The 111,734-nt window shown below is 75.0% G+C and carries 104 protein-coding genes (2 of these 104 only partly in view); 49 read left to right on the top strand and 55 right to left on the bottom strand.

Translation table 11 applies throughout. The annotated features are described in order from the left end of the window. On the bottom strand, positions 1-487 hold the start of the coding sequence (locus ACZ58X_RS02725; protein WP_470331846.1) for an aldehyde dehydrogenase family protein. Its footprint begins 2,237 nt before the window's first position; only the first 487 of its 2,724 coding nucleotides appear in the window; it begins with the start codon at positions 485-487; its stop codon lies beyond the left edge, outside the window. 342 nt (positions 488-829) lie between these two features. Between ACZ58X_RS02725 and ACZ58X_RS02720 the strand changes: the two genes are divergently transcribed. The 3 genes from ACZ58X_RS02720 (at position 830) to ACZ58X_RS02710 (ending at position 3,417) form a co-directional block, all read left to right on the top strand. Beyond that, on the top strand, positions 830-1,720 hold the full coding sequence (locus tag ACZ58X_RS02720; RefSeq protein WP_470331845.1) for an SDR family NAD(P)-dependent oxidoreductase: 891 nt from the start codon (positions 830-832) through the stop codon (positions 1,718-1,720). 83 nt (positions 1,721-1,803) lie between these two features. Further along, positions 1,804-2,427: a TetR/AcrR family transcriptional regulator gene (locus ACZ58X_RS02715; protein WP_470331844.1), complete on the top strand. Its 624-nt coding sequence runs from the start codon at positions 1,804-1,806 to the stop codon at positions 2,425-2,427. A 207-nt stretch (positions 2,428-2,634) separates the two neighbouring features. After that, complete coding sequence (locus ACZ58X_RS02710; protein WP_470331843.1) at positions 2,635-3,417, top strand: oxidoreductase; 783 nt, start codon at positions 2,635-2,637, stop codon at positions 3,415-3,417. A 28-nt stretch (positions 3,418-3,445) separates the two neighbouring features. On the opposite strand, the gene ACZ58X_RS02705 is transcribed toward ACZ58X_RS02710, so the two are convergent. Further along, a complete protein-coding gene (locus ACZ58X_RS02705; protein WP_470331842.1) occupies positions 3,446-4,324 on the bottom strand; it encodes an SDR family oxidoreductase in 879 nt (292 codons plus the stop codon). A gap of 84 nt (positions 4,325-4,408) precedes the next feature. Here ACZ58X_RS02705 and ACZ58X_RS02700 point away from each other — a divergent pair, with 84 nt between their 5' ends. Together ACZ58X_RS02700 and ACZ58X_RS02695 are read left to right on the top strand one after the other, a co-directional pair. Beyond that, positions 4,409-4,993 (top strand): TetR/AcrR family transcriptional regulator, encoded by a 585-nt coding sequence (locus tag ACZ58X_RS02700; RefSeq protein ID WP_470331841.1) that lies wholly within the window; start codon positions 4,409-4,411, stop codon positions 4,991-4,993. Positions 4,994-5,083: 90 nt separating this feature from the next. After that, the gene (locus ACZ58X_RS02695; RefSeq protein ID WP_470331840.1) at positions 5,084-5,692 is read left to right on the top strand and encodes a DJ-1/PfpI family protein; all 609 of its coding nucleotides are present in this window, start codon (positions 5,084-5,086) and stop codon (positions 5,690-5,692) included. Positions 5,693-5,717: 25 nt separating this feature from the next. Here ACZ58X_RS02695 and ACZ58X_RS02690 read toward each other — a convergent pair whose 3' ends face one another. The 4 genes from ACZ58X_RS02690 to ACZ58X_RS02675 all read right to left on the bottom strand — a co-directional run bounded on the left by ACZ58X_RS02690 (position 5,718) and on the right by ACZ58X_RS02675 (position 9,454). Beyond that, entirely contained in the window at positions 5,718-6,008 is a 291-nt protein-coding gene (locus tag ACZ58X_RS02690) for a muconolactone Delta-isomerase family protein (protein WP_470331887.1), read from the bottom strand. Positions 6,009-6,078: 70 nt separating this feature from the next. After that, entirely contained in the window at positions 6,079-7,014 is a 936-nt protein-coding gene (locus ACZ58X_RS02685; protein WP_470331839.1) for an alpha/beta fold hydrolase, read from the bottom strand. Between the two features lie 86 nt (positions 7,015-7,100). After that, positions 7,101-8,240, bottom strand: coding sequence for a glycosyltransferase family 4 protein (locus ACZ58X_RS02680; protein WP_470331886.1), 1,140 nt, complete (start codon positions 8,238-8,240; stop codon positions 7,101-7,103). Between the two features lie 92 nt (positions 8,241-8,332). Continuing rightward, positions 8,333-9,454: an acyl-CoA desaturase gene (locus ACZ58X_RS02675; protein WP_470331838.1), complete on the bottom strand. Its 1,122-nt coding sequence runs from the start codon at positions 9,452-9,454 to the stop codon at positions 8,333-8,335. Between the two features lie 357 nt (positions 9,455-9,811). Here ACZ58X_RS02675 and ACZ58X_RS02670 point away from each other — a divergent pair, with 357 nt between their 5' ends. Then, entirely contained in the window at positions 9,812-10,960 is a 1,149-nt protein-coding gene (locus ACZ58X_RS02670) for a hypothetical protein (protein WP_470331837.1), read from the top strand. Positions 10,961-11,168: 208 nt separating this feature from the next. On the opposite strand, the gene ACZ58X_RS02665 is transcribed toward ACZ58X_RS02670, so the two are convergent. The 4 genes from ACZ58X_RS02665 to ACZ58X_RS02650 form a co-directional block, all read right to left on the bottom strand. Beyond that, positions 11,169-13,820, bottom strand: coding sequence for a glycoside hydrolase family 31 protein (locus ACZ58X_RS02665; protein ID WP_470331836.1), 2,652 nt, complete (start codon positions 13,818-13,820; stop codon positions 11,169-11,171). Between the two features lie 90 nt (positions 13,821-13,910). Beyond that, positions 13,911-14,741 (bottom strand): carbohydrate ABC transporter permease, encoded by an 831-nt coding sequence (locus tag ACZ58X_RS02660; protein WP_470331835.1) that lies wholly within the window; start codon positions 14,739-14,741, stop codon positions 13,911-13,913. Beyond that, entirely contained in the window at positions 14,741-15,613 is an 873-nt protein-coding gene (locus ACZ58X_RS02655) for a carbohydrate ABC transporter permease (RefSeq protein ID WP_470331834.1), read from the bottom strand. The genes ACZ58X_RS02660 and ACZ58X_RS02655 overlap by 1 nt, the downstream gene beginning before the upstream one ends. Before the next feature lie 139 nt (positions 15,614-15,752). Further along, on the bottom strand, positions 15,753-17,033 hold the full coding sequence (locus tag ACZ58X_RS02650) for an extracellular solute-binding protein (protein WP_470331833.1): 1,281 nt from the start codon (positions 17,031-17,033) through the stop codon (positions 15,753-15,755). Between the two features lie 374 nt (positions 17,034-17,407). On the opposite strand from ACZ58X_RS02650, the gene ACZ58X_RS02645 reads away from it, so the two are divergent. The 5 genes from ACZ58X_RS02645 (at position 17,408) to ACZ58X_RS02625 (ending at position 27,674) form a co-directional block, all read left to right on the top strand. Further along, entirely contained in the window at positions 17,408-17,854 is a 447-nt protein-coding gene (locus tag ACZ58X_RS02645; RefSeq protein WP_470331832.1) for a CU044_2847 family protein, read from the top strand. After that, complete coding sequence (locus tag ACZ58X_RS02640; RefSeq protein ID WP_470331831.1) at positions 17,851-18,807, top strand: trypsin-like peptidase domain-containing protein; 957 nt, start codon at positions 17,851-17,853, stop codon at positions 18,805-18,807. Before ACZ58X_RS02645 ends, ACZ58X_RS02640 begins: the two co-directional genes overlap by 4 nt. 4 nt (positions 18,808-18,811) lie before the next feature. Further along, a complete protein-coding gene (locus ACZ58X_RS02635; RefSeq protein WP_470331830.1) occupies positions 18,812-20,341 on the top strand; it encodes a VMAP-C domain-containing protein in 1,530 nt (509 codons plus the stop codon). 194 nt (positions 20,342-20,535) lie between these two features. Further along, the gene (locus ACZ58X_RS02630) at positions 20,536-21,573 is read left to right on the top strand and encodes an AAA family ATPase (protein WP_470331829.1); all 1,038 of its coding nucleotides are present in this window, start codon (positions 20,536-20,538) and stop codon (positions 21,571-21,573) included. Between the two features lie 11 nt (positions 21,574-21,584). Continuing rightward, positions 21,585-27,674 carry an SAV_2336 N-terminal domain-related protein gene (locus tag ACZ58X_RS02625; RefSeq protein WP_470331828.1) on the top strand — a complete coding sequence of 2,030 codons (6,090 nt, stop codon included), beginning with the start codon at positions 21,585-21,587 and terminating at the stop codon, positions 27,672-27,674. Between the two features lie 221 nt (positions 27,675-27,895). Here the strand turns inward: ACZ58X_RS02625 and ACZ58X_RS02620 are convergent, their stop codons facing one another. The 7 genes from ACZ58X_RS02620 to ACZ58X_RS02590 all read right to left on the bottom strand — a co-directional run bounded on the left by ACZ58X_RS02620 (position 27,896) and on the right by ACZ58X_RS02590 (position 33,462). Further along, positions 27,896-28,876 (bottom strand): class I SAM-dependent methyltransferase, encoded by a 981-nt coding sequence (locus ACZ58X_RS02620; protein ID WP_470331827.1) that lies wholly within the window; start codon positions 28,874-28,876, stop codon positions 27,896-27,898. Continuing rightward, on the bottom strand, positions 28,873-29,514 hold the full coding sequence (locus tag ACZ58X_RS02615) for a cysteine hydrolase family protein (RefSeq protein ID WP_470331826.1): 642 nt from the start codon (positions 29,512-29,514) through the stop codon (positions 28,873-28,875). The genes ACZ58X_RS02620 and ACZ58X_RS02615 overlap by 4 nt, the downstream gene beginning before the upstream one ends. Further along, positions 29,511-29,813 carry a hypothetical protein gene (locus tag ACZ58X_RS02610; RefSeq protein WP_470331825.1) on the bottom strand — a complete coding sequence of 101 codons (303 nt, stop codon included), beginning with the start codon at positions 29,811-29,813 and terminating at the stop codon, positions 29,511-29,513. The genes ACZ58X_RS02615 and ACZ58X_RS02610 overlap by 4 nt, the downstream gene beginning before the upstream one ends. A 17-nt stretch (positions 29,814-29,830) precedes the next feature. Beyond that, a complete protein-coding gene (locus ACZ58X_RS02605; protein ID WP_470331824.1) occupies positions 29,831-30,364 on the bottom strand; it encodes an EF-hand domain-containing protein in 534 nt (177 codons plus the stop codon). Between the two features lie 290 nt (positions 30,365-30,654). Further along, the gene (locus ACZ58X_RS02600; protein ID WP_470331885.1) at positions 30,655-31,410 is read right to left on the bottom strand and encodes an FAD:protein FMN transferase; all 756 of its coding nucleotides are present in this window, start codon (positions 31,408-31,410) and stop codon (positions 30,655-30,657) included. Between the two features lie 30 nt (positions 31,411-31,440). Beyond that, positions 31,441-31,968: an FMN-binding protein gene (locus tag ACZ58X_RS02595; RefSeq protein ID WP_470331823.1), complete on the bottom strand. Its 528-nt coding sequence runs from the start codon at positions 31,966-31,968 to the stop codon at positions 31,441-31,443. A 126-nt stretch (positions 31,969-32,094) separates the two neighbouring features. Further along, complete coding sequence (locus ACZ58X_RS02590) at positions 32,095-33,462, bottom strand: ferredoxin reductase family protein (protein ID WP_470331822.1); 1,368 nt, start codon at positions 33,460-33,462, stop codon at positions 32,095-32,097. A 488-nt stretch (positions 33,463-33,950) separates the two neighbouring features. Here ACZ58X_RS02590 and ACZ58X_RS02585 point away from each other — a divergent pair, with 488 nt between their 5' ends. Continuing rightward, positions 33,951-35,141: a macrolide family glycosyltransferase gene (locus tag ACZ58X_RS02585; RefSeq protein ID WP_470331821.1), complete on the top strand. Its 1,191-nt coding sequence runs from the start codon at positions 33,951-33,953 to the stop codon at positions 35,139-35,141. 110 nt (positions 35,142-35,251) lie between these two features. Here the strand turns inward: ACZ58X_RS02585 and ACZ58X_RS02580 are convergent, their stop codons facing one another. Both ACZ58X_RS02580 and ACZ58X_RS02575 read right to left on the bottom strand, forming a co-directional pair. Further along, on the bottom strand, positions 35,252-36,241 hold the full coding sequence (locus ACZ58X_RS02580; protein ID WP_470331820.1) for a hypothetical protein: 990 nt from the start codon (positions 36,239-36,241) through the stop codon (positions 35,252-35,254). A gap of 244 nt (positions 36,242-36,485) precedes the next feature. Continuing rightward, on the bottom strand, positions 36,486-37,076 hold the full coding sequence (locus ACZ58X_RS02575; protein ID WP_470331819.1) for an isochorismatase family protein: 591 nt from the start codon (positions 37,074-37,076) through the stop codon (positions 36,486-36,488). A gap of 216 nt (positions 37,077-37,292) precedes the next feature. On the opposite strand from ACZ58X_RS02575, the gene ACZ58X_RS02570 reads away from it, so the two are divergent. After that, positions 37,293-38,360 carry a GlxA family transcriptional regulator gene (locus ACZ58X_RS02570; protein ID WP_470331818.1) on the top strand — a complete coding sequence of 356 codons (1,068 nt, stop codon included), beginning with the start codon at positions 37,293-37,295 and terminating at the stop codon, positions 38,358-38,360. On the opposite strand, the gene ACZ58X_RS02565 is transcribed toward ACZ58X_RS02570, so the two are convergent. From ACZ58X_RS02565 to ACZ58X_RS02555, 3 genes are all read right to left on the bottom strand, one after another. Beyond that, positions 38,317-39,798, bottom strand: a complete 1,482-nt coding sequence (locus ACZ58X_RS02565; RefSeq protein ID WP_470331884.1) for a sensor histidine kinase — start codon at positions 39,796-39,798, stop codon at positions 38,317-38,319. The genes ACZ58X_RS02570 and ACZ58X_RS02565 overlap by 44 nt on opposite strands. Positions 39,799-39,818: 20 nt before the next feature. Continuing rightward, entirely contained in the window at positions 39,819-40,535 is a 717-nt protein-coding gene (locus ACZ58X_RS02560) for a response regulator transcription factor (protein ID WP_380397058.1), read from the bottom strand. A gap of 265 nt (positions 40,536-40,800) precedes the next feature. Beyond that, positions 40,801-42,087 (bottom strand): citrate synthase, encoded by a 1,287-nt coding sequence (locus ACZ58X_RS02555; RefSeq protein ID WP_470331817.1) that lies wholly within the window; start codon positions 42,085-42,087, stop codon positions 40,801-40,803. A gap of 158 nt (positions 42,088-42,245) precedes the next feature. Between ACZ58X_RS02555 and ACZ58X_RS02550 the strand changes: the two genes are divergently transcribed. Continuing rightward, positions 42,246-43,397 (top strand): citrate/2-methylcitrate synthase, encoded by a 1,152-nt coding sequence (locus tag ACZ58X_RS02550; RefSeq protein ID WP_470331816.1) that lies wholly within the window; start codon positions 42,246-42,248, stop codon positions 43,395-43,397. Positions 43,398-43,537: 140 nt separating this feature from the next. On the opposite strand, the gene ACZ58X_RS02545 is transcribed toward ACZ58X_RS02550, so the two are convergent. Next, entirely contained in the window at positions 43,538-44,362 is an 825-nt protein-coding gene (locus tag ACZ58X_RS02545) for an alpha/beta hydrolase (RefSeq protein WP_470331815.1), read from the bottom strand. Positions 44,363-44,585: 223 nt separating this feature from the next. On the opposite strand from ACZ58X_RS02545, the gene ACZ58X_RS02540 reads away from it, so the two are divergent. After that, positions 44,586-45,392 (top strand): membrane protein, encoded by an 807-nt coding sequence (locus ACZ58X_RS02540; RefSeq protein WP_470331814.1) that lies wholly within the window; start codon positions 44,586-44,588, stop codon positions 45,390-45,392. A gap of 262 nt (positions 45,393-45,654) precedes the next feature. Here the strand turns inward: ACZ58X_RS02540 and ACZ58X_RS02535 are convergent, their stop codons facing one another. Continuing rightward, positions 45,655-46,008, bottom strand: coding sequence for a DUF6401 family natural product biosynthesis protein (locus tag ACZ58X_RS02535; protein WP_470331813.1), 354 nt, complete (start codon positions 46,006-46,008; stop codon positions 45,655-45,657). 142 nt (positions 46,009-46,150) lie between these two features. Between ACZ58X_RS02535 and ACZ58X_RS02530 the strand changes: the two genes are divergently transcribed. The 3 genes from ACZ58X_RS02530 to ACZ58X_RS02520 all read left to right on the top strand — a co-directional run bounded on the left by ACZ58X_RS02530 (position 46,151) and on the right by ACZ58X_RS02520 (position 49,018). Then, positions 46,151-47,077, top strand: a complete 927-nt coding sequence (locus ACZ58X_RS02530; RefSeq protein WP_470331812.1) for an LLM class F420-dependent oxidoreductase — start codon at positions 46,151-46,153, stop codon at positions 47,075-47,077. A 239-nt stretch (positions 47,078-47,316) separates the two neighbouring features. Then, positions 47,317-47,904, top strand: coding sequence for an AAA family ATPase (locus ACZ58X_RS02525; protein ID WP_470331811.1), 588 nt, complete (start codon positions 47,317-47,319; stop codon positions 47,902-47,904). A 115-nt stretch (positions 47,905-48,019) separates the two neighbouring features. After that, entirely contained in the window at positions 48,020-49,018 is a 999-nt protein-coding gene (locus ACZ58X_RS02520) for a zinc metalloprotease (protein WP_470331810.1), read from the top strand. Between the two features lie 87 nt (positions 49,019-49,105). Here ACZ58X_RS02520 and ACZ58X_RS02515 read toward each other — a convergent pair whose 3' ends face one another. After that, entirely contained in the window at positions 49,106-49,507 is a 402-nt protein-coding gene (locus ACZ58X_RS02515) for a hypothetical protein (protein WP_470331809.1), read from the bottom strand. A 148-nt stretch (positions 49,508-49,655) separates the two neighbouring features. On the opposite strand from ACZ58X_RS02515, the gene ACZ58X_RS02510 reads away from it, so the two are divergent. Both ACZ58X_RS02510 and ACZ58X_RS02505 read left to right on the top strand, forming a co-directional pair. Next, positions 49,656-50,108, top strand: a complete 453-nt coding sequence (locus tag ACZ58X_RS02510; protein ID WP_470331808.1) for a universal stress protein — start codon at positions 49,656-49,658, stop codon at positions 50,106-50,108. A 51-nt stretch (positions 50,109-50,159) separates the two neighbouring features. Then, positions 50,160-51,098 carry a DNA-formamidopyrimidine glycosylase family protein gene (locus ACZ58X_RS02505; protein WP_470331807.1) on the top strand — a complete coding sequence of 313 codons (939 nt, stop codon included), beginning with the start codon at positions 50,160-50,162 and terminating at the stop codon, positions 51,096-51,098. Here the strand turns inward: ACZ58X_RS02505 and ACZ58X_RS02500 are convergent. Further along, on the bottom strand, positions 51,046-51,681 hold the full coding sequence (locus ACZ58X_RS02500) for a nucleoside/nucleotide kinase family protein (RefSeq protein WP_470331806.1): 636 nt from the start codon (positions 51,679-51,681) through the stop codon (positions 51,046-51,048). The genes ACZ58X_RS02505 and ACZ58X_RS02500 overlap by 53 nt on opposite strands. A 105-nt stretch (positions 51,682-51,786) precedes the next feature. Then, complete coding sequence (locus ACZ58X_RS02495; RefSeq protein WP_470331805.1) at positions 51,787-53,112, bottom strand: outer membrane protein assembly factor BamB family protein; 1,326 nt, start codon at positions 53,110-53,112, stop codon at positions 51,787-51,789. 178 nt (positions 53,113-53,290) lie between these two features. On the opposite strand from ACZ58X_RS02495, the gene ACZ58X_RS02490 reads away from it, so the two are divergent. The 8 genes from ACZ58X_RS02490 (at position 53,291) to ACZ58X_RS02455 (ending at position 62,496) form a co-directional block, all read left to right on the top strand. After that, positions 53,291-53,434, top strand: coding sequence for a hypothetical protein (locus ACZ58X_RS02490; protein ID WP_470331804.1), 144 nt, complete (start codon positions 53,291-53,293; stop codon positions 53,432-53,434). A gap of 111 nt (positions 53,435-53,545) precedes the next feature. Further along, positions 53,546-56,140: a SpoIIE family protein phosphatase gene (locus tag ACZ58X_RS02485; protein WP_470331803.1), complete on the top strand. Its 2,595-nt coding sequence runs from the start codon at positions 53,546-53,548 to the stop codon at positions 56,138-56,140. Between the two features lie 36 nt (positions 56,141-56,176). Beyond that, positions 56,177-57,844: a sensor histidine kinase gene (locus ACZ58X_RS02480; protein WP_470331802.1), complete on the top strand. Its 1,668-nt coding sequence runs from the start codon at positions 56,177-56,179 to the stop codon at positions 57,842-57,844. A 159-nt stretch (positions 57,845-58,003) separates the two neighbouring features. Beyond that, on the top strand, positions 58,004-58,672 hold the full coding sequence (locus ACZ58X_RS02475; protein WP_470331883.1) for a response regulator transcription factor: 669 nt from the start codon (positions 58,004-58,006) through the stop codon (positions 58,670-58,672). Between the two features lie 554 nt (positions 58,673-59,226). Further along, the gene (locus tag ACZ58X_RS02470) at positions 59,227-60,009 is read left to right on the top strand and encodes a transglycosylase family protein (RefSeq protein WP_470331801.1); all 783 of its coding nucleotides are present in this window, start codon (positions 59,227-59,229) and stop codon (positions 60,007-60,009) included. Positions 60,010-60,143: 134 nt separating this feature from the next. Then, positions 60,144-60,848 carry a class I SAM-dependent methyltransferase gene (locus ACZ58X_RS02465; protein ID WP_470331800.1) on the top strand — a complete coding sequence of 235 codons (705 nt, stop codon included), beginning with the start codon at positions 60,144-60,146 and terminating at the stop codon, positions 60,846-60,848. Positions 60,849-60,991: 143 nt separating this feature from the next. After that, positions 60,992-61,747 carry a 3-oxoacyl-ACP reductase family protein gene (locus ACZ58X_RS02460; RefSeq protein ID WP_470331799.1) on the top strand — a complete coding sequence of 252 codons (756 nt, stop codon included), beginning with the start codon at positions 60,992-60,994 and terminating at the stop codon, positions 61,745-61,747. Positions 61,748-61,872: 125 nt separating this feature from the next. Next, a complete protein-coding gene (locus ACZ58X_RS02455; RefSeq protein ID WP_470331798.1) occupies positions 61,873-62,496 on the top strand; it encodes a TIGR03086 family metal-binding protein in 624 nt (207 codons plus the stop codon). 38 nt (positions 62,497-62,534) lie between these two features. Here ACZ58X_RS02455 and ACZ58X_RS02450 read toward each other — a convergent pair whose 3' ends face one another. Together ACZ58X_RS02450 and ACZ58X_RS02445 are read right to left on the bottom strand one after the other, a co-directional pair. Next, positions 62,535-62,999 carry a (2Fe-2S)-binding protein gene (locus tag ACZ58X_RS02450; protein ID WP_470331797.1) on the bottom strand — a complete coding sequence of 155 codons (465 nt, stop codon included), beginning with the start codon at positions 62,997-62,999 and terminating at the stop codon, positions 62,535-62,537. Between the two features lie 15 nt (positions 63,000-63,014). Beyond that, on the bottom strand, positions 63,015-65,024 hold the full coding sequence (locus ACZ58X_RS02445; protein WP_470331796.1) for a xanthine dehydrogenase family protein molybdopterin-binding subunit: 2,010 nt from the start codon (positions 65,022-65,024) through the stop codon (positions 63,015-63,017). An 873-nt stretch (positions 65,025-65,897) separates the two neighbouring features. Here ACZ58X_RS02445 and ACZ58X_RS02440 point away from each other — a divergent pair. Beyond that, positions 65,898-67,184: an MFS transporter gene (locus ACZ58X_RS02440; protein WP_470331795.1), complete on the top strand. Its 1,287-nt coding sequence runs from the start codon at positions 65,898-65,900 to the stop codon at positions 67,182-67,184. Here ACZ58X_RS02440 and ACZ58X_RS02435 read toward each other — a convergent pair. Further along, positions 67,118-67,354 (bottom strand): hypothetical protein, encoded by a 237-nt coding sequence (locus ACZ58X_RS02435; RefSeq protein ID WP_470331794.1) that lies wholly within the window; start codon positions 67,352-67,354, stop codon positions 67,118-67,120. The genes ACZ58X_RS02440 and ACZ58X_RS02435 overlap by 67 nt on opposite strands. Before the next feature lie 132 nt (positions 67,355-67,486). Here ACZ58X_RS02435 and ACZ58X_RS02430 point away from each other — a divergent pair, with 132 nt between their 5' ends. Further along, positions 67,487-68,218, top strand: coding sequence for a Mut7-C RNAse domain-containing protein (locus tag ACZ58X_RS02430; RefSeq protein WP_470331793.1), 732 nt, complete (start codon positions 67,487-67,489; stop codon positions 68,216-68,218). Between the two features lie 139 nt (positions 68,219-68,357). Continuing rightward, positions 68,358-68,819, top strand: coding sequence for a cupin domain-containing protein (locus ACZ58X_RS02425; RefSeq protein ID WP_470331792.1), 462 nt, complete (start codon positions 68,358-68,360; stop codon positions 68,817-68,819). A 116-nt stretch (positions 68,820-68,935) separates the two neighbouring features. On the opposite strand, the gene ACZ58X_RS02420 is transcribed toward ACZ58X_RS02425, so the two are convergent. Next, on the bottom strand, positions 68,936-69,760 hold the full coding sequence (locus ACZ58X_RS02420; RefSeq protein ID WP_470331791.1) for a hypothetical protein: 825 nt from the start codon (positions 69,758-69,760) through the stop codon (positions 68,936-68,938). Between the two features lie 139 nt (positions 69,761-69,899). On the opposite strand from ACZ58X_RS02420, the gene ACZ58X_RS02415 reads away from it, so the two are divergent. After that, entirely contained in the window at positions 69,900-70,385 is a 486-nt protein-coding gene (locus ACZ58X_RS02415) for an inorganic diphosphatase (protein ID WP_470331882.1), read from the top strand. A gap of 76 nt (positions 70,386-70,461) precedes the next feature. Here ACZ58X_RS02415 and ACZ58X_RS02410 read toward each other — a convergent pair whose 3' ends face one another. Further along, the gene (locus ACZ58X_RS02410; RefSeq protein ID WP_470331790.1) at positions 70,462-71,781 is read right to left on the bottom strand and encodes a pyroglutamyl-peptidase I; all 1,320 of its coding nucleotides are present in this window, start codon (positions 71,779-71,781) and stop codon (positions 70,462-70,464) included. Positions 71,782-71,850: 69 nt separating this feature from the next. Here ACZ58X_RS02410 and ACZ58X_RS02405 point away from each other — a divergent pair, with 69 nt between their 5' ends. Together ACZ58X_RS02405 and ACZ58X_RS02400 are read left to right on the top strand one after the other, a co-directional pair. Then, positions 71,851-73,146, top strand: a complete 1,296-nt coding sequence (locus ACZ58X_RS02405; protein WP_470331789.1) for a cytochrome P450 family protein — start codon at positions 71,851-71,853, stop codon at positions 73,144-73,146. A gap of 58 nt (positions 73,147-73,204) precedes the next feature. Beyond that, positions 73,205-74,257, top strand: a complete 1,053-nt coding sequence (locus tag ACZ58X_RS02400) for a TerD family protein (RefSeq protein ID WP_470331788.1) — start codon at positions 73,205-73,207, stop codon at positions 74,255-74,257. A gap of 70 nt (positions 74,258-74,327) precedes the next feature. Here ACZ58X_RS02400 and ACZ58X_RS02395 read toward each other — a convergent pair whose 3' ends face one another. From ACZ58X_RS02395 to ACZ58X_RS02380, 4 genes are all read right to left on the bottom strand, one after another. Next, positions 74,328-74,804: a GerMN domain-containing protein gene (locus ACZ58X_RS02395; RefSeq protein ID WP_470331787.1), complete on the bottom strand. Its 477-nt coding sequence runs from the start codon at positions 74,802-74,804 to the stop codon at positions 74,328-74,330. Next, on the bottom strand, positions 74,801-76,330 hold the full coding sequence (locus tag ACZ58X_RS02390) for an ATP-binding protein (RefSeq protein ID WP_470331786.1): 1,530 nt from the start codon (positions 76,328-76,330) through the stop codon (positions 74,801-74,803). Before ACZ58X_RS02390 ends, ACZ58X_RS02395 begins: the two co-directional genes overlap by 4 nt. 220 nt (positions 76,331-76,550) lie before the next feature. Then, on the bottom strand, positions 76,551-77,228 hold the full coding sequence (locus ACZ58X_RS02385) for a C39 family peptidase (RefSeq protein ID WP_470331785.1): 678 nt from the start codon (positions 77,226-77,228) through the stop codon (positions 76,551-76,553). Between the two features lie 93 nt (positions 77,229-77,321). Continuing rightward, positions 77,322-77,951, bottom strand: coding sequence for a TetR/AcrR family transcriptional regulator (locus ACZ58X_RS02380; protein ID WP_470331784.1), 630 nt, complete (start codon positions 77,949-77,951; stop codon positions 77,322-77,324). A 126-nt stretch (positions 77,952-78,077) separates the two neighbouring features. On the opposite strand from ACZ58X_RS02380, the gene ACZ58X_RS02375 reads away from it, so the two are divergent. Further along, positions 78,078-79,115, top strand: coding sequence for an aldo/keto reductase (locus ACZ58X_RS02375; protein WP_470331881.1), 1,038 nt, complete (start codon positions 78,078-78,080; stop codon positions 79,113-79,115). Positions 79,116-79,175: 60 nt separating this feature from the next. Here the strand turns inward: ACZ58X_RS02375 and ACZ58X_RS02370 are convergent, their stop codons facing one another. Beyond that, positions 79,176-80,093: a LysR family transcriptional regulator gene (locus tag ACZ58X_RS02370; RefSeq protein ID WP_470331783.1), complete on the bottom strand. Its 918-nt coding sequence runs from the start codon at positions 80,091-80,093 to the stop codon at positions 79,176-79,178. Between the two features lie 109 nt (positions 80,094-80,202). On the opposite strand from ACZ58X_RS02370, the gene ACZ58X_RS02365 reads away from it, so the two are divergent. The 4 genes from ACZ58X_RS02365 (at position 80,203) to ACZ58X_RS02350 (ending at position 85,304) form a co-directional block, all read left to right on the top strand. After that, on the top strand, positions 80,203-81,246 hold the full coding sequence (locus tag ACZ58X_RS02365; protein WP_470331782.1) for a zinc-dependent alcohol dehydrogenase family protein: 1,044 nt from the start codon (positions 80,203-80,205) through the stop codon (positions 81,244-81,246). Positions 81,247-81,380: 134 nt separating this feature from the next. Beyond that, positions 81,381-82,394: an ROK family protein gene (locus tag ACZ58X_RS02360; RefSeq protein ID WP_470331781.1), complete on the top strand. Its 1,014-nt coding sequence runs from the start codon at positions 81,381-81,383 to the stop codon at positions 82,392-82,394. Next, positions 82,391-83,362 (top strand): 1-phosphofructokinase family hexose kinase, encoded by a 972-nt coding sequence (locus ACZ58X_RS02355; RefSeq protein WP_470331780.1) that lies wholly within the window; start codon positions 82,391-82,393, stop codon positions 83,360-83,362. The genes ACZ58X_RS02360 and ACZ58X_RS02355 overlap by 4 nt, the downstream gene beginning before the upstream one ends. Before the next feature lie 310 nt (positions 83,363-83,672). Further along, positions 83,673-85,304, top strand: coding sequence for an N-acyl-D-amino-acid deacylase family protein (locus tag ACZ58X_RS02350; RefSeq protein WP_470331779.1), 1,632 nt, complete (start codon positions 83,673-83,675; stop codon positions 85,302-85,304). A 139-nt stretch (positions 85,305-85,443) separates the two neighbouring features. Here the strand turns inward: ACZ58X_RS02350 and ACZ58X_RS02345 are convergent, their stop codons facing one another. From ACZ58X_RS02345 to ACZ58X_RS02325, 5 genes are all read right to left on the bottom strand, one after another. Then, on the bottom strand, positions 85,444-85,602 hold the full coding sequence (locus ACZ58X_RS02345; protein WP_470331778.1) for a hypothetical protein: 159 nt from the start codon (positions 85,600-85,602) through the stop codon (positions 85,444-85,446). A gap of 81 nt (positions 85,603-85,683) precedes the next feature. After that, positions 85,684-86,610, bottom strand: coding sequence for a LysR family transcriptional regulator (locus ACZ58X_RS02340; RefSeq protein WP_470331777.1), 927 nt, complete (start codon positions 86,608-86,610; stop codon positions 85,684-85,686). Between the two features lie 50 nt (positions 86,611-86,660). Then, positions 86,661-88,025: a diaminopimelate decarboxylase gene (lysA, locus tag ACZ58X_RS02335; protein WP_470331776.1), complete on the bottom strand. Its 1,365-nt coding sequence runs from the start codon at positions 88,023-88,025 to the stop codon at positions 86,661-86,663. Positions 88,026-88,155: 130 nt separating this feature from the next. After that, on the bottom strand, positions 88,156-88,980 hold the full coding sequence (locus ACZ58X_RS02330; protein ID WP_470331775.1) for a hypothetical protein: 825 nt from the start codon (positions 88,978-88,980) through the stop codon (positions 88,156-88,158). A 33-nt stretch (positions 88,981-89,013) separates the two neighbouring features. After that, entirely contained in the window at positions 89,014-91,083 is a 2,070-nt protein-coding gene (locus tag ACZ58X_RS02325) for an MDR family MFS transporter (protein WP_470331774.1), read from the bottom strand. A 171-nt stretch (positions 91,084-91,254) separates the two neighbouring features. Here ACZ58X_RS02325 and ACZ58X_RS02320 point away from each other — a divergent pair, with 171 nt between their 5' ends. After that, positions 91,255-92,835, top strand: a complete 1,581-nt coding sequence (locus tag ACZ58X_RS02320) for an MFS transporter (RefSeq protein WP_470331773.1) — start codon at positions 91,255-91,257, stop codon at positions 92,833-92,835. On the opposite strand, the gene ACZ58X_RS02315 is transcribed toward ACZ58X_RS02320, so the two are convergent. Both ACZ58X_RS02315 and ACZ58X_RS02310 read right to left on the bottom strand, forming a co-directional pair. After that, positions 92,798-93,619, bottom strand: a complete 822-nt coding sequence (locus ACZ58X_RS02315) for an ABC transporter permease (RefSeq protein ID WP_470331772.1) — start codon at positions 93,617-93,619, stop codon at positions 92,798-92,800. The two genes, ACZ58X_RS02320 and ACZ58X_RS02315, sit on opposite strands and share 38 nt — an antisense overlap. Before the next feature lie 8 nt (positions 93,620-93,627). After that, on the bottom strand, positions 93,628-94,539 hold the full coding sequence (locus ACZ58X_RS02310; protein ID WP_470331771.1) for an ABC transporter ATP-binding protein: 912 nt from the start codon (positions 94,537-94,539) through the stop codon (positions 93,628-93,630). A 125-nt stretch (positions 94,540-94,664) separates the two neighbouring features. Between ACZ58X_RS02310 and ACZ58X_RS02305 the strand changes: the two genes are divergently transcribed. Continuing rightward, positions 94,665-95,855, top strand: coding sequence for a sensor histidine kinase (locus ACZ58X_RS02305; protein WP_470331770.1), 1,191 nt, complete (start codon positions 94,665-94,667; stop codon positions 95,853-95,855). Beyond that, positions 95,852-96,514, top strand: a complete 663-nt coding sequence (locus ACZ58X_RS02300; protein WP_470331769.1) for a response regulator — start codon at positions 95,852-95,854, stop codon at positions 96,512-96,514. Before ACZ58X_RS02305 ends, ACZ58X_RS02300 begins: the two co-directional genes overlap by 4 nt. Before the next feature lie 45 nt (positions 96,515-96,559). On the opposite strand, the gene ACZ58X_RS02295 is transcribed toward ACZ58X_RS02300, so the two are convergent. The 7 genes from ACZ58X_RS02295 to ACZ58X_RS02265 form a co-directional block, all read right to left on the bottom strand. Beyond that, positions 96,560-97,399: an SAM-dependent methyltransferase gene (locus ACZ58X_RS02295; RefSeq protein WP_470331768.1), complete on the bottom strand. Its 840-nt coding sequence runs from the start codon at positions 97,397-97,399 to the stop codon at positions 96,560-96,562. Positions 97,400-97,474: 75 nt separating this feature from the next. Next, complete coding sequence (locus tag ACZ58X_RS02290) at positions 97,475-98,230, bottom strand: hypothetical protein (protein WP_470331767.1); 756 nt, start codon at positions 98,228-98,230, stop codon at positions 97,475-97,477. A 133-nt stretch (positions 98,231-98,363) separates the two neighbouring features. Beyond that, on the bottom strand, positions 98,364-99,683 hold the full coding sequence (locus tag ACZ58X_RS02285; RefSeq protein WP_470331766.1) for an ABC transporter ATP-binding protein: 1,320 nt from the start codon (positions 99,681-99,683) through the stop codon (positions 98,364-98,366). Positions 99,684-99,696: 13 nt separating this feature from the next. Beyond that, positions 99,697-101,508, bottom strand: coding sequence for an ABC transporter permease (locus tag ACZ58X_RS02280; protein ID WP_470331765.1), 1,812 nt, complete (start codon positions 101,506-101,508; stop codon positions 99,697-99,699). Positions 101,509-101,612: 104 nt separating this feature from the next. Further along, entirely contained in the window at positions 101,613-102,617 is a 1,005-nt protein-coding gene (locus tag ACZ58X_RS02275) for a DUF1648 domain-containing protein (RefSeq protein WP_470331764.1), read from the bottom strand. After that, the gene (locus tag ACZ58X_RS02270) at positions 102,614-102,961 is read right to left on the bottom strand and encodes a GntR family transcriptional regulator (protein WP_470331763.1); all 348 of its coding nucleotides are present in this window, start codon (positions 102,959-102,961) and stop codon (positions 102,614-102,616) included. Before ACZ58X_RS02270 ends, ACZ58X_RS02275 begins: the two co-directional genes overlap by 4 nt. Positions 102,962-103,023: 62 nt before the next feature. Beyond that, positions 103,024-103,317 carry a hypothetical protein gene (locus tag ACZ58X_RS02265; protein WP_470331762.1) on the bottom strand — a complete coding sequence of 98 codons (294 nt, stop codon included), beginning with the start codon at positions 103,315-103,317 and terminating at the stop codon, positions 103,024-103,026. Positions 103,318-103,528: 211 nt separating this feature from the next. Between ACZ58X_RS02265 and ACZ58X_RS02260 the strand changes: the two genes are divergently transcribed. From ACZ58X_RS02260 to ACZ58X_RS02250, 3 genes are all read left to right on the top strand, one after another. Next, on the top strand, positions 103,529-104,086 hold the full coding sequence (locus ACZ58X_RS02260; protein ID WP_470331761.1) for a universal stress protein: 558 nt from the start codon (positions 103,529-103,531) through the stop codon (positions 104,084-104,086). Between the two features lie 3 nt (positions 104,087-104,089). Next, positions 104,090-104,497: a hypothetical protein gene (locus tag ACZ58X_RS02255; protein ID WP_470331760.1), complete on the top strand. Its 408-nt coding sequence runs from the start codon at positions 104,090-104,092 to the stop codon at positions 104,495-104,497. Positions 104,498-104,774: 277 nt separating this feature from the next. Continuing rightward, the gene (locus tag ACZ58X_RS02250) at positions 104,775-105,413 is read left to right on the top strand and encodes a GNAT family N-acetyltransferase (protein WP_470331759.1); all 639 of its coding nucleotides are present in this window, start codon (positions 104,775-104,777) and stop codon (positions 105,411-105,413) included. A gap of 35 nt (positions 105,414-105,448) precedes the next feature. Here the strand turns inward: ACZ58X_RS02250 and ACZ58X_RS02245 are convergent, their stop codons facing one another. Together ACZ58X_RS02245 and ACZ58X_RS02240 are read right to left on the bottom strand one after the other, a co-directional pair. After that, complete coding sequence (locus ACZ58X_RS02245) at positions 105,449-106,438, bottom strand: S1C family serine protease (protein WP_470331758.1); 990 nt, start codon at positions 106,436-106,438, stop codon at positions 105,449-105,451. Between the two features lie 138 nt (positions 106,439-106,576). Continuing rightward, the gene (locus ACZ58X_RS02240) at positions 106,577-107,182 is read right to left on the bottom strand and encodes a hypothetical protein (protein ID WP_470331757.1); all 606 of its coding nucleotides are present in this window, start codon (positions 107,180-107,182) and stop codon (positions 106,577-106,579) included. A gap of 162 nt (positions 107,183-107,344) precedes the next feature. Between ACZ58X_RS02240 and ACZ58X_RS02235 the strand changes: the two genes are divergently transcribed. After that, on the top strand, positions 107,345-107,914 hold the full coding sequence (locus ACZ58X_RS02235; protein WP_470331756.1) for a hypothetical protein: 570 nt from the start codon (positions 107,345-107,347) through the stop codon (positions 107,912-107,914). A gap of 54 nt (positions 107,915-107,968) precedes the next feature. Next, positions 107,969-108,649 carry a GOLPH3/VPS74 family protein gene (locus tag ACZ58X_RS02230; RefSeq protein ID WP_470331755.1) on the top strand — a complete coding sequence of 227 codons (681 nt, stop codon included), beginning with the start codon at positions 107,969-107,971 and terminating at the stop codon, positions 108,647-108,649. 49 nt (positions 108,650-108,698) lie between these two features. Here the strand turns inward: ACZ58X_RS02230 and ACZ58X_RS02225 are convergent, their stop codons facing one another. Beyond that, positions 108,699-109,115, bottom strand: coding sequence for a DUF3592 domain-containing protein (locus ACZ58X_RS02225; protein ID WP_375891690.1), 417 nt, complete (start codon positions 109,113-109,115; stop codon positions 108,699-108,701). A 271-nt stretch (positions 109,116-109,386) separates the two neighbouring features. Here ACZ58X_RS02225 and ACZ58X_RS02220 point away from each other — a divergent pair, with 271 nt between their 5' ends. Continuing rightward, positions 109,387-109,623 (top strand): hypothetical protein, encoded by a 237-nt coding sequence (locus ACZ58X_RS02220; protein WP_470331754.1) that lies wholly within the window; start codon positions 109,387-109,389, stop codon positions 109,621-109,623. Between the two features lie 55 nt (positions 109,624-109,678). Continuing rightward, complete coding sequence (locus ACZ58X_RS02215; protein WP_470331753.1) at positions 109,679-110,863, top strand: SPFH domain-containing protein; 1,185 nt, start codon at positions 109,679-109,681, stop codon at positions 110,861-110,863. On the opposite strand, the gene ACZ58X_RS02210 is transcribed toward ACZ58X_RS02215, so the two are convergent. Continuing rightward, on the bottom strand, positions 110,860-111,734 hold the 3' portion of the coding sequence (locus tag ACZ58X_RS02210) for an NAD(P)/FAD-dependent oxidoreductase (protein ID WP_470331752.1). Its footprint extends 358 nt past the window's final position; only the last 875 of its 1,233 coding nucleotides appear in the window; the start codon falls outside the window, past its right edge — the gene reads right to left on this strand; its stop codon occupies positions 110,860-110,862. The genes ACZ58X_RS02215 and ACZ58X_RS02210 overlap by 4 nt on opposite strands.

Below are 111,734 nucleotides of genomic sequence, written 5' to 3'. Positions count from 1 at the left end.
GCACGATGCCCTTGGGGCTGCCCGTCGTGCCCGAGGACCACGAGATCGCGGCGTCCCGCCGCCGGGCCCAGGCCGCGGGATCGGGCTCGGCCGCCGTCACCGCCGCGCTCCGCCGCGCCGCCGTCGCCTCGACCGCGCCGTCGCCGAGGTCGAGCACCACCCGGGCCAGGTCGCGGATCCGCGACCGCTGCGCGGGGGTGGCCCGGTGATCGGCCAGGACCACCGAGGCGTCGAGGTGGACGAGCGCCAGCAGCACGACGACCCATTCCGGCGAATTGGCCCCGCTCAGCATCACCCGCGAACCCGGTCCGACATTTCGGCGGGCCAGAAGTTCGGTGGCACCGAATACCCGGGCCAGGATTTCCTCGGTCTCCCAGATGCGCCCCTCGGGCGATATCAAACGCCTGGAAATGGGCAACGCGTGCTCCTCGGTACCAGGTGGTCGAAAGCGACTATCGCATACCCCGTGAACGGTGTCGAGGGCCACCGTGAAAGCCGTGGCATGTACGGGGCGGGTGAATGCGCGAGTGACGGAAGAGATATTCGGAGATTGGATTATCCAGCGTGGGAATGATTCCAGTCATTTTCCCTTTCCGGCTTCTCCGCCAGGTGTTCGCCAAGGGCCCGGTCCGGGGTCGCGGTCGGGGTGCCGGTCCGGGGTGCCGGCCGGGGGTGGCGGCCCGGGGTGGCGGCCGGGGGTGGCGGCCCGGGGTGGCGGCCGGGGTTCCGGCCCGGGGGTCGGCGCCTTGAAGCGGATTGGTCATCCGGTTATGTGCTACCTTCCGGTCAAGCGGATGATGCATCCGCTTTCCTGGAGCGAGGAGGACCCATGCGCAAGGCAGCGGTGGTGACGGGCGGGACGGCCGGTATCGGACTGGAGACGGCGCTGGGGCTGGCCGCCGCCGGATACGCGGTCACCGTGGTGGGGCGCGACGCCGACCGGGGTGCGCGAGCGGTCGAGCGCATCGCCGCCACACGCCCGGAACGCCCGGCCCGCTTCCTGGCCGCGGACCTCGGCTCGCTCGACGACGTGCGCGCGCTCGCCGCCCGGATCGGCGCCGACCACGCGGCCCCGGGCCGACCGCTGACCGTGCTGGTCAACAACATCGGGGCGATGTTCCCGGAACGGCGGACCCTCGGCGGCGTCGAGGCCTCCTTCATGGTCAACCACCTGTCGCCGTACCTGCTCACCGAGCTGCTGCTGCCCGCCCTGACAGCCGGTGCGCCGAGCCGGATCGTGAACGTGACCTCGGGCGCGGTCGCCCTCGCCAAGCGGGTGTTCGACGACGTCGAGCCGCCCGGCGGCTACTACGGCTTCCACTGGTACGGCCGCGCCAAGCTCGCCCACCTCGCCCACACCCTCGACCTGGCGGCGCGGCTGGCCGGTACGGGCGTCTCGGTCCTCGCCGCCGACCCCGGAGGTGCGGCGACCGACATGACCGACGGGACGCTGACCGACCCGAGGATCGTCTCGCCGCCGCTGCGACTGCTGTGGCCACTGGTACGCCGCAGGTTCGAGCGTTCGACGTCCGGCCCGGCGTCGGTGGCCGCCAGGCCCTCGATCACCGCCGCGACCGACGAGGCCCTGGCGGGCCGGACCGGCGTCGTGATCGGCGCCCGGGCCCGTCCGGTCGCCCCGTTCCGGGCGGCGACCGACCCGCGCGTGGTCGAGGCGGTGCGCAGGCTCAGTGAGCGGTACGCGCCGAAGGTCGCCGGCTGACCTCCGACCGGTGCCGGCGTCGGTGCCGGTGCCGGCACCGACGGGGAAGCGTGCCGGATGGGTCATCCGGTTAACATGGCCCCATGACCACACCCCTGCGCAAGGACGCCGCCCGCAACTGGGAACGGATCGTCTCCGTCGCTCGGGCCCTGGTCGACGAGGGCACGCCGTTGCAGCTCAACGACGTCGCCCGCCGGACCGGACTCGGCGTCGGCACCGTCTACCGGCACTTCGCCACGCCCGAGGCGCTCCTGGAGACCGTCGCCGCCCCCTGCCTGGAACGGCTCGCCGCTCACGGCGAGCTGGCCCTGGCCGGCACCGACCCCGGGCGGGCGCTGGCGGACTTCCTGGCCCGCACCGTCGAAGCGCAGGTGACCGACGCCTCGCTGGCGCCGGTCGCCGCCGCCGACTCCGCCGCCCTGCCGCGCACCGAGGAGCTCAAGGAGTCGATCCGCTCGGCCGGCACCGTACTCCTCGACCGGGCCCGCGCGGCCGGTGCCGTCCGCCCCGATCTGAACGCGGCCGACCTCGTCCCGCTCATGTGCGGCCTCGCCTACGCCGTGAACGTCCACGGCGGCCCGCCCGCCCAGCGGATCGACACCGCGCACCGTTACCTGGCCACCCTGCTCGGCGGCCTGAGGGCGACTCCGGCGGACGTCGCCGAGCAGGACGCCGCCGGTTCGGGCGGTCGTCCCGCGGAGGGCTGACGGCGGCCGGAGGTCGGTCCGGCCCCGCACCGGGAGGCGGCGGCCGAGGCCCTCTGGAATCCTGGTCCGGGGGCGTCCACCGGGGCACTGAGCGAGGAGACCCGAGATGTCCGGAGAGCACGGTCCTCCGCAGCACCGGGAAGGGCACCCCCGACCCCGGCTGCCGGATCAAGGCCGCCGTCGAGCGGTCCGGCCGAGGAGCCCGCGATGGACCTGAACCTCTCGGGCAAGGTCGCCCTCGTCACCGGGGCCAGCAAGGGGATCGGTCTGGCAGTGACGCAGGCGCTCGCCGCCGAGGGCGTGAAGGTGGCGGCGGTGGCGCGCGGCGTCACCGGCCCGCTGACCGACCTCGCCCTGCGGGTGCATCCGGTGTCGGCGGACCTCACCACCGTGGACGGCCCCGCGGCGGCGGTGGAGGAAGCGGTCTCCCGGTTCGGCGGACTGGACATCCTCGTCAACAACGTCGGTGCGGTGCGGCCCCGGCCGGGCGGCTTCCGGTCCGTCACCGACGACGACTGGCTCCAGGCGCTGACGGTCAACTTCCTCGCCGCCGTCCGTACCACCAGGGCCGCCCTGCCGCACCTGATCGACCGCGGCAACGCCTCGATCGTGACGGTGAGTTCGGTCAACGCCTTCCTGCCCGACCCGGCGGTGATCGACTACGGCGCGGCCAAGGCGGCGCTCACCAACTTCTGCAAGGCCCTCTCCAAGGAGGTCGGTCCGCTCGGGGTGCGCGTCAACACCGTCAGCCCGGGCCCGGTCGCCACGGGGTTGTGGCTCGGTGAGGACGGTGTCGCCGCGACGGTGGCGAAGGCCTCCGGGGCGGAGCCGGAGGACGTCGCCCGTACCGCCGCCGCGCAGTCCGTGACCGGCCGTTTCAGCCGTCCGCAGGAGGTCGCCGACCTCGTGCTCCTGCTGGCCGCCGACCGCAGCGGCAACGTCACCGGGAGCGACTTCGTCATCGACGGCGGCCTGGTCCAGACGCTCTGAGTGCCCCGGGGCCGGAAGTGCCGTGGGATCAGCGGAAGTAGTGGCCCGCTTCGAGGTCTTCGAGGAGGCCGGGTTGGGTGGGGTGCCAGGCGAGGAGGTCGCGGGTCAGGGTGCTGGAGGCGGGCTGGTCGACGGCGAGGATGGCGCCGAGGAAGCCGAAGTCCTCGGCCGGGGCGGAGGCCGTCGGGAGGTCGAGGTGGCGGCCGATCACCTCGGCGACGGCGCGGATCGGCACGCCCTCGTCGCCGACGGCGTGCAGGACCGAACCCGACGGGGCCCGTTCGGCGGCCAGGCGGAACAGGCGCGCGGCGTCGCGCACGTGGACGGCCGGCCAGCGCTGGGAGCCGTCGCCGACGTAGCCGGAGACGCCCTTGGCGCGGGCGGTGGCGATCAGGCCCGCGATGAAGCCGTGGTCGCCGTCGCCGTGGACGGTGCGGGGCAGCCGGACGACGGACGGGCGCAGGCCGCGCTCCGCCATGACGAGGACGGCCGTGGCGTTCTCGTCGCGGCCCGCCGCGAGGGTGCCGGGCACGCTGCGGTCGTGTTCGGTCGCCACCCGTCCGGGCGCCGCAGGCGTCCCGTGGGCGACGACCAGGGGCTTGCCGGATCCTGCGAGGGCCTCGCCGAGGGCCTCGGCCGCGCGGGCGTCGGTGCGGATCGAGGCGTCGAAGTGGGCGAAGTCGTGGACGAAGGCGAGGTGGATGACGGCGTCGGCCCCGGCGGCCCCGGCGCGCAGGGCGTCCAGGTCGTCGAGGTCGCCGCGCAGGACCTCGGCCCCGGTGGCGGCGACCGTGGCGGCCGAGGCGTCGGACCGGGCGAGCCCGGTGACCCGGTGGCCGGCGCCGATGAGTTCGGGGACGACGGCGGAGCCGATCCAGCCGGACGCGCCCGTGACGAAAACCCGCATGACAGAACCTCCAGAACGGTGATGTCAGTGACTGTCGTCAGGCTAGCAGTGATGTCAGAAGCTGTCATCGCGTACGATCACCGCATGGGCAGATGGGAGCCGAACGGGCGCGGACGGCTGGCGGAGGCGGCGCTGGCGCTCTTCGCCGAGCAGGGGTTCGAACGGACCACGGCCGCGGAGATCGCCGCGCGGGCCGGGCTGACCGAGCGGACCTTCTACCGGCACTTCGCCGACAAACGCGAAGTCCTCTTCCACGGCACCGAGTTGATGCGTGAGCTGCTGGTACGGGCCATCGCGGACGCGCCCGCCGACGCGGCCCCGATGGAGACGGTCGGCGCGGCCCTGGAAGCCGTGGGCGCCGTGCTGCAGGAGAACCCCGAACGGGTCCGGCAGCGAGACGCCGTCGTGTCGGCCAATCCGGAACTGCGGGAACGCGAGCTGGTCAAGCTCGACGCGATGGCGGCGGTGACGGCCGAAGCGCTGCGCGGCCGCGGCGTCCCCGAGCCGACCGCCGGCCTGGCGGCCGAAACGGGCATCGCCGTGTTCAAGGTCGCCGTCGCGCGCTGGATCGCCGAGCCGGCCGGGCCGGGCGGCCCGGACCTGCCGGGGCTCATCCGCGCATCCGTGCAGGACCTGCGGCAGGTCCTCGCGGCCGGCACGCCTGCCTGAGGCCGTACGGGGAAGACCCGTACCGGGAAGAGCCGTACGGGGACGACCGGGGAGCTCGTACCGCACTTCGAGGAGATTCGAGGAGAGCCGATGCAGGTAGCCGTGGTCACCTTCGACGGGTTCAACGAGCTCGACAGCTTCATCGCGTCCGCGCTGATCAACCGGTGCCGCAAGGACGGCCTGGAGGCGTTCGTCACCACGCCGACGCCGACGGTCACCTCGATGAACGGCGTGGAGGTGACCGGCCAGCGCCCGCTGGGGTTCGTGACCGAGGCCGACGCGGTGCTGATCGGCAGCGGGATCAGGACCCGCGACGTGGTGGCCGACGACCGGCTGCTCCGCATGCTGCCGCTCGACCCCTCGCGCCAACTGGTGGGCTCGCAGTGCTCGGGCGCCCTGGTGCTGGCCCGCCTCGGACTGCTGGGCACTGTGCCGGCCTGCACCGACACCACCAGCCGACCCTTCGTCGAGGCCGCCGGCGTCACCGTGCTGGACGGGCCGTTCCATGCCGAGGGGAACATCGCCACGGCGGGCGGCTGCCTGGCCTCCCAGTACCTCGCCACCTGGGTGATCACCCGGCTGCTCGGGGAGGACGCCGCCCGCGGCGTCATCGACTACGTGGCGCCGGTCGGGGAGAAGGCGGAGACCGTCGAGCGCGCCCTGCACGCCGTCCGGACGGGCCGGGCCGCACTCCGCTGACCCGCCGGGTCGCCCGCCCCGGTTCTCACGACCGGGCCGGGTCGTTGGGGTGGGACTCCAGCGCGGTCACCGTGAGGGTCATCCACGGCCGCAGCGGGAGGCTGCCGAGCACCTCCTCGCGCAGCTCGTCCTCGTCGGCGGCCCGCCAGATGCCGATGCTGCGCAGCTCGCCGACCGGGCGCCACAACCGCGCCAGGCGCCCGGCGGCGGCCAGCTCGCGGGCGCGGACGGCCTCGGCGGCGCGCCGGCGGTCGACCTCCGCCGCGGGGGTGCCCTCGGGCACGGTGGTGGTGATCTCGACCAGGAACTCGCGCAGGGCCCCGGCGTCGGGTTCGTGCGCGGCGGCGTCGGTTCCCTCGGCGGGGGTGTCCGGGAACTGGGTCATGTCAGGCTCCGTCCAGGGGCGCCCGGCCGGCGGCCGGGGTCGTGGTGGGGCGCCGGGTCGTACGGTGCGGCGCCGGGGGTTCCGTCGTGCGGCCGGTCTCGGCGATCAGGGCGCGGAGTGCGGCGGCGACCGGGGCGGGGCGTTCCTGCATGGCGACGTGGCCGGTGTCGGGGAGGGTGAGCAGGCGGGCGTCGCGGAAGGCGGCGTAGGCGCGCGGGGCGAGCCGGAACGGCACGAGCCGGTCCTCCCGGCCGTAGACCAGCAGGGTGGGGGCGGTGATCCGGCCCGCCTGGTGCCAGGGGGAGGCGGTGCCCCGGTACAGGGAGGCGCGGACCACGGCGCGCATGCCCGCGGGCAGCATCCGTCCCGCGTAAGGGAGTTCGCTGCGGCGCAGCCGTTCGCGGGCCTCCGCCGCGCGCACCTCGGGGCGGACCCGGGTGGGGTCCGCGTAGATCAGGCGGTAGAGGTCGTCCAGTTGGCGGTCCGGGCTCCGGTCGGCGAGCAGCCGGGCGTACAGGCGCGGGGCGCCCGGCAGGGCGAGCAGGGCCGCGCGCAGGGCCTGGGGCGACGGGAGGCCGGGCAGCACGGGGGAGAGCAGGGTCAAGGAGGCGACCAACTCGGGCCGCTGGGCGGCGATGTGAAGGGCCGTCAGGCCGCCGAGGGAGTTGCCGACCAGATGGACCCGGCGGTGCCCGGCGCGGTCGAGGTGGGCGGCGACGGCCGTGGCCTGGCCCTCGACCGTGACCAGGCCGCCGGGCGGGGGCGCCGACCGGCCGTAGCCGGGGAGGTCCAGGGCCAGGCAGTGCACCGAGCCGCGCAACTGGTCGATCAGGGCGGCCCAGTTGTCGGTCCAGCCGCCCAGGCCGTGCAGGAAGACGGCGGTGTCGGCGGCGGGCGCGGTGCCGGGGGTGTAGGCGGCGGCGAGCGGTTGGTGCACGGGGGCCGGTTCCTTCGACGGGTGCGGGTGCGGGTGCGGTGCTGGCGGTGCTGGCGGTGCTGGCGGTGCTGGCGGCGTCGCGCGGCTCACCGTCGCAACGCTCCGGGGGTCTCCGCGATGGCGAGGCGGTAGTGCCCGATCAGCCGGTCGCCGATCGACGCCCAGTCGCGCTCGGCCACGGCGGCGCGGCCCGCCCGGCCGAGTTCGGCCCGCAGGCCGGCGTCCCGGGCGAGCCGGTCGACGGCCGTACGGAACTCCTCGCCCGCGCCGGGTGGCACCAGGAAGCCGGTGCGCCCGGGGCGGACCAGGTCCAGCGGGCCGCCGGCCGCCGGGGCGACCACCGGCAGGCCGCTGGCCATCGCCTCCTGGACGGTCTGGCCGAAGGTCTCGTACGGTCCGGTGTGCGCGAAGACGTCGAACGAGGCGTACAGCCGGGCGAGTTCGTGCCCGGTGCGGCGGCCCAGGAACTCCGCGTCCGGCAGTGCGGCCTCCAGCGGGGCGCGGCACGGGCCGTCGCCGACCACCACCAGCCGGACGCCCGGCAGCCGGGAGGCCTGCACCAGCCGGTCGACCTGCTTCTCGGCCGCCAGCCGTCCGACGTAGCCGACCAGCACCTCGCCGCGCGGGGCGAGCCGACGGCGCAGCGCCTCGTCGCGGTGGCGCGGGTGGAAGCGCTCCCGGTCGACCCCGCGCGGCCACAGGTGGAGCCGGGGGACGCCGTGGGCGGCCAGCGCGTCCAGCGACGCCCGGGAGGGCGCCAGCGTCCGGGCGGCCGCGCCGTGGACGCGCCGCAGGATCCGCCAGGCCGTCCGGGCGCCGGCCTCGCCCGCGAACGGGAGGTAGGTCCGGGCGTAGGCCGCCATGTCCGTCTGGAACACGGCCACGGCCGGGACCGAGGCCCGCCGGGCCGCCGTGGCGCCGGCCGCCCCGAGGGCGAACGGCCCGGCCAGGTGGACGACCTGGGGGCGGTGCCGCTCGATCGCGGCCGCCAACTGCCCGCCGGGCAGGGCGATCCGCACCTCCGGGTAGCCGGGCAGCGGGACGGACGGGACCCGGAGCACCTGGTAGCCGTCCACCCGCTCGGGGCCGCGCCGGGTGCGGGTCGCCGGGGTGACCACCAGGACGCGGTGGCCGCGCGCGGTCAGGTGCTCGGCGGTCCGCAGCACGCTGTGGGCGACGCCGTTGAGCTGCGGGGGGAAGGACTCGGTGACGATCAGGACGCGCAGCGGGCCGCCGTCCGGCCCGGGGGTGGCGGCGGGGGCGAGCGGGGCGGCGGTCCCGGCGGGTGCAGCCGTCGCCGGCCCGGACAGGACGCGGCTCACCGGGCGGCCCCGCTCTCGACCCGGGCCGCACTGCTCTCGGCCCGGGGTCGCCCGTCCTCGGCCCGGGCCCCGGGTACGGCCGCGGTCGGGGGTGCGTCGACGCAGCGGCCCACCGCCCGGAGGTCCCGCAGGATCTCCCGGAACGAGTCGACCAGGCCGGCCTCGAGGTAGGGCAGGCCGACCTCCGCGCAGTAGGCGCGCACGATCCGCGAGGCCGGGCGCAGCGCCGGGACGGGCATGGCCGGGAAGAGGTGGTGCTCGATCTGGTAGCCGAGGCCGCCGAAGAGGAAGTGGGTGAACCGCCCGGCGCGCAGGTTGCGGGAGGGCAGCACCTGGCGCCGGAGGTAGTCCGCGGGCTGCTCGTCCGGTCCGGTCATCGGCATGCCCTTGTGGTTGGGCGCGAAGATGCAGCCCAGGTAGACGCCGAGCACGGCGCCGCACAGCACGGCGAAGGCGAGCGCCTGGAGCGGGGTGAGGACGGCCAGCAGCAGGCCCGCCGCGAGGGCGTAGTGCAGGGCGGCGAGGGTCCGTTCCAGCACCGGGTGGCGCAGTCGGCCCCGGGTCAGGGTCAGGGCGGTGGCGACGACCAGACCGAGGGCCTGGAGCGAGAGCAGCGGGAAGAACAGCTCCGCCTGGTACTTGGCGACCGTCCTCCGCAACCCCCTTGTACGGGAGGCCTGTTCGGCGGTGCGGACGAAGAGCATGGCATTGGCGGCCGGATCGCGCCCTTCGCGGTTGGGGTGGGCGTGGTGGCGGTTGTGGTCGCTGACCCACCAGCCGTAGCTCATCCCGACCACCAGGTTGCCGAGCAGGATGCCCGCGAGATCGGTGCTCCGGCGCCCGGAGAACACCGCGTGGTGCGCGACGTCGTGGCCGAGCAGTGCCAACTGGCCCAGGACGAGGGCGAGTACGGGCGCCAGAGCGAGCTGCCACCAGCTCGCGCCGACGGCGGCGAACCCGGCCAGCAGCAGGGCGAGGGCGGTCAGCAGGGCGGTGGCCCGGCAGCCGTAGTACAGCGGACGCTTGCGGAGCAGCCCGGCCTCGCCGACGCGTCGGCGCAGTTCGGCGAAGTCCCCGTGCCGGGTGGTTCCGGCGGTCGGGGTGTCCTGAAGGGTCATGCCACCATCCCGGTCTCGGGTCGCTCCGGCCGGTCGTGGCCGCAAAGCCACCCGTCCCGGGGCCACGTGCGGTGGCTCCGGGACGGGCGGCGGCCTCACCCTTCCGTACCCGACCGGCCGGTGTGCCCCGGCGGGCCCGTGTCGCGGTCGGAATGGGCTCGAACGGGCGGGTGGGCGGCGGGGGTTGTTCCGTCGGGCATCCGAAGGTCGAGCGTTCTTGCGAGGCTTCCGGCCGGTCCCCGGTGGGGTCCGGCCGGTGGTCCACCCGGGGACCACCCGACCTCGGGTCGGGCGCGGCCGGTCCGGTGCTCTAGCCTTTGGCCAATGACCGGGACGACCGATGTACACGCTGCCGACGTGCCCGATGTGCCAGACGTGCGCTATGTGCCCGATGTGCCCGGCGGGGTCTGGACCAGGCTGACCGCGGCCACCGACCTCGATCGGGAAGTGGCCCGATCCTGGCTCTCCGGGCTCGGTTTCAACCGCTCGGCGCCCGTCGACGTGCTCCTGAGCCTCCTGGATGCCGAAGAGGCCGGCTTCCTCTGGCGGGAGGACCTGCCGCCCGAGGTGATGGACGCCGCGGTCGTCCACGAAGCCAGGCGGGTGCGCGTCATCGCCGCGGAATCCGGTCACCTCTCCGCCGCACAGTGGGACCGGCTCGTCGCCGCCACGCCGAATGCGGGGCTGCGAGGGCTCTTCACGGAGCTCGCGGCCGACCACCTGGCCGCCCGGCGGCTCTCCCGTGGCGGCCGTGGCGTCGGCCGTGCGCCGCACCCCGGCGCCACGCCGCCCGGGACGCCGGAGGAGATCGCGGTGATGGCCGCTGACGTCCCCGACATCGATCCGGAGGGCCTGACGACGGCGCTCTGGTGGATCGGCGCCCTGTACGGGGACGCCGACGCCATGCGTCAGCTCGCGGCCTCGCCGAAACTGCTGGTCCGCCGCAGCGTCGCCAGAGCGCCGCGCCTGCCCGCGGACGTGGTGGCCGGGCTGGCCCGCGACCGGGACCGGGTCGTGCGGCTCTTCCTCGCCGAGTCGTGCGACGACGCTCCGCCGGAGCTGCTCCTGGACGTGGCCGCGTGGTGGGACGGGAGCCTGTCCTTCCCCGGCCGACCGCACAACCACCCCAACTTCCCCCGCGAGGGCCTGCTGCGCTTCGCGACGGACCCCAACCCGCGCCTGCGGGCCCTCGCCCTCGACGACCCGGCCTCGACCGGCGCCCTCGTCGAGCAGCTGAGCCGCGACCCCGATCCGCTCGTACGCGCGGCCGCCGGCCGGGACCGGCGCCTCTCGCCGGAATCGCTCCGAGGGCTCGTCACCGACCCGGACGGAGGCGTGCGCTGGCGGGCCCGGCTCAACCCCGCCCTGCCACCGGATCTGCTGGTGACGCTGCTGCTCGAAGCCGACAGCGCCGAGCACGCCGTCCGTAACCCCGCCATCCCCGTCCCCGTCCTGCGCCGGATGGCCGCGCTCGGCAGACTCCGGGCCGCGACCGGAACCTCCTGAGCACCGGACCTCCCGAGCACCGGACATCCTGAGCACCGGACCTCCCGAGCACCGGAGCATCTGAGCACCGGAGCACCTGAGCGCCGGCGGAGCCGGGGCCGACGCCGGTGAGGCCCCTGTGCACCAGGGGCCTCGGGCGGTCGGTCGGCGGATCAGCGGGCCGGCCGACCAGGAGGCCGGCCGATCAGCCGGCCTCCGGTCCGGTTGCTCAGTGGATCAGGTGGAGCGAGAACTGGTCGTCGGTGGGGACGGACGGGGTCTTGACGTGGGTCACGCCCGTTGCCGGGTCGTGGTACCAGCCGGAGGCGGCGGTGTCGAGGGCGGCGGCCGAGTGGAGTTCGGGCAGCCGCCCGCCCTGGGTGACGACCAGGCGCGGGGCGGACTGGCCGTGCACGGTGAAGCGGTACGAGCGGGCGTCCGGCTTGCCGGTGTAGCTGCCCTCGCTGGCCCCGACCTCGACGGTGGTGACCGGCCCATGGGCGTGCACCTCGACCTGCTGGGTGGCGGAGGACCCGGCGTTGTACTGGCGGGTGACGCCGTCGTCCTCGTACAGGGTGTACGAGGAGTCGCCCTGCGGGTAGAGGTCGTAGTCGAGTTCGCCGCGGTCGCGGTTCTGCCAGGACAGTGTGCCCTGCGGCCACATCGGGACGATGGCGCCGCCCTTGACGAACACCGGCAGGGTGTCCAGCGGGGCGGAGTAGTTGTCGATGGTGGTGGGGCCCTGGTAGGTGCGCCCGGTCCAGTAGTCGGTCCAGGTGCCCTCGGGCAGGTAGATGCCGTTGCGCACCGAGGTGTCGGAGTAGACCGGGGCGACCAGGAAGTCCGGCCCGGCGAGGAACTCGTACTTGGCGTTCGGGCCGAGCGCGGCCTGGTCGTGCGGGTACTCCAGGGCGAGCGGGCGGACGGCGCCGATGCCGGTGCGGGTGGCCTCGGCGGACAGGGTGTACATGTACGGCAGCAGGTGTTCCTTGAGCTGCAGGTACTTGCGGTTGATCGAGGTGTAGGGCTCGCCGTCCAGCCACGGCTGCTGGTCGCGCTGCTCCTTGCCGGTCATGTCCTTGGCCCAGCCGTCCATGGTCATGATGGTCGGCAGGAAGGCCTTCCACTGGAGGTCGCGGGTGTACATCTTGGGGTCGCGGCGGAAGATCGAGCCGACGTCCCCGGTGTCGTAGGCGATGCCGGACATGGTGGCGCCCGCGTAGGTGGGGATCTGCCAGCGGATGTAGTCCCAGGACAGGCTCTGGTCGCCGCTCCACAGTACGCCGCAGCGCTGGGCGCCGGCCCAGGAGACCGGCAGCCAGACGAAGCCGCGGGCGTCGCTGTTGTCCTCGATGCCGGCCTTGGCCTGGTCGCAGGCGTTCAGCGCGAAGTCGTAGCCGTTGCCGACCCAGGCGACGTCGAGCTTGCGCACCCGGACCCCGGCCTTGACCTCCTCGGCCTGGTTGGGCAGGCCGTTCTGGGTCCACAGGCCGAGCTGGGCGTGGTCCTTGCGCAGGCCCTCGCCGGTCTGCGGGAGGTTCTCGTAGCCGCAGCCGTAGCCGTCGTTGACCAGCATCCAGCCGAGCGGCATCTGGTTCTGCACGTAGCCGTCGGCGACCTTGAGGGCGTCGGTGGTGTGGCGCTCGCCGCGGTTGGCGTTGTGCAGGTAGCAGTCGGAGTCGCCGGGTTCCAGGCCGTAGACCGGCGGCATGAAGGGCTTGCCGACCAGCGAGGTGTACTGGCCGATGACGGACTTGACGTCACCGGTGAAGTAGTAGGCGTCCAGGCGCCGTTCCTGCTGCCCGGTGCGCACCGGCGAGCCGAAGTCGTAGATCCCGGGGGCGAAGGTGTTGCGGAAGACGCCGTAGCCGCCGCTGGAGACGTAGAACGGCTGGGAGTTGTTGTAGCCGCCCTCGTTCCAGTTGGTGCTGTTGGCGACGTGGACGGTCTGGTCGCGGTGCGAGAAGCTGCCGTTCTGCTCGCCGCCGCCGAAGAACTGCTCGTCGGCGCCGCGGGTCAGGCTCTGCCGCAGGCCGCTGGTGGACCAGCGCATCGGGGCGTTCTCCTGCCAGATCGCGGTGCGGTTGTCGGCCTGGTAGAGGCCGAACCGCAGCGGGTGCTTGTAGACCCGCAGCACGACGTGGCCGGAGCGGATGCCGTAGTAGTCGCCGGCGTCGAACGAGGAGGTGCGGGGCTGGAGTTCGGGCTGCTTGCGGATGATGGTGCTGCCCGCCGGGTCGGTGATGGTGCCGTCCGGCGCGGCGCGCAGCCGCAGTTGGTCGTCGGCGAGGAAGTCGACCTTGGCCTTGAGGGTGCCCGCGGCGATGTCGTAGCTGCCCTTGCCGCCGCTGAACGAGGTGAGGTCGCCGGCGTCGGCGGTCTGCGGCAGGTAGGCGCGGCCGGTGAAGGAGCCGCCGTGCACGTCGTACGGGACGACCAGGACGTGGTAGGTGCCGGAGGCCTTGGGGATCACCGTCGCCTCCGGGTCGGCGGTGCCCGCGCTCTCGGCGACCTCCTTGCCGTTGGCGTCGTAGATGTACAGGTCGAAGTCGTCGGTGGGGTTCTGCCACTGGACGGAGATCGGGACGCCGCCCTCGGGGTTGTCGTCCCAGTAGCCGGTCGGGACGTTCACCGTCAGGTCGAAGCGGGCGCAGACCGCGCCGTCCGGGTCCTGGGCGACGGCGGGGCAGGAGGTGGCGCCGCCGAGGGTGCCCTTGGCGTAGCTGGGGCTCTGCCAGGTGACGCTCTGGTGGTCGCCGTCCAGGACGGCGGCGGGCGGGCCGGCGGCGTGGGCCGGCACGACGGGGCCGGTGACGGCGGCGAGGCTGGTCAGGGCCGCCGCGAGGGCGGCCCGGCGGAGCTGGGGTCGGAGCAGGCGCACGGGGGTTCTCCTGTCGACTCGGGGCTCGGGGCTCGGGGCTCGGGGGACGGGGGCTCGGGGGACGGGGGTTCGATCCGGTTGTTCGGAGCGCTACTTGACGGATCCGGCGGTCAGGCCGGAGACCACGTGCCGCTCGATCAGCGCGAACAGCACCACCACCGGCACGATCGCGACGACCGAGCCGGCGAACAGGTAGTTCCACTGGACGGTGTAGTTGCCGATGAAGCTGTTGATCCCGACGGTCAGCGGCTGGCTGCCCGGATCGGTGGACAGCGTGAGGCCCATGACGAACTCGTTCCAGGCGGAGATGAAGGTGAAGATCACCGCCGTGACCACGCCCGGCAGGGCCAGCGGCAGCACCACCCGGCGCAGCGCCCCGATCCGGCCCAGCCCGTCGAGCATGGCGGCCTCCTCCAGCTCCACCGGGATCGAGGAGATGTACGCGGTGAGGATCCAGACCGCGAAGGCCAGGTTGAAGGCGGCGTTGCAGAGGATCAGCGTCCAGACCGAGTTGAGCATGGACAGCTGGTAGAACTCCCGGTAGAGGCCCACCAGCAGGGAGGTCGGCTGGAACATCTGGGTGACCAGCACCAGCAGCAGGAACAGCCGGCGGCCCCGGTAGCGCACCCGGGCGGTGTAGTAGGCGGCGGGCAGCGCGACCAGCAGGGCCAGCAGGGTGGAGCCGCCGGCCACCAGCAGGGTGACCCGCAGGTTGCCGCCGAGTGTCGACTCCTGCCACACGCCGACGAAGTTGGACCAGGCGAAGTGCCGTGGCAGGTACGTCGCGTCGCGCAGCTCGTCGGCCGGGCGCAGCGCGGTGACCACCATCTCCAGGTACGGGAACAGGAAGACCGCCGCCAGCAGCCAGGCCGTCCCCGCGAGAGCCAGGGTGCGCGGCCTCCAACGGTTCTGACGCGGCATCAGCTCTCCTCCTGGTTCCATCGGCTGACCTTGAGGAAGGCCAGCACCATCAGCACCACGAGGGCGAAGTTGACCACCGACATCGCCGCGGACTCCCCGATGTCGGTGGACTTCAACTGGTACATGAACACCGTGCTGGTGGCGGTGTCGCTGCTCGGGCCGCCCTGGGTCATGCCCCAGATCACCGGGAAGGAGTTGAAGACGTTGATCAGGTTGATCACCAGGCCGACCAGGAACGCCGGGCGCAGCAGCGGCAGGGTGATCCGCCGGTACGCCTGCCAGGACGAGGCGCCGTCCACCCGCGCCGCCTCGTACACCTCGCCGGGGACGGTCTGCAGGCCGGCCAGCAGGGTGTAGGTGGTGAACGGGAGGGACACGAACACCGCGACGAAGACCATCCAGGGCCAGGCCGTCGACGGGTCGCCCAGCCAGTCCCGCGGGCCGTCGACCAGTCCGAGGTCGGTCATGACGGTGTTCAGCACGCCCGCCGTCCGGTCCAGCATCCAGCGGAAGCCGATCGCGGTCATCAGCACGGACGCCGCCCACGGGGCGATCAGCGCCCAGCGGGCGTAGCGCCGGCCGGGGAAGCGCTGGTCGAACAGCTGGGCGAGGGCGAGCGACAGCAGCATGGTCAGGCCGACCACGGCGAGGGTCCAGGCGACCGTGGCCAGCAGGACGTGACCGAGGTCCGTCTCGCCGAACAGCTTGCGGTACTTGTCCAGTCCGGCCGAGCCGCGGACGAAGCCGCTGGTGCTGACCCGCAGGAACGAGGTGCGGACCATCTCGTACACCGGCCACAGCACCACGGCGAGGATCAGCAGCACGGCCGGGGCGATCCACGGCAGCGGGCCGAACCGACGGCCTCTGCGCACAGGGGGGTTGGGAGTCACGGGGGTGCCTTTCACGGCCGTCGACGGGTGCCGGCCGTCACTCGCTCGGTGCCGGCCGTCATGCGCTCGGGGTGGGCCGTCAACTGGTCGGGGTGGGCCGTCAACTGGTCGGGTTGGGCCGTCACTTGTTCGCGACCGCGTCCTGGGCCTTCTTCTGGAGGTCGCCGAGCACCTTGGCCGGGTCGCCCGCGACGGCGCTGCCGACCGACTTCTTGATCTCGGCCGAGACCGCGTCCCAGGTGGTGTCGCCGAGCGGGTAGAACACGGCGTGCGGCAGCAGCGCGAAGAACGGTGCGAGGTCCTGGTGCTTGCCCCCGGCGGTCAGCTCCTGCAGCGCGCTCCGGGTGACCGGCATCAGGTTGTACGTCTCGTCGAATGAGACCTGGTTGTCCTTGTCGTACGCGAAGTCGAGGAACTTCCGGATCTGGTCGCGGTGCCCGTTCTTCTTGAACGCCATCATCCAGTCCGCCACGCCGAGGGTGGAGGCCAGCGGGCCGTTCTTGCCGGGGATGGGCGCGACGCCGTAGTCGACCTTGCCGTCCTGCGCCATCTGGATCAGCGACGGGTGCCCGTTGAGCATGGCCGCCTTTCCGGCCGCGAAGTCCGCGAAAGCGGTCTTGCGGTCGGTGGTGGCCGGGTTGGCGTAGGTCAGGCCCGGGTCGACCAGGTTTGACCTGAGCCAGCGGAAGGTGTCGATGTTGGCCTGGCTGTTCAGGGTGTACGCGCCGTCCTTCCCGGTCGGCCCGCCGTCGTCGCCCAGTTCCCAGATCATGCTCTCGCCCTGGGCCTCCTCCGGCCCCAGCGGCAGCGCGTACGGCGTGACCCCGGGCACCTTGGCCTTCACCAGCTCGGCGTCCTTGCGCAACTCCTCCCAGCTGGTGGGCGGTTGGCCGATCCCGGCCTGCTGGAACAGCGCCTTGTTGTAGAACAGCGCCCGCGCCGAGGAGACGAACGGGATGCCGTACTGCACGCCCTTGACCTGCCCGGCCCGGGCGAAGCTGTCGATCAGATCGCCCCGGGTGTCCGGCGAGAGCACGTCCTCGGCCTTGTACAGCAGGTCGTCGGCGACCTTGTCGGCGTACCCGCCGGTCTGCAGCACGTCCGGGACGTTGCCGCTCTGGATCATCGTCTTGACCTGCTTGTCGATGTCGTTCCAGTTCACCACCTGGACGTCCACCTTGATGCTCGGGTTGGCCGCGGTGAACGCGGTGGCGACCCGGTTCCAGTAGTTCTTCGAGCTGTTGGACTCCTTGTCGCCGTAGTCGGCGGCCACCAGCTTGAGCGTCACCTTCCCGTCGGCGTCCGCCCCGCCACCGCCGCTCCCGCCGCCACTGCCGCAGGAGGTGAGGGCGAGCGCCCCCAGGGCACACGCCGAGACGAGGGCCAGCACACGTTTGTCCACCGCAGATACCGCCTTCGTGCGTGCTTGATCGGATGATCCAAGATGCTTGAAGAACACTGGTTTTGAGCAGTTTCGAAAGAGCAGCTTGCTGCTCCGGGCGGTTCATGTCAATCGTGACTGCAGTTTTGAGCAACCCGTCCCCTCGATCTCGTTCCACCGCGACCCGCTCTGCGCAGAAACGCTCAAACGGGCAAGGCCTCGTCCCGGAGCCAGGGGTGAGCACCCGTCACCCACGAGGAGAAGGAGGGCCCGGACGGGCGGAAGACGAGCGAGCGGGCCGCGTGCTCGCGGTATTGTGGCGCGCGCGGTCGGGGAGGCCGCAGGTGAGGACGGCGGTTCGGGCGTACGGCCCGGACGTTCGGGAGGGGAGTGGCGTGGCCGGGGACGTGACGGTGGAGACGATCGACCTGGGGGACGGCACCACGGTACGGGCCGAGGTGATCGGCGAGGTGGGCTTCGCCGCCGCCGGGGGCGAGGACGGGTTCGGCGACGTGGGGCTGCGGGACCGGGCCGCCCGGGTCGGGTCGGCGGTCGCGCTGTCCCTGGACCAGGTGCGCGGCACCGTGCAGGGCATCGGGCGCTGGGCCGCCGAGACGATCACCCAGGGCGGGGCCGGGGCCCCGGACTCCTTCGAGGTCGAGTTCGGCCTCAAACTGGCCGTGAAGTCCGGGCAGTTGCTCGGGATCATCGCGGAGGCCGGGAGCGAGGCCGGGCTGACCGTCAAGCTCTCCTGGGACCTCGCGGCGCGCCGGGAGCGGGCGGGCGCAGCGGTGAGCGCGGGAGACGGCGCCGAGGCCGCCACCCCCGCCGCCGCGGAGTGACCGGCCCGCACCTCGACCGCACCCGGGCCGAGGCGCTGCACCGCTGCGCCGTCCGGATCGAGGCCGCGGGCGCCTTCCTGGGCAGCGGCTTCCTGGTCGCCCCGGGCCTGGCGGTCACCTGCGCGCACGTGGTGCTGGACCGGCACGGCCCGGCCGAGGGACTGGTGGTGCGGCACGGCGCGAGCACTCACCCGGTGCCGCCCGGCGCCGTCCGGGCCGAACCCGCCGGCCTGGGCGCCGGCCCCTTCGAGGCGTTCCCCGACCTCGCGCTGCTCGACGTCCCGGCGGCCGCCCCCGGCCACCCGGTCGCCCCGCTGGCGGGCGCCGAGGCCGAGCCGGGGACGTGGCTGACCGCCCTCGGCCACTCCACGGCCACCCCGACTCCGGGGGTCAACGAGGACACGGTGGCCCTCCAAGTCGTCGGCCGGTCCGGTGAGTTCATCGCCGTCACCGGTTTCGTGCAGCCCGGCCTGAGCGGCAGCATGCTGGTCGGGCCGGACGGGCTGGTGCGCGGCGTGCTCAAGGGCAGCCGCTCGTACAAGCAGGACCTGGGAGGCTGGTACGTGCCGCTGGCGGCGCTGATCGCCTTCCTCGGCCCGGTGGTGCGCGCGGCCGCGCCCCCGCCACCTCCCACCGACGCCGACGTGGTGACGGCGCTGATGGCCGTCCCGTACACCGCGCGCGCCGACGGCCGGTTCGACCTGCTGGAGCGGATGGGCGAACACCTCGGCCTGCCGCACTCCTTCGAGGTCGAGGAACGCCCCGACCGCCGCGACCACCTGTTCCGCATCGTGCGCCGCTGCCGCCACCACCGCGACGCCCCGGCGGCGCTCCGCGCGCTGTACACGGCACTGGAGGAACTCGCCCCCCACGACGGCGCGTTGCCGCACCTGCGGGACGTGCTGGACCGGGCCGCCGAGGACCGCCCCGCGGACGGTCCGGGGAGCTGGTAGACCGATGCACACCGGCGCGTACGGCGGCCGGCCGCCGCAGGCCGCCGTCGGACAGGGCACCCACCTCGCCGCCCCGTTCGAGGAGGCCGAGGGCCTGCTGGCCGACATCCTGTTCGACTTCCAGGGCATCTCCCGGCGGGACTTCCGCCAGGGCGTGCTGGAGACGATGGGCCGCTCCCCGGCCTCCCGCCTCTTCCACCTGGACGTCAAGGAGGCCGACACCGCGCGCGAACACGTCCTGGAGATCCTGCGGAGCATCCGCTGCGCCCACGACCCCCGGGCCGTACTCGGCTCGCTCGGCGCGGCGCTCAGGGACCACGACCCGCACGGCGGCGCCCTGCCCTGGCTGGAGGTGACCGTGCTCGCGCTGACCGCCGAGACCGGACTGCCGGCCGGCGTCCTGCTGCGCGCCATCGCCCTGCTGCGCACCCTGAACCCGGCCCCCGGCCCGCACCGACTGCTGCTCCACGTGCCCCCGAACGCACCCGGCCGCCACCGCATCGACGAGCGGACCACCCTGCCAGAGGTCCTCACCCGGCTGCTGGACCACTTCGGCGGCCCCGACGCCGGCTACGCCCTGACCTTCCTGGACGGCCTGGCCCGGGACCGGGACCTGCTGCTCCAGCACCCCCGGCTCGCCGACCTGGGCGCCCTGCTGTGCAGCCTCCCCGTCGCCCGCCCCGCACCCCCGGAGAAGGCGGCCGCCCGCCTGATCGTGCAGATCCGGCTGGAACCCGAGACCCCGGAGCACATCGAGGCCGGCCGCTACCACCTCCGGGCGTCCTGCTACCGGCAGCCACTGGCCGGCGGCCCGATCGAGCGCCTCCACGACCTCGTCGCCACCGACTCGCTCGCCCTGGAGGACCTGGTCGCCGAGGGCAGCGCCCGGCTGGCCGGCTGGCAGACCCTCGTCTCCGAGCTCGGCCGGAACAGGCGCAGCCCCGTCCGGATCGAATTCCTGCTGCCCAGGGAACTGCTCGGCCACAGCGCCGAACTGTGGTCCCCGACCCTGGACGGACGCCGGATCGGACTGCTGCACCCGGTGGTGGTCCGCTACCTGGACCGCTACATCAACCCGTGGCTGCAGACCGAGGCCTGGTACGACCGGTGGGAGCACCTGTTCGCCGACACCCTCGACTGCGAGGCCGCCGACCGGATCGGCTGGCCGCCCCTGCACCCCGAACGGGTCGCCGACCTGCCCGGCTGGCTCGACGGCCGCCCCACCGTCGCCTGCCTCGGCCTCGACACCCCGTACGACGACCTCGACCCCCGGGTGCGCGCGGCCGTGCTCGACGCCGTGGAGATCGACGGCGTCCCGGCCATGCTGTGGCGCCGCGCCCCCGGGGCCCCGACCGACGTGGTCGACGCCCTGCGCCGCGACCGCCCGCGCTCACTCGCCCACCTGCCGGAAGCCGTCCACCGGCACCGCAAGGTGACCAGGGAGGCGCCCACCCAGGACGGTGTCACCCTCTTCTGGGACGACCCGAACTGCATGGACCCGGATCAGGACGCCGGGTTCCCGGGGATGGTGTGAGACGGATGGTGTGAGGCGGATGGTGTGAGCCGGACGGCGCGAGGCGGATGGTCGGCGGTGGAGCGGGAATCAACGGCACGGGATACGGCGGTGCGCAGGAGCACCGCGCGGGGAACGACCGCGCGCAGCACCGAGGAACGGGAAACGATGCGCAGGACCGAGGAGCGGCAAACGATGAGGACGAGGCGGTAACGATGCCCGAGAACTGGTGGATCTACCGGGGCACCGGCGTGCCCCACGGCGGCATCGCCGCGCTCCCGCCCGCCCCGGCCTGGCGCTCCTTCGGCGACTGGGTCGACGGCGACGAGGAACTCCCGCCGCCCCCGGCCGAGGCGGCCGCCGGCCTGACCGCCCGCCGGCTCGGCCGCGTCCAACAGGCCACCGCCTACCAGGCCGACGAGCGGGAGATCCACCTCGTCAACCTGGCCCTCCACCTGCGCCGCCCGCTGCTGATCACCGGCAAGCCCGGCGTCGGCAAGTCCACCCTGGCCTACGCCGTCGCCCACGAGCTGGGCCTCGGCCCGGTGCTGCGCTGGCCGATCAGCAGCCGCTCCACCCTGCGCGACGGCCTCTACACCTACGATGCCATCGGCCGGCTCCACGAGGCCGGCCTGCACGCGCCGCAGGACGGCACCGACCGCAGGCCGCCCGCCATCGGCCGGTTCCTGCGCCTCGGCCCGCTCGGCACCGCCCTGCTGCCCTGGCGCACCCCCCGCGTCGTCCTCATCGACGAGATCGACAAGAGCGACATCGACCTGCCCAACGACCTCCTCAACGTCTTCGAGGAGGGCGAGTTCGAGATCCCCGAACTCCAGCGCCTCGGCCCGGGCCCGCAGGAGGTCGCCGTCGCCGACCCCGGCCGGCGCGCCGTCGTCCGCGGCGGCCACGTGCGCTGCGCCCACTTCCCGCTGGTCGTCCTCACCAGCAACGGCGAGCGGGAGTTCCCCTCCGCCCTGCTGCGCCGCTGCGTCCGGCTGGAGATCCAACCGCCCACCGAGGAACGGCTGGCCGCCATGGTTGCCGCCCACCTCGGCACGGACGGCAGCCCGGACGGCGCCCAACGCGCCGCGCTGATCACCGAGTTCCTGCGCCGCCAGCGCGAGGACGGCGCCGACCTGGCCAACGACCAGCTGCTCAACGCCCTGCTGATGGCCGAGCGCGGCCTGTGGGGCAGCGCACCGGGGCGCGACGTCATCCAGGACGTCCTGCTGCGCCCGCTCAACGAGAGCTGAGGCGGCGGCCGGTGGACGGGTTCGGTTCGGGCGGGGTCGGTACGGACGGGCACGGCGCGGACGGGTCCGGCACGGACGGCGCGCACGGCACGGACGGAGCACACGGCACGGACGGCGCGCACGGCACGGACGGAGCGTCGGCGGCGCACGCCGCGCTGCGGCAGGCGCTGGCCGCCCTCGTCGCACCCGAGGACGGCGCGTCGCAACCCCAGGACGTGGCCGATGCGCTGTGGATCTCCCGGCTGGCCGGCCTCGGCCCGCTCCCCGCCACCACCACCGGCGCCGACACCGGTACCGGCACCGATGCCGACGCCGACCCGGAGTCACCGGGTGGCCACCCCGCGCCCCCGAGTTCCCCGCACCCGAACCCGCAGCAGCCGTCCGCCGACCCCCGCCACGGCCCCCGCCGCCCCGCCGACACCGGCCCCGACCGGCCCCGACCGCCCGCCCCCACCACCCCGCAGCCCGGCCCCAAGGTCGAACTCCACCCCCGCCACCCCCGCCACGCCCCCGCCGACCCCGACCACCCGGGCGGCCCCGCCCGCGGCGCCGAGGTCGTCCAGGTCACCCGGCCCCCCGCCCTGCCCGGCGCCCTCGCCATCGCCCGCGCCCTGCGGTCACTGCGCCGACCGCTCACCCAGCGCCCCGGCGGCCGCAGGCCGTCGCGCCTCGACGAGGAGGCGACGGCGGAGGCCACCGCCGAGACCGGGGTGCTGCTGCCGGTCTGGCAGCGGGCCCAGCCCCGCTACTCCGTCGACCTGCTGGTCGACACCGGCGCCACCATGGCCGTCTGGCACGACCTCGCCGGTGAACTCGCCACCCTGCTGGAACGCCACGGCGCCTTCGAGGAGGTGCGCACCTGGTCCCTCGACACCGACCGGCAGACCCCGCACCTCACCCCCTTCCGCCGCCGTCGCACCGCCGCCCCGCCACCCGCCACCCCCGACCGGAACTGGTCCCGCCCGCTCGCCGACCCGCACGGCCGCCGGATCCTGTTCGTCCTCACCGACGGCGTCGGACCGGCCTGGTACGGCGCCGAGTTGGTGCCCTTCCTGGCCCGCACCGCCGCCACCGGCCCGGCCGCCGCCCTCCAGGTGCTGCCCCGCCGGCTCTGGCACCGGACGGCCCTGCGCCCCGCCCCGGTCGAGGCCCGGGCCGCCACCCACGGACGGCCCGTCCCCGTCCTGCGCACCGAGAGCACCCTGCCCGGCATCCCGCGCGGCCGGGCCGGCGAATCGGCCCGGGCCTCGGTCGGCTGGCTGCCCGTGCTGGAGATCGACGCCGACTGGCTCGCCCCCTGGGCCGACCTCACCGCGGGCCGCACCACCGGCTGGACCCCGATGCTCGCCGCGCCGCTCAGCGGCATCCCGCGCCCGCCGCGCCCGCGCACCCGGGACACGGCCGCGCGCCCGCCCGCCGACCGGGTCGCCGCCTTCCGGGCCGGCAGCTCCCCGAACGCCTACCGGCTGGCCTGCCACCTGGCGGCGGCGCCGCTCAGCCTGCCGGTGATGCGGCTGGTCCAGCGGTCGACCGTGCCGGAGTCGGGTCAGCGGGAACTCGCCGAACTGTTCCTGTCCGGGCTGATCGAGGTGCGGGAGAAGGCCGCCGACCCGGACGAGGTGGTGTACGACTTCGTCGACGGCGTCCGGGAGGAACTGCTGGGGGAGCTGACCCGCACCGAGTCGGTCCGGGTGCTGGAGCACGTCCTCGCCAAGGTCTCCGGCCGGGTCGCCGCGACCTTCGGCGGCACCCTCGACTTCCGCGCCCTCGCCGCCGCGACGGAGGACTCACGGCACCGAATCCCGGCGCGCAGCCGCCCGTTCGCCGAGGTCGCGGCGCGGGTCCTGGCCGGGGCCGGCGGCCAACACGTCACGATCGCCCGCCACTTGAGCAGCGCCGTCGGCGGCCGGACACTCCGGCGCGACCTGCTGACCCCGCCCCCGCCGATCACCAGCCCACCCGACCCGCCCCGGATGATCGGACGGCAGGAGGAACTCGACCGGCTCGTTCAGGCCTGCGAACCAGGGGGCACCAGGACCCGGCTGATCGTGATCGAGGCGGCCCAGGGCATGGGGCGGCGCCGCCTCCTCCAGGAGTACGTCCGACTGCAGGGGCGGCAGCACCCCTTCATCCACTGGATCAACGGGCAGACCGCCGACACGATGGCCACCGGCTTCGAGCGATTGCGGGCCGCCCTGGACGCGGAGAGCGCCGACCGCCTCGGCGAGCGGCTCGAAGCCCACCCGAACTGGCTGGTCATCGTGGACGACCTGTGGTCGGACGCCTTGGACCCGCGCGCACTCGACCGGCTCCTCGACTCCGAGGGGGGCCGGGTGATCGTCACGGCCAACTCGCTCGAGGGAAAGCCCTTCCTCCGGTCCGGGACGACCGTCGTCCTCGCCTTCCTCACCGAGAACGACCTGCGCGAGGAGATCCGCCACCGCCTCGGCGACGCCTACCGGCGGATCGAGTACGCCCAGGAGTTCCAGCACCTGCTCGACCGGATGCCCCGCCGCCCGGACGAACTGGCGACCTGGCCCCTCGACGCCCAACTGGCCGCCCTGGTCGGGCCGGAGGGGGCGGGGGACTCCTACTCCAACGTCCGCAGCTTCCGCCTGCCCAGCCCGGCCCTGGCGATCGCCGCGGTGGGCCACCTCGACAGCGCCGTTCACGTGCACCTCGCCGTGTACGGCGTGGACGGCGTGATCCGCTACATCGACGTGTCGACAGGACAGGAGACGGGCCGCCGACTGACCCTGGCGGCAGCCGTCCCCTCGATCGTCGCGATGGCGCAGGTCAGTGAGAACCCGCCCCTTCTCTGCACGACGGACTCCGCCGGCGGACTCGCCTACTGGGACGGCTACGACGGAACGCTCGTCTCGACGCAAAGCGGCGTTCTCGTCTCGCCGGCGGCCATGGCGCCCTTCGGCGGCACCGACGGGGAGCAGCTCCTCTGGACGTCCGACACCGACGGGCGGATGCACGTCCGGAGCCCGCAGGACGGCGATGCGAGCCTGGAGCTGTGGGGCTTGCCCGGAGGCCATCGTTCCTGGGCCATGACCGTGCTGCCCCAACTGGACGGGCGGCAGCTCCTGGTCGGCGTCGACCCGACCGGACGCCTCCACCGCTGGCAGCCCGAGGACCCCACGACCGCCGAGTTCTTCGCCGCCGCCGTGGTCGACCCCGGCCGGGCGCGGACGATCGTCGGCATCACCGGTGACGAGACCCGCTGCGTGATCGCCTCGATCGGCGACCGGGACACCCATATCCACATCTGGGAGTTCGAGGGCCGCTGGCGCGGCGACCGTCGGCACGGGGAACGGAGGAGCGGGGACCGCGTGCGTGAGGCCGAACGGCCGCTCGTCGCGGAGCGGTTCCGCCTGGTCGAGCGGATCGCCCAGGGACGGCGGAGCGAGGTCTGGCGGGCCCGCGACGAGCGGGACGGCTCGACGGTCGCGGTGAAGACCTTCGCCCGGGAACACCTCTTCCCTGAGCTGGACCGGAGCCTGTTCCTGCAACAGGCCGGGATGCTCGCCGAGATCGCCGAGCTCGGCCATCCGGGCCTCGTCGCCTTCCGCGGCGCCGGCAGCGATGCCGAACGCCTCTACCTGGCCATGGAGTTCATCGACGGCCCGAACCTGAGGAGCCTGCTCGACACCGGCCCCGTGCCCCCGCACGAGGCAGCGGTGATCGCCCACGGCGTGGCCGGGGCGCTGGTCCACCTGCACGGCCAGGGGATCGCGCACGGCAGGATCGAGCCCGCCAACATCCTCATCCGCCCGGACGGCAGCCCGGCCCTCTGCGACCTCGGCATCGACCTCGACGGGAACGGCACGACGGACCGGAGCGTCGACCTCTTCGACCTCGGCACCGTCCTCCAGGAGACCGGGGTGCCCGAGGCCCTGCGCGGCCTCGTCCTCGACCTGGTGCACCCGGACCCGCGCCGCCGACCGTCCTCCGCCGCCGAGGTCCTCCAGCGGATCGCCGCCTCCGGAGCCCTGATCCGGCCCGACCGCACGACGGCGCCGCCCCTGAGGTTCACCCTGCTCGGAGAGGTCCGCGCCTGGCGCGGGGACGAAGCGGTGGAGCTCGGGTCGGGGGAACGGAAGGCGCTGCTCGCGGCCCTGTTGAAGTACCGCCGCCGCCCCGTCCGGGCCGAGGTGCTGATCGCGGAGGTACGGCACCAGCACACCTCGTCCACCCGTGACATCGAAGAAGTTCGTTCCCACATCACGGAGTTGGGGAGGGTCCTCAACTCGCCGTCGGACCCTCGCAGGGTGGTGGAGGAACTGGCGGATCACCACACCTGGGTCCTGAACGTCGTCTCCGAGCAGATCGACACCGTGCTCTTCGAGCAGGCCCTGGAACGCGCCGAGACGGCATGCGCGGACGCCGACCCGGCGGAGGCCCGGCGGTACGCCGAGAAGGCCCTCGCCCTCTGGCAGGGGCCGCCGCTGGCCGACGTGCCGGGGCCGCTCGCGGAGAGCGAGCGGATCAGGCTGACCGTACGCTACGAACGCGCGCAGGAGTTGCTGCGCGAAACGGCGCCGCCGCCCGGCCCGGGCGACGCCCGCCTCGGCTACCGGCTGCTCGGCCCGCTGCGTGTCCTGCGGGGCGGGGAGCCGCGACCCGTCGGCCCGCCGGAGCAGCAGGCCGTCCTGGCCGCCCTCCTGCTGCACGCCCCGGCGCCGGTGCCGACCGCGGGCCTGGTCGACGTGGTCCACGGTGACGACCCACCACCCCAGGCCGTCGCTGCCGTGCGCACCTACGTCTCCCGACTGCGCTCCGTCCTCGGGGACCCCGCCCGGCCGCGCGACGCGGCCGACATCCTCCAGACGGTCGGCGACGGCTACCGGCTGAACGTCGATCCGGAATCGGTGGACGTGGCCGTCTTCGAGCGGCGCCTGGCCGAGGCCCGACAGGCGCAGGAGGCCGGGGACGTGTCCGAGGCGCACACCCTGCTGCGGTCCGCGCTCGACCTCTGGGACGGCCCGGCGCTGGACGGCGTTCCCGGGCCGTACGCGTCCCGGGAGCGCACGCGGCTGACCGGGCTGATGAGGGCGGCGAGCGAGGAGATGTACGCCACCGGGCTGGCGCTCGGGCGGCATCGGGAGCTTGCGGGGGAGCTCGAACGGCTCTGCCACGAGAGCCCGCTGCGCGAGCGGCTGTGCGCGCTGCTGATGCTCGCCCACTACCGGTGTGGGCTCAAGACCGTGGCGCTGGTGGCCTACGGCCGGCTCCAGCGTGCGTTGCGGCAGGAGTTGGCCGTCGAGCCGAGCCCGGTGGTGACGCGGCTGTACGAGATGATCCGAACGGACGATCCCGAACTCCGCAGCCCCGGTGGGGTCGAGGCGCTCATCATGTCCCCCGGTTGGACGGATGCGTCCGCGTCCGTGGCCCCCGACCGGTTCTCGCACGGCGACGTCTCGCAGGGCTTGATGATCGGGCTCGATGACGTCCGAGGTGGTCCGGTGTCCGTCGACTTCGACGCCAGCCCGTTGTTCGCCGTCTTCGGCGACGCCGGGTCCGGGAAGACGGCGCTGCTGCGCCTGCTGGTCAAGCGGCTCACCGAGCGCTTCACCCCGGACGAAGTGGGCTTCCTGGTAGTGGACTTCGAGGCTTCGATGCGGGACGAGGTCCCACCGGAGTATCTCGTTCACTACGCCGGGGACATGTCGAGCCTGGCCACCCTGACCCGGATCCTGCGCATCGCGGTCACCAGCCGGACACCGGGGTCACGGGGGCACAAGGACATCTTCCTCGTCGTGGACGACCTGGACGTGGTCGCCGCGAACGAGGACAACCCGCTGCCCTCCCTGGTCGAATTCCTGCCCCAGGCAGGGGAACTCGGCCTGCGCGTGATCATCGCCGACCACTCCGTGGGCGCCGGCCGGGCCCGCACCGCCGACCCGTTCCTCAGGGCCGTGTGCGGCTCCGGGCAACAGGGCGTACTGCTGTCCGGCGACGGCCAGGAGGGCTGCCTGCTCGGCCACGTCACGCCCCGGCCCCTCCCGCCGGGCCGAGGGATTCTGGTGACGCCCGATCGCCCGTCCGGAACACTGTTCCAGGCCACCTGGGTGCCGGACGGAGGAGACGGATGACGACGGACGACGAGGGGGTGGTCCCGGTGCAGGGTTCGGCCCTCATGGAGTCCGACCTCATGGAGTCCGAGTACGGCGATCCCGCGCGGGTGGCCGGTGTTCGAAGCGGCTGAGGCGGACGCCGCCGACCCGGTGTACGTCGGGCGAGTGGCCGGGAGCGACCAGCGGTGCGAATGGACCGAGCGTGCGTCAGGGGTGTGTCAGCGGCCCGCCGGAGCGTGTCAGGGCCGCACGGCGAAGACCCAGCGGTTCGCCGCGAGGGTGTCGTCCGGTTCGGGGAGCGGGCCGCGGCCGTAGTGGCGGGTGAACTCGAAGGGGGTGTGGTCGGTGGTGGACCAGCCGCGCGCCCGGAGGTCGGTGGGGGTGTCGGGGCGGGGTTCGGCGTCGAAGAGGGCGAGCAGGTCGATGCCGGTCCGGTCGCGGGTGGCGGTGTAGACGGGGTTGTCGCGGACGGCCGCGGACTCGATGCCGAGCTTGGCCTCGTAGGCGAGGGTGGAGCCGGGGGCGCTGAGCCGGTCGACGGTGGCGAAGAGTTCGCGTTCGGCGGTGCCGGGCAGGTAGAGCAGCAGGCCTTCGGCGAGCCAGGCCGTGGGCCGGTCGGGGCGGAAGCCGGCGGCGGTGAGCGCCTCGGCCCAGTCGGTGCGCAGGTCGGCGCCGACGGTGACCCGGCGCGGGGTGGTCGGACGGGCTTCGACGGCGTCCAGCACGCCCTGTTTGAAGGCCAGCACCTCGGGCCGGTCGATCTCGTAGAGGGCGCAGTCGGACGGCCAGTCGAGCCGGTACGCCCGGGCGTCCAGCCCGGCGCCGAGCAGGACGACCTGCCGGGCACCGAGTTGGACGGCGCGCAGCAGCTGGTCGTCCAACGCCCGGGTGCGCAGGGCGAAGTAGCGGCCGAGCCGGCCCCACAGCGGGTCGGCCTCCCCGGCGGGGACGTCCCGGGGGTGGAGCGGCCAGTCGGCGGCGGCGGGGACGGCGCGGACGAAGTGCTCCGCGTACGGGTCGCGGGCGAGGGCGTCGGGGCGGTGGGTCTCGATCGCCCGGGCGGCGGCGACCAGCAGGGCGGTGAGGCCCACGCCTTCGGTGACGGCGTGCTCTCCGGTGACGGCGTGGCCTTCGGCAGCGGCGTGCTCTTCGACGACGGCGTGGTCGTCGGTGGCGGGGGTTCCGGTCGGGTCGAGGGTCTCGGTCGCGCCGACGCTCATGTGCGCTCCTGCGGTTGGGGGTCGGGGGTCTCGGGCGGGTTGGTCCAGACGTCGAGCCGGTCGCGGGTGGTGACCCGGGCGCCGTACACCCGGTGCATGAAGCCGAGGACGGCTTCGTCGGGCAGGTGCAGCGCGGCGGTGCAGTCGGCGAGGACGGTGATGTGGAAGCCCTTCTGGAAGGCGGTGCGCGCGGTGCTGTCGACGCACACGTCGGCGAACACGCCCGCCATGGTGAGGTGGTGGACGCCGCCGTCGACCAGGTGTCGCTCGAAGCCCGCGCTGAGGAAGGCGTCGAAGCAGGCGTGCTTGGTGAAGACGGCCTCGTCCGCCCTCGGCGTCACGGCGTGGAACTCGGCGCCCCAGCTGCCGTCGAGGCACTTGGGGCGTTTGCCGAGCGTGGCGTCCCGGTGGCGCCAGCTCGCGCCCTGGTGGGCGGGGTCGCCGAGGAAGCGGACGAAGACCACCTCGGTGCCGTGGGCCCGGGCCGCCTCGACGGCCCGGGCGGTGTTGGCGGCGACGGTGGCGAGCCGGGTCGGGTCGCCGGGGTAGCGGGCGGCGGCGACCGGTCCGGCGCAGAAGTCGTTCTGCAGGTCGACGACGACCAGGGCGGTCCGGCCGGGCGTCGGCGCCGCGTTCACGCGGCCGACCCGGGCCGGGCGCCGACGGCGGCGCGGCCGACGGCGGGGACGCCGCGCCGGGCCAGGTCGCGGCAGAACCGCTCGTAGTGGTCGGCGTCCTCCTCGGTGAGGCGGCGGATCCGTTCGGTGTCCGCCACCTCCTCGCGCAGCGAGACGTAGGAGTGGTACGTCCGGGGGGAGCGGGTGATCTCCACCGCGGTGTCGTGGAGTCGTGCGATCCGGTGCAGGGCCTGCTCGACGACGGTCGCGAGTTCCGCGCCCGTTCCCCGGCCGACGGCGAGTGCGACGACGGGTGTCACGGTGCCTCCGTAGGGGGTCAGGCGGCCGGGGTGCCGACCAGGTGGTCGCCCGGGATGCCGGCCTTGTCCGGGGCGTAGAAGTCGCGGATCCCGTCGGCCCAGGTGGCGACGGTGATCCGGTCGTCGGGGGTGGGGCCGAAGGCGTCGAACAGGGCGTCGGTGTTGGCGGATTCGAAGCCGATCGCGGTCATCAGCGCGACGAACAGCGGCCGTTGGACGAGTCCGTCGCCGTCCGGGTCGCCGAGCGCGGACAGCGCCTCGGCGAACTCGTCGGCGGTCGGGCCGAAGCGCTCGGGCGCCAGGACGAAGGCGCGGAACTCGTCGCGACCGACCACGCCGTCGCCGTCGGCGTCCAACTCGCGCTCCAGGGTGGCCCAGTAGCGTCGGAAGGCGGCGCGGATGGCCTGCTTCGCGGGCTCGTCGGAGTCGGCGGCGGCCTCGACCACGCGGGCCGACACCAGCTCGAAGTCCTCGGCCTCGATCACTCCGTTGCGGTTGGCGTCGAAGAGGGTGAAGACCAGTTCGACCCGCTGGGCGGCCTCGGTCGGCATGAACGGCTCCTGAGGGGTGGTGCGTCGGGGAACGGGACGCCTCGGCGCCCGGTGGTTCCCCCACTATCGACGACCGGGCCGGTGTGAGCGGGGGCATGATCGTCGTGTTCACCTGATGGGATGAAATCGTCCGAATGGCCCGGAGGTTGCCGGTGCCGCGCGCACCTGGGTGTGCGCTCCTCGGGCGCGCCCTCGGTGGGCGTGCGCGCTCGTGGGCGCGCGCTCGTGGTGCCGGTACGCTTGTGCGCCCCGCACGCGCGAGGTCCCGCCGTCGGCCCCGGTCGCGGGCGTCAGCGCGCCGTGGCGAGCTGCCAGTCGGCGGGCCCGGCCGGCGGCAGGTGGCCGGGCAGGCCGGGGGTCCAGCGCTTGGTGCCGTCCGGCAGGACGGCGAGCGCCTCCACTCCGGGCCGGCGGGCCGCCCAGGCGAGGGCCCGGTCCGGGCCCATCGCGAAGGCGGCGGTGGCCCAGGCGTCGGTGCGGGCGATGCCGGTGCCGGGGGCGCCCACCAGGGTGAGCGAGGCGAGGCCCTCCGCCGGTCGGCCGGTGTGCGGGTCGAGGATGTGGGCGCCGCGTTCGGCGGTGCCGGAGGTGGCGATCGCGAGGTCGCTGCCGCCCAGGACGGCGGCGAGCGCGCCCGGCCGCCCGGGGTGGGCGACGCCGATCCGCCAGGGCCCGCCGCAGGTCTGCACGTCACCGCCGCCGTTGACGCAGAACCGCCGGGCCCCGGCGGCGCGCAGCAGCCGGGCGGCCTCCTCGACGGCCCAGCCCTTGACCCAGCCGCTGGGGTCGAGCCGGCCGCCGGGGCACTCGGTGAAGTAGCCGTCGGTCTCGGCCGCGACCTCGCGGCAGGCGTCCAGCACCGTGCGGACCTCGGGATCGCAGTCCGCGAGGGCCAGTTCGCCCCGGTCGAGCCGGCTGATGTCGCTCTCCGGCCGGTACGGGGAGAACACCGCGTCGATCCGGTGCAGCCGGTCGGCGACCCGCCGCAGCGCCCCGGGGGTCCCGGGGCCGGGATCGCGGACGACGATCGAGAACACGGTGCCCATCACGGGCTCGGCGTGCCGCAGCACCGGGCGTCAGCCCTTCGCCCGGTCGAGGGCGCTCTGCAGCGAGCGGATGTAGCCGTCGCTGGTGTAGGTCGCGCCGCTGACGGCGTCGATCCCGGCGCTCTGCGCGGAGATCGCCTCCTGGTTGAGGGTGGGGAGGGCATCGGCGTTGATCTCGCGGTCCCGGCGGTCCTCGGTGGGGTACTTGACCACGTCGACGCCGGTGATCCGGCTCCCGGCGAGGGTGACCTGCACCTGGACCGGGCCGTACCGGGTGTTGACGGTGTCGCCGCTGACCTTCCGGGTGGCGCCGCCCGCCGCCGGTGCGGGCGCGGGCGAGGCGGCGCCGGAAGCGGCGCCGGCGGTCCCGCTGCCCGAGGACGAGCCGGACCCGGACCCGGATGCGGACCCGGACCCGGACCCCGACCCGGTCCCGGACGAGGTACCCGCCCCCGAGCTGATCACGGGCGCGTTCCCGGTCGCCTGGTGCGGTTTGAGGGAGAGCAGCAGCACCACCCCGGCGGCGGTGGCGGCACTGGTGACGACGGCTCGGCGCATGACCGGACGACTCCTCCGACGAGTGGACGATGAGTGGGCAGCGGTTGAACGGACAGCGGTTGAACGGACAGCGGTGGCATGGAGAGCGGTTGAACGGACAGCGGTCGAGCCGACGGCGGTGCGGGCTCAGAAGGTGAAGGACTCGTGGTGGATCCGCCCCGGCCGCACCCCGGCCGCCCGCAGCGCCCGTACGGCCTCCGCGGTGACGGTCTCGGGCCCGCACAGGTACACCTCGTGCTCCGCCAGCCCCGGCACCAGCCGGGCCAGCGCCGCCCCGAGGTCCCCGACCTGCTCGCGCGGGCCGAGCAGCTCGTGCACCACCGCGCCGCGCCGCCGGGCGACCTCCGCCAGCTCCGCCCGGAACAGCACGTCCTCGGCGCGCCGGGCCCGCTGCACCAGGGTGACCTCGCCCGGCAGGGTCTCGAACAGGGCCCGCAGCGGGGTGATCCCCACGCCGACCCCGAGCAGCAGCACCCGGCGTTGGCGCTGCTGCCGCCCGGTGAACGCCCCGTACGGCCCCTCGGCCCGGACCGGGGTGCCCGGGCGCAGCCGGGCGACGGCGGCGCTGTGGCCGCCGAGGTCCTTGACGGTGAACCGGAGGAAGTCCGGGCGGGCCGGCGCGGACAGCGAGTACGGGTTGGCGGCCCAGCGCAGTCCGGGGGCCTGGAACTGGAGGCGGAAGAACTGGCCGGGTTCGGCGCGGAGCTCGTCCAGCCGCCGGCCGGACAGGAACAGCGACACCACGCCCGGTCCCTCCGGCCGGATCTCGGCGACCCGCAGCGCGTGCCGCCGGTCGAGCAGCCAGGGCCGAAGCAGCCGGAACCAGCCGAGCAGCGCCGCCGTGCCGAAGTAGAGCGCGTACCAGGCGGCCTGGCCGGGCCCGCCACCGAGGTCGGCGCCGGTGGTCAGCTGGTGGGCGAAGGCCAGGGCCACCGCGAGGTAGGTGGCCAGGTGCAGGTAGTACCAGGTCTCGTAGGAGAGCCGGCGGCGGGCCGCCCGGGCGGAGACCGCGCCGGTGCCGAGCATCAGCAGGGTGGCGAAGGCGGCCTTGAGCATGTCGGGGTAGTGGAAGACGATCTCCACACCCTCGTCGAGCGGCCCGCGCCCGTCGGTGAGCGCGTAGCCCCAGACCACGGTCAGCAGGTGGACGGTGACCAGGCCGACCAGCCAGCGGCCGCCGTACGCGTGCCAGCGGGCCAGCCGGTCGGCGCCGACCCCGCGCTCCACCGCCGGCAGCCGGGCCATCAGCAGGAGCAGCACCGGCGCGGCGTACCCGGCGAGCAGCCCGGTGATCCGCCCGGCGCCGGTCAGCCAGCCCGCCGCGCCGGCCACCGAGGCGGTGTCCGCCCACCACAGCCCGAGCACGCCGAGCGCGCCGGCGGCGATCAGGCCGAGCGCGGCGCCCGGCGGCAGCGCGAGCGGCGGGCGCTCGGCCGCCCGGTGACGCGGGCCGGCCGGCGCCCGCCGGGACTTCGGTGCGGTGGCAGTGGCCATCGGGGAACCTCCTTGACTCCCGGCGGCGGTACGACCCCGCCGGGGCGGTCCACGATGGCACCGCAAGCTCTGAGTCGCCTCTGAGCGGGCCCGCAACGGCGCCCGCCATTACGGCCGTTTCCGCAGGTCAGAAGCCATATGAGGGCCACGAGCGGCCCCTGTTGATCTCACGGCTTTCTCATCGCGGCGCCCCGGAACGGTCGTACACCGTTACGGGCGAGAGCCTTCCGGCGGCCGGTGCCTCCCCCGGCCGGCCGGGGCGCGGCCCGGCCCTGTCCCGCAGGGCGGTGACGGCCGCCGGTGGCCTACCTGCTCCCGTCGTTCCGCGCCGACCGGCCGGTGGTGGACCGCTGCCCGCGCTGCCACCACCGGCCGCGCCGACCCTGCGCAACCCCCCGCTCGCGTCCGACGGTTCGCACCCCCTGCCCGTCCGCCCGCCCCGGCACATGACGTAACGTCAGAAGCTCACGCACAGGAGTGTGACGACTATGCGGAGAGGTACCGACATGCCCCGTCCAGCACACATCGCGATGGTGAACATCCCGGCGCACGGCCACGTCAACCCCAGCCTGGACGTGATCCGAGAGCTGGTCTCCCGCGGCCACCGCGTCAGTTACGTCAACGACCCGACGTTCGCCGAGCAGATCGGGACCACCGGCGCCCGGCTCGTGCCGTACGAGACCGGCCTGGAGATCCTCAAGGGCCGTGCGGTCGTGCCCGGGACCAATGTGCACGGCATGGTCTTCGGGGAGGCGCAGGCGATGCTGCCCCGGATGCGGGAGGCGTTCCACGACGACCGGCCGGACCTGGTGCTGTACGACTTCATGGCGTACGCGGGGCGGGTCCTGGCCGACGGCTGGGGCGTGCCGTCGATGCTGGTCTCGCCGTCCCGGGTCGCCCAGGCCGACCCCACGGTGGAGCCGTTCCGGACGGTGATGGCGGCCCTGGAGGCGGAGGGCGTTCCGGAGCGCTTCGCCAAGTGGCTGGCCGAGAACGGGGTGGCGCCCCGCGACATGTTCTCGTACATGCTGCGGCCCGACCGCGGGGTCGCGCTGATCCCCCGGGCCCTGCAGAGCGCGCTCGACGAGGTCGACCCCGAGGTCTTCTCCTTCGCCGGCCCCTGCCTGGACAACCGGGAGCACCAGGGTGGTTGGACCCGGCCGCAGGGAGCGCAGAAGGTCCTGCTGGTCTCGCTCGGCTCCGCCTTCACCCATCAGCCGGCCTTCTACCGGGCGTGCCTGGAGGCCTTCGGGGACCTTCCCGGCTGGCACGTCGTGCTCCAGGTCGGCAAGGCCACCGACCCGGCGGAGCTGGGGCCGATCCCGGCCAACGTCGAAGTGCACCCCTGGGTGCCGCAGTTCGCGGTGCTGCAGCAGGCCGACGCGTTCATCACCCACGCCGGGATGGGCGGGTGCAGCGAAGGCCTGTACTGCGGGCTGCCCATGGTGGCGGTGCCCCAGGCCGCCGACCAGTTCGAGAACGCGGACCGGCTGGTCGAACTCGGCGTCGCCCGGCGCCTGGACACCGAGCAGGCCACCGCCGAGGCGCTGCGCTCCGCCGTCCTGGAGCTCACCACGGACCCGGCGGTGGCGGCCCGGCTGGCCGAACTCAGCGCGGAGGTCCGCGCGGGCGGCGGCGCGTCGAGGGCCGCCGACCTGATCGAGGCCGCGCTGGTCTGACGCCGCCCAGGGCCCGACAGGCGTCCGTCATCGCCCCGGGTGGGACGCGGGTGGTGGCGGACGCCGTCGGCCCGGGGCCTCCTGCGGATCCTCGCCGCTCCGCGACCGCCCTACGCCGGGTCGGGGGGCGGGGTGGGGAGGTGGCCGGCGAGGAGGGCGCGGCCGAGGGGGGTGGGGCGGTGGGTGACGGTGCGGCCGTCGCGGTCCTTGGCGGTGAGGCCGGAGTCGGCGAGGACGGTGGCGTGTTCGCTGGCGGAGGCCGTGGAGATGTCCAGCAGCCCGGCCAGGTCCTTGGTGGAGCACGGGCCGTGGGCGGCGATGGCCTCCAGGGCGGCGGCGCGGGTCTGGCCGAGCAGGGCGGTGAGGTTGCGGCTCGGGGTGGGTTCGGGCTCGGGCTGCAAGGGGCCGCTGATCCTCGCCGGGTAGAGGAGGACGGGCTGCTGCCGGGGGTCCTCGAAGCGGGCGATGACGGGGCGGCGGGGGCCGAACACGCAGGGCTGGAGCAGGAGTCCGCGACCGTCCAGCCGGATGTCGTGCCGACAGGCCCCCACCAGCGGGAAGCTGAGCACCGGGCGGCGCCAGGAGACCGACGGGTGCAGCGAGGCGAGGACCCGGTCCGGTTCGCCGAGCCGGCGGCGCCGGCCGTGGTCGGTGGTGACGATGGTCTCGATCTGCCGCCGGTACGGGTCGATCGCGCGGGTCTGGTAGTCGGCGGTGACGTTGCCGAGCAGCCGCCGGGCCCGCCGGTCGCCCGCCGCCACGCCGCGCGCGAAGGCGCTCAGCTGGCGGGTCCCGCCGACCGATCGCAGGTGGTCGCGGAGCGGCTCCTCGGGCGCCTCGGCGGTGGCGTTCTCGGTGGCGCCGGGGTCGCGGCGCACGGTGAGGAACTCCGGGATGGCCGAGGGGGTGTAGAGGTCGAAGAGCAGCGCGGTCCGCGGGTTCCAGGACGCCCGCAGCCGGTTGCGCCAGACCTGGAAGCGTGGATCGCAGCGGCCGCTGACCAGGCCGTGGACGCTGAGGGACAGCTCCATCGACATGTCCGGACGCTCCGCCACCCGGACGCGGTCCAAGTCGTCCGTACCGAAGAAGATTCGCAGCACGGACAGGATCGTCACCCCGTGGGCGGCCGGTCCGCAAGACCGTTCGGCGAGGACCGAATCGATTGCCCCGCGGCCCTCGGGCCCGGCAGGCTCGGAGGGCCGGCGGGGCGGCGGTCGTCGCCTCGCCCGGGCGGGGTGCCCCGGGTGACGGACCGGGGCGCCCCGCCGGTGCGGGCGCCGGTGGACGGGAGCGGCGCGGCCGGCGGACGGGGCGGTGGACGGCCGGCGGGCGGGCGGCGGGCGCTCAGCCCAGCTCGGCCGCCGACTCGACGACCACGCCGTACAGGTCCCCGACGGTGGCGAGCGCGCCGCGGTGGACCTGGGCGGCGGTGAGCTCCTCGGCGCCGGAGTTCAGCGGGCGGGTCGCGCAGGCGTCGGCGACCACGGTGGGGCGGTTGCCGCGCAGGAAGGCGCCGGCGGTGGTGAAGGCGACGCACATGTGGGTCATGAACCCGGCGACCACGACCTCCTGGTGGCCGGCCGCGTCGACCAGTTCGCCCAGCTCGGTGCCGACGAAGGCGTCCGGGGCCTGCTTGACCACCACGCGCTCGCCCTCGGCCGGGGCCACCGCCGGGTGGATCTGCCCGATCTCCTCGCGGATGTCGTACGGGGTGCCGGCGCCGCCGTCGTTGACGACGTGGATGACGGTGGCGCCCTCGGCCCGGGCCCGGGCGAGCAGGCCGGCGGCAGCGTCGAGGGCCTCGCGCCAGCCGGTCAGCTCCATCACGCCGCGGGTGTAGGTGTTCTGGTAGTCGACCAGGACGAGGGTGCTCGCGCCGAGCCGGGCGGGCTTGTCGTCGAGGCCGGTGAGGGTGCGCAGGGTGGTGCTGGGCATGGCTGTTCCGCCTTCGGGGCTGGAGGGGATCGGGGCAGGTCACGCGGGGTGCGGCCTGCCCCAGGAACGCTACGGGCGGGCCCGGCACGGCGGCAATGCCGTCTAACATGCAGAATCCGACATCGGTGCCGGTGTCGGTGCCGGTGCCGGTGTCGGTGTTGGTGCCGGTGTCGGCGCATCCGCGTCGGCGGACAACGAGCGAGAGCGGGAGGGCCCGTGGAGAGCGCGCAGCGGCTGGTCGTCATCGTCCTGTTCGAGGGCGTCGACCTGCTGGACGTCACCGGACCGCCCGAGGTGTTCGCGCTGCTCCGGCGGGAGACCGGCGACGCGGTCGGCTACCGGGTGGTGCTGGCCGCCGCCACCGCCGAGCCGGTCACCACCGCCGCCGGGGTGCGGATCCTGCCCGACCTGACCTTCGACCGGGCCGCCGCCGAGGGCGGCATCGACACCCTGCTGGTGCCCGGGTCGGTGGAGGTCGACGGGGCCGGGCGGATCCGGGCGGTGGCCGACCCGGAGGTGGTCGGGCAGGTGCGCCGGCTGGCGGCCCGTTCGCGCCGGGTCGCCTCGGTGTGCGTCGGCGCGCACCTGCTGGCCGCTGCCGGACTGCTGGACGGCAAGCGGGCCACCACCCACTGGTCGACCGCCGGCCAACTCGCTGCCGAGTACCCGCAGATCGAGGTCGACGCCGACCCGATCTTCATCCGCGCGGGCGAGGTCTGGACGGGCGCGGGCATCAGCGCCTGCCTGGACCTCTCGCTCGCCCTGGTCGCCGAGGACTTCGGCGAGGAACTCGCCCTGCGGGTCGCCCGCCAGCTGGTGATGTACCTCAAACGCCCCAGCGGCCAGAGCCAGTTCAGCGTCCCGCTGGAGCCGGTCTCGACCACCCGGCGGATCGAGGAGTTGCGCCACCACATCCTGCGCAACCTGACCGGCCGGCTCACCGTGCCCGAGCTCGCGGCCCACGCGCACCTCAGCGAACGGCAGTTGGTCCGGATCTTCAAGACCGAACTGGGCACCACCCCGAGCGCCTACATCGAGTCGGCCCGGGTCGAACTCGCCCGCCACCGGCTGGAGTCGGGCGACGACACCCTCGAACGCATCGCCACCGCCTGCGGGTTCGGCACCACCGACACCCTGGTGCGGGCCTTCCGCCGCCGACTGGACACCACGCCGACCGACTACCGCCAGCGCTTCCGCACGGCCGTGCCGCCCGCGACGGACGTCACGCCCGCGACGGACCTCACGCCCGAGGCGGCCGTCCGGGCTGACGCAGCCGCACCGTGAAGGCGGTGCGGCCGGGCCGGCTGGCCGCCTCGACCGTGCCGCCGTGGGCCTGGACCACGGCGCGGACGATGGCCAGGCCCAGGCCGGTCGAGCCGGTGGTCCGGGAGCGGGCCCGGTCGCCCCGGACGAAGCGTTCGAAGACCCGCTCCAGCAGCTCCGCCGGGATCCCCGGGCCGTCGTCGGTGACGCTCAACTCGACGTGCTCCTCCCCGGGTTCGAGGCGCAGCTCCACCGCCGTACCGGCCGGGGTGTGGGTGCGGGCGTTGGCCAGCAGGTTGGCCACCACCTGGCTCAGCCGGTGCTCGTCCCCGCGCACCAGCACCGGCTCCTCGGGCAGCACCAGGCGCCAGCGGTGGTCGGGCCCGGCGGCCCGGGCGTCGGCCACGGCGTTCAGCGCGATCCGGGTGAGGTCCACCTCGTCCCCGGCCAGCGGGCGGCCGGCGTCCAGCCGGGCGAGCAGCAGCAGGTCCTCGACGATCGCGCCCATCCGCAGCGCCTCGGCGTCGATCCGCTCCAGCGAGTGCCGCACCTCGCCGGGCACCTGGCCCGGGTGGCGCAGCGCGAGTTCGGCGTGGCCGCGGACGGCGGCGACCGGGGTGCGCAGCTCGTGGCTGGCGTCGGCGGCGAAGCCGCGCAGCCGCTCCTCGACCGCGTGCCGGCGGGCCAGCGCATCGCCGACGTGGCCGAGCATCCGGTTGAGCGCGGCGCCGACCCGGCCGACCTCGGTGCGCGGGTCGTCGTCCGGGACCCGCTCGGCGAGCATCACCTCGCCGCTCGCGAGCGGCAGCGCGCTCACCCGCTCGGCCATGCCGACCACCCGGCGCAGCGGGCGCAGCGACCAGCCGACCCAGACCGCCCCGGCGGCACCGGCCGCGGCGACGGCGATCGCGAAGACGGTCAGTTCCAGGGTCTCCAGCCGCGTCACGGTGTCCTCGGCCGGGCGCATCGGCAGCCCGCTGACCAGCACGTCGCCGTCGTGCCCGGCCACCGCCCGGACCCGGTAGTGGCCCAGGGCGCCGCCGAGGTCCAGGGTGCGGGCGGGGCCGCCGGCCGGCAGGGCGGCCAGCCGGCGCTGTTCGTCGGGGGTGAAGGTGACCCGGTCGTCCGCGTCGTCCGGGTTGTCGGCGTCGTCGGCGTCCCCGTCGACCACCCCGGCGGCGGTGACCTTGCCGCCGAGCAGCCGGACGCCCAGGGTGCCGGGGGTCTGGGCCCGGGTGTCCGGGCCGGTGCCGGCGCCGGTGCCGGTGTGCTCCAGGCTGGCGGCGTAGCGGCCGCCGGCCTCGGCGAGCTGCTGGTCGAGCCGGTCGACCAGGAAGTGCCGCAGGGCGGCGGCGGTGGCGAAGCCGACGGCGGCGCAGGTGACCACCAGCAGCACCAGCAGCCCGGCGATCAGGCGGGCGCGCAGGGTGCGGGGCAGCAGCTTCCGCAGGGCCCCCATGACCCGCGCGGCGGCCCGCTTCACTGGGCTGCCTTGATCAGGTAGCCCGCGCCCCGGACGGTGTGGATCATCGGGCTGCGGCCCGCGTCCAGCTTCTTGCGCAGGTAGCTGATGTACAGCTCGACGATGTGCGCCTGCCCGCCGAAGTCGTACGACCAGACCGCGTCCAGGATCTGCGCCTTGCTGAGCACCTGTCGGGGGTGGCGCATCAGGTGGGCGAGCAGCGCGTACTCGGTCGGGCTGAGCTCGATGGTCTCGCCGTCCCTGGTCACCTCGCGGGCCCGGTCGTCCAGGACGAGGTCGCCGAGCACCAGGGCGTGCGCGGGCGGGCGGCGCGGCCCGTCCGTCGGTGCGGCCCGGCGCAACAGCCCGCGCAGCCGGACCACCACCTCGGCCAGGCTGAACGGCTTGGTGACGTAGTCGTCACCGCCGGCCGCGATCCCCGCGATCCGCTCCTCGACGGCGTCCCGGGCGGTGAGGAAGAGCACCCGCACCTCGGGCTGCTCGGCGTGGATCCGGCGCAGCACCTCCAGCCCGTCGAGGTCCGGCAGCATGACGTCGAGCACCACGGCGTGGGGCCGCCAGTGCGCCGCCTCCCGGACGGCCTCCAGGCCGGTGGTCGCGCCGCGGGCCTGCCAGCCCTCGTAGCGGACGGCGCCGCAGACCACCTCGACCAGGTCCGGTTCGTCGTCGACGACCAGGACGCGCCAGTCCGGGCGGTCGGCGGTGTCGTCCATGGTGCTCCCTCGGCTCGGCGGTGGACGGCGTCGATCCCGGCGGCGTCCATCCCGGCGGCGTCCGCTCCTGCGGCGCCCACTCCGCGGGGTTCATTCTGGTGGCGTCCACGCCGCGGCGTTCATTCCTGCGGCGTTCATTCTGGCCCGCCGCGATGAGAAACCCGTGAGATCACCGGAACCGGTTCGCCACCCCGAAGGCCACTGAGCTGGGCGAACACGGTGGGGAGTGAGTGCCGGCCAGCACCCCGTGACAGTGGCGAGGACTTCATCGACTGGGCGCGGAGCCCGCCCCGGAGCCCGCCTCGTCGCCCTGCGGGCGCGGCCCGGTGTAGGTGGCCCGGGCCCGCATCCGCAGGGGCTCCTCGCGGTACTCCTCCACCGCGTGGGCCAGCCAGCCGGGGGTGCGGGCCACGGCGAAGACCACCTCGCCGGCCTCCGCGGGCAGTCCGGCGGTGAGCGCCATGGCGGCCAGTGCCAGGTCGATGTTGGCCCGCTGAGCGGGCCGGCCGGCCGGGCCCGCGGCCGCCTCCACCGCGGCGACCGCCGCCACCACCTCCGCTCCGCCGTCGAGTCGGCGGACCGCGTCGAGCAGGGCGACCGCCCGGGGGTCGCCGTCCGGGTAGAGCCGGTGGCCGAGCCCCGGGATCGGTCGACCGGTGCGCAGGTAGTCGGAGACCACGGGCACCGCGCCGTCGGCCAGCACCTCGGCGAGCATCCGGTGCGCCAGCGGGCTGGCCGCGCCGTGCAACGGGCCGTCGGTGGCACCCAGCCCGGCGGAGACCACCGCGTACGGATGCGCCCGCGCCGAGGCGGCCACCCGCGCCGCCACGGTGGAGACCGCCAGTTCGTGGTCGATCAGCAGGACGAGGGCCCGGTCCAGGCAGGCCAGCTCCCCGGGCGTGGGGGCGGCGGTCGCCAGCCGGCTCCACAGCCGCGCGGCCAGCGAGGCGCCGGGCCCCGGGTCGGGCGCGGTGCGTGGCAGGGCCTCCACCATCCCGGCGATCAGAGCCGCCCCGGCCGCCCGGACGGTCTGTTCGCGCAGGTCGAAGCGGAGCGGGTCGAGCGCGGCGGCGACGGTGGCCGAGATCCGGAGCCGGTCGGGCAGCCGGATCCCGTCGGGCAGCGTGGAGGCGGCACGGGCCAGCGCCTCGGCGGTGGCCGGCGGCACCCGCAGCTCCACCGGGGTTTCGGTGTCCAGCCCCCAGAACCAGCCGATCACGGCCTCGAAGCCGTGCCCGGCGGCCAGGTCGACGGCGTCGCGGCCGCGGTAGTAGAGCCGGCCGTTCTCGATCAGGGTCAGCCCGGTCCGGACCCCGACCGGTTCGGTCGCCCACCCCGGTTCGGCGCCCGACGGCTCTCCCGCCGCCGGTCGCACCGGCGCGCGACGGCCGCGGGTGGCCAGCTCGGCGACCTCGCGGGCGTCGAAGGTGCTGCCCTTGCCCCCCGGGGCCCGCTCGCTGCTGAGCTGCCCGCGGCTGGCGTAGGCGTACACCGTCTCCACCTTCACGCCGAGCTGCTCGGCGACCTGCTGGGTGGTCAAGCGTTCGGCCATGGTCCGCCCTCGTCGTCCTGTGGCGCCTCCGCGCCTTGATGATCCACAGTATTACACATTGATTTCAATCAACATTGACAACATGGATCAATGATCGGAGAGTACAGAACGTCGCCGGAAGCACGCAGCCGGGAAGATCCACGAGAAGGGCCACTGCCATGCCGAGCACCACCGAGATCGAGGTCCCCCGCGGCCTCAAGGGCGTCGTGGTCACCGAGACCGAACTCGGCGACGTCCGCGGCCTGGAGGGCTTCTACCGCTACCGCCAGTACTCGGCGATCGACCTCGCCGAACAGCGCACCCTGGAGGACGTCTGGCACCTGATGCTCCTCGGCGAACTGCCGGACGCATCCGCCCGCGCCGCCTTCCTCGCCCGCACCACCCCACTGCGCCGCCTGCCGGACGCGCTGCGTCCGCTCCTGCCCGCGCTGGCGGCGAGCACCGCGCACGGCGGCCCGCTCGCCACCCTGGGCGCCGCGCTCTCCGTCGCCGCCGCCGACCGCGGCATCCGCCCCCTCTACGACACCGCGCCCGAGCAGCGGATCGAGGACGCGCTGTTCGCCACCGCGCTGGTTCCCACCGTCCTGACCGCGCTGCACCGACTCCAGCAGGGCCGGCAGCCGGTGGAACCGCGCGACGACCTCGGCTACGCGGCCAACTACCTCTACATGCTGACCGGCGAGGAGCCCGGGCCCGCCGAGGCCCGGGCGATCGAGCAGTACCTGATCTCCACGGTGGACCACGGCTTCAACGCCTCCACCTTCACCGCCCGGGTGATCGCCTCCACCGGGGCCGACCTCGTCGCCTGCCTGGTCGGCGGGCTCGGCGCGCTCTCCGGGCCGCTGCACGGCGGCGCGCCCAGCCGCGCCCTGGACACGCTGGACGCGATCGGCACCCCGGACCGGATCGACGGCTGGATCCGCGAGCACGTACTGGCCGGCGACCGGATCATGGGCTTCGGCCACGCCGTCTACCGCACCGAGGACCCGCGGTCCCGCATGCTGCGCGGCGTCGCCGAATCCTTCGGCGGTGAGCTCGTCGACCTCGCGGTCCAGGTGGAGGCCCGGGTCGAGGCGATCCTGGCCGAGCTCAAGCCGGGTCGCGAACTGCACACCAACGTCGAGTTCTACGCCGGCGTGGTGATGCACCTCTGCGGTCTGCCGAGGGAGATGTTCACCCCCACGTTCGCCGCGGCCCGGGCGATCGGCTGGAGTGCCAACATCCTGGAGCAGGCCGCCGACCCCAAGATCATCCGCCCGGCCGCCCGCTACACCGGCCCCGCGGCTCCGCAGCCCCTGCCGACGGCCTGACCGCCCGCCTGCCGCGGGCCATCGCACCCCACTCGCCTGAGCCCGCCCGCTGCGGAGCCGAGGGCATCGGTCCGCAGGGCCCTGCGGGTGCCTTCACCGGGTTGCCTCCGCCGGGGGTGCCTCCGTCCCGGGTGGCGACGTCAGGGGGTGACGGTCCGGGGCTGGCGGGGGAGCGGGAGGGTGAGGGCCTCCGGGGAGGTGGGCGGGAGGGCCAGGGCGGAGGCGGTCTCGGCCGGGAGGGCGTGGAGGCCGAGGAGGGCGGTGGTGAGGCGGGTGGTGGCGCGGTGCCAGTCGGGGATGCGCTGGAGCATGGCGTGGCCGCTGCCGGTGACGGTGTAGCCGCAGACGCGGGCGCCGGCCGCGCGGCTGCGGGCGGCGAAGGCGCGGGTGTCGGCGGGCAGGGTGACGGTGTCGCGGTCGCCGTGCAGCAGCAGGACGTCGCGGTCGGCGAGCTGCTCGCAGGGGTCGGAGGCCGGGCACCACGGGGCGAGGGCGACCAGGCCGGTGACGGACGGGTGGCCGCCGACCCGCAGCGCGGCGCGGCCGCCCATGGAGTGGCCGACCAGGACGGTGGGCACCGGGCCGAGCGCGGCCGTCAGTTCGTCGAGCGCGGTGGACGCGTCCCGGGCGGCGTCGGCGCGGGCACCGTTCCAGCCGCGGTGGCGGTAGCGGACGGTGGCGACGGCGACCTCCTGGCCCGCGGTCTCCCGGGTCAGGGCGCGCAGGAAGCCGTGCATCCGCAGCAGCGGGAGGTTGAGCCGGCGGGGCCGGGCGAGGTTGTGCTCCTCACCGCCGTGCAGGACCAGGACGGCGGCCCTGGCCGCCGGGGGCCGCACCCGCCAGCGCAGCGCCCGGTGCGCGGCCGCACCGGAACCCGGCGCCGTACCCGCGTCCGCGCCCGTACCTTCGCCCGCGGTGGCATCCGGGCCCGCGCCGCCACCGCTCACCTTCGCACCGTCCAGCACAGTCCAGCTCCGTCCCGCCCCGTCACCGTCGATCCGCAGTCCGTGGCCCCCGCCCCCGTCGGCCCGGACCGCCACTGTACGCGTGCGGACGGCGGCAGCGTTCACCCGACGGAACCATCCCGGACATTCCGGCGCGCGCGGCCGGGCCGGGGTGCTGCTATCCACGAAGGGTGGGGGGTCGCCTGCGCCGCTCGTGGCGCCGTGTCATCGAGTGGAGGACTCCGTGGCTCAGCAGCTCGCACTCTCCGTCGACTTCGGGTCGGGTTTCACCCAGGCCTGGGGCAAGATCGCCAAGGTCGTCCCGCAGTTCATCGCCTTCCTGGTGATCCTCGCCATCGGCTGGTTCGTGGCCAAGGCGATCGCCCGGATCCTGGACCGCGTGCTGCGCCGCGTGGGTTCCGAGAAGGTCGCCGAGCGGGCCGGGATGGCCCGGTACCTGAGCGGCTCCAAGTACGACATGACCGGCATCATCTGCAAGATCGTCTACTACGCGGTCCTGCTGATGGCGCTCCAGCTGGCCTTCGGCGTCTTCGGGCCGAACCCGATCAGCGTGATGATCCACAGCATCGTCGCCTGGCTGCCCAGGGGCATCGTCGCGGTCGCGATCGTGGTGGTGGCGATGGCCATCGCCAACGGCGTGCGCGACATCGTCGGCAACGCGCTGTCCGGCGCCTCGTACGGGCGCACCGTCTCCACCGTGGCCTGGGCGTTCATCGTGGCGCTCGGGGTGATCGCGGCCCTCGGCCAGGCCGGGATCGCGACCGCGATCACCGGGCCGGTACTGATCGCGGCGCTGGCCACGGTCGCCGGGGTGCTGGTGGTCGGCGTGGGCGGCGGTCTGATCATGCCGATGCGGCAGCGCTGGGAGCGGTGGCTGGACAGTGCGGAGCAGGAGACCGCCCGGCTGCGCGGCACCGCCTACCAGGCCGGCCGCTCGGACGCGCTGGCCAACCAGCCGATCCGGCCGACCACCCAGACCGGCCCGGGCACCCCGCCGGCGCCGGGGATCGACCCGGGTGGGAATCGGTAGACCGGTCTACCGGGCGTACCTGGTCCACCAGGTACGCCCGGCCTGCCTGGCCTGCCTGGCCTGATGGGAGATCTCTGGACCGGTCTACCTATGAGCCTCGCTATCAGTGGACCGGTCTGCATATTTCCTCGGGGCGACCCACGACCCACGACCCGCGACCCACGACCCGCGACCCACGACCCGCGATTCCACGACCCGGGATCGGTCGACCGGGTCCACCGCTCCCGGCCCCGCCGCTCCTCGGCCCCGCCGCCCCCTCGGATCAGACCTCCAGCAGCCCCTGGTTGCGCACCAGCCAGCAGATCGCCGTCAGCCTGGTCACGGCGTAGTCGTAGCCGACCGGCTCCCGCCAGCCGATCTCGGTGAGCGCGTCCAGGAAACCGAGCGCGTAGTCCGACAGTTCCTCACGCTCCAGCGGCCGGGGCGCGAGCTCCGGTCCCTGCGCGTACAGCAGCTCGCGCAGCATCGCCGCGTGCTGGTCGACGGCCGCGACGAAACCGGGCTCGAAGGCGAACTCGGCCAGCCGGGGCGTGAAAGCGGCCACGATGCCGGGCAGCGGGCAGCCGGCCGGCTCGTCGGGGGAGCGCCGGAAGGACTCGTCGGGGGTCGCGAACATCCGTCCACGGTAGGCGAGCCGCTGTGGTGGCGAGCCGGGACGTGACGGTTCCGTGCTGAGACCTTGGCCACCTTCGGAACGTTCCGTGGCATGGCCGGTTCCCTGCGTTCCCGAACGGGTGGTCCGTACCAGAATGGCCCGCATGGACCTCCGCATCTTCACCGAGCCCCAGCAGGGCGCGAGCTACGACACCCTCCTCAAGGTCGCCCGCACCGCCGAGGAGCTCGGCGTGTTCAGCGCCTTCTTCCGTTCCGACCACTACCTCAAGATGGGCGACGTGGACGGCCTGCCCGGCCCCACCGACGCCTGGATCACGCTGGCCGGCCTGGCCCGTGACACCAGCACCATCCGGCTCGGCACCCTGATGACGGCCGCCACCTTCCGGCTGCCGGGCGTCACCGCGATCCAGGTCGCCCAGGTCGACGCGATGAGCGGCGGCCGGGTCGAGTTCGGTCTGGGCGCCGGCTGGTACGGGGCCGAGCACAGCGCGTACGGCATCCCGTTCCCGAAGGAGAAGTTCGGGCGGCTGGAGGAGCAGCTGGAGATCATCACCGGGCTGTGGCGGACCAAGCTCGGCGACACCTTCGACTTCGCGGGGGAGTACTACACCCTCACCGACTCGCCTGCGCTGCCCAAGCCCGTCCAGGAGCGCATTCCGGTGCTGGTCGGCGGTTCGGGCCCGAAGCGCACCCCGGCGCTGGCCGCCCGGTTCGCCGACGAGTTCAACCTGCCGTTCGCCTCGCTGGACGACACCGCGGCCCAGTTCGGCCGGGTCCGGGCCGCCGTCGAGCAGGCCGGGCGCTCGGCCGACGACCTGGTGTACTCCAACGCCCTGGTGCTCTGCGTCGGCCGGGACGACGCCGAGGTGGCCCGTCGGGCCGCCGTGATCGGCCGCGAGGTGGCCGAGCTCAAGGAGAACGGTCTGGCCGGCACCCCGGGCGAGGTGGTGGAGAAGCTCGGCCGGTACGCGGCGGTCGGCAGTGAGCGGGTCTACCTCCAGGTGCTCGACCTGAGCGACCTCGACCACCTGGAGCTGGTCGCCGCACAGGTGGCCCCGCAGCTGGGCTAGCCGCCCCCCGGCCTCCACCGAGCCTCCGCACCCGCTCTGACCACGGGTCTTTACTCGTTCTTGGTCATGCGCCATGCTCGTGGCAGGGAACGCGGGTGGAAGCGGCGGGCGGAGGGCCGGTGACGGGGACACGAATACCGCGGGCGGCGGTGCCACGGGTGCCGCCGCCCCGCGCTGCCGAGGATCGTGCTGCCGAGGACCACGTCGCCGAGGACCGCGCCGGCGGCGATCGGCCGGTCGTGGATCGGATCGTCCGCACCGGGGTGTACGAGCTGCGCGGCCCCGGCCCGGCCGCGCTGCGCTACCCCGTCGGTGACCTGCTGGTCGTCACCGGGCTGCCCGGCAGCGGCAAGAGCACCCTGATGCGCCGCAGCGTCCGCGCCCCGCTGGTCGACTCCCAGCTGGTCCGCGAGGAGTACGCGTCGCGGCTGCCCGGCCGCCTCCCGTACGCGCTGTACCGGCCGCTGGCCCGGCTCGCGCACTACCGCCGGCTGCGCCGGGCGGTGCTGGACGGCGGGCCGCTGGCCGTGCACGACTGCGGCACGCTGCCCTTCGTCCGGTCCTGGCTGGTCCGGGCCGCGGCCCGGCAGGGGCGCCGGGTGCACCTGCTGCTGCTCGACGTGGACCCGCAGGAGGCCCGGGCGGGTCAGCGGCGGCGCGGCCGGTGGGTCTCGCGCTACGCCTTCGCCCGGCACCGGGGTGCGGCCGCCCGGCTTCGCGGGCTGCTGCTCGGGGCGGGGCGGCCGCCGGTCGGCTGTGCGTCGGCCGTGGTACTCGACCGGGGTGCCGCGCGCGCCGTGCGGGAGATCGACTTCTCGGCGTCGTAGTCTCGGGCGGGTCCGCGCCGGGCGCCGGTCGCCGGTGGGCGGGCCCGAGGCGCGGTCGATGCCCGGTCACCTCCCCCCCGCCACCTCCCTGGTCACCTCCCCGTCAGGAGCGCTGATGCGCCGTACTGTCCGGGTGCGCTCGCGTGCCCCCCGCTTGTTCCCCTGCGCCGCCGCGCTGATCGCCGCGGCCGGTCTGAGCCAGTTCGCCGCCCCGGCCCCGCACCGGACGGTGGCGGCCGTCTGCGACGGCACCGCCGCCGAGACCGCCGCCAACGCCAACGCCGGTGCCGGTGCCGGTGCCGACGCCCGGAAGCCGGCGGGCAGTCAGGCGGGCCGGGACCCGAACGCCGTGAGCGCCGGTGAGGCCCGGGCGATGCAGGCGGACCTGGACCACCGGCTCACCGAGCTCGGCCCCGCCCACGTGCAGCTGGCCGCCGCCCCGACCACCGTCCCGGTGTACGTGCACGTGATCCACTCCGGGGACGCCGGCCGGCTGGACGGGAGCGTGGTGGCCGCCCAGATCGACCACCTCAACGCCACCTACGGCGGCCAGGGTGAGGGCAACACCCCCACCCGCTTCCACTTCGACCTGGCCGGCACCGACTGGACCGACAACGCCGGCTGGTACTCCGGCATGACCCCCGGCTCCGCCGCCGAACGGTCGATGAAGAGCACCCTGCGCAAGGGCGACCAGGGCACTCTCAACCTGTACACCGCCCACCTCGGCCAGTCCCTGCTCGGCTGGTCGACCTTCCCCAGCGCCTACCGCTCGGCCCCGACGGACGACGGCGTGGTGATCCTGGACGACTCGCTGCCCGGCGGCCCCGCCACCCACTACAACGAGGGCAACACCGCCACCCACGAGATCGGCCACTGGCTCGGCCTCTTCCACACCTTCCAGGGCGGCTGCCTGACCCCGGGCGACTACGTGGACGACACCCCGCCCGAGCGCAGCGCCGCCTACGGCTGTCCCGAGGGTCGGCACACCTGCCCGGCCGGCGGGCTCGACCCGATCCACAACTTCATGGACTACAGCTACGACACCTGCATGTCCCAGTTCACCCCGGGTCAGGTTCAGCGGATGTCCAACTCCTGGGACGCCTACCGCAGTTGACCGTAGGCCGGGCCGCCGCAGGCCGGGCCACCGCAGGCCGGGCCACCGCGAGGTCGGACCCCGCGAGGCCGGTCAGCAGGAGGCCGGTCAGCAGGAGACGTCGAGGTAGAGCAGCGTCCGGCCGTCGGCGGCGCGGAACTCGTACGCGCGGTGGTCCTCGGCCAGCGCCCTGAGCCAGGCCGCCGGACGCTCCTCGGGGGTCAGCAGGACCGGGACCAGCGCCTCCGGGAAGTCCTGGTGCCAGCCGTCCCAGTCGCCCAGCGTCATCTCGTCGGCGCCGGTCGCCAGCCGCTTGGCCAGCCGCCGGTCCAGCGGGCCGCGGGCCAGCCGCCAGTAGCAGCCGTGGGCGTCCTGGAAGCCGCCCGCCGCCACGGGGGTCAGGCGGTACGGGCCGGCGCCCCCGCCGTCAGCGGGCGGCAGAGCGGCGGCGACCTCGGCGACGACCTCGGCGAAGCCGCCGGCACGGCGGTGGCGCGGTGTGCTCGGCATGGGGGCATTCTCGCGGGCGGCGCCGTTCGGCGGCACCCGAATTGAATGCGGAACGCCGGGTGCGGCGTGGCAGCTGCCGGGCGTGTGCCCGATTTGATCTATGTTCGGACGATCGGTGCCGAGCAGGAGTGACCGAAGGAGCAACCGCATGAGTGCCAACACCCGGATCGTCGTCGGTGTCGACGGCTCGCCCGCCTCGGAGCAGGCGCTGCGCTGGGCGGTCGACTACGCCAAGGCCGTCGGCGGGACGGTCAACGCCGTCACCGCCTGGGAGTACCCCGCGTTCTACGGCTGGGGCGGCACGGCCGTCCCCACCGGGGAGTCCCTCAACCCCGAGGAGCTGGCCGGGACGACCCTGGCCGAGAGCGTCGCCAAGACCGTCGGCGCCGACCCGGGGGTGCCGATCAGCGAGAGCGTGATGCCCGGCAACGCGGCCGGCGTCCTGCTGCAGGCCGCCAAGGGCGCCGCGCTGCTGGTCGTCGGCAGCCGCGGTCTCGGCGGCTTCTCCGGCGTGCTACTCGGTTCGGTCAGCCGCCACGTCACCGAGCACGCGCCCTGCCCCGTGGTCGTGGTGCGGGAGGGCCAGGTCGAGGCCGGGTAGCGGCGAGGGGCCGGTGCCGCACCGGGCCGCCGCGCGGACCAGAATGGAGACATGCCAGAAGGTGACTCCATCTACCGCGTGGCGGTCCGGCTGCACGAGGCCCTCGCCGGTCAGCAGCTGACCAGCGCCGAGCTGCGGGTGCCCGCGCACGCCACCGCCGTGCTCGCCGGGCGCCGGGTGCTGGAGGTCCGCCCGCGCGGCAAGCACCTGCTGACCCGCCTCGAAGGCGGGCTCACCCTGCACACCCACCTGCGGATGGACGGCCGCTGGGAGGTCTACCGCCCCGGCGAGCGCTGGACCGGCGGCCCCGCCTTCCAGATCCGCGCCGTCCTCGGCACCGAGCACCTCACCGCCGTCGGCTACCGGCTGCCCGTCGTCGAACTGCTGCGCACCGGCGACGAAGGGCGGGCCGTCGGCCACCTCGGCCCCGACCTGCTCGGCCCCGACTGGGACCCGGTCGAAGCCGTCCGCCGACTCCTCGCCCGCCCCGCCCGGCCGCTCGTCGAGGCCCTGCTCGACCAGCGCAACCTGGCCGGGATCGGCAACGTCTACGCCAACGAACTGTGCTTCGTCGCCGGGGTCACCCCGTGGACCGAGGTCGGACGGGTGCCGCACCCCGACCGGCTGGTGGAGCGGGCCCGGCAGATGCTGGAGGCCAACAAGCTGCGCCCCGGCCACATCACCACCGGCGACACCCGGCCCGGCTACCGGCACTGGGTCTACGGCCGGGCGGGCCGCCCCTGCCCGCGCTGCGTCACGCCCGTGCTGACCGGGCGCCAGGGCGACGCCCCGCGGGACCGGGCGGTGTTCTGGTGCCCGTACTGCCAGCGCGGGCCGGCCCCGACCGCCCCGGCTGCCACGTCCGCCCCGGCTGCCGGAGCCACCGAGGCCGCAGCGTCCGCCACGTCCGCCACGTCCGCTAGATCCGCCAGGTCCGCTAGGTCCGCTCGACCAGGGCGGGGTGCCGCGGGTCGTCCACCCGTACGGTGAGGTCGGCGGCCTCGGCCGGCCCGGTCTCCGCCTCGTAGCGGGCGAAGGCGGGCAGCGTCCACTGCTGGTCCGCCGGAGTGCGGCGGGCCAGCGCGGCCGGGGTGAGCGCCAGGTGGACGCTCAGTTCGAACGGCAGCCAGCGGCCGAGCAGCAGCGCGCCGTCCAGCAACAGCACGCCGCCGGGCGGGAGTTGGACGTACGGGGCGCGGGTCGAGCGGTCGGTGGCCGGGTCGCGCAGCGAGGGCAGCACCCGGCCGGTGCCGCCCGGCTCCAGCGGGTCCAGCACCTCGCGCAGCAGGGCGCCGTCGTCCAGCCAGAGGTCGTGGAAGGCGTCCGTGTCCCGGTGGCCGTACTCCAGCCGGATCGAGGCCGGGCGCAGGAAGCCGGCCGCCGACACCCGCAGCGCCGGGCGGCCGCGCAGCCGCAGCGGCTCCACCAGGGCGTCGGCGAGCAGCTCGGGCCGGGCGGCCGCGGCGCCGTCCACGGCGACCCGCAGCCACCGCTCGCCGGCGCCGGGCAGTTCGGTGATCCGGTCGGCCAGCAGCTCGGCCAGCTTGTCGGGGGAGATCGGATGTGCCTGCACCAGGACATCCTGCCGCCCGGGGCGCTCCCGGCCCAGCGGTTTCAGCTCAGCGGTTTCAGCTCAGCGGTTTCAGGTCAGCGGTTTCAGGTCAGCGGTTTCAGCGTTTCAGGTCAGCGGCAGCGCATGCAGGACGTCGTCGTGGCCGGCGTAGAGCCGGGAGCCGTCGGCGGCGAGGTTCCAGACGTCCCGGCCCGGGCCGGAGTCGTGGAAGGTCCACCCCGGTGTGCCGGTCGCGGTGTGGATCGCCGCCACCCCGCCCGCCGCCGGACCGGGCACGTACAGCGTGCCGCCGACGACCAGCGGACGGCTGCGGTTGTCCAGCAGGAACGGCAGCTTGACGGACCAGAGCACCGCGCCGGTCCGTGTTTCCAGGCAGGTGACGACGCCGTCGTTGCGCAGGACGAAGACCCGGACGGTGTCCGGGACGGGCGGCAGGGCCCGCCAGGACTCCCCCCGGGCGGCGGTGTGGTTCCAGACCGGCTTGCCGTCGGGGCCCAGCAGGTACACCCCGCCGTTGCTGTCCGGGACGAGGAAGCTCGTCCCGGAGGCGACGCACCAGCCGAAGTCCTGGGTGACGGCGGCGGTCGAGAGCTCCTCGCCGGTGGTGGCGTCCCGGACCGCCAGCTCGATGCGTTCGCCGGTCGACCGGACGCAGGCCAGCAGGTTCTTGTCGTAGGGGGCGGTGGCGGCGGCGGGCCGTTCCTGGTGGTCGACCGCGACGGACCAGAGCAGGGAGCGCTGGTCCAGTCGCACGGCGAAGATCCGGCTGCTCGGCGCCGAGCTGTCCGAGCGCGGCCAGCTCAACAGGCAGCCGTAGAGGATGCCCGCGCTCAGGCAGGTGAGCTGGACCTCACCGTCCAGCTCCTCGGGCAGCGCCAGGCTCCAGTCGGCGGCCGGGTCGGTGAGGTGGTGGGCGTCCAGGTGGCCCCGGGAGGTGGCGGTGACCAGGTGGTCGCGCCAGACCGCGACCTTTCCGGCGGGCAGTTCCCGGTCGCTCGGCCAGTCCTTGGGCGCCGGCGGGTCGAACACCAGCAGCCGTCCGGGACGACCGGTGCCCGGGTCGAGGGCCTGCCACCCCGCCTTCGAGAGGAACGCCGGTCCCTGGGGCGCGGCGAGCAGCCGCTCCGGGGTCATCGCCTGCGGGCCCCGGTACGTCCACAGCGGCGTCGGCCCGGACAGCGCGGTCGGCTGCGGCCCGCTCGGCGACGGCGACGGCGCCGGCCCGTCGCCCTCCACCCGGCCCAGCGCCCACGCCGCCCCGCCGGCCGCCAGTACCCCGGCCCCGATCAGCAGCCCGCGCCGGCTCAGCCGGGGGCCGTCACCGTCCGGGCCCCCACCGCCGAGGACGTCCCCGGGCACCGCGTCCGCAGCGTCCGCCTCCCCGTCCCACTGCCAGGCGGCGTCCTGCACGGGCCCCTCGGGCGACTTCATCCGGTCCTCACTCCCACCCCGGCGGCCACCGTGCCACCACCCGCCGGGGAGGATATCGAACAGTCCCCGAACCATCCCAGGCGGCGACGGGAGGGGCACCAGGACGTGTCCGGCAATTCCCGCCGGGCGCGCGACGCTCCCCTGGCGGGTCGAGCAGGCGGCGGGCCGGGTGCCGGCCGTGCACACCTGTGTGCTGGACGAGGCGAGCCGGGTGTACCGGGCCGGTGAGGTGTTCACCGGACCGGTGAAGGCGGCGGTGCCGTACCCGGTGGAGGCCGACCTCACCGAGCTGCCGCGAGCCCGTCACCCGCCCGGCGGATAGTTCGCTCGGCCGGGTGAGGGCGTCCGCGCCGGTGCGGGTGGGGCCGGTGGGCCGCCCGGGGCGGGCGGGGCTCGCCTTGACACGGTTCCGGGCCGGACGTAGCAAGGGAGCATGCGCGATCCGCGGCCGACCGGCGGGGACGCCGAACCGGTCCGTGCGGCGGGCCCGGAGGCGGCGCACGCGCGGGACGCGCTGTTGGCGGAGGCCGTCCGGGAGGTGTTGGCGTCGACCGGGGCGTACGGGGCGATGGTGCACCTGCGCGCCCGGGACGGGCGGTCCCTGGTGCTGCGGACCCTCGCCGGGGTGCCGCTGTCGATCATGAGTCCGTTCCGCCGGATCGCGGCCGCCGGTCCGCTGCCGGTCGCGGTCTGCTTCCGGACGGGGCGGACCGTCACGCTGTCCGACTCCGAGGACACCGTGCGGCGCTTCCCGCAGCTGGCCGTCGGACTGCCGTACGACTTCGTCTCGGCCTGCGTGCCGGTGGGGCACGGCGGGGAGCGGTTCGGGGTGCTCAGCGTGCTGTGGCCGGCCTCGGACGACGGGGTGCCGGCCGGGGAGGGCGGGCGGCCGGAGGCGGTCGCCTCCCGGCTGGGCGCGGGGCTGGCCAAGGTGGCGGCGGCCGGGCAGCCGGTGGAGCCGGCCGGGGACGGTGCCGTGGTGGAGCTGTCGCCGCCGTCGGTGCCGACCACCCGGGTCGGGCTGTTCGACTGGGACGTGGCCAGTGGCGCGCTCGCGGCGGACGTGCGGTTCCGGGAGATCTTCGGCTTCGGGCCCGGCGAGTTCGACGGCACGGTGCGCTGCCTGACCGGCCGGATCGCCCCCGGCGACGTGCCCGAGTTCCGGGCCGCCGCCCGCACCGCCCTGGAGCACGGCGAGGTGCTGGCAGCCCGGGTGCGGGTGCTGGGACCGGCCGGCCGCCCGTACCCGGTGGAGCTGTGGGCCCGGGTGCCGGGGGCGATCACCGACGGCGGGACCCACCTGGTCGGCGCCGTCCTGGACGTCCGCACCCTGACCGCGGCCGCGGCCGCCGTCGAGCGGCTGCACGAGGGCCTGCTCTCGCTCGACCCGGACGGCCTGATCAGCTACGTCAACCGGGCCGCCGAGCCGCTGCTCGGGGCCGGCGCCGAGAAGCTGGTCGGCCACCACCCCTGGGAGGTGCTGCCCTGGCTCGCCGACCCCTTCTACGAGAACCGCTACCGCGCCGCCCTGCTCTCCCAGCAGCCCACCGCCTTCCTGGCCGCCCGGCCGCCGGACGGCTGGCTCGCCTTCTCGCTCTACCCCGACCCGCACGGCGTCACCGCCCGGGTGGTCGCCGCCGCGGCCCCGCCGGGCGCGGCCGAGCCGCCGACCGCCCTGCTGCCGCCCGCGGCCGGGGCGGGCCCGGGCGGCGTCGGCGGCACCCACCACCTGCTCCAGCTGGCCAGCGCGCTCACCGAGGCCGTCACCGTGCGGGACGTCTGCCGGGCGGTGGCCGAGGAGATCCTGCCGGCCTTCGGCGGCCAGGAGCTCGCCATCTACGGGGTGCGCGACCAGCGGCTGCACCTGGTCTCGCAGAGCGGCTACCCCGACGGCTTCCTGGACGGCTTCGAGGGCACCCCGCTGGACGCCCGGGTCCCCGGCGCGGAGGCGCTCAGCACCGGCACCCCGATCTTCTTCGAATCGGTGCGCGAGCTCGCCGCCGCCTATCCGGGCCTCGCCCTGGACGAGATGGGCGCCTGGGCCTTCCTGCCGCTGATCGCCTCCGGCCGCCCCGTCGGCAGCTGCATCCTCGGCTTCGACCGGGAGCACCCCTTCACCGTCGAGGAGCGCGGACTGCTCACCGGACTCGGCGGCTTCATCGCCCAGGCCCTGGAGCGGGCCCGGCTGTACGACGCCGAGTTCGTGCTGGCCCGCGGCCTGCAACAGGCCCTGCTGCCGCACCGGCTCCCGCAGGTGCCCGGCATCCGCACCGCCGCCCGCTACCTGCCCGGCACCCAGGGCATGGAGATCGGCGGCGACTGGTACGACGCGATCGTCACCGGCGACGACCTCACCCTGGTGATCGGCGACGTCGAGGGCCACAGCGTCGGGGCGGCCGCCGCGATGGGCCAACTGCGCAGCGCCGTACGGGCGTTCGCCAGCGGCGGCGAGCCGCCCGGCCAGGTGCTGGCCCGCACCAACCGGCTGCTGCTCGACCTCGACCCGGGGCTGCTCGCCAGCTGCTGCCTGGTCCGCCTCACCCCCGCCGACGGCACCGTGCGGATCGGCCGGGCCGGCCACCTGCCGCCGGTGCTGCGCCACCCGGACGGACGGGCCGAGGCGCTGTACGTGCCGGGCGGGCCGCTGCTGGGCGTCGACGACGGGGCGGCGTACCCGGTCAGCGAGCTGCGGCTGCGGCCCGGGTCGCTGCTCGTCCTCTACACCGACGGGCTGGTGGAGGACCCGGCGCTGGCGATCGACCAGGGGGTGGACCGGCTGCGGGCGGCGCTGGCGCACGGGCGGGCGGGGGAGGAGCTGGAAGAGCTGGCCGAGCGGCTGCTGCGCGAGGTCGGCTCGACCGGGCGGGTGGACGACGTGGCACTGCTGCTCACGGCCTTCGGGACGGACGAAGGGGCGGGCGGCGGTGTGGACGCCGGGGTGGGCGGCCGTATGGACGCCGGGCTGGGCGGCGGCGTCGACGACGGCGGAACGGCGACTTTCGTCGGCCCCGGCGGCGACGAAGGGTGACCGCGGCCGGGGCGGCCACCCGGTTAGCCTCGACGGGTGGAAGCAATCGCACGGGCCTGGTCGCAAGCGGTACGGACGGCGCTCCCGGGGCCCTGGCGCCCCCGGCGGGTGGTCGGCGAGGCCGTGGCGGCCCTGCTGATGGGCGTGCTGGCGGCCCTGCTGGAGGTCGTCGCCGCCAGCGACCTGGCGGTGCCCTTCGGGCTGGCCGTCGCCGCGCTGTGGCTGCTGCGGCGCGGGTTCCCGGCGACCGTGCTGGTGCTGACCGGGACGCTGGCGGGCTGGTCGCTCGGGCCGTTCCCGCTGCTGGTGTGCGCGGGCTGGGTGGCCGGGGCGCGGATCGGCCGGGTGTGGCGGCTGGTCGGCGCCTTCGTGCTGAGTTACCTGATGTTCTCCATGTTCGGGATGCTCAAGGACGGCGCCTCGTACTCGCCCAAGCTGATCATCGGGTTGTCGCTCGGAGTCTTCCTGGTCTTCGCCGCGCTGCCCGCCCTCTACAGCCGCTACCGGGCGCAGCGCCGCGCCCTGCTGGACGCGCTGCGCGAGCGCAACGACCAGCTGGTGCGCGAGCGGGCGATGGTGGTGCACCAGGCCCGGCTGCGGGAGCGGCACCGGATCGCCCAGGACATGCACGACAGCCTGGGCCACCAGCTGGCGCTGATCTCCGTGCACTCGGGCGCGCTGGAGGTGGACCGCACCCTCAGCGACCGGCAGCGGGAGGCGGTCGGGGTGCTGCGGCAGGCGGCCGTCGCGGCCATGCGCGAGCTGCGCGAGGTGGTCGGGGTGCTGCACGACGAGTCGACGGCGCTGCCGCCCGCGGTCGTCGGCGCCCCGGGGCCGGCGGCCGCGCGCGGCGGGGTCGACGGGATCGAGGGCCTGGTGGAGTCCTCCCGGGCGCCCGGGACGGTGGTGGAGCTCTGCGTCGAGGGCGAGCGGCGGCCGCTCGCGGCGGCGGTCGACCACGCGGCGTACCGGATCGTGCAGGAGGCGCTCACCAACGCGCACAAGCACGCCCCCGGCGCGCCGATCGCGGTCGCGCTCCGGTACGAGCCGGACGCCCTGGTCGTGGAGGTCACCAACCCCCGCGCGCCGGAGCTGGTGGGCGCGCGCGCCGGCGCGGGGCCGGTGGTGAGCGGCGGGCAGGGGCTGACCGGCCTGCGGGAGCGCGCCCGGTTGGTCGGCGGCATGGTGCACGCCGGTCCGACGCCGGAGCAGGGTTTCCGGCTGGCCGCCGTCCTCCCGTACGCGGGGGCGGAGGCCGAGGGTGCCGCCGCCCTGGCGGCCGAGGAGGACTGGGCGGTCGGCGGGCTGCCGCCGGTGGACGGTGCGGAGGGCGGCCGGCGCCGCCCGGCGCTCGGCTGCGCGGCCGGGGTGGGGGCGGTGACGCTGATCGTGGCGGGCCTGGTGGCCTGGGGAGTGGTGGCCTTCGTCCGGGGCGCCAGCGACTCGACGGTGCGGCAGTCGGTCTACGACCAGATCCGGGTGGGTGACTCGCGGGGCGAGGTGCTGCGGCAGCTCCCGCCCGGCAACGACTTCTTCACCTCCGACTTCCAGTCCGCCGGGCCGCCCCGGCCGGAGGACTCGCACTGCCGCTGGTACTCGCTGGCGAAGGACGGCCAGGGCGACTCCTGGTCGGACAACCACGTGGCGCGGTTCTGCTTCAAGGGCGGGGTGCTGGTGGAGAAGGTGGAGTACGTGACCGGCTGACGCCGCCGTGCCGTCCGGGCGTCGGGGCCGCGCCGCTCCGTCCGGGCGTCCGGGTGTCCGGGCCCGCGCCGTTCCGCCGGGCCCCGGGCGGGAGGCCGGCGCGGCCGGGATGTGAGGATGGAGTTCCAGCCGCACCACCGTTCGAGGGGAATGACCAGCGTGATCCGAGTCCTCGTCGCCGACGACGAGCCGCTCATCCGGGCCGGGATCAGGATGATCCTGGGGTCGGCCGAGGACATCGAGGTGGTCGCGGAGGCCGCCGACGGCCGGCAGGCGCTGGAGCTGGCCCGGGCGCACCGGGTGGACGTCGTCCTGCTGGACATCCAGATGCCGGTGATGGACGGACTGACGGCGCTCGGGGAGCTCGGCAGGGTCGCGCCCGGCGCACGGGCGATCATCCTCACCACCTTCGGGGAGCGCGAGAACGTCCTGCGCGCCGTGACCGAGGGCGGCGCCGGGTTCCTGCTCAAGGACACCGCGCCGAACGAGCTGATCCAGGCCGTCCGGGCCGCGGCCGGCGGGAACGCCTTCCTCTCCCCGGCCGCCACCCGGCACATCGTGGACTCGCTGGCCGCCGGGCGCAGCGGCTCGGTGGCCGCCCGCAGCGCGCAGGCGCGGCGCCGGCTGGAGGTGCTCACCGGGCGTGAGCTGGAGGTGCTGGCGCTGCTCGGGGAGGGTCTGTCGAACGCGGACGCGGGGGCCCGGATCCACATGAGCGAGGCGACGGTGAAGACCTACGTCAGCCGGATCCTGGCCAAGTTGGGCTGTGAGAACCGGGTCCAGGCGGCGCTGCTGGCGCGGGACGCGGAGCTCGACGGCCGTAGCTGAGCGGGTTCGCGCGGTCGCGGAGGGTGTCGGCGGTGATGGATGCCACTCATCCGGTGGTCCGAACCGGGAACTCCGGATGTCCTGGTGACGGTCCGTCACGTCCTGATTGCGGACGGTCGATGGTGTGCGGGAGTCCACGAACGGACAGATGTGAGCACGGGCACGGAAACTGATCGTTCGTTCTCTGAAATGCGGTCAAACCCGGTCGAATCGGGCGCCGTTTCTTGATCGATACCGCCGGTAACAGTCAACTGACCTGCGAGAACCAAGAATTGCTTGCTGAGCCCCGGATGTGCCCCTAGCTTTCTTGGCGGCGCAAGGAGCGCCACCCGGGTTCACCCCGACGCACGGCCCGCCGACTGACCCCCGGCGCGAGGGCGGTGCCCGCCGACGAGACCGGCTCGACCAGGCCGTCGGCGAGTGGAGGTGGCCGGGGCGGCACGGCACGTCCGACACGTGGCCGGCCGCCCGACGAGTGAGGTGAGCGCAACCGACCGGCCCGTGTCCCGGGCCTGGTTCCGCCTGCCCGCCCGGGGCTTGCCGAGAGGACATTCATGACTTCCCGTCACGAGACCGCCGCTGCCACCGAGACCACCACCAGCAAGCGCAACCGCCTGCGGATGGCGGTCGTCGCGGGCGCCGCCGTCGCGGCCCTGCCGGTGGCCGGCCTCGTCACGGCCACCTCGGCCTCCGCCGCACCCTCCTCCACCTGGGACGCCGTCGCCCAGTGCGAGAGCGGCGGGAACTGGAGCATCAGCACCGGCAACGGCTTCAACGGCGGACTGCAGTTCACCCCCTCCACCTGGGCCGCGTACGGCGGAACCGCGTACGCGCCCCAGGCCAACCAGGCGACCAGGGCGCAGCAGATCGCCGTCGCCGAGAAGGTGCTCGCCTCGCAGGGGCCGGGCGCCTGGCCCGTGTGCTCCCAGAAGGCGGGCCTGAGCAGGGGCGGCGCGCCGGCCGCCGTCGACACCTCGGCGGGCTCGGGTGCCGCGGACCGGCCCGCGGCACCCGCCAAGCCGGCCAAGCCGGCCAAGCGGTCCGCGAAGGCGGCCCCCAAGGCCGCCCAGCAGGCGGCTCCGAAGGCGGCCGCTCCGAAGGCGGAGCCGCACGCCGCGCAGGCCCCGCAGGGCCGTCCGTCGGCCAAGCCGGTGCAGTCCGCTCCGGCGGCGGCGAAGAACACCGCCGGTGGCGAGTACACCGTCCGCAGCGGTGACACGCTCAGCGACATCGCCGCCAAGTTCGGCGTCGACACCGACGGCCTGTACGGCAGGAACGCCCGCACCATCGGCGCCGACCCGGACCTGATCTTCCCGGGGCAGACGCTGACCGTCTGACGCTCCACCGCCCTTCGGTGAGATCCGGCGCGCTCCGGCGGCCACCCCTGCGCGGGGTGGCCGCTCGGCGCGTTCGGCGGCTCCACGCGTCGGCGCTTCGGCGTAGCGGGTTTCCGCGTCGGTAGGGTCGTCTGATGGTGCGACTGATCGATGACAGTGAGCTCACCGCCTCCTCCGTGGTGGCGAACAGCACGATGAACCGCGGGCGCGGGCTCCGCGGCGTCAACAGCTACACCCGCGAGCTGGGCTTCGACCCCGCCGCCTGGCTCCGGGAGCACGGCGGCGCCGCGCCCGGCTGGCTGGACCTGTGCAGCGGGGAGGGCCGGGCGCTGGCCGAGGCGGCCGGGGCGCTGCCCGTCGGCGCCGAGCTGACCGGGGTGGACCTGGTCGGACCGCTGGTCCCGCCGCCCGTCGTGACGACCGGGGCACGGCTGCGCCTGGTGACGGCGGCGCTCGCCGACTGGGCGCCCGAGCGGTCGTACCAGCTGATCACCTGTGTGCACGGTCTGCACTACCTCGGCGATCAGCTCGGCGCGATCGCCCGGGCCTCCTCCTGGCTGGCCCCGGACGGCCGCTTCGCCGCCCACTTCGACCCGGAGTCGGTACGCCGCCCCGACGGCTCCGGTGCGGGCCGGGCGGTGCTGGCCGCGCTGCGGGCGGCCGGGTTCGAGTACCGCTCGCGCCGTCACCTGCTGCTCCTGGACGGCGGACGGCCGGTCGCGCTGCCGTTCGCGTACGCGGGTGCCGACCCGTCGGCGGGGCCGAACTGGACCGGGCAGCCGGCGGTCGGGTCGTACTACCACCGGGCGGTCGTGCCCCCGGGGCGCGCGGAGTCATAGTTGAACGTTGAACGCAACGTCCGAATACCGCCGGAGACGTCAAGGGATCCGGAACAGGATCGACTCACACACCGAGCGCGGAACGCCGGCCGGCACACGGCCGGGACGCGATCGGAACACGGTGCACAAGGAGATCCGAGGACATGACGATGAACGGTGCGGCGGCGCTCGACGGCAAGGTGGCCCTGGTGACCGGCGGCAGCCGGGGGATCGGGGCCGCGGTCGCGCTGCGGCTGGCCGAGGACGGCGCCCACGTGGCGCTGACCTACCAGGGCTCGGCCGAGCGGGCCGAGGAGGTGGTCGCCAAGATCACCGCGATGGGGCGGACGGGCTGGGCCGTGCGCGCCGACAGCTCCGACCCGGCCGCGGTGGAGGCGGCCGTGGCGGCGGTCGTCGAGCGGTTCGGGCGGCTGGACGTACTGGTCAACAACGCGGGCGTCGGGGCCGGCGGGCCGATCGAGGCGAGCACGGTCGAGGAGGTCGACCGGGTGCTGGCGGTGAACGTCCGAGCGCCGTACCTGTACGCCCGGGCGGCCGTCCCGCACCTGACCGAGGGCGGGCGGATCGTCGGCATCGGCAGTTGCATCGCCCAGCGCGTGGCCTTCCCCGGCGCCGCGCTCTACGCGACCAGCAAGACCGCGCTGATCGGCCTGACCAAGGCGCTGGCCAGGGAGCTCGGCCCGCGCGGGATCACCGTCAACCTGGTCCACCCGGGCCCGATCGACACCGACATGAACCCGGCCGACGGCGAGTCCGCCGACTTCCAGCGCGGCTTCGTCGCCTTCGGCCGCTACGGCACGGTGGCGGAGGTCGCGGGCGCCGTCTCCTACCTGGCGGGCGAGGACGGCCGCTACGTCACCGGCGCGGAACTGTCGGTGGACGGTGGTTTCGCCGCCTGACCTCCCGTTCGGTGCCGCCTGACCTCCCGTTCGGCGGGGGTGGCGGTGTCGTGCCGGGCGGTCGTCGGCGACCGCGCTTACGATCGCCCGGCACGACCCGTGCGCCCCCGACCGAGAGGTGAGCCATGACCGCGGCGGACGACCCGGCCGACCCGGTGGACCCGATCGAGCTGCTCGCCCGGGCCCTCGCCCAGACCGCCGGGCTGATCGACGGCACCGGCGTCGAACTGGCCGGCCACCCGACCCCCTGCCGCTCCTGGGACGTCGGCGACCTGATCAGCCACCTCCTGCACGACCTGCGGCAGTTCACCCTCCGGGCCGAAGGCGGGCAGCCGGACTGGAGCCGTCCCTTCGACCGGGTCGAGGAGGACTGGCTGCACGCCTTCGAGGCCGGGGCCGAGCGGCTGGTCGAGGCCTGGCGCGCCGCCGGGAACCTCACCGGCACGGTCGAGCTCCCCGGCGGCGCCACCCTCCCGGCCCGCTTCCCGGTCGACCAGCAGACCACCGAACTCGCTGTCCACGCCTGGGACCTGGCCCGCGCCACCGGCCAGTCCACCGAGGGCCTGGACCACGAGGTCGCACAGGCGGCACTCGACTGGGCGCACGGTGCGCTCAAACCCGAGTACCGCGGCGACGAGGCGGACCACCACGCCTTCGCCCCCGAAGTCCCCTCCCCACCGGACGCCCCGGCGTACGACCGGCTCGCCGCCTTCTTCGGCCGCGACCCCGCGGCGGGCACCGGCGCCTAGGGTCCACCGCGGCGGCCTGCCGGCAGTGGGTCAGGGGGTCAGTGGGCCTGGCCGGTGGTGGCGGCGCGTTTGATGGCCTCGCGGATGCGGGGGTAGCTGCCGCAGCGGCAGATGTTCTGGATCTGGTCGATGTCGGCGTCCGTCGGGTTGGGGGTGCGGCGCAGCAGGGCGACGGCGGTCATGATCTGGCCGGGCTGGCAGAAGCCGCACTGGGCGACGTCGCAGTCGATCCACGCCTCCTGGACGGGGTGGAGGGTGTCGCCGTCGGCCAGGCCCTCGATGGTGGTGACGGTGCGGCCCTCGCAGTCCTTGACCGAGCGGGTGCAGGGCTGGAACTCCTGGCCGTCCAGGTGGCTGGTGCAGGCGCGGCAGACGCCCACGCCGCAGCCGTACTTGGGGCCGGTGACGCCGAGCTTGTCGCGCAGGACCCAGAGCAGCGGCATGTCGTCTGGGGCGTCGACGCTGACGGGCTGCCCGTTGAGGACGAAGGTGTGGGTGGGCATGGGGAGTCGAGGTCCTCAGAAGTTGATCGGGAATGAGCGGGGGCTGGTGCCGGTGGCGCGGGCGTAGGCGTTGGCGACGGCGGCGGAGGCGGCGGGGACGCCCAACTCGCCCGCCCCGCCCGGGGATCCGCTGGGCGGCATCAGGTGGATCTCGACCGTCGGCGGGGCGTTGCGCTGCCGGGCGTAGTGGAAGTCGGCGTAACTGCCTTCCCGGAAGGCGCCGTTGTCGAGGTGGTTGCCGGCCTGGAGGATGACCGAGATGCCGTCCATCAGTGCGCCGGTCAACTGGGCTTCCAGGCCGCGGGGGTTGATGACCTGGCCGACGTCGGCGGCGATGACGGCCTTGGTGACCCGGGGGTTGGCGCGGTCGGTGGCGTCGAGTTCGACCAGGTAGGCGGCCCGGCCGCCGTTCTCGTCGTGGTAGCCGACGCCCTGGGCCTGGCCGTCGGGCATCGGGCGGCCCCAGGAGCCGGCCTTGGCGACGGTGTCCAGCAGGGCCCGGCCGGCGGCGTCGCGCACCCGGGCACGGCGGAAGGCGACCTCGTCCTGGCCCATCCGGCGGGCGAGTTCGTCCATCATGATCTCGTCGGCGACCCGGACCATGCCGGAGTAGACGGAGCGCCAGCTGCCGGTGTGCAGCGGCAGCGGGAGTTCGGCCAGCAGCTGGGTGGGGATGCCGACGTTGTACGGGTTCTTCTCGGTGAGCAGGAAGAAGGCCTGGGCGAGGCTGATCCCGGCGACGGAGAGGTTGAACCCGGCGCCGGTGAGGGCCTCGCCGAGGCCGTGTGAGAGGTCGGTGCGCACGGTGGCGGCGCGGTGTTCCCAGGTGAGCACCTGGCCGAGGCCGTAGGTGGCGCGGATGCGGTGGTGGCTGGCGGGGCGCATCCGGCCGTGCCGCATGTCGTCGTTGCGGGTCCACATCAGTTTGACCGGGCGGCCGGCGGCCTTGGAGATCTGGGCGGCCTCCAGGGCGGCGTCGAAGAACAGCCGGCGGCCGAAGGAGCCGCCGCCGCGGACGACGTGGACGGTGACGGCGCTCTGCGGCAGGCCGAGTTCGGCGGCGATGGTCTGCTGGGCGATGATCGGGCTCTGGGCGGCGAACCAGAGTTCGGCGCGGCCGGGCCGGACGTCGGCGACGGCGGTGAGCACCTCCATCGGGGCGTGGTTGACGAAGGCGAAGTCGAACTCGCCGTCCAGGTACGGGGTGAGCAGCGGCGGCAGCAGGAACGGCGCGTGCGCGGCGCGCAGCCGGGCCCGGACGTCGTCGGTGGAGAGGTCGGCGGCCGGGCCGGGGTTCCAGGTGGTGCGCAGCGCGTCGCGGGCCTTGAGGGCCTGGTCGAAGGTCTCGGCGAGGACGGCGACGCCGGTGGGGATCTGCACCACGGCGAGGACCCCGGGCATGGCGCGGGCGACCGAGGCGTCGAGGGACTTGAGGGTGCCGTTGACGGTGGTCGGGCGGGCGACCACGGTGGGCGCGGCGCCCGGGATCTGGAGGTCCCCGGCGTACTGGGCGCGGCCGGTGACGATGTCGCGGGCGTCGATGCGGCCGGTGGGCCGGCCGACCAGGCGGCGCTGGTCGGCCGGCTTGGGGGTGGCGGGGACGGCGGGTACGGCCACGGTGGCGGCGTCGGCGGCGAGTTCGGCGAAGCGCAGGCGCCGGCCGTCGGGGGCGAGGACCGCGGAGCCGGCGGTGCGCAGGGTGGTCGCGGGAACGTTCCAGCGGTTCGCGGCGGCGGTGACCAGCCGGGCGCGGGCGGCGGCGGCCGCGGCGCGCACCGGGTCGTACAGCGAGCGCACCGAGTTGGAGCCGCCGGTGAGCTGGTTGAAGAGCAGTTCGGGGCGGCCGTCGGAGAGCGGCACGTCCACGTCGGTGAGGTCGGCGTCGAGTTCCTCGGCGACCAGCATGGCGATCGCGGTGGTGAGGCCCTGGCCGACCTCCAGTCGGGGCAGGTACAGCGCGGCACGCCCGGCGGGGGTGATTTCGAGCACCAGCAGGTGGGAGGTCGGCAGGCCGGCGAGGATCATCGCGTCGCCGAGGTCGAGGACGTCGGGGATGCCGGGCAGGCCGAGCAGTTGCGGGGGCGCGGAGGCGTCGCGGGTGGCCGCGGCGGTGCGTTCGGCGGCCCGGGCGGCGGCGGGCGCGGCGGCGTCGAGGCCGAGCCGGGCGGCGACGGTGAGGGTGGGGGCGGCCAGCAGGTAGGTGAGGAAGCGGCGGCGGCCGGTGGGCCCACCGGGCTCGGCGTGGTCCCCGGGCTCGGCGTGGTCCCCGGGCTCGGCGGGCTCGACGGGCCGTACGGGGTCCGCGGGGCCGGTGGGGTCCTCGCGGTCGGCGACGCCCGAGGGGGCGATGGAGGTACTGATGGGAGGGGCCCTTCGAGCCGGAGACGGCGCCGGATCGGGCGGGCACGGACGGCCCCGGCCCCGGTGCCGGATCGCGGACGCCGTTGAGCATAGGAGGGCGTTACTGACGGGTCAACACGGTCAATCTTGGCCCTCCGGCCGGGTGGTGGAGGTGTCCGGTCCGCTTCGGCCGGGGGAGTCGGAGCGGGTACGGAGGGGGCTTCGGCCGGGCGGGCCGGGCGCCGGCGGGCCGCACGAGGTGCTGCCGGACGATCAACGGGGCGCTGTCGTACGGGAGTTCACGGCTCGTCCGACGGTGCGGCGGGGCCCCGGAAGTGGACCGGGAAAATTCAAGATCAATGGACCTGTCGGCCGGTCCACTTCTTCCCTAGGCTGGACCCCGTCCCACCGCGGAGCGTCCCGGGCGGTAGCGAACGTCCGGCCCGCGCGCCGCCCGTCCGCCGGGTCGACCGCCTGCGCGGTCGCCCGACCGGCCAACCGACCGGCCGCCCGATCGGCCGCCCGATCGACCGCCCGCCTGGATCCGACAGGAGAGAAGTGCCGAACCAGAGCGCCGCCCGGCTCGCCCTGCTGCCCCCCGCCGGCCCCCAACGCACGCTCGCCGCAGCCCAGTTGGCGAGCGCGGTGGGCGACGGCGCCTACTACACCTGCTCCGCGCTCTACTTCACCCGGGTCATCGGGATGTCGCCGACCGCCCTCGGCTTCGGCCTCGCCGTCGCCTGGGCGCTCGGCTCGCTGGCGGGCGTACCGCTCGGCGCCCTCGCCGACCGCCGCGGCCCGCGCCGCACCGCCGTGGCCCTCGCACTCGCCACGGCCGGTGCGGTCGCCGTCCTCCTGGTGGTCCGCTCCTACCCGCTGTTCCTGCTCGCCGTCTGCCTCTACGCCACCGCGCAGTCCGGCCTCACCGCCGCCCGGCAGGCCCTGGTCGCGGGCCTGGTGCCGACCGCCGAACGCACCGGACTGCTCGCCCACCTCCAGTCAACCCTCAACGGGGGACTGGCCGTTGGCGCCGCCATCGGCGGCATCGCGCTCACCGTCGGCACCCGCGGGGCCTACTTCGGCGCCTTCACCGTCACCGCCCTCGGCTTCCTGGCCGGTGCGCTGGTGCTGCGCCGGCTGCCCGAGGCCCCGCCCGCACCGGCCGACCCGGCCGCCGGACCACGACTGGCCGTACTGCGGGACCGCCGCTACGCCGCCGTCACCCTGGTCAACACCGTGCTGCTGCTGCGGATGCCGATGCTCAGCCTGATCCTGCCGCTGTGGATCGCCCAGCGCGCCCCCGGCCTCGGCTGGCTCGGCTCGGCGCTGTTCGTGCTCAACACCCTGGCCGTGCTGGCCTTCCAGGTCCGGGCGGCCCGCGACGTCAGCGGACTGGACTCGGCCGTCCGGGCCGTGCGCTCCTCCGGGGTGCTGCTGCTCGCCTCCTGCGCGGTCTGCGGACTGTCCGTGCTGTCCGTGCCGGTGTGGGCGTTCGCCGCCCTGCTGGTGGTCGCGGCCGTGCTGCAGGTGGTGGGCGAGATGCGGCAGTCGGCCGGCTCCTGGCAGCTCGGCTTCGACCTCGCACCGCCGGAGCGGATCGGCCAGTACCAGGGCTTCTTCGGCACCGGCGTCGCCGTCGCCCGCACCCTGGGGCCGCTGCTGCTCACCGCGCTGCTGCTGGACGGCGGGCTCGCGGGCTGGCTGGTGCTGGGCGGGGTGTTCCTCGCCGCCGGGTACGCGATGGGCCCGGTGGCCCGCTGGGCGGCGCGCGACCGCGCCTACCTGCCCCCGGCCCCCGCGCCGTCCTCCTCGGCCGTCGGGGCCACCGCCGCCGAGGCGCCGTAGAGATCGTCGTCGCCGCCGTACGGCGCCGCGGGCCCCGCCCCGGGGGCCCGTCGCTCGGAGCGGTCGGCGAACAGGTCGTCCGACGCGTCCTCCAGCAGTCCGTCCGGCGCTTCCTCCACCAGGCCGTCCGACCGGACCGGCCGGCCGTCCCGCCGCTCGTTCCCGGCCATCGCACGCTCCAACCGCCGCTGCCGCTGTTCCGGATACGGCCGAGCCTACTCCGCGGGCCCGCCGCGCAGCGCCCCGCGCGGGGCCCCGGAAACCGCTGGCCCCCGCCCGCCGACCGCTGGCATGCTGGCCGCGTGGACAGACCCCAGATCTGGCTCGACTTCGCCCCCGAGCTGCACCTCTTCGTCTCCGCCCCCCGGCGGGCCGGCCGCACCGCGCTGCGCACCGACGGCACCTCCAGCCTCGGCCACCTGGTCGAGTCCCTGGGCGTGCCGCTCACCGAGGTCGGCGCCCTGCTGGTGGACGGCCGCCCGGTGCCCGGCTCGTACGTCCCGGCCGACGCCGAGCAGGTCAGCATCGCCGCCGTCGCCCGGCCGCAGCCCTCGCCCGCCCCGCCGCGCTTCCTGCTGGACGTCCACCTCGGGACCCTCACCCGCCGGCTGCGCCTGCTCGGCATCGACGCCGCGTACGAGAACCCCGACATCGGCGATGCCGCGCTGGCCGCCCGCTCCGCCGCCGAACAGCGCGTCATGCTCTCGCGCGACCGAGGCCTGCTGCGCCGCCGCGAACTGTGGGCCGGCGCGTACGTCTACAGCCACCGCCCCGCCGAGCAACTGCGCGACGTGCTCTCCCGCTTCGCTCCGCCGCTCGCTCCCTGGAGCCGGTGCACCACCTGCAACGGCACGCTGCGCACGGTGAGCAAGACCACGGTGCGCGAACAGCTGCACGACGGCACCGAGCGTTCGTACGACGCCTTCGCCCAGTGCGCGGACTGCGGCCAGGCCTATTGGCGCGGCGCCCACCACGCCCGGCTGGAGGCCATCGTCGCCGACGCGGTGCGCGAGTTCGGGGAAGTCCCGGGGTAGCGGAGCCCGGTTCCCCCGGGGTTCTCCCGGGGTCGGACACGGACCGCTGCGAATGGTGGCCCGTCCGGCGGGCATGGTCTGGTCGGCGGCGGGGGACGAGCCCGGGAACTCCTTCTCACGCGAGAGGCCGGGTCGTCGGATGACCGATCAGCCAGTGCACCACCCCGCACCGCACCACTGCTCCTCACCTGAGCACCACCCCTTCGAGAGCGCCGACCCCGGCACCGCCCCGGTGGTGATCGCGCCCGACGGCGCCGTGGTCCGCCCGCTGCTGGTCCTGGACGGGCTCGGCAGCCTCGCGGTCTTCGAACTCGCCCCGGGGCAGGTTACCCACGCCGTCTCGCACGCCACCGTGCAGGAGCTGTGGCAGGTCACCGCCGGCCGCGGCGAGCTGTGGCGGCGCCAGGACGGCCGGGAGGAGGTCCACCGGCTCGCCCCGGGGAAGGCCGTCTCGATCCCGCTGGGCACCGCCTTCCAGTTCCGGGCCGATCAGGACGCCGACGGGCCGCTGCGCATCACCGCCGTCACCATGCCGCCCTGGCCGGACACGGACACCGAGGCGCGCCCCGAGGAAGGCCCCTGGAAGGCGACCGCCCGATGAGCCGGGGGAGGACGGCCGCACCGTGGCTGCCGCCGGCCCCGACTTCTCAACTCCCTTTCGTGCGAAGGAAGTTGCTCTGATCAGCCAGTCCGCAGGGGTCGGCCGGTTCGCAGGGATCAGCCGGTCCGCAGGCCGAGGGTCCAGATGTGCGAGCTGTAGCTGCCCATCCGGGTCGGGTGGCGCTCGACCAGGGTCGCGGTCAGGCCCTCGGGGCTGCGGTTCAGCGAACCGGTGAAGCGGTGCCGGTCGACGGGGTCGAGCGGGAGCAGTTCGGCCAGCACCGCGTCGTCCAGCTCCCGCCCGACGGCGCGCAGCACTCCCGCGTCCAGCACCAGCAGGGTGCCGTCGGGCAGCACCAGCGGCTCGGGGGCCAGTGCGTCGCCCAGCAGGGGGCCGGGCTCGACCACCCCGCCGGGCAGCAGTCGCACCACCCGGCTGCCGGTGGGGTGGCGGCGGTCGGTCTCCACCACCCGCAGGCCGGTGCCGGCTGTGCCGACCACGTAGTGGCCGTAGCTGCGCCAGGAGTCGACCACGGCGCCGTCCCGGTCGTGGGCCCTGGTGTCGAAGGTGCCGTAGCCCTCCAGGCCCAGGACGAAGCGCCCGTCGCCGAGCGCCGCACCGCGCTCCCCGCGCAGCTCGGCGACCAGCGTGCCGTCGGCGAGGTCCAGCAGCAGGGCCGGGCCGAGGTGGCCCCAGGCGGTGTAGTCGAAGGAGTCGGTGGTGACCAGCACCCGGTCGGCGGAGAGGTGCGCCGCGTTCGGCCGGCCCGGGCAGGGGCGGCGCCAGCGGACCTCGCCGGTGGGGTCGACCCAGCTGAGCTCGCCGTCCCCGCCGTGCACCGCCCAGCCGTCGCGCCGCGCCAGCGGCCCCGCCGGGCGCCCCTGCGGACGACCGCCGGGCTCGCGACGGTGGTTCATGACCGTGACCTGCCAGCTCCCCATGGTGCGGATGCTATCGGCTGGGCCCGAACGACGGGTGTCGTTTCGGTAGCTGCTCACGGCGTCCTGACAGCGGACAATCTCCCCAGGACCAGTGGAGGAGGCGAGAGTGGAACCCGTGGAGCAGGCGGAGTTCGAGGTGATGGTCGAGATCCCGCAGGGGTCGCGCAACAAGTACGTGATGGACTTCGACGCGGGCCGGATCCGGCTGGACCGCACCCTCTTCACCGCCACCCGCTACCCCGCCGACTACGGATACGTCGAACGCACCCTCGGCGGCGACGGGGAACCGCTGGACGCGCTCGTCCTCGGCGGCGAACCCCTCGTCCCCGGCTGTGTGCTCACCTGCCGGGCGGTCGGGATGTGGGTGATGCGCGACGAGCGCGGCCCCGACCAGAAGGTCCTCTGCGTCCCGGCCCGCGACCCCCGGTACGCCGACCTGCGGGACATCGGCGACCTGCGCGAGTTCGACCTGCTGGAGATCACCCACTTCTTCCAGGTCTACAAGGACCTGGAGCGCGGCAAGTCGGTCGAGGGCTCGCACTGGGCGGGCCGGGACGCCGCCTACGCCGAGATCGCCGACTCGCGCGCCCGGGCGGCCGGCACCCGCTTCGCCCGCCCGGCCTGAGCCCGGGCGAACGAAGCGGGCCCGGGCGTACCGGCCCGGGCGGGCGCAGCGGGCCCGGGCCCAGCGGTGCATCGACTCAGAGCCGCGCGCTGCTCAGGATCGCGCGCACCTGGGCGGCGATGGCGGCCTCGTTCCGTTCGAACTCCGGTGAGGTGACGCGGTCCTGCCGGTCCGGCAGGCCGGTGAGGACCGGGGTGTGGAGGTGGCCGCCGGGCAGCCCGGGGTCGAGGTCGAGGCGCAGGCGGTTGGAGCGGTAGGCGACCTCGTTGGAGAGGTAGCCCCCGCCGCCCCCGGCGACGGCGCGGGAGCCCGGGGTCGGGCCGTCGGGGCGGTCGACCGGGTCGGTGGCGCCCGCGGGGATCTCGGTGACGGGGGTGTTGAGCAGCACGGGGTAGGGCTGCTGGACGGCCGTCATGGCGTCGGTGGGCAGGGTGGCGCGGATGAACTGCGGGCCGTCGCCGAGGCCCGGGGCGTCCACCGGGCGCCGGCGGGTGCCGCCGGAGAGTGCGGCGACGTTGTCGGTGGCCGGGTCGGCGGAGCGGGCGCGGCCGGCCCAGGCCTCCAGGGTGAACGTGCCCGGGTAGCCCTGGCTGATGCTGGTGATCAGGTCGGCGGACTGCGGGCCGCCGGGCTCCAGGTGGGGGCCGAAGGCGCGTTCCACGATGCCCTGGTCGAAGTCGCGGTAGCGCACCGGCAGGACGACGGCCCGCACCTCGGCGGTGCTGCCGTCGGCGAGGGTGATCCGCTGCCCGTCCAGTTGCAGGACGGCCGCGCCGGAGGGGTTGGCGCGGCGTGTTTCGGTGTCCAGGCCGTACGGGTCGAAGCCGCTGAGGAAGATCCGTCGGAGGCCGGGGTCGGGTTCGTCGGCGAACCCGTCGTCGAGGCCGCGCGAGGCGTCCTCGAAGCGGGCCCGCAGCTCGGCCTGGTCGACCTCGAACCGGGGCCGCCACTGAGCGAGTTGGACGGTCATGGCGAGTCGCGCCCAGTACAGCGGGCGGTCGTCGAGGGCGGGCAGTTCGCCGCCGGGGCGGCGGCCCTGGGCGCGGTCGAGGCCGGCCTGCCAGAGCTTGCGGCCCCAGGTGTCCACGACCCGCTGGGCGTGGTGGGCGGTGCGGGCGGAGCAGAGGGCGGCGGGGAAGTCGTGGAGCAGGTCGGCGAGGCCGGAGCGTTCGGTGAAGGCGGTGGTCCGGGCGTCCTGCAGTCGGGCCTGTTCGGCGTCCGGCGGGGCGGTGGTGACGGTCCGGCAGCCGGCCGGTGCGGCCTGGGCCCCGGCGGCGGGGGCGAGCAGCGCGGCGAGGGTGCCGGCGAGCGCGGCCATCACGGCGGCGGTGCGGCGGGCGGCGCGGCCGGTGGTGGCGCGGGTGGCGGAGCCGGCGGCGCGGCGGATACTTGTCATGGCCACTGACACTAGGTGGCGGGCTGACACCCCGCCAGGGTGCCTGCGCCGTACCCGTAGGCTGAGCGGGTGACACCCCTCGATCCGACCGTGAAGTCCCTGATCAGCGACCCCTACGGCGCCTACGCCGCGCTGCGCGGCGAGGCGCCCGTGCACCGGGTCACCGGCCCGGACGGGCTGCCCGTCTGGCTGGTCACCCGCTACCCGGACGTCCGCCGGGCGCTGGCCGACCCGCGCCTGGCCCTCGACCGGTCGCACGCCGCCCCCGGCAACTACCGGGGCTTCGCGCTGCCGCCCGCGCTGGACGCGAACCTGCTCAACATGGACCCGCCGGACCACACCCGGATCCGCCGCCTGGTCGGGCAGGCCTTCACCCCGCGCCGGATCGCCGCCCTGCACGCCCCGGTCGAGCGCGTCGCCGAGCAGCTCCTCGACGCCGTCGAGGCGGCCGCTGGGCCGTCCGGCCGGTTCGACCTGCTCGCGGCCTACGCCGCCCCGCTGCCGATCACCGTCATCTGCGACCTGCTCGGTGTCCCCGAGGACGACCGGCAGGACTTCCGCGCCTGGACCGACACCCTGATCACCCCGGACCCGGACCACCCCGAGCAGGCCCGCGCCGCCGTCAAGGCGATGCTCGGCTTCTTCACCGGCCTGATCGAGCGCAAGCGCACCGCCCCGGCCGACGACCTGCTCTCCGACCTGATCGCCGTCCGCGACGAGGACGCGCAGGGTGGACCGGGTGCGGACGCCCCGGGTGCGGACGCCCATGGCGCGGACGGTCAGGGCGCGGACGGTCAGGACCGCCTGAGCGAGGACGAACTGACCTCGCTGGCCTTCCTGATCCTCTTCGCCGGCTACGAGAACACCGTCCACCTGATCGCCAACGCCGTCCTCGCCCTGCTCACCCACCCCGAGCAGTTCGCCGCCCTGCGCGCCGAGCCGGAGCTGATCGCGGGCGCCGTCGAGGAGTTCGCCCGCTTCGACGGCCCGACCCCGCTGGCCATCCGCCGCTTCCCGCGCGAGGACGTCACCATCGGCGGGGTCACGATCCCCGCCGGGGAGACGGTGCTGCTCGCGCTGGCCTCCGCCAACCGCGATCCCGAGCAGTTCGCCGACCCCGACCGGCTCGACCTGCGCCGCCGCGAGAACGGCCACCTCGCGCTCGGCCACGGCATCCACTACTGCCTGGGCGCCCCGCTGGCCCGGCTGGAGACGGCGCTCGCGATCACCGCCCTGCTGCGCCGCTTCCCCGATCTCGCCCTGGACGCCCCGGCCGAGGAGCTGCGCCACCGTCCCGCGCTGCGGGCCCGCGGCCTGCTGGAACTCCCCGTCCGCATCCGGCCGGAGGGGCGGGAACCGGCGTGAGCTCTACAGCGTTGTCGTGGTCGAACAGCGTGATTCGGACGGTGGTGGAGGAAACCCCATGAGTGTGGCCCTGACGAAGGGTGGCAACGTCTCCCTGAACCGGCAGGCGCCCGGCGTGCGGTCCGTCCGGGTGTGCCTCGGGTGGACGGTTGGAGCCGGGTACGACCTGGACGCCAGCGCGCTGCTGTGCGGCCCGTCCGGGAAGGTCCTCACGGACCAGCACTTCGTCTTCTTCAACAACCTGCAGAGCCCGGACGGCGCCGTTCGCCACCTGGGCCCGGGCGGGGGCGGCGAGGACGCGGAGCGGATCGAGGTCCGGCTCGGGGACGTCTCGGCGGAGGTCGAGAAGGTCGTCTTCGCGGTGGCGATCTACGACGCGGCGCAGCGGCGGCAGAGCTTCGGTCAGGTCCGTCGTGCGTACGTGCGGGTGGTCGACGCGGACGGCGGCACCGAGGTGGCCCGGTACGACGTGACGCCCGAGACGGGCAGCGAGACGGCCATGGTGTTCGGCGAGCTCTACCGCAACGGCGCGGACTGGAAGTTCCGCGCGGTCGGGCAGGGCTACGCCTCGGGGCTCGCGGGCATCGCGACCGACTTCGGGGTGGACGTCCTCCAGCCCGCGCCGGCGGCCCCGGCCCCGGCCCCGGCCCCGGCCCCCGTTCCCGCGCCCGTGCCGGCCGCGCCCGTGGCACCGCCGGTCGTCCCCGCCGTTCCGAAGACCCAGCCAGCTACAGGGAGTTCACCCGTGACGTGTTTCTTCGACCCCACCCACGGCGCCGGTTCGGCCGTGGTGCTGTGGCAGCCGCAGTGGGGTGTGCCGCGCCAGGTCGAGACCTGCGCGGCCTGCGCCCAGCGGGTGCAGACCACCGTCCCGCCGTTCTACACCCCGCCGCTGGCCGGCTACCCGCAGGCCGGGTACCCGCAGCAGGCGCAGCCGCAGGTGCCCGCCCAGCAGCAGGAGCAGGGCGGCCGCCGCTTCGGCACCGGCGCGATGATCGGCGCGGGTGCGGCCGGCCTGGTCGGCGGCATGCTGCTGAACGAGGCACTGAGCGACGACGAGCCGCAGGTGGTCGTCAACAACTACTACGAGGACGACGACTCCTTCTTCTAAGCCGTTTCCCTCCGAGCCGTTTCCCTCCGAGCCGTCTCCCGCTCGACCGTCAGCGGCGACGCCCCCTCGCTCAGCCGGTGCGGTGCAGGTCGCACTGCTGCTGGATGGCCGAGGGGGCGTCGCTGCTGACGATGGCGACCTTCGGCACCGGTCCGGTGGTGGGGGCGTCCTCGGTGGTGCAGACGAGCTGCTGGATGGCGGGGGCGGACAGCGAGGCGGCGGGCCAGGAGAGCCGCAGGGTGACCACGCCCGGGGTGGCGGTGGCCTGGACCCGGCCGTCCTTGGGGAGACCGCTGTACAGCCCGGTGCGCTGTTCCGTCCGGTCCGGACCGGCCAGCAGGGTGTCCAGGGTCTGCTGGAGGTCCTCGCGCTGGGTGGCCGGGCGGATGGCGGGCCGGATGCCGTGCTGGTCGAGGAAGTACAGCCGGGTGCCGGGCTGGATGCCGGTGGCCGGCTGGCCGCTGCGGACCGAGCCGGTGGTGGAGATCGAGCAGCCGCCGGTCAGCAGCAGGACGGCGGCCAGCGGGACGAGTCGGCGGACGGTCACCACTGCTCCTCCCCGTCCAGCCCGCGGGGCAGGACGAGGGTGAACACCGCTCCGCCGTCCGGCACGTTGGCGGCCTCGATCAGGCCGCCGTGCAGCCGGGCGTTCTCCTGGGCGATGGCCAGGCCCAGGCCGCTGCCCTCGGACCGGGCCCGGGACTTGTCGGCCTTGTAGAACCGGTCGAACAGGTGCGGGAGTTCGGCGGGCGGGATGCCCGGACCGTGGTCGGTGACGGTGAGCACCAGTTCCTCCTCGTTGCCCCGCAGGGCGAGCCGCACCGGCGGGCGGCCGTGTCGCAGGGCGTTGCCGACCAGGTTGGCGACGACGACGTCGAAGCGGCGCGGGTCGAGTCGGACGGGCAGGGCGGCGGGCAGGTCGAGGTCGACCAGTTCGCCCCAGCCGCGCAGGTCGAGGGTCTCGCGCACGGCGACGGCGGCGTCGACGGTCTCGGTGCGCAGCGGGGCGGCCCCGGCGTCCAGCCGGGAGATCTCGATCAGGTCGTTGACCAGTCTGGTCAGCCGTACGGTCTCGTTGCTGATCATGCGCAGCGCGGTGGCGGTGTCGGCGGGGAGCTGTTCGGCGTCCTCGTCGAGGATGTCGGTGACGGCGAGCATCGCGGCCAGCGGGGTGCGCAGTTCGTGCGAGACGTCGGCGGCGAAGCGTCGGCCCTGGGACTCGACGGCGCGCAGTTCCTCGATGGTGCCCTGGAGGGTGCGGGCGGTGTGGTTGAAGGTCTTCGAGAGCTGGGCGAGTTCGTCGTGCCCGGTGACGGTCAGCCGGGTGTCCAGCCTGCCCTGGGCGAGGGCCCGGGCGGCGTCGCCGAGCGCCCGGACCGGCCGCAGCACCTGGCGGGCGGCCAGCAGGGCGAGTCCGGCGGCCAGCACGGCGGCGAACGCCCCGGCCCCGGCGGCGCCGGCGAGCAGAGCGGAGGCGGCGCTCTGCTCGCGGTCGAGGGGGAGCAGGGCGTAGACGGTGAGCCCGGACGCCCCGGCGGGCCCGCCCTTCGCGTAGCTGACGGGGACGCCGACGGCGAGCCAGGGGTGGCCGTCGGCGGCGAAGCGCTGGAACGCGGCGTGGCCGGTGTCGACGGTGTGCTGGAGGGCCGACGGGACGGCCACGGGCTGGGTCCACTCCGAGTGCTCGGTGCCGTAGGAGGCCAGCACCCGCCAGTCGCGGAAGCCGCCGGTGCCCGACAACTGGACGGCCAGGCGGTCGAGTTCGCCCTGGGTGGGCGGGAAGGGCAGGGCCGGGGCGAGCACGTCGACGCGGCGGCGCAGCTCGTCCAGGGCGGTGTCCTTGGTCAGGTCGAGGGTGGAGGTGGTGGCGGCCCGGTAGGTGAGGGTGGCGGTGGCCAGCGCGCTCAGGGCGGCGACGGCGACGAAGGCGACCAGCAGGCGCGGCCGCAGCCCGGCGACGGCGCGGCGCAGCCGGACCAGCCGCGGCGGGTGCGGGCCCGGGCGCGGGGGCGGGTCGTCGGACGGTCGGGGAGCGGGGGCCGGTGCGGGGTCCGGGGTGGCGGCGGCGGTCACTGCGGCCCGGAGCGGTGGCCGCCGCCGAGGCCGCGGCGCGGGCCGGGGCGCGGGCCGAGCGCCGGGGCCTCGGGTGCGGAGTCGTCGTGCTCGATCAGGGGTAGCCGTGCCATGGGAGTCAGTATCGGGGGTTGACCTGGGGGAATGCGCCACCGGGGTGGTTCGGGGGCGGGTTCTTGCCAAAAACTCATACATCGCTCACAGGCTGCGCGGGCGCCGGTCAGTCGATGACCACCGCCATCTGCCCGTAGGTGGCGTAGCCGTTGGCGAAGTCGTCCTCGGAGACGGTCGTCCGGCCCCGGGCGGGGTCGTTGAGCGACACCGTGCCGCCGCTGAACCCGGTGACCACGACGGTGTGTTCGGCGGGCCCCGCGTACAGGACGTTCCGTCCGTCGTAGGCCGTGTAGGTGGTGCTCCGGAGGTGCCGCCAGAGGTAGTCCACCCAGACGATCGCCGGGTGGCCGGCGGCCAGCTGGTCCTTGAGCTGCTGAACGGAGACGCCCGAGCCGTCCTGGCGCACGGTGAGCCCGTACGAGCGGGCGGCCTCGGCGACGGGCGGGGAGTAGACGCCGAAGCCGGTGCCGCCCGTCTCGGAGCCGTCCGGGTCGCCGACGAAGGCCACGTAGGGGTCGCCGGACAGCGGGCCGGAGTGGCCGAACTCGGGGTGGTCCCGGTCGACGCCGACCCTGTCGAGGATCTGCTGGTCGTCGGACCGCACGCCCCGCGCGGCCAGGACCATGCGCAGTGCGGCCGCCTCGCAGTCGTTGCCGAGCTGCTGGTCGTAGTAGGGGACGGACACCCCCACGGGGGCGGCCGACGCGGGGCCGGCGCCCGCCGCCAGGGTTGCGGTGGTCAGGACGGCGAGGCAGGCGGCCCGTGCGCGTGAGGTGATCGTCATGGCCATGACGCTACGAAGGGTGGTCGCGCTCCGCAGCCGGTGGGCGGCGATCAGGTGACGGACCGTAGGCGTCGGGGCTCCCGGCGGCGCGCCTCAGTCGGCGGCCCGCCGGTACGCCCCCGCCCGGGCGGCGGCCTCGGCGGCTGCCGCGGCGCGGTCGGCGGCGGCCTCGTCCAGCGGCTCGGCGGTGGTGAGCATCCGGTAGTAGAGCGGCGCCGAGACGGCCCGGATCACCTCGAACGGGTCGGTGTCGGGCGGGAGTTCGCCGCGCTCGACGGCCTCGGTGACGCACGGCGCCCACTCCTCGACCCGGCGCCGGTAGAAGTGCCGCAGTGCCTCCGCCGTGCCCGGGTCGCCGTTGGCGGCGACCAGGACGGCGCGGAACAGCGCGCCCTGTCGGGGGTCGGCCAGGGTGCGCCGGACCAGCCGGGCGTTGGCCCGCAGGTCCTCGGTGAGCGAGCCGCTGCGGGTGCGCGGCAGGGACTGCTCGGCCATGTCGGCGAGCAGGTCGGCGACCAGGGCGGTGGTGCTGCCCCAGCGCCGGTAGACGGTGGTGCGGCCGACCTCGGCGCGCTGGGCGAGGTCGCCGAGGTCGAGGCCGGCGAAGCCGTGCTCGACCAGGGCGTCCTTGGCGGCCCGCAGGACGGCGGTGCGGACCCGGGCGGTGCGGCCGCCGGGGCGGACGGTGCCGGGGGTGGCGGGATCGGCGGGCTCGTCGACCATTAACGGGATTCCTGTTCCATTAGCTGGGTGGAGTCTGCTAGCTTCGAGACATCCTAACGGAACGGGAGTCCCATTAGTGGCTCCGAGGGGAGAACCGTCATGACAACCACCACGACCCCCACCGGCATGGAGTACCGCCGTCTCGGCGCCTCCGGCCTCAAGGTCCCCGCCCTCAGCCTCGGCACCGGCACCTTCGGCGGCCGCGGCCCGCTGTTCGGCGCCTGGGGCAGCACCGACGTCCAGCAGGCCCGCCGCCTGCTCGACATCGCCGTCGACGCCGGGGTCACCCTCTTCGACACCGCCGACGTCTACTCCGACGGCGCCGCCGAGGAGGTGCTCGGCCAGGCCCTGCGCGGCCGCCGCGACCGGGTGCTGATCTCCACCAAGGCCGGGCTGCCGCTCGGCGACGGCCCCCAGGACGCCGGCACCTCCCGGGCCCGGCTGGTCCGCTCCGTCGAGGCCGCGCTGCGCCGCCTCGACACCGACCACCTCGACCTCTTCCACCTGCACGCCTACGACGCCGCCACCCCGATCGAGGAGGTGCTGGCCACCCTGGAGGACCTGGTCCGCGCGGGCAAGATCCGCTACACCGGCGTCTCCAACTTCTCCGGCTGGCAGCTGATGAAGTCCCTCGACCTGGCCGAGCGCCACGGCCGCCCCCGCTACGCCGCCCACCAGGTCTACTACTCCCTGGTCGGCCGCGACTACGAGTGGGAGCTGATGCCGCTCGCCGAACAGGAGGGCGTCGGCGCCCTGGTCTGGAGCCCGCTCGGCTGGGGCCGCCTCACCGGCCGGATCCGCCGCGGCGAGCCGCTCCCGGCCGGGAGCCGGCTGCACGACACCGCCGACTACGGCCCGCCGGTCGAGGAGGAGCTGCTGTTCCGGGTGGTCGACGCCCTGGACGAGGTCGCCGCCGAGACCGGTCGCAGCGTCCCCCAGGTGGCGATCAACTGGCTGCTGCGCCGCCCGACCGTCTCCTCCGTCATCATCGGCGCCCGCAACGAGGAGCAGCTGCGGCAGAACCTCGGCGCCGTGGGCTGGTCGCTGACCCCGGAGCAGGTCGCCCGCCTGGACGCCGCCAGCGCCCGCACCGCGCCCTACCCGTACTTCCCGTACCGCCGGCAGGAGGCCTTCGCCCGCCTCAACCCGCCGCTCGCGGGCTGACCCCGGTGGGGGCGTCCGTCGGCGCCGCGCCGCGTTCGGCCCCGCGGCGCGGCGCGGCGGTCAGCCCAGCCGGTCGGCGGCTTCGAGGCAGGCCGCGATCGTCGGCTGGTGGGCCGTGCCCTGGCGGACCGCGGTCTCGATCGTGCGGGCGAGCGTGGCGTCCGACACCGGCCGTACGGTCAGGGTCGGCGGCAGGCGGTCGGTGGCGAGCCGGGGGATGAGCACGGTGTGGCCGCCGCCGGCGGCGAGGGCGGTCATGGCGGCGAAGTCGGTGCAGGTGTGCCGCACCCGCGGGGTGAAGCCGGCCGAGCGGCAGGCCTGGAGGACGGCGTCCCCGCAGGGGGTCTGCGGCGGGGCGGTGATCCACGAGGTGTCCGCGAGCTCCCGCAGGTCGACCGGTGCCCCCGCGCCGCCCGTGGTCGTCGCCGGGGCGGCGGCCGGGTGGTCGGCCCGCAGCACCGCGACCAGCGGATCGGTCCGCAGGGTGCGGGTCTCGATGCCGGGCAGCGGCGGCATGGCGAGGTTGGTGTAGCGGTAGACGAGCGCGACGTCGGCCCGGCGCTGGAGCAACAGCCGTACGGCGGCCTCGGGTTCGGCCTCGGTGATGTGCACCTCCAGGCCGCGGTGGGTGCGCTCCAGGGCCTCGCCGAGCGGCGCCGCGACCGGGACGAGGGCGCTCGGGAAGCAGGCGAGCCGCAGCGGACCGGTCGGCTCCCCGGCGCCGGTGCGCAGCCGCTCCCGGGCCTCCTCGAGCGCCGCGAGCACCGCCCCGGTGTCCGAGGCCAGCCGGTGCCCGGCCGCGGTGAGGCGGACGGAGCGTCCGGTGCGCTCCAGCAGCGCGGTGCCGGCCTCCTCCTCCAGCAGCCGCAGCTGCTGGGAGACGGCGGAGGGCGTGACGCGGTGGAGTTCGGCCACGGCGGTCACCGTGCCGTGCACCTCCAGGTCGCGCAGGAGGACGAGCCGTCGGACATCGAGCATCAGTCCAGCTTAAAGGCCTGCTGTAGGAGATGTAGCTGGACGCGGGGGCGTGCGGACGGCGAACCTGACTGCCCCGACCCCAGTCCCCGAGCAGTACGGGAGTGTCTTCGTGCGTGCCACCGTGATCCACGGCCCCAACGACATCCGGATCGAGGAGGTGCCCGACCCGGTGGTCAGGCGGCCCACCGACGCGGTGGTGCGGGTGGTCAACGCCTGCATCTGCGGCAGCGACCTGTGGGCGTACCGGGGCGTCGCCGCCCGGGTCCCCGGGCAGCGGATCGGCCACGAGTTCCTCGGCGTCGTCGAGGCGGTCGGCGCCGAGGTGACCGGCTTCACGCCGGGCGACTTCGTGCTCGCCCCGTTCGTCTGGTCGGACGGCACCTGCGAGTTCTGCCGCGAGGGCCTGCACACCTCCTGCCCCGAGGGCGGCTTCTGGGGCCAGGTCGGCTCCGACGGCGGCCAGGGCGAGGCCGTCCGGGTGCCGTTCGCCGACGGCACCCTGGTCCGGCTGCCCCGGGAGGCCGCCGGTGAGGAGAAGCTGCTGCCGGGCCTGCTCGCCCTCTCCGACGTGATGAGCACCGGCCACCACGCCGCGGTCTCCGCCCGGGTCCGCCCCGGCGCCACCGTGGCCGTGGTCGGCGACGGCGCGGTCGGACTGTGCGGCGTGCTCGCCGCCCACCGGCTGGGCGCCGGGCGGATCATCGCGCTCGGCCGGCACGAGCGGCGCACCGCGATCGCCCGCGACTTCGGCGCCACCGACGTCGTCGCCGAGCGCGGGGAGGCCGCGGTCGAGGCGGTCCGGGAACTGACGAGTGGCCTCGGTGCGCACGCCGTGCTGGAGGCCGTCGGCACCGAGGAATCGATGCGGACCGCCCTCTCCATCACCCGCGACGGCGGCACGGTCGGCTACGTCGGCGTGCCGCACGGCGGCTCCGCCGGTGTGGACATCTCGCAGATGTTCGACCGGAACGTCGCGCTGGCCGGCGGCGTCGCCCCGGCCCGCGCCTACATCCCCGAACTGCTGCCCGACGTGCTCTCCGGCGCCATCGACCCCGGCGCGGTCTTCGACCGCACCGTGGACCTCGACGGCGTCCCCGACGGCTACCGCGCGATGGACGACCGTACGGCGCTCAAGGTCCGCATCGCCTTCTGACTGTGGTCGTCCCGGACGGCGCGGTCGGCTGTCACCGGGGGTGTGGCCGCCGCCCCTCTTGTTCAAAGTTGATTGACTGTCCTATCTTTTGCTCAGCTTCAATCAACTCATTGCAGATTCGAGCAGGGGGATCGATGGCCCACGTCGCCGCCGAGAACGTCGTCGCCCTGGACATCGGCGGCACCGAGATCAAGGGCGCCGTGGTGGCGGAGGACGGAACGGTCCTGCGCAGGGAACGCTGGCCCACCCGGCCCGCCCGTGGCGGCGGCGCCGTCGTCGACACCGTGCTCGGCTGCGCCGCCGAACTCGCCGAGCTCGCCCGGCGGGCCGGAGCCCCGGCCAGGGCCGCCGGCGTCGTCGCGCCCGGCCTGGTCGACGAGACCGCGGGCACCGTGGTCAAGGCCGTCAACCTCGACTGGCACGACATCCCGATCCGCCACCGGCTGGCCGAACACCTCGGCCTCCCGGTCGCGTTCGGCCACGACGTCCGGGCCGGCGGCCTCGCCGAGGCGCGCCTCGGGGCCGGGCGCGGCAGCGAGTCCTTCGTCTTCGTCCCCGTCGGCACGGGCATCGCCGCCGCCGTGGTGACCGGCGGCCGGACGCAGAGCGGCGCGCGCGGGATCGCCGGCGAACTCGGCCATCTGCTGGTACGGCCCGGCGGCGAGCGCTGTGCCTGCGGCGGCCGGGGCTGCCTGGAGACGATCGCCTCCGCCTCCGCGATCGCCCGCCGCCACGCCCGGCTCACCGGCACCCCGGACCTCGGCGCCGAGGACGTGCACCGGCGGGCGACCGCCGGCGAGCCCGTCGCCGCCCAGGTCTGGGCCGAGGCGGTGGCGGCCCTCGCCGACGGCCTGGCCGCCACCGTCGCCCTGCTCGACCCGGAGCGGATCGTGATCGGCGGCGGCCTCGCCCGGGCCGGGGCGGACCTCCTCGCCCCGCTGCGCGTGGCACTCGCCGAGCGGTTGGCCTTCCGCCCCCCGCCCCGGCTGGTCGCCGCCGAACACGGTCGCGGCGCGGGGTGTCTCGGTGCGGCGCTGCTGGCCCGGGACCTGCTGGTCGGGGACCTGCCGGTCGGGGACCTGCCGGTCGGGGACCTGTCGGGCCGGGACTCATCCCACCGAGCCCCGTCGCCGGGAGGCGCGTCGTGATCCTCACCGTCACCCTCAACACCGCCGTGGACGTCACCTACCGTCTCGACCGGGTGGCCCGGCACGGCAGCAACCGGGTCGGGACCGTCACCGAACGGGCCGGCGGCAAGGGCGTCAACGTCGCCCGGGTGCTCGCCGCGCTCGGTCACGACACCGTGGTCACCGGCCTGGTCGGCGGCGCCACCGGGCAGGCCCTGCGGGCCGACCTCGCGGCCGCCGCGCTGCGCGACGAACTCCTCCCGATCGCTGGCGCCACCCGGCGCACCGTCGCCGTGGTCGAGGACGCCACCGGCGACGCGACCGTCTACCTGGAACCCGGACCCGCCGTCACCGCCGAGGAGTGGTCCGACTTCACCGTCCGCTACCGCCGGCTGCTGCGCACCGCCCGGGCCGTCGTGCTGTCCGGCTCGCTGCCCGTCGGCGTGCCGCCGGACGCCTACGGGCAGCTGGTCGCCCTCGCCGCCGAGGCGCGGGTGCCCGCCGTCCTCGACGCCGAGGGGCCCGCCCTGCTCGCCGGACTGGCCGCCGGCCCCGCCCTGGTCAAGCCCAACGCGGCCGAACTCGCCGCGACGGCGGGCCCGGTGGACCCGCTCACCGGAGCCCGGCTGCTGCGCGCCGCCGGTGCCCGCGCCGTGGTGGTGTCCCTCGGCCCCGACGGGCTGCTCGCCGGCACACCGGAGGGCGACTGGCGCGCCCGCCCGCCCGAGGAGGCGCGCGGCAACCCGACCGGCGCCGGCGACTCGGCGGTGGCCGCGCTCACCGCGGGCCTGGTCGCCGGCACCCCGTGGCCGGAGCGGCTGGCCGAGGCCGTCGCCCTGTCCGCCGCCACCGTGCTCGCGCCACTCGCCGGGAGCTTCGACCCGGCCGACCGGAGGCGGCTGCTGCCGCTCGTCCGGGTCGAACCCATCGGGTCCACCTCCGCCCGACCCCCGTCCCCCGGTTCGCACGGAGGACCGCACCCCTCGTAGCCACCGTCCCGCCCGCCGGGCCTGCCGTCCGGCACCGGTGCTGTCCGTGCCCTCCAGCCGGACCACGCCGGGCCACCGCAATCGCAGACGAGTGTCGGTCGGCAGCCCGACGACCCGAGTGTCAACGACTCGCAGCCGTTCACCGTCGAGGGCACCGCCTGACGTTCCGCCGGGGTCTCGTGCCAGCGGTACCAAAGTGGTGGCTGAGGCGTGAATGACTGCAGCATCTTCCGTTCACCCGGCCCGGCTGCCAGCATCGGCGCACCGCCACCGCCACCGCCACCGCCCGCGAGACCCGAGGGAGTCGCCGATGCACCGCCGTGCCCCGTTCGGCCGGATCGACCTGCTGCTGCACGGCGGCACCCTGGTGGACGGCACCGGGGCCGCCGCCCGGCCGGCGGACGTGGCGGTCGTCGGCGACCGGGTCGCGGTCCTGGCGCCGGGGGCCGGAGTGACGGACGCGGCCGAGGTGGTGGACGTCACCGGGCGGGTGGTCACCCCCGGCTTCATCGACGTCCACACCCACTCCGACGCCCTCACCGCCACCTTCGACGGCGCGGACCACGGCACCGAGGAGCTACGGCTGGCCCCGCTGGTCCAGGGCGTCACCACCGAGATCGCCGGGAACTGCGGCAGCAGCCTGTTCCCCGCGCTGCCGGGGCGGCTGCCCGCCCTCGCCGAGCACCTGCGGGTCACCTTCGGCCTCGGGCCGGTGCGCCCGGCCCGGGACTTCGCCGGCTTCGCCGCCGGGCAGCGGCCCGCCCTGCGGCGCAACCACCTGGCCTCGCTGGTCGGCCACGGCACCCTGCGGGCCGGGGTGATGGGCTTCGCGGACCGCCCGCCGACCCCCGGGGAACTGGCCGCGATGTGCGAACTGCTCGACCGCTCGCTCGGCCAGGGCGCCGCCGGGTTCTCCACCGGCCTGATCTACCCGCCCGGCGGCTACGCCGGCACCGAGGAGATCGTCGCCCTGGCGTCGGTCGCCGCGCGCCACGGCAAGCCGTACGTGACCCACCTGCGGGACGAGATGTCCCAGGTCGAGAAGGCACTGGAGGAGGCCCTGGAGATCGCCGTGCGCTCCGGCGCCGCGCTGCAGGTCTCCCACCACAAGACCGCCGGCCGGCACGCCTGGGGCGCCACCGCCCGCACCCTGGCCCGGCTGGCCCAGGCCCGCGCCGAGGGCGTGGACGTGTACTGCGACGTCTACCCGTACACCGCGGGCAGCACCGTGCTGCACGCGATGCTGCCACCGTGGGCGAGTGAGGGCGGGCCCGCCGCCCTGCTGGCCCGGCTGGGCAGCCCCGAGGTGCGGGAGCGGATCCGGGTGGACCTCGCGCACGGGGTGGACGGCTGGGAGAACACCGTCGGCAACGGCGGCTGGGACCTGATCTCGGTCGCCGCCGCCCCGGCCCGTCGCGCCGTCGAGGGCCGGCGGATCGCCGAACTGGCGGCCGAGTGCGGCGCGGACCCGGTGGACTACGTCTGCGAGCTGCTGCTGGAGGGGCGGGGCGAGGTGACCATCATCAGCCACTCGATGCGCGAGGACGACGTCCGCCGGGTGCTGGCCAGCCCGCTGTCGATGATCGGCTCGGACGGGGTGCCCAAACCCGGTCGCCCGCACCCGCGTTGGGCGGGCAGCTTCGCCCGGGTGCTCGGCCACTACGGGCGGGGCCAGGGGCTGCTGCCGCTGGAGCTCGCGGTGCACAAGATGACCGGACTGCCCGCCGCGCGCTTCCGGCTGGACGGGCGCGGGGTGCTGCGGGACGGCGCGGTGGCGGACCTGGTGGTGCTGGACCCGGCGGCCGTACTGGACCGGGCGACCTTCGAACGGCCGCTGCTGCCGCCGGAGGGCGTGGAGACGGTGGTGGTGGCCGGACGGGTGGCGGTGCGCGGGGGCCGGCCGACCGGGGCCCGGGCGGGGGAGGTGCTCCGGGTCCGGTGAGCCGTAGTGGTCCGACGAGGCGCGGCGGCACGGTGAGGCGCGGCGGCACGGTGAGGCGCGGCGGCTCGGTGAGGTGGGGTGGCACGGTGAGGTGGGGTGGTGGGGCCCGGTGAGCCCCGCCCCGGGGCCCTGCCGTCGGTCAGTGGTGCTCGGAGCGCTCGGCGGTGTGGCCGCCGGCGGTGCTGGCGGGGGCCTCGGCGACGGTGGCGGTGCGCGGCGCGGCGGGCCGGCCGTAGGCGGCCCCGAGGGACAGCAGGGCGGCGGCGGCGATCAGGAGGGCGGATATCCGGCGGGTCATCGGAGTCCAATCAGCTGATATGGATGCTGGCGGCAGAAGCATGACACACCGGCAGCCCACGGCACAGGGAACGGGAGGCGCTCAGCCTGCCCAGCGCCGCTCCAGCAGCGAGCCGATCTCCGTTGCGGCGGTGCCGAGTTCGGCGAGGAAGGCATGCAGCGCCGGATTGCGGTCGGTGGCCCGGGTGGCCACCCCGATCCGGCGGTGCAACCGGGGGTGGTCCAGCCGGCAGACGTGCACCCCGGCGTCGTCGGCCAGGCCGAGCGCGGGGATCAGCGCCACACCCATCCCGGCCCGGGCGAGGTTGACGGTGACCTGGTAGTGGTCGCTGCGGCAGCGCACCCGGGGGCGGAACCCCTCGGCCGCGCAGGCGCGTTCGAGCACCGGCTCACCCGTGCCACCGCCGTGGGTGCCGATCCAGCTCTCGTCCGCCAGCTCCGCCAGCCGCACCACCGGGCGCCGCCCCAGCCGGTGCCGGGGCGGCAGCACGACCAGCTGCGGCTCGGTGAAGTACATGTGCACCTGTACCGTCGCCTCCCGGCACCACGGGTCCAGCGGGTGCTCGAAGACCATGGCCGCGTCCAGCCGGCCCGCCTCCAGATCGGGCACCAGCTCGTGCGGCTGGCCCGTCACCAACTCCAGCTCCACCCGCGGGTGCCGGGCCGCGAAGCCGGCCAGGGCCCTGGGCAGTAGGTCCAGCCCGGCCGAGACGAAGAAGCCGATCCGCAGCACCCCGGCCGCCGCCTCCGCGTGCGCCCGCAGGTCGTCCCGGGCGACGGCCATCAGGTCGGCGATCGCTTGGGCGTGCTCGGCCAGCCGTGCCCCCGCCGCCGTCAGGCGCAGCGACTGCGGTGCCCGCTCCACCAGCGCGACCCCCAGCTCCTTTTCCAGGCGCGCGAGTTGGTGCGAGACGGCGGACGGGCTGAGGTGCAGCGCCTGCGCCGCGGCCACGATGGTGCCGCGGCGGGCGATCTCCAGCAGGACGAGCAGGCGGGCGCTGTTCAGCACCAGCCCAGACTAGGGCCCCTCCTCGGGGCCCTCCTCGGAGCCCCGGGGACTCAGGCGCCCCGCTGGGCGTTCGCCAGCTCCGGGGCCGGTCGCGCCGTGCCGCCGTCGCCCGCGACGTCGAGTCGCAGCAGGTCGTACTCGGTCTCCCGGCGCACCACCAGCCGGGCCCGGCCGTCGCGGACGAAGACCACGGCGGGCCGGGGCAGCTTGTTGTAGTTGGAGGCCATCGCGTAGCCGTAGGCGCCGGTGACCGGGGTGGCGAGCAGGTCGCCGACCCGCAGGTCGGCCGGGAGGGCCGCGTCGTCGATGATCACGTCGCCGCTCTCGCAGTGCTTGCCGACCAGCCGGGCCCGGTACGGGCGGTGCGCCTCGGGGCAGCGCGGCAGGAAGGCCTCGTAGCGGGCGCCGTACAGTGCGGGGCGCAGGTTGTCGCTCATGCCGCCGTCCACGCTGACGTACGTCCGCACGTCCGGGATCCGCTTGACGGTGCCGACCCGGTACAGGGTCAGTCCGGCCCGGGCGGCTATCGAGCGGCCCGGCTCCACGCCGACCTCGCCCGTCCAGCCCGCGCCGCGCACCGCCGCGCGCACCCGCTCCGCCCAGACGGCGAAGGACGGGGCGCTCTGCCCGCCCACGTAGGCCACGCCCAGTCCGCCGCCCACGGTCAGTCCGGCGACCGCGCTGTCCACCGCGAACCGGGCCACCGCGGCGGCCCCGTCGGCCAGTTCGGCCGGGTCGAGGACCTGGGAGCCGACGTGGGCGTGCACGCCCTCCAGCCGGACGGCCGAGGAGGCCGCGGCCCGGCGCACGGCGGCCGCGGCGGCGCCGTCGGCCAGGCCGAAGCCGAACTTGGAGTCGTGGCCGCCGGTGCGGATCGCCTCGTGGGCGCCGGCCGCGACGCCGGGCGCCACCCGCAGCCGGATCCGGGCCGGCGGCAGGCCCTCCACGTGGTGCAGCCGCTCGATCCGCTCCAGCTCGTCGAAGCTGTCCACCACGATGTGGTGCAGTCCGGCGGTCATCGCGGTGCGCAGTTCGCCGTCGTCCTTGTTGTTGCCGTGCAGCACGATGCGGTCCGGCTCCACCCCGGCGTACAGGGCGGTGCGCAGTTCGCCGCCGGAGGCGACGTCCAGCAGCAGGCCCTCGTCGGCGACCAGTCGGGCCATGGCCGTGCAGAGGAAGGCCTTGGAGGCGTAGGCCACGTTGCCCGGGCCGAAGGCGGCCACCGCCTCCCGGCAGCGGCTGCGCAGGTGCTCCTCGTCGTAGACGAAGAGCGGGGTGCCGTGCTGGCGGGCGATCTGCTCCAGCAGGACGCCCCCGACGGCCAGGCCCTCGGGCCGGACCTCGGCGGTGAGCGGCAGCAGGCCCGGCTCGACGGGGGAGTCGGCGGACGGCGGGGTGGGCGACGCAGCGGACACGGTTCTTCCTCCCGGCAGGCTGATTCGCTGCTCATCCTCGGCCCTGGGGGAGGCCCCGAGAAAGCGCATTCTTCGCACCCTGAGCCGTACCTTCCTCGATGCTCCCGAGCGCCCCGTCGGGGCGGGCCGGTCAGGCGAGGGCCGGTCGGCGGCGCTCGACGAGGTCGAGGTCGCCCGTGAGCAGGTCCCGGTGGCTGATCGTGAAGTCCCCGTTGGGCAGGGTGTCCCCGTCGCCGTAGTACTGGCCCACGACGGTGGTGGGGAGGAAGGAGCGCAGGCCGTGGCGGATGCCCTCGGGGTGGTCGACGGCCGCTCCCCAGTCGGAGGGGGCCTCGTCGGTGGAGAAGAGGACCCAGTGGTCCACCGGCACGAGGGCGTCGAGATCCGGCGCCGCTCCGGTGTGGCTGTCCAGCGCCGGCACGGTCAACCGGTCGGGGTCGAGGGGCGGGTACCAGAGCAGGAGGGGCTTGGCCCGCTGGGCGTCCGCGTTGTCGAAGCAGCAGACGGCGACGGTGTGGTCGGGGAAGTGGTCGGCGTAGAAGCGGAGGAGGTCCGGGTCGAGGGACGGGCGCCGGTGCGACGGCACCCGCTGGAGGGCGGCCGGGACGGCGGTGGGGTCGTCGGCCAGGAGCACCGTGTAGACGTCGTGCTCGAAGACCTGGACGGCGGCCGGCTCCGCGCCCATCCAGTCGATCCCGTCGATGCCGACGGAGACGGGGCGAACGGCGTCGACCATGCGCTCCAGGACGTCGGTGCCGCGTCCGACGGAGAGGAACTGCCCCCGGGTGAGCTGCTCGGTGGGCAGGTGCAGCAGCAGCGCGTTCGGACCGCTCGCGAGGTTGACGACGGTGTTCTGGTAGCCCAGGACGTGGATGAGGCCGTGCTCGGGGTGGTGCTGCCGACCGCAGTACACGGTCGTGCCGGAGAAGGCGGCCTCACTCGTCGAGATGCACATGGCGGCACGATAGCGTCCGGGGGCGGGCGGCCCTCATCCGACCTTGGCGTTGTGCTTGGGGCGGGCGGTGGCCGGGAGGCCGTTGGCGAGGTCCTCGGTGAGGAGGCGCCAGGCGATGGCGTCGGCGGCGGTGCGGAGTTGGGGGCTGCGGGGGCGGCCGGCGTCGGCGTCGAGGCGGGCGTTGAGCCAGCCGGACCAGGCGCGGGCGAGGGCGCGGACCTCCTGGGTGCCGGCCTCGGTGTGGGTGAGCCGGTCGCCGTCGCGGGTGAGGTAGCCCTCGGTGGCCATCCGGTCGAAGACCGGTTCGAGGACCTCGGGCGGCAGCTTCTTGCGGGTGGCGATGAGGTCGAGGGAGGCGTGGCCGAGGGCCTTGGTGTGGCCGGCCACCTCCATCAGGGCCCAGGCGCCGGCGAGGTCGACGCGGGTGTCGGCGTCGCCGACGATGGTCCGTACGGTGTCCAGGTCGATGTCGCGCACGATCTTGCAGACGGAGTACTCCAGGTGCGGGTCCGAGTCGCTGGTGGTGGGTTGGGCGAAGCCCTCGCCCATGTCGGTGGAGCCGGCCCGGGTGGTGTCGCGCAGCTGTACCTGCTTGAGGAACAGCGCGACCACGAAGCCGACCACGGCCACCGGGATGGTCCACAGGTACACGGTGTGCAGGGCGTCCGAGTACGACTGGATGATCGGCGCGGCCTGTTCGGCGGGCAGCTTGTGCAGGCCCTGCGGGCTCTCCGCCGCGTGCACCAGGACGGCCGGGTCGGCGCCGGTGAGCCGGGCGGAGGCGGCGACGCCCTTGGCCAGTTCGGTCTTGAGGCCGTTGGCGTAGATGGTGCCGAACACGGCGGTGCCGAAGGAGCTGCCGATGGTGCGGAAGAAGGTCACCCCGGAGGTGGCGGTGCCGAGGTCGGCGTAGTCGACGGTGTTCTGCACGGCGATGGTCAGTACCTGCATGCTCAGCCCGATGCCGACGCCGAGCACGAACATGTAGAGCGAGGCGAGGGCGGTGCCGGTGCCGGGTTCGAGCCGGGACAGCAGGTAGAGGCCGACGGCCATCACCAGGGTGCCGGCGATCGGGAACAGGCGGTACTGGCCGGTCTTGCTGACCACGTTGCCGCTGGCGATCGAGGCGATCAGCAGGCCGATCACCATCGGCAGCATCCGCACGCCGGAGACGGTCGCCGAGTCGCCGTCCACGTACTGGAGGAAGGTCGGCAGGAAGGTCAGCGCGCCGAGCATCGCGAAGCCGACGATGAAGCTGAGCACCGAGCAGACCGCGAACACCGGGTTGCGGAACAGCCGCATCGGCAGCATCGGTTCGGCGGCCCGGGTCTCCGCCCAGCAGAACAGCCCGAGCGCGACCGCGCCGCCGACGAACAGGGCGATGATCACCCCGGAGCCCCAGGCGTACTGGTTGCCGCCCCAACTGGTCGCCAGGATCAGGGCGCTGGCGCCGACCGAGACCAGGGCGATGCCCAGGTAGTCGATCACCGGCCGCACCGCCGAGCGCACCGAGGGGATGGTCCGGGCGGCCGCGATCACCACGACGACGGCGATCGGCACGTTCACGTAGAACGCCCAGCGCCAGGACAGGTGGTCGGTGAACAGCCCGCCCAGCAGCGGCCCGATGACGGTGGCCAGGCCGAACACCGCGCCGATCGCGCCCTGGTACTTGCCGCGTTCGCGCAGCGGGATGACGTCCGCGATCAGCGCCATGGCGGTGACCATCAGCCCGCCCGCGCCGATGCCCTGCACGGCCCGCCAGGCGATCAGCAGGGTCATGTTGGTGGACAGGCCGCACAGGAACGAGCCGCCGACGAAGACGATCGCCGAGACCTGGAAGATCAGCTTGCGCCCGTACAGGTCGCCGAACTTGCCCGCCAGTACGGTGGCCACCGTCTCGGCCAGCAGGTAGGAGGTCACCACCCAGGACATGTGGGCGGCGCCGCCGAGGTCGGAGACGATGGTGGGCAGCGCGGTGCCGACGATGGTCTGGTCGAGGGCGGCCAGCAGCATGCCGAGCACGATGGTGGCGAAGACGACGTTCCGCTGCCGTACGTCGAGCACCGGCGGGGCGGAGGGCTGGGTCTCGGTGGCGACAGTCATGCCGCCAGCCTCGGGCGGGTCGTGGCCGGTCGCGATCCGGTTCGTCCGTTCGGGTGAGCACCCCTCGTGCCGGGGCCGGACGGGGCTCGGGTGGCGGCGGGGTTCGGCGCAGGTGAGGATGGGCCGGAGCAGGGCCGGGACCAGCCCCCGGGCGCCGGGAGGAGGCTCCCCATGACCGCCCCACCCTCCCGCGACGCGGAGCCCCCGCGACCCGGGCCGCCCGGCGCCTCCGCCGTCGGCGGGCGGGCCGCGGCGCGGCGCTGGCAGGCGCTGACGGTCTGCCTGGTCGCCGGGTTCATGACCCTGCTGGACGTCAGCATCGTGAACGTCGCCCTGCCCACCGTCCGGGCCGGGCTGCACATGTCCGACAGCGGCCTGCAGTGGGTGCTCAGCGGCTACGCGCTGGCCTTCGGCCTGGTGCTCGTCCCCGCCGGGCGGCTCGGCGATGCCCGCAGCCGGCGGGCCGTCTTCCTGACCGGGCTCGCCCTGTTCACCGCGGCCAGCGCGCTGGCCGGGGCGGCCCAGAGTCAGGAGTGGCTGGTGCTGGCCCGGCTGTTCCAGGGCGCGGCCGGCGGGGTGCTGGTGCCGCAGGTGTCCGGCTTCATCCAGACCCTGTTCCAGGGCCCCGAACGCGGCCGGGCCTTCGGCGCGCTGGGCGCGACCATCGGGCTGTCCACCGCCGTCGGGCCGCTGCTGGGCGGGCTGTTGATCCACCTGTTCGGCCCGCAGGACGGCTGGCGCTGGGTGTTCCTGGTGAACCTGCCGATCGGCCTGGCCGCCCTGCCGGTCGCCTACCGGTTGCTGCCGCCGCCCCGCCCGGCCGCCGAGCGGGCCGGGCAGCGGGACTTCGACCCGGTCGGGGTGCTGCTGCTGGGCGCGGGGACGGTCGCCCTGCTGCTGCCCTTCGTCCAGGAGCAGCAGTGGCACAGCCCGGCCCGCTGGCTGCTGCTGCCGCTGGCGGCGGTGCTGCTGACGGCCTTCGTCGGCTGGGAGCGCCACTACGCACGGGAGCGGCAGGACGCGCGGCGGCGTGAACCGCTGGTCAACATGGCCCTGTTCGCGGTGCGGCCGTACGCGGCGGGGGTGCTGCTGTCGCTGGTGTACTTCGCCGGGTTCACCGCGATCTTCTTCATCTTCACGCTCTACCTCCAGGCCGGGCACCACTACTCGGCGCTGACGGCCGGTCTGGCGATCACCCCCTTCGCGGTCGGTTCGGGCGTGGCGGCCGCGGTGGGCGGGCGGCTGGTGAGCCGGTACGGGCGCCGGCTGGTGGTGGTGGGGCTGCTGCTGGTGCTGGCCGGCCTGCTGGCCTCGGCGTTGGCGGTGCAGCTCTGGGACGGGCCGCGGGTGGGCTGGACGACGCTCGGCCCGCTGCTGGTGGCCGGTGCGGGGAGCGGCCTGGTGATCGCCCCGAACCAGACCCTCACCCTCCAGCACGTCCCGCTGACCCGCGCGGGCAGCGCCGGCGGCGTGCTGCAGACCGCCCAGCGGGTCGGCTCGGCGGTCGGCATCGCGGTCGTCGGCTCGGTCTTCTTCGCCCACGCCGGTGGGCGCCGTCCGGACTGGGCGCTGGCCTTCCAACTGGGCGTCACGGTCGCGGCCGGGCTGGTCCTGGCGGCCCTGCTGGTCGCCCTCGCCGACGAGTGGGCGGGCCGCCGGGAGGCGGGCGGTCGGGGCCGGGCCCCAGCGGGCGGCCGGGAGTCCGCGGGACCCGTCAGTGGTCGCGGCGCCGGATCACCGCCACCGCGATGAGCACCGAGGCCAGTGCCCACACCGCGTAGCTGGTCCAGGATCCGGCCACGGTGGCCGGGTACTCGCTCGGCCGCATCCCGGCCAGGGTGGTGCGGGCCAGGCGCAGCCAGGCCGGGAAGGGCAGGGCGTGCAGGAGGTCGGCGCTCCACCGGTAGCGCTCGGTGACGACGGAGGGCAGGAAGAACAGCACCACGATGGTGCCCACCGCCGCGCCCGCGCTGTGCCGGATCAGGGTGCCGAGGCAGAGCCCGACCAGTCCGCAGACCGGGGCGAACAGCGCGGCCGCCGCCACGTGCCGGAAGGCGGTCGGGTCGGTGATCGACTGCCCGATGCCGAGGCCGGCCAGCATCGCCTGGGTGAGGGCGAAGGACAGGCCCGCGGTGAGCGAGCCGAAGCCGAGCAGGACGGCCGTCAGCACGCCCGCCTTGGCGAGCAGGACGGCCCGGCGGTCGGGGACGGCGGCCAGCGTGGTGCGGATCAGACCGGTCGCGTACTCGCCCGCGATGACGATCGCGCCGAGGCCGCCCGCGAGCAGCATCACGATGTCGGCGGAGCCGGTGATGAAGGAGACGTTCAGGGCCTCCTGCTTCATCACCGCCGGGTCGCCGTCGCCGGGTGTGTAGTGGTCGTGGGTGTACTGGGCGGACTTGAGGTTGGCGGCGAGGATGAGCAGCCCGCCGAGGGCGAGCACCCAGGGGATCGAGCGCAGTGACCAGAACTTGAGCCACTCGGCGGCGAGCAGGTCGCCGAAGCGGGCGCGGCGTACGGGGGTCGAGGTGCGCATGGGGGTGTTCAACGGGGCTCTCCGGCGAGGTATTCGACGCTGTCGGCGGTCAGTTCCATGAAGGCCTCCTCCAGGGAGGCGCCGCGTTCGGTCAGGCCGTGCAGCAACAGGCGCTGCTCCAAAGCGAGTTCGCCGATCCGGCCGGCGTCGAGGCCGGTCACGTCGAGGCTGCCGTCCGGACCGGGGCGGACGGTCGCGCCGGCGGCCCGCAGCACGGTGGTCAGCCGCTCGGGTTCGGCGGCGCGGACGGCCACGGCGGAGCGGCCGGCCCGGGCGGCGAACTCGCCGAGGCTCTCGTCGGCGATCAGCCGGCCGCGCCCGATCACCACGAGCCGGTCGGCGGTGTGCTCCATCTCGGCCATCATGTGGCTGGAGACGAAGACGGTGCGGCCCTCGTCGGCGAGGCGGCGGAACAGTCCGCGCACCCAGAGCACGCCCTCGGGGTCGAGGCCGTTGAGGGGTTCGTCGAAGAGCAGCACGGGCGGGTCGCCGAGCAGGGCCCCGGCGATGCCCAGGCGCTGCTTCATGCCCAGCGAGTAGCCGCCGATCCGGCGCCCGGCGGCGTCGGCGAGGCCGACCTCGGTGAGCACCTCGTCCACCCGGCGCCGGGGGATGGCGTTGCTGCGGGCCAGGGCCCGCAGGTGGGCGCCGCCGGTGCGGCCGCCGTGCACGTCCCCGGCGTCCAGCAGGGCGCCGACCTCGCGCAGGCCGCGCGGCAGGCCGCGGAAGTCCCGGCCGCCGACGGTGGCGGTGCCGGAGGTGGGGGCGTGCAGGCCCAGCACCATCCGCAGGGTGGTGGACTTGCCGGCGCCGTTGGGGCCGAGGAAGCCGGTGACGTGCCCGGGGCGGACGGTGAAGGTCAGCCGGTCGACGGCGGTGCGGCGGCCGTAGCGCTTGGTCAGTTCGATGACTTCGATCATGGGCACCACGGTGCCGGGGAAGCCCCGGGCCCCGCATCGGACCGGTGTCGACACCACTGGTCGGCCCCGGTCGTACAACCAGGGTTGGATGACGGCCCCCGACCCCGTCGTTACGATCTTGATCCATGCCCGTGACACCGACGCCCCCGCTGCTGCGGCGTGTTCCGCCCGAGGCCTGGGTCGCCCTCGCCTGGTGCGTGGCCGCCGCCTACCCCGCCGTGCTGCTCGGCGGCGCCGCCCGGCTGCACCGCGGCGCCGCCCTGCACGGCGGTCTGGCCTTCACCCTGGGCGACACCGCGATCGCCCTCGTCGGCGCGGCGCTGGTGCGCCGGCTGCCGGTGCTCTCGGTCGTCGTGCTGCTGATCGCCACCTGGACGGAGACCGACGGCTGGGCCGGCCACACCCAGGTGTCCCCGGCCGCGCTGCTGGCGGTGTACGTCGCGCTGTTCCTGATCACCGCCCATGCCCCGCGCCGCAGTTCGCGCGCCGCCTTCGCCGTGGCGGCGGTCTTCCTGGTGCTGCACATGGGCCTGGTCCACGGCAACACCGTCGGCATCTTCACCGGCACCCACATCGGCTCGGCCGACGGCGCCGCGCTGCTCGCCCTGGTCGCCTGGCTGGCCGGGCGCTCGGTGCGGCAGAACCGGGAGCACGCCGAGACCTTGAGCAGCCGGGTGGCCGCCGAGGCGGTGACCGCCGAACGGCTGCGGATCGCCCGGGAGATGCACGACACCGTCGCGCACAGCATCGGCATCGTCGCCCTCCAGGCCGGCGCGGCCCGCCGGGTGATCGACCGCCGGCCGGAGCGGGCCAAGCAGGCACTGGGCGAGATCGAGGCGGCCGGCCGGGAGACCCTGGCCGCGCTGCGCCGGATGCTGGTCGCGCTGCGCCAGGCCGACGGCGAGGTGTCCGACACCGTCCCGGCCGGCCTGGCCGACCTCGACCGGCTGGCCGCGACCACCACCGCGGCCGGGGTGCGGGTCGAGGTGCGGCGCACGGGCGAACCGGGGCCGCTGCCACCGGAGATCGACCTCTCGGCGTTCCGGATCGTCCAGGAGTCGGTGACCAACGTGGTGCGGCACGCGCGGGCCGCCGAGTGCCTGGTGACCGTCGACCGCAGCCGGGCGGAGGAGCTCCGGGTGGAGGTCACCGACCGGGGCCGGGGCCACGGTGACGCGCCCGGCAGCGGCTTCGGCCTGGCCGGGCTGCGCGAGCGGGTCGCCCTGCTGCACGGCGAGTTCGAGGCCGGGCCGCGCCCGGACGGCGGCTTCCGGGTCGCCGCCCGGCTGCCCGTTCCCGCGGGGGTCGGCGGATGATCCGGGTGGTGCTGGCCGACGACCAGCCGCTGGTGCGGGCCGCGTTGGAGATGGTGATCACCGAGACGACCGACGTCGAGGTGGTCGGCGAGGCGGGCGACGGCGCCGAGGCCGTCCGGCTGGCCGCCGAACTGCGGCCGGACGTCGTGGTGATGGACATCCGGATGCCCGGCACCGACGGCATCGAGGCCACCCGGCAGGTGACCGCCGCCGCCGGGCCGACGAAGGTGGTGGTGCTCACCACCTTCGACGAGGACGAGCACGTGTACGCGGCGCTGCGCGCCGGGGCCTCCGGCTTCCTGGTCAAGGACATGGCGCTGGACGACATCCTCGCCGCGGTGCGGGTGGTCGCCGCGGGGGAGGCGCTGATCGCCCCGAGCGTCACCCGGCGGCTGATCGGGGCGTTCGCGGCCCAGCGGCCGAAGCCCGCACCGGCCGCCGCCGCGCGGCGGCTGGAGGTGATCACCGAGCGGGAGCGGGAGATCCTCACCCTGGTCGGCCGGGGCCTGTCCAACACCGAGATCGCCGCCGAACTGGTGCTCAGCATCGCCACCGTGAAGACCTACATGACCCGGCTGCTCGCCAAGCTGGACGCCCGCGACCGGGTCCAGCTGGTCATCCTGGCCTACGAGGCGGGCCTGGTCGCCGTTCCCGGCTGACCCGGCCCCGCCCCGGCCGATCGGGCCCCGCCCCGTCGGTGCGGGTCAGTCCTTGACGGCCACGCCCGCGTACATCGCGATGTCCCGGTCGCGGACCGCCGGGGCGTCCGGGTCCGGCCGCCAGTGGTGGACCAGGGCGACGCCCGGGTCGAGCAGCCGGTAGCCGTCGAAGAAGGCCTCGGTCTCGGCCCGGTCGCGGATCTGCAGCGGGATGCCGCGGGCGTTGTACTCCCGGCCGACGCCGCCCACCCCGACCGGGTCGGTGTCGCCGGTGAACACGGTGAGGGCGAGGAAGCTGCCGGGCGCCAGCGCGTCCATGAACCGGCGGACGATGCCCTGCGGATCGTCCTCGTCCAGCACGAAGTGCACGATGGCGATCAGCGAGAGCGCCACCGGCTGCGAGAGGTCGAGCACCTCGCGCAGCCGGGGGTCCTCGATGATCGACTCCGGGTTCCGGAAGTCGGCGTCCACGTAACAGGTGCGCCCCTGGGGCGTGCTGTCCATCAGGGCGCGCGCGTGGGTCAGCACGATCGGGTCGTTGTCGACGTAGCCGACCCGGGCCTCGGGGGCGATCGCCTGGGCGATCTCGTGCACGTTGGGCGAGGTGGGGATGCCGGTGCCGATGTCCAGGAACTGCCGCACCCCGTACTGCTCGGTGAGGTGGCGCACCGAGCGCTGCATGAAGTCGCGGGTGGTCCGCATGGACGTCGGCAGCGCCGGCCAGGCCTGGACGGAGGCGTGCGCGGCGGCCCGGTCCGCCTCGAAGTTGGTCTTCCCGCCGATGAGGTAGTCGTAGACCCGGGCGGAGTGGGGCACGTCCATCCGCAGGTCGATCGAGGGGTAGTGCTCGTCCGTCACGCTCTCGCTCCCCGTTGCTTCGGGCATCCGTCACCGGGCGCCAGGGCGGCCGGTCTTGGTGCGCATGGTAACGGTTCGCCGGTGTGACGGTATGACGAAGGTTCAGGTGAGTGGCGCTTCCGGACCCCGCACCTCCAGCCCCACCGCCTGTCGGGGCAGCGCGCCGGCCCGGCCGCCGCGCCCGGCCGCCAGCTCCACCGCCGCACCGATCCAGGCCGCACCGAACGCCCAGGTCGCCACCCACTCGCACAGGTACACCGGCCGCACCGTCCAGTCGGCCCCGAACCCCGACAGCCCGGTCACCGCCGCCGCCAGCAGCGCGACCGGGATCAGCACCCCCGCGGCCAGGTACGCCGTCGCCACCCGGGCCGGCTGCGCCGAGCGCGGATCGCGGAAGGAGTACAGGCAGAACAGCGCCAGCATCACGAACAGCAGCCCGGCGAACACCAGATGGAACACCCCGACGGTGCGCTGCAGGCCGGTCGGGTCCGACGGTGCCGTCGGGCACAGCGCGACCCCGAGCGCGAACACCCCGGCCGCCGTGCTCCACCGGTCGTCCCGCCGGTCCAGCCGGTAGCAGATCAGGAACACCCCGAGCGCGCACAGGGCGCCCACGAAGACGTTCCGGGTGCCGCCGTAGTACGCGGCACTCATCGACGCGGGCCAGAAGCCGTCCGTGGCCCGCCCGGTGACCTCGTCCGCCAGCCAGTCGCCCAGCGGCAGGGCCGGTGGCAGCAGCATGCCGATCGCCCCGACGCCGAAGCGCAGGAACGTCACCGTCCGTTCGTCCTGGACGGTCTGTCGTTGTTCGGGCCCGGGGGATTCAACGGTGTTTCCGGCACTCCGGTCGTCGGTCACGGATGCCTCCTCGCTGGTGAGCGCGATGGTTGGCCGTCAACTGGTGTACCCGCAAGCGGAGATCGACCCACCACCGAATCGGGTGGTTTCGCGGGCCTCCACCCCCGGCCCCGGCCTGCCGCGCGGCCCCCGCCTACAACGCGGCCTCGGCGCCGGGTTCGAGCCGGAACTCGGCGTCGTCCGCGTCGTAGTCGTAGAGCTCGCCGTAGCGGCCCCAGTCGATGGCGGTCTCCAACTGGCGCCGGGCATCCACGGTGTCGTAGCCGGAGCGCAGCAGGTCGAGGAAGAGGTCCTCGCGGAGCTTGTGGTCCCTGGTGGCGGCCAGCGACTGGACGACGGCGCGCACCAGCGGCGCCCGCCGGGCGGCCTGGCGGGCGAACAGCTGCTTCCTGGTGAGGATGTCGGCGGCGGCGAACTCGCGGCCGGCGGCCGTGATGGCGAAGCGGCCGTCGGCGGTGCGGGCGAGGTCGAGCAGGACGGCGGCGTCGACCAGCGGGAGCAGGTCGTCGACCTCGAAGTTGAGCTCGTCGGCGATCTCGGCCAGCCCCTCCTCGCCGCCCGTGGCCAGCAGGATCTCCAGCAGACCGGCCAGCCCGCCGACGGTGGCCGGCGGCAGCGGGGTGGTGATCGGGGTGACGGCCTGCGGGGCGGCCGGTTCGGTGGCGGGCTGCTCCTCGCGGCCGGTCAGGATGCCGTAGACGGTGTCGACCAGGGCCTCGAACTGGGGGGTGCGGCGGTCGCGCGGGCGGGGCAGGTCGACGGTCAGTTCGGAGCGGATCCGGCCGGGGTTGGAGGACAGCACGAGGATCCGGTCGGCCAGCAGCACCGCCTCCTCGATGTTGTGGGTGACGATCAGGATCGACTTGACCGGGGCCCCGCGGCCCTCCCACAGGCCGACCAGTTCGTTGCGCAGGTTCTCGGCGGTCAGCACGTCCAGGGCGGAGAACGGCTCGTCCATGAACAGCGCGTCCGGTTCGACCACCAGCGCCCGGGCGAAGCCGACCCGCTGGCGCATCCCGCCGGACAGCTCCTTGGGGTAGGCGCCCTCGAAGCCGTCCAGGCCGATCAGGTCGATCGCCCGCAGCGCCCGCTCGCGTCGCTCCTCCTCGCCCACCCCGCGTGCCTGGAGGCTGAGTTCGACGTTCTGCTGGACGGTCAGCCAGGGCAGCAGGGCGAAGGACTGGAACACCATCGCCACCCCCGGGCTGGCGGCCCGCAGCGGGGTGCCCCGGTAGCTGACCGTCCCGGAGGAGGGCGGGATCAGCCCGGCCAGGCAGCGCAGCAGGGTGGACTTGCCGGAGCCGGACTTGCCGAGCAGGGCGACGATCTCGCCCTCGGCCAGGTGCAGGCTGATGTCGTCCAGCACCGGCAGGGCCCGTCCGTCCGGGGTGGTGAAGGTCTTGGTGACGGCGGAGGCCTCGACGATCGTGGTGCGGGCGGGGGCGGCGGTCATCGCGTGGGCCTCCTCAGAGGGCGTAGCGGGTCTCGGAGAGCCGGTAGAGCCGGCGCCACAGCAGCCGGTTGAGCGCGACCACGTAGCAGCTCATCACGCTCACCCCGACCAGGATCCTGGGGAAGTCGCCGGTGCCGGTGGCGTCGGCGATGTACGAGCCGAGCCCGGTGGCGGTCAGGTGGTGCGCGCCGTAGTCGACCACCTCGGCGACGATCGAGGCGTTCCAGGCGCCGCCGGCCGCGGTGATGCCGCCGGTGACGTAGTACGGGAAGACCGCCGGCAGGACGAAGGCCCGCCAGCGCAGCCCGCCCCGGACCTGGAAGCCGGTCATCGCCTCGCGCAGGTCGCTGGGGATCGCGGAGGCCCCGGCGATCACGTTGAACAGGATGTACCACTGGGCGCCGAGCGCCATCAGCAGCACCGAGCCGAGGTTCAGCGAGATGCCGAGGGCGACGAACGCGGCGGTGGCGAAGGGGAACAGGAAGTTCGCCGGGAAGCTGGCCAGCACCTGCACCACCGGCTGGGCGTAGCGGGTGACCTTCGGGTCCATGCCGATCCACACCCCGACCGGCACCCACACGGCGGTGGCCACCACGAGCAGCACCAGGACCCGCCCGAAGGTGGCCGCGCCGAGCGCGAAGGCGTGGCCGAACTCGCCCAGGCCGACGCTGGTGTGGACGTAGTCGAAGGCCTTCCAGGCGCCGAGGACGACCACGGCGGTCACCGCCCCGGCGAAGAACACGTCCCCGGTGCGCTCCCGGGGGGCGGGCCGGGCGAGCGGGTGCTCGGCGAGGCCGAACACCCGGGTGGCCCGGTCCAGCGCGACCCCGACCGGCCGCAGCGGGCGGGCGGCCAGCTCCGGCAGGCTGGAGCGGCGCAGCAGGTCCAGGACGATGCTGCGCGGCCGGTCGGCGGCCTCCGACTCCTCCACCCGGAAGCGTTCGGACCAGGCCGTCATCGGCCGCCAGAACAGCACGTTGACGCCGATCACCATGACGACCATCACGCCGATCGCGATGCCGACCTGGCCCAGGTCGCCGTCGCCGATGGCGGTGGCCGCGTAGGAGCCGATGCCGGGCAGCGCGTAGCGGTGGTCGAGCACGCTGATCGACTCGGAGGCGGCCAGGAAGAACCAGGCCCCGCCGAAGCTCATCATCCCGTTCCAGACCAGCGGGATCATGCCGCTGGGCACGTCCAGGCGCCAGAACCGCTGCCACTTGGTCAGCCGCATCACTCGGGCCGCCTCGTCCAGTTCGCGCGGCTGGCTGACCAGCGAGTAGTGGAACGCGAAGGTCATGTTCCAGGCCATCGAGGTGAAGATGGCGAAGACCGACGCGCATTCGAGGCCGAGCGTGGAGCCGGGGAAGAGGTTGATGAAGGCGGTGACGGTGATCGACAGGAAGCCGAGGACCGGCACCGACTGGAGGATGTCGAGGACTGGCAGCAGCACCTTCTCGGCCCGCCGCATCCGGGCCGCGGCGGTCGCGTAGACGAAGGTGAACAGCACCGAGGCGATCAGCGCGGCGAACATCCGCAGCAGCGAGCGCACCGCGTAGAAGGGCAGCCGGGCGGGGTCGGTGGAGACGGTGGCGGGGGCCTGGTCGGGCAGGAACGGCGCGTCGAGCGAGGGGGCGAGCCGCAGCAGCCCGTACAGTCCGGCGACCAGGGCGGCGGAGACCAGGACGTCCACCCAGCGCAGCCCGGGGCGGCGCCACACGCCGCGGGAGGGGAAACCGCCGTTGCCGCCGGTCACCCGTACCACCGTCCGTCCGCTCGTCGGCTCGTCCGCCGTGCCGGGGGCGACCGCGCCGGTCCGACCGCGCACCAGCCTCGCGGCAGACGGACCGGCCCGCCACCGGAGGGCTGCTCACGGGTGGCGGGCCGGGCGATGACGGGACGGGTGCGGGGCCCGGCGGGCCGGACGGGGGGTCAGCCGGTCGGGGTGCCGGCCCGTGCGACGAGCGCGTTGAGCAGGGCCGCGCCGCGCTCGGCGTCGTCGACGCTGATCACCAAGTCCGTCCCGCGCCTGGTGCGGACCACCAGGCACTCGCCGGAGCGCAGGAAGACGCTGGTGCCGCCGCGGAAGACCCGGAAGCCCCAGCCGCCGGCCTGCCGGGCGTTGAGCCGGCCGACCCGGGCGGAGGCGATCTCCTCGGGGGCGAGGTGCCGGGCGGGTCGGCCGAACGGGCCGAAGCCGACGTGCAGGCCGTCGTCGCCCACCCGGACCCGGACGGAGGAGCAGAGCAGCAGGGCGACGGCGCCGAGGCCGAAGAGGACCACCGACGCCCAGTCCACCGACTCGGTGCGCCCGGCCGCGGCGAGCAGCAGGCCCGCCGCCGTGAGCAGGCCCATCAGGGCGGCGACCACCTGCATCCAGTGGTTGGAGGCCCGGGACAGCCAGACCAGCCGCTCACCGGCCCTCAGCTCCAGCACCGGCCCGCCGGGCCGGGCGGGCCCGTCGGCGGCGGGCCGGGTCGCCAGCCAGGCCAGGACGCCCGCCAGGCCGGCCGCGAGAACGATCAGGAGCACCTCGACGCCCATCGGCGCGGCGTCCTGCCAGCGGGTCCGGTCCAGGTTGGCGCGCACGATGGAGGCCTGCGCCCCGCTCAGCAGCACCCCGGTGGCGGCCAGCACCGGCCCGGCGGCGCCGCGGGCCGGGCCGGGCCGGAACCGCAGCGCGGCGGCCAGGCCGGCCGCGACCAGCAGCCAGACGCCGGCCGGGAACAGCGCCGCGGCCGTCAGCGGCATCGAACCGTCCGGCCGGCTCCCGCTCCAGTGCGTGGCCACCTGCTCCGGCAGCCGGTCCCGGGCGGTCAGCGGCAGTGCGACCAGCAGAGCCGTCACGCCGAGGATCCAGACCCCGGCCCCCCACAGCGCCGTCCGGCGCACCGGCCGCTCCGGGGCGGGTTCCCCGGCGGCTGCTTCGTCCTTCACGACATCCCCCTGATCAGATCCACGAGATCGTTCCTGCTGTAGCCGGCCCGGGCCGCGTCAGCGACCAACTGCCGTACCCGCTCGACCAGTTCACTGCGGTTGTCGGCGTCGGTGGCGACCGTGATGCCGCGGCCCCGGCGGAACTCCAGCACCCCCTCGTCGCGCAGGGCACGCAGTCCGCGCAGCACGGTGTTGGTGTTCACGCCGAGGGCCCGGGACAGCTCCCGGGCGGGCGGCAGCTTGTCGCCGGGGGCGCACTCGCCCTCCGCGACGGCCCGCCTGATCGCGCCCGCCACCTGCTCGTGCAGGGGGCGGGCGTCGCCAAGGTCCAGCTTCAGCAACATGGTGCTAGTGACGATAGCACCATCCGATCGTGGTGCCACCGGTAGCCCGGGGGATGAACGGGTCAGGGGATGTAGAGGCTCTGCGCCCCGGTGACGCGGCTGTCGTCACCGGCGGCGATCACCTCGACGACCTCCCCGGTGCAGTCCGCACCGGAGTGGATCTCCGCCGCCGCGTCGGTGAGGTTGTCGACGACGCTGCCGGCCTCCGCCAGGGCGTAGCAGCCGGAGGGATCCGTCCGGGTGGTGCCGTCGATGGCGAGGTCCCCGCCGGCCGCGGCGGCCGGAACGCAGGTCAGGGCCAGGGCGGCGGCGGTCATCAGCGGGACGCCGAGAACGGCGCGAAGGGTGGTTTTCATGCCGGATGCATAACCCTTCGAGGCGCGAGCCTCCCCGGGAACGCCCGGGTTGCCCCCGGAGGGGCGCACCGGATCGGCGCGCCGGTCCGCGTATGGAGTGCGTACGGAACGCCGCCCGGGGCGTCAGGGAGGCGTCAACGGGGGCCGGGCGGGCGGCCGGGAGGCGATTGAGTGAGGGCTGACGGAGGACCGAACCACACGAGGACGGATCATGTACGGCGACGGGCGGCACCAGGACGGCACGGCACCGAGGGTGGTGGTCGGGGTCAGCGGCTCACTGGGCAGTCTGGCCGCGCTGCACCGCGGCCTGGCCGAGGCCCGCGACCGCGGCGCGGTGCTGTGGCCGGTGCTCGCCTGGGAGCCGCCGGGCGGCGAGCACGGCTACCGCCGCTCGCCCTGCCCGCAGCTGCTCGCCGCCGTGCGGGAGGCCGCCGAGCGGCGCCTGGACGAAGCCCTGGAGGCGGCCTTCGGCGCGGACGGCCCCGACGTGCCGATGCAGCCCGTGGTGATCCGCGGCGAGAGCGGCCCCGCCCTGGTGCACGTCGCCGACCGGCCGGACGACCTGCTGGTGCTCGGCCGCAGCGGCGGCCCGCTGCGCCGCCGGCTGCGGCGGTCGGTGTCCGCGTACGGTGCCCGCCGGGCCGGCTGCCCCGTCCTGGTCGTCCCGGTGCCCGAACTGCTGCACGACCTGGAGGCGCTCCACCGCCGCGCCCGCTGGCACCTGCCGGTCGCCCCGGCGCCCGAGCCGCTCGCGGCCAAGGGCCGGTGACGGGTGCGGATGTACTCGGCGCGCCCCGGCGGCGCCCGCTTCCGTCCGGTGCTGGACCGGCCGGCGCCCGGCACCTCCGCCCTGCTCGGCGGCGGGCTGCTCGCGCTCGCCCTCGGCCGGGTCGGCGCCCTGCACTCCGGGGCGCCCGCGCTCGCGGCCTACCTGGCGCTGTGCGTCCTGGTCGGGCACTTCTCCCGCCCGTGGGCCGCGCCGCTGGTCGGCCTGGCCGCCTGGCTGTGCTGCAACGCCTTCGCCGAGCACCGGCACGCCGAGCTCGGCTGGTCCGGCACCTGGCCCGAGACCTGGCACTACGCGGCGTTCACCGCCGCGGCCCTGCTGCTCCCGCTGCCCGCGGCACTGCCCCGCCGCAGTGTCCGGGTGGCGCAGCTGCGCCTGGACCGTACGGTCTGAGGCGCCCTCGGACGGCCCGCCCCCCTCGCGGGGACGGGCTGCCGCCGAACCCCCGGGCCCCGGCCGGTACTCCGGAGCCCGCGGCGACCGGTGGAGGACAGGTGAAAGGCGGGACGCCCCGGCGCCCCGCGGTGGAGTGGCCGACGTTCGGACCGCGGGCCCGCCGCCCGCAGCGGCCACTCCACCGCCACCGTCCGCACCGTCAGGGGTACGCCGGGGCACGGCAGTTGCGCGGCCCCGCCCGGTCGGCGGGGATAAGGACGCGCAGAATGTCCGTATGCGGATGACGAATGCGGACGGGAACGCGGACACCGGGGAGTCGAGGGAGCCGGGCGGGCCGAGGGCGGCGACCGGCGAGGACGTCGGGGCGATGGCCCGGCTGCTGGCCCGGGCCTTCGTGGACGATCCGATGATGTGCTGGTTCTTCCCCGACGCCGACGCCCGCCCGGCCGCCCTGGAGGGCTACTTCACCACGCTGCTCACCCGCCAGTACCTGCCGCACGGCGTGTGCGAGCGGACCGGGCACGCCGCCGCGTTCTGGGTGGCACCCGAGGCGCAGGACAAGGCGGTGCCGGACGAGGGGACGATCCGCGCGCTGGCCGCCCTGCTCGGGGACCGGGCCGACTGGTTCCGGCACTGCGTCGAGGCCGCCGCCGCGAACGCGCCGCAGGAGGCCCACTGGTACCTGGCGGTGATCGGCGCCGACCCGGCCGCCCGGGGCCGCGGGGAGGGCGCCGCGCTGCTGCGCGCCGGGCTGGCCCGGGCGGACGCGGCCGGACTGCCGGTCCACCTGGAGTCCTCCAAGGAGGAGAACCTCGCCCTCTACCGGCACTTCGGGTTCGAGGTGCTGGAGGAGGTGCGGCTGCCCGGCGACGGCCCGACCCTCTGGACGATGCGGCGCCCGCCCCGACCGTGACGGCGCCCGCCCTGACCGTGACGGCGCCCGGACGGTCAGTCCTCGGCGGGGAGTTCGGCCGGGACGGCGATCACGTCGACCAGGGCCCCGCCGCGCAGGGCGGTGAGCGGGAGCGGGCGGCCGATGGCGTCCGCGAGCATCAGCCGCTGGAGCGCCTGGGCGCTGCCCACCGGTTCGGAGGCGGCGGTGAGCAGCAGGTCCCCCTCACGCAGGCCGGAGCGGGCCGCCGGGGAGCCGGGGACCACCTCGACGATCCGCAGGCCGGTGCGCTGGCCGGTGCGCTCGCGCAGGGCGGGCGGCAGCGGGGCCGGGACCCCGGCCAGGCCGAGGTAGGCGCGGCGGATCCGGCCGTCGGCGAGCAGGGCGGCGATGATCCGCCGGCTGGTGGCGTTGATCGGCACCGCCAGGCCCAGCCCGTTCCCGGCCACCGCCGTGGTGATGCCGACCACCTCGCCGTCGGCGGTGGTGAGCGCGCCGCCGGAGTTGCCGGGGTTGAGCGCGGCGTCGGTCTGGATCACGTCGTCGATGATCCGCACGGCGCTGCCGGCCCGGGCGGGCAGCGAGCGGCCGAGCGCGCTGACCACGCCCGCGGTGACCGTCCCGGCCAGGCCGAGCGGGTTCCCGACGGCGACGACCAGCTGGCCGACCCGCAGTGCGGTGGCCTCGCCGAGCGCCACCGGCGAGGGGGTCGGGCCGTCGGCGCGCAGCACCGCGAGGTCGGAGAGCGGGTCGGCGCCGATGGTGTGGAAGGGCGCGGTGGTGCCGTCGGCGAAGGCCAGCGTGCCGGCGTCGGCGTGGCCGACGACGTGGGCGTTGGTGAGCAGGAAGCCGTCCTCCGTGAAGACCACAGCCGAGCCGAGTGCGGTGCTGAACCAGCCGTCCCGGCCGCGCCGGGGGACGTGCAGGGCGGCGACCCGCGGTGTCACGGCGGCGGCCACGGACGTGACGATCCGGGAGTAGGCGTCCAGCGGCCCCTCCGCCTCGGGCGCGCGCTCGGGGCCGGGGCCGGGGATGGTGTCGGCCATGGGTGCTCACCCCTTCCGGAGGTCCGGGTCCACCCGGTTGCAACAACGCGGCGCCGCCGGGCCTTCCGCCCGCCCGCCCACCGGTTGGTGCGCCCGCCCGCCTGCCCGCTGGTGCGCCCGTCGACCCGCCCGTCGGCCTCAGTGCGCGAACGGCGGCTCGAAGCAGCCGGTCTCGGGGTACGGGCCGCTCGTCCGCACCTGGTAGTTGGTCGGCTGCACGAACCCGATGACGCAGGCGTCGGGGCGGACCCGGAGGCTGATCGAGGTGCCCTCGGGGGTGACGTAGCCCCGCTCGCTCGTGAAGCGCGGCTCGCCCGGCCACACGGTGAGCGCGCCGACGGTCTGCGCGCTGTTCGGCCTGGCGTCCTCCGACGGGTACCCGAGCCGGAGCAGTGCGGTGCGCACGCTCGCCGGGTCCCAGGTGCCGGATTCCCAGAGCCCCTTGAGGACGGGCTCGATGCGACCGGCCTGTCGGCGGGCCTCCTGCTCGGCGGCGGGGGACAGCTCGCGCGCGATCCGGGAGCCGTTGTTCTCGCGGTGGTGCGGCGCGCCGTCCCCGGCCCCGGGCTCCGTGTACGGGGTGGCGTTCGGGACGTCCGTGCTGGTCGGGCCGGCCGGCGCGGCCGCCGCCGGCTGTGTGGCGCGCTGCGTTCCGCAGGCGGTCAGGGTGAGGGCGGCGGCCACTACGGCGACGGCGGTGCGGCGCCCGGTCCGTCGGTGCACCGGCCTGGGTATGACGATCACAGGAATGACTTTCTCATGGGCGGGGAAGATCGCCTTCGGTGCGCTGGTGCAGTGCTCCGCGCCCGGGTCGATCCTGACGCCTTCTTGACGCGTGGAAAATTGTAAAGGGCGAGCAAAGTAGGCGTATCGTTCAGGCAAAGCCGCATCCGTGGGAGGGGTCCGATGGAGACGACCGAGCTGGAGTCGAACCGGCAGGCGCAGGGCGGAGCCGGCGCCGCCGCAACGGACGGTGCCGACGGCCCGGGCGGCGACGGTCCGGGCGGCGCCGGTCCGGGCGGCCCCGCCGCCCTGCTGCGCCCCACCCGTGAGGCGCTGCTCGCCCGCCGCGCCCACCGCGCCCCGCGCTGGAAGCGGCTGCTGCCGCCGGGGCCGGCCGGCCGGTCGGCCTGGATCCGGCGGGAGGCGGACGCCCAGGCCGAGCGCCTCGGCCGCCGCACGCCCGGCACCGAGCACGTCCTGCTGGCCCTCCTCGCCCTCCACGAAGTGGCCCGTCAGGAGCCGGAGTTGGCGCCCGAGGCGAACGCCGGTGAGCTGCTCGCCGGGCTCGGCCTCGACTACGCCCGGGCGCACGCCGCCCTCGACGCCGGACAGGTGACGCTGCCCGCCGACCCGCGCTCGGTCGAGGCCTACCTGTCGGGCCGCGCGGCGGACGGCGGCGCCGAGCCGCTGCTGCGGGTGCTGCTGGCGGAGGACACCCGGGCCCGGCGCCTGGTCGAGGCCCTGCGATCATGAGAGCCGCTCCGCGCCGATGAGGGCCGACGGGCGATGAGAGAGGAAGGACCCCCGATGCACGTCACCCTCGCCGAGGAGCTGGTGCTGCTCTCGTTGGACGACCGGACCGGCGCACCGAAGGAGAGCGTGAACACCTCCTGGGCCGCCGCGGGCGGCCTGCTGGCCGAACTGGTGCTGGCCGGACGCGCGGAGGTGGCCGACGGCCGGCTCACCGTGGTCGACCGCACCCCGACCGGTGACCCGCTGCTGGACGGCCGGCTGGAACGCCTCGACACCTGGGCCGCCGGGCAGCGCCCGGGCCGCGCCAAGGCCGCGGACTGGCTCACCAAGGACCGCGCCACCGTGCTCCGGGACACCGAACTGCGGCTCTGCGACCGCGGCCTGGTCACCGAGGAGCGGCGCCGCGTCCTCGGCATCTTCCCGGTCCGGCTCTACCCGGAGGCGGACGGCAGCGTGGAGCGCGCACTGCGCGAGCGCCTGGCCGCCGTCGTCCTGGACGGCGCCGAGCCGGAGCTGCGCACCGCCGCCCTGATCGCCCTGCTGCACTCGGCCAAGCTGCACCGGCTGGCCTTCCCCGACCTGCCGCGCAAGCAGGTCGAGCCGCGCTGCGCCGAGATCGCCGCGGGCGACCGGGCGGGCGACTCCGTCCGCGAGGCGATCCGGACCATGCAGGCCACCATGGCCGCCGTGATCGCGGCCACCACGGCCGCGACCACCGTCGCGGCGACGGTCTGAGGCCCGGGGGCCCGTCCACGTCGGACGGGCCCGGCCGGGCGGCGAGGGTTCACAGCACGGCGGCACCGAGGGTGATCGAGGCCAGCACCATCAGCAGCCCCAGGGCGACGAAGCCGTACTCCAGCCGCACCCGCTCCCGCCCGTCCACCAGCACCTGACGAGGGTCCGCCGGGTCGTAACGCACCGGGACGTAGCCGCCGTCGGGCAGTGGGTGGCGGGCGGTGGACGGGACGGGCGAGAACACTTCGACCACCCGGCCGTCCGCGGTCTCGAACTGGAGCAGCGGCCGCGGCGGCAGCGCCCGGTCCTCGGGAGTCGCGACGCGGGACCGCACCAGCGCCGGGACCGGCACCCCGACCCGGCGCAACCGGCGCAGTTCGCGCAGCCCGACCACTCCGGCGAGGTAGGCGACCACACCGCCCAACGCCCCGAACACCACCACGGCGAACCCGGCCGTCCCGCCCACCGCGCGCCTCCCAGCCCGAATGCCAGCCCCGAGACTCCCCGAACTCCCAGTATCCCCGAGGGCGGGCGGTCCTGACGCTCAGGATCGGTCAGTCCGCTGCGGGCCTGCGGCCGGAGTACCGTGGAAGGCGTCGAGGCATCACTGCTGTCGGCGGATGCCGCAGGTGTTCCCGGTGCGTGACAGGGTCGGCGGCCCGGGCTCCTCAGGGTGCTCGGCCGCCGGGTGGCCGTGCGCGGCCCGGGTGCGGCGGACCTGATGACCGGAGGCGCCGATGGCGCACGAGCGTACGTCCCCGGCCGATGACGCCCGGCAGAGCCCGGTCGGGGCCGTCGGCAAGGTGACGGTGCCCATTCCGCTGGACGGTCCGGGCGAGGTGCTGGTGGCCCTGAGGGGCGGTTCGGAGGTGTTCGCGGCCTGGTGCTCGGAGCCGGTCGGCCGGGACGTCCGGGTGGTCGTGGTGGACGCGCTCTCGGCCCGCTCGGTCATCGTGGAGCTCCTGCCGTCCTAGCCGCGCGTCGCAGGCCCCAGCAGGTCAGGTGGCCCAACAGGTCAGGTGGTCGATCATGTTCTTCTGGCACGTTCCCGCGCCCAACGAGGCGATGCTGATATCCGGTTCCAAGCACCAGGCGCAGGACACCCAGTTCCGCATCGTCACCGGGCACGGCAGCCTGGTCCTGCCGGTCAAGCAGAAGGTCCGGATGCTCTCCCTGGCCCTTCGGGAGGCGGAGATCGCCGAGGACTGCGTCACCCAGCAGGGGATCCGGCTCACCGTGCGCGCGGTCTGCGTCTTCAAGGTCGGCGACGACGCCGTGTCGATCGCCAACGCCGCCCGCCGCTTCCTCTCGGAACAGGACCAGATGGAGGAGCTCGTCGGCCGGATCTTCGCCGGCCACCTGCGGTCGATCATCGGCGGGCTGACCGTGGAGCAGATCATCCGGGAACGCAGCAGGGTCGCCCAGGAGGTGATGGCGGGCAGCCACGGTGAGATGGAGAAGCTGGGCATCGTGGTCGACGCACTGCAGATCCAGGAGATCGAGGACTCGACCGGCTACATCGACAACCTGGCCGCACCGCACGTGGCGGCGGTCGCCAGCCAGGCCCGGATCGCCCAGGCCAAGGCCGACCAGGAGGCCACCGAACGGGAGCAGCAGGCGGCCGCCCTGAAAGCCGAGTACGAGCGCGACACCGCGATCAAGCGGGCCGGCTTCCTCGCCGAGACGGAGCAGTCCAGGGCCCGCGCCGCCCAGGCCGGCCCGCTCGCCGAGGCCCGGGCCTCCCAGGACGTGATCGAGGAGCAGACCGCCCTCGCCCAGCGCCGGGCCGGGCTGGCGGCGCAGCAGTTGGAGGCGGAGGTGCGGCGCCCGGCGGACGCGGAGGCGTACCGGCAGCGGACGCTGGCCGAAGCCGCCCGCGACCGGGTGAAGTTCGAGGCGGACGGCAACGCCTACAGTGAGCGGGCGCTCGCCCAGGCGCAGGCGGACGCCAACACCGCCCGGGCCGACTCCCTGCGCGGCGGGAACCAGGAACTCATCGCCGCCAACCGGATCGTGGAGAACCTTCCGGTCCTCGCCGACGCGGCCGCCCGGGGCATGTCCGGAGCCGAACTCACCGTGCTCAACGGCAGCGACGGCGTCAACCAGATGGCGGCCGGCATCGTCAGCCAGGGCCTCGCCATCCTGCACTCCCTGCAACACTCGCCGGCCGTGGCCGGCGACGGCAAACCCACACCCCGCCGGCCCGCCGCCTAGACCTCGGCCAGCGGGACGTTCGGGTCGGTCAGCCGGTCCACGTCCACCGCCCGCCCCGAGCGCACCAGTTCGCGGATCGGGTCGGTGACGTCCCACACGTTGACGTTCATCCCGGCGAGCACCCGGCCCCCGGACAGCCAGAAGGCGATGAACTCCCGGGTGGCCGGGTCGCCCCGGAACACCACCCGGTCGTAGCCGTCGGGTTCGACGTAGCCGACGTACTCCAGGCCCAGGTCGTACTGGTCCGAGAAGAAGTACGGGACCCGGTCGTAGACGGCGTCCGGCTGCCCCAGCAGGGCCCGGGCGGCGGTCTGCGGCTGGTTGAGGGCGTTGGCCCAGTGCTCGACCCGCAGGTGCCGGTCGAACAGCGGGTGGTAGGCGTTGGCGACGTCCCCGGCCGCGTAGACGTCCGGGTCCGAGGTGCGCAGGTGCTGGTCGGTCTTGATGCCGTTGTCCACCTCCAGGCCGGCGGCCTCGGCCAGCGCGGTGGCGGGGGAGATGCCGATGCCGACCACCACCGCGTCGGCCGCCAGTTCGGTGCCGTCGCCGAGCCGCACGCCGTTCACCGTGCCGTCGGCGCCGGTCAGTTCGGCGACCTGCACGCCGAAGCGCAGGTCCACGCCGTGGTCGCGGTGCAGGTCGGCGAAGACCTGGGCGACCTCGCGGCCGAGCACCCGCAGCAGCGGCAGCTCCAGCGACTCCAGGACGGTGACCTCGGCGCCCGCCGCGCGGGCCGCGGCCGCCACCTCCAGGCCGATCCAGCCGGCGCCGACCACCGCGATCCGGGCGCCCGGCCGCAGCACGGCCTTGATCCGGTCGCTGTCCTCGACCCGGCGCAGGTAGAGCACGCCGTCCTGGTCCGCCCCGGGCA

This window comes from Kitasatospora sp. NPDC040550 (genome assembly GCF_055594965.1).
This window is presented reverse-complemented; position numbering and strand designations above follow the sequence as displayed.

Excerpts from the sequence above, each read along its gene's own strand:
- ACZ58X_RS02380 (WP_470331784.1), bottom strand. The coding sequence starts at position 77,951 with ATGGTCGACGAGCCCGCCGATCCCGCCACCCCCGGCACCGTCCGCCCC.
- ACZ58X_RS02250 (WP_470331759.1), top strand. The coding sequence starts at position 104,775 with ATGCGGATGACGAATGCGGACGGGAACGCGGACACCGGGGAGTCGAGG.
- ACZ58X_RS02445 (WP_470331796.1), bottom strand. The coding sequence starts at position 65,024 with ATGATCCTCGCCGGCCTGCCGACCTCCCACCTGCTGGTGCTCGAAATC.
- ACZ58X_RS02400 (WP_470331788.1), top strand. The coding sequence starts at position 73,205 with ATGAGTGTGGCCCTGACGAAGGGTGGCAACGTCTCCCTGAACCGGCAG.
- ACZ58X_RS02420 (WP_470331791.1), bottom strand. The coding sequence starts at position 69,760 with ATGGGGAGCTGGCAGGTCACGGTCATGAACCACCGTCGCGAGCCCGGC.
- ACZ58X_RS02495 (WP_470331805.1), bottom strand. The coding sequence starts at position 53,112 with ATGAAGTCGCCCGAGGGGCCCGTGCAGGACGCCGCCTGGCAGTGGGAC.
- ACZ58X_RS02560 (WP_380397058.1), bottom strand. The coding sequence starts at position 40,535 with ATGGACGACACCGCCGACCGCCCGGACTGGCGCGTCCTGGTCGTCGAC.
- ACZ58X_RS02535 (WP_470331813.1), bottom strand. The coding sequence starts at position 46,008 with ATGTTCGCGACCCCCGACGAGTCCTTCCGGCGCTCCCCCGACGAGCCG.
- ACZ58X_RS02265 (WP_470331762.1), bottom strand. The coding sequence starts at position 103,317 with ATGAAAACCACCCTTCGCGCCGTTCTCGGCGTCCCGCTGATGACCGCC.
- ACZ58X_RS02620 (WP_470331827.1), bottom strand. The coding sequence starts at position 28,876 with ATGAGCGTCGGCGCGACCGAGACCCTCGACCCGACCGGAACCCCCGCC.
- ACZ58X_RS02450 (WP_470331797.1), bottom strand. The coding sequence starts at position 62,999 with ATGCCCACCCACACCTTCGTCCTCAACGGGCAGCCCGTCAGCGTCGAC.
- ACZ58X_RS02575 (WP_470331819.1), bottom strand. The coding sequence starts at position 37,076 with ATGCCCAGCACCACCCTGCGCACCCTCACCGGCCTCGACGACAAGCCC.
- ACZ58X_RS02285 (WP_470331766.1), bottom strand. The coding sequence starts at position 99,683 with ATGACCGCCGCCCCCGCCCGCACCACGATCGTCGAGGCCTCCGCCGTC.
- ACZ58X_RS02555 (WP_470331817.1), bottom strand. The coding sequence starts at position 42,087 with ATGGCCGAACGCTTGACCACCCAGCAGGTCGCCGAGCAGCTCGGCGTG.
- ACZ58X_RS02310 (WP_470331771.1), bottom strand. The coding sequence starts at position 94,539 with ATGATCGAAGTCATCGAACTGACCAAGCGCTACGGCCGCCGCACCGCC.
- ACZ58X_RS02330 (WP_470331775.1), bottom strand. The coding sequence starts at position 88,980 with ATGTGCATCTCGACGAGTGAGGCCGCCTTCTCCGGCACGACCGTGTAC.
- ACZ58X_RS02520 (WP_470331810.1), top strand. The coding sequence starts at position 48,020 with ATGCGCCGTACTGTCCGGGTGCGCTCGCGTGCCCCCCGCTTGTTCCCC.
- ACZ58X_RS02455 (WP_470331798.1), top strand. The coding sequence starts at position 61,873 with ATGACCGCGGCGGACGACCCGGCCGACCCGGTGGACCCGATCGAGCTG.
- ACZ58X_RS02350 (WP_470331779.1), top strand. The coding sequence starts at position 83,673 with ATGCACCGCCGTGCCCCGTTCGGCCGGATCGACCTGCTGCTGCACGGC.
- ACZ58X_RS02675 (WP_470331838.1), bottom strand. The coding sequence starts at position 9,454 with ATGACCCTTCAGGACACCCCGACCGCCGGAACCACCCGGCACGGGGAC.
- ACZ58X_RS02315 (WP_470331772.1), bottom strand. The coding sequence starts at position 93,619 with ATGCGCACCTCGACCCCCGTACGCCGCGCCCGCTTCGGCGACCTGCTC.
- ACZ58X_RS02460 (WP_470331799.1), top strand. The coding sequence starts at position 60,992 with ATGACGATGAACGGTGCGGCGGCGCTCGACGGCAAGGTGGCCCTGGTG.
- ACZ58X_RS02235 (WP_470331756.1), top strand. The coding sequence starts at position 107,345 with ATGGAGACGACCGAGCTGGAGTCGAACCGGCAGGCGCAGGGCGGAGCC.
- ACZ58X_RS02215 (WP_470331753.1), top strand. The coding sequence starts at position 109,679 with ATGTTCTTCTGGCACGTTCCCGCGCCCAACGAGGCGATGCTGATATCC.
- ACZ58X_RS02505 (WP_470331807.1), top strand. The coding sequence starts at position 50,160 with ATGCCAGAAGGTGACTCCATCTACCGCGTGGCGGTCCGGCTGCACGAG.
- ACZ58X_RS02260 (WP_470331761.1), top strand. The coding sequence starts at position 103,529 with ATGTACGGCGACGGGCGGCACCAGGACGGCACGGCACCGAGGGTGGTG.
- ACZ58X_RS02565 (WP_470331884.1), bottom strand. The coding sequence starts at position 39,798 with ATGGGGGCCCTGCGGAAGCTGCTGCCCCGCACCCTGCGCGCCCGCCTG.
- ACZ58X_RS02305 (WP_470331770.1), top strand. The coding sequence starts at position 94,665 with ATGCCCGTGACACCGACGCCCCCGCTGCTGCGGCGTGTTCCGCCCGAG.
- ACZ58X_RS02385 (WP_470331785.1), bottom strand. The coding sequence starts at position 77,228 with ATGACGATCACCTCACGCGCACGGGCCGCCTGCCTCGCCGTCCTGACC.
- ACZ58X_RS02245 (WP_470331758.1), bottom strand. The coding sequence starts at position 106,438 with ATGGCCGACACCATCCCCGGCCCCGGCCCCGAGCGCGCGCCCGAGGCG.
- ACZ58X_RS02700 (WP_470331841.1), top strand. The coding sequence starts at position 4,409 with ATGGGCAGATGGGAGCCGAACGGGCGCGGACGGCTGGCGGAGGCGGCG.
- ACZ58X_RS02425 (WP_470331792.1), top strand. The coding sequence starts at position 68,358 with ATGACCGATCAGCCAGTGCACCACCCCGCACCGCACCACTGCTCCTCA.
- ACZ58X_RS02410 (WP_470331790.1), bottom strand. The coding sequence starts at position 71,781 with ATGACAAGTATCCGCCGCGCCGCCGGCTCCGCCACCCGCGCCACCACC.
- ACZ58X_RS02720 (WP_470331845.1), top strand. The coding sequence starts at position 830 with ATGCGCAAGGCAGCGGTGGTGACGGGCGGGACGGCCGGTATCGGACTG.
- ACZ58X_RS02695 (WP_470331840.1), top strand. The coding sequence starts at position 5,084 with ATGCAGGTAGCCGTGGTCACCTTCGACGGGTTCAACGAGCTCGACAGC.
- ACZ58X_RS02660 (WP_470331835.1), bottom strand. The coding sequence starts at position 14,741 with ATGCCGCGTCAGAACCGTTGGAGGCCGCGCACCCTGGCTCTCGCGGGG.
- ACZ58X_RS02635 (WP_470331830.1), top strand. The coding sequence starts at position 18,812 with ATGCACACCGGCGCGTACGGCGGCCGGCCGCCGCAGGCCGCCGTCGGA.
- ACZ58X_RS02510 (WP_470331808.1), top strand. The coding sequence starts at position 49,656 with ATGAGTGCCAACACCCGGATCGTCGTCGGTGTCGACGGCTCGCCCGCC.
- ACZ58X_RS02590 (WP_470331822.1), bottom strand. The coding sequence starts at position 33,462 with ATGGCCACTGCCACCGCACCGAAGTCCCGGCGGGCGCCGGCCGGCCCG.
- ACZ58X_RS02550 (WP_470331816.1), top strand. The coding sequence starts at position 42,246 with ATGCCGAGCACCACCGAGATCGAGGTCCCCCGCGGCCTCAAGGGCGTC.
- ACZ58X_RS02630 (WP_470331829.1), top strand. The coding sequence starts at position 20,536 with ATGCCCGAGAACTGGTGGATCTACCGGGGCACCGGCGTGCCCCACGGC.
- ACZ58X_RS02270 (WP_470331763.1), bottom strand. The coding sequence starts at position 102,961 with ATGTTGCTGAAGCTGGACCTTGGCGACGCCCGCCCCCTGCACGAGCAG.
- ACZ58X_RS02710 (WP_470331843.1), top strand. The coding sequence starts at position 2,635 with ATGGACCTGAACCTCTCGGGCAAGGTCGCCCTCGTCACCGGGGCCAGC.
- ACZ58X_RS02585 (WP_470331821.1), top strand. The coding sequence starts at position 33,951 with ATGCGGAGAGGTACCGACATGCCCCGTCCAGCACACATCGCGATGGTG.
- ACZ58X_RS02220 (WP_470331754.1), top strand. The coding sequence starts at position 109,387 with ATGGCGCACGAGCGTACGTCCCCGGCCGATGACGCCCGGCAGAGCCCG.
- ACZ58X_RS02325 (WP_470331774.1), bottom strand. The coding sequence starts at position 91,083 with ATGACTGTCGCCACCGAGACCCAGCCCTCCGCCCCGCCGGTGCTCGAC.
- ACZ58X_RS02295 (WP_470331768.1), bottom strand. The coding sequence starts at position 97,399 with ATGCCCGAAGCAACGGGGAGCGAGAGCGTGACGGACGAGCACTACCCC.
- ACZ58X_RS02370 (WP_470331783.1), bottom strand. The coding sequence starts at position 80,093 with ATGCTCGATGTCCGACGGCTCGTCCTCCTGCGCGACCTGGAGGTGCAC.
- ACZ58X_RS02595 (WP_470331823.1), bottom strand. The coding sequence starts at position 31,968 with ATGCGCCGAGCCGTCGTCACCAGTGCCGCCACCGCCGCCGGGGTGGTG.
- ACZ58X_RS02435 (WP_470331794.1), bottom strand. The coding sequence starts at position 67,354 with ATGGCCGGGAACGAGCGGCGGGACGGCCGGCCGGTCCGGTCGGACGGC.
- ACZ58X_RS02230 (WP_470331755.1), top strand. The coding sequence starts at position 107,969 with ATGCACGTCACCCTCGCCGAGGAGCTGGTGCTGCTCTCGTTGGACGAC.
- ACZ58X_RS02515 (WP_470331809.1), bottom strand. The coding sequence starts at position 49,507 with ATGCCGAGCACACCGCGCCACCGCCGTGCCGGCGGCTTCGCCGAGGTC.
- ACZ58X_RS02485 (WP_470331803.1), top strand. The coding sequence starts at position 53,546 with ATGCGCGATCCGCGGCCGACCGGCGGGGACGCCGAACCGGTCCGTGCG.
- ACZ58X_RS02415 (WP_470331882.1), top strand. The coding sequence starts at position 69,900 with ATGGTCGAGATCCCGCAGGGGTCGCGCAACAAGTACGTGATGGACTTC.
- ACZ58X_RS02320 (WP_470331773.1), top strand. The coding sequence starts at position 91,255 with ATGACCGCCCCACCCTCCCGCGACGCGGAGCCCCCGCGACCCGGGCCG.
- ACZ58X_RS02360 (WP_470331781.1), top strand. The coding sequence starts at position 81,381 with ATGGCCCACGTCGCCGCCGAGAACGTCGTCGCCCTGGACATCGGCGGC.
- ACZ58X_RS02530 (WP_470331812.1), top strand. The coding sequence starts at position 46,151 with ATGGACCTCCGCATCTTCACCGAGCCCCAGCAGGGCGCGAGCTACGAC.
- ACZ58X_RS02705 (WP_470331842.1), bottom strand. The coding sequence starts at position 4,324 with ATGCGGGTTTTCGTCACGGGCGCGTCCGGCTGGATCGGCTCCGCCGTC.
- ACZ58X_RS02470 (WP_470331801.1), top strand. The coding sequence starts at position 59,227 with ATGACTTCCCGTCACGAGACCGCCGCTGCCACCGAGACCACCACCAGC.
- ACZ58X_RS02715 (WP_470331844.1), top strand. The coding sequence starts at position 1,804 with ATGACCACACCCCTGCGCAAGGACGCCGCCCGCAACTGGGAACGGATC.
- ACZ58X_RS02375 (WP_470331881.1), top strand. The coding sequence starts at position 78,078 with ATGGAGTACCGCCGTCTCGGCGCCTCCGGCCTCAAGGTCCCCGCCCTC.
- ACZ58X_RS02605 (WP_470331824.1), bottom strand. The coding sequence starts at position 30,364 with ATGCCGACCGAGGCCGCCCAGCGGGTCGAACTGGTCTTCACCCTCTTC.
- ACZ58X_RS02600 (WP_470331885.1), bottom strand. The coding sequence starts at position 31,410 with ATGGGCACCGTGTTCTCGATCGTCGTCCGCGATCCCGGCCCCGGGACC.
- ACZ58X_RS02345 (WP_470331778.1), bottom strand. The coding sequence starts at position 85,602 with ATGACCCGCCGGATATCCGCCCTCCTGATCGCCGCCGCCGCCCTGCTG.
- ACZ58X_RS02300 (WP_470331769.1), top strand. The coding sequence starts at position 95,852 with ATGATCCGGGTGGTGCTGGCCGACGACCAGCCGCTGGTGCGGGCCGCG.
- ACZ58X_RS02465 (WP_470331800.1), top strand. The coding sequence starts at position 60,144 with ATGGTGCGACTGATCGATGACAGTGAGCTCACCGCCTCCTCCGTGGTG.